Raw genomic sequence first — 115,343 nt, forward strand, 5'->3', positions numbered from 1 at the left:
TTAAGTGAACAGCATTAGCCTATTGCATTCTTTATAAGCTTTTAACTATAAGCGATTAGCCATACAACATTTGATATTAGGTACGTATCTAAGGTTTAAGCGTTTATTTTTCCCCTCATAGTCTAATTTCAGTCGTTTTTTCAGCCATTAAGGCGGCTTTATCCAAAGGCAAATTTCGTTCGTTTTCTGAAGAAAAGATCGGCGCCTGATCATCATAATGTGTTGAGGTTGCATCTAACGTTGCACTGCCGTAATTATGTATAGTGCGCGACGAAACTTTGCCATCGCTGTTCCACTCAACAAACATGATATAGCTATCTCCTGCGGTGGCCTTTTGATAACCTGCGTCCTCATCAAATACACCGTAGACTGCGCGTAATACGTCGGGCGCTCCTGAAAGTGGCCAGCTTTTATCACCCCGCACTAACCGGTTGACTTCTCCCCATTTTGGGTCGATTCGTCCGAAGTGAGTGTCCAATAATTGCAAGGCATTGTGAAAGGTTTCGCTTAATTCTGGTTCAGGCTCGTTTCGCATGTTTGCCATAATAAAGGGGGTTGCGGTTAACACCCCTAGTGCCGCGGCCCTATTCCCAGCATCGGTCGCTAAATTCCAGCTCTGCAGTAGCTGTTGCCCGGATTGCATCAGGCTATTTGACGCAAACGACATGGCCATTAAACGTTTAATCACTTGGTCAACTACCGAGCCTTGAGCGTATTGATTATCGTATTTATAGCTGCGCATTTCCTCCCGGCTGATTGATTCATCCTCACCAAATAACGCTTCGATTCGCAGTCCTCGGTTAGTCATGTTGGTTTGAATACCCATTGACGCGTCATAATCACTGGCCTTTGGTTGGCCAGCGCCTACCGAAGAACGATAAGGAGTGTTGTTGGCATTGTAGACAAAACCAGAAACAGGATTAACGGTTCGTGGCATACGTTCAAACGGGTAATAATCCTGCCAAATAAGATCTGACCGGTCTCCTGCTACTAGGCCCTGCCAATTAATGTCCGAGAACTTTTCGCCCACGGGTCGCTTAGGCATCATCGCATTATAGTAGTGAGCAATATTGCCGTCCTTATCCGCATATACCTGATTGATACTAGGTGATGCAGTCATTCCAAGGGCGGCCTCAAAATCAACTTGGGTGCGAGCCTTATTCATGGCGATCATTTGCTCTAGGGTGCGCATTTCATCCATACCGGCCCAACGAAGTGCAAAAGCGCCCTGCTCTGTTTTGAACACTGGACCGTGCACCGAATGATAAATAGCTTCATGAAAGGTCCAACGAATCGGCCCCCAAAAGGTGACATCAATAGCGGCTTTCGATACTTCAAAGTCACGCCATTCACCATCGAGTAAGTATTGGTCTTCGTTGTTAGGATTAATCGTTAATTCGTACACATCTACTAAGTCAGGCTTGTTTACTGTGCTGGCCCACCCAAGAGTGGGCCCGTGACCATGCAAAATAACCGGTGCGCCAGGAAAAGTACTGCCAGCCATATCCCAGCCCTGCTGCGTCTTGACTCGTGCTTCATACCAAGCGACAGGTCCGGTAAGTGGTTGATGAGAATTAACCAACAAACGAGTATAACCATCATCTGTTCTTGCAGGGGCAATGGCAATCCCTTGGCTTCCTAGATCCGGTTGTGGTGAATCTGTAACCTGTAACCACGCCACTTTATCTAACCCGGTTCCATAACGCCCTTCAACAACTGACGCAACCACCTGATCAAATCCATAAAATAGTGGCGTTTTAAAAGTAAAGCCCGCAACAATGTCCTTACCCGTAACCGGAAGCAATGCTGTAGCTATTTTCCCAGGATGTTTAGACGCGTAATAGTTGACACCATCGGCGTAAGCTTGAGCATGATCTCGGGTTTGCTGGGAAATACGCGTATCGTAGCCCGAATTGACTACGTCCCACACTCCCATAAATTGCACTAAATAATCAGTTTTAGCGGCGTCAACACCATGTAAAGTTGCGAGTTTTCCTCGGGTAACTAGCAAGATATCCTGCATAGTTTCAAAGTCATCTTCCGCATGGGCAAAAGCCAGTCCAAACGCAGCATCAACATCTCTCTCTCCGAAAATATGTGGCACCCCGTATTTATCGCGAATAATTTGTACGTCGTACTGGTCGGCTAAATCATGATATTGAGCAGAATCCACTTTCTCAGGGGCTGTAATCCAAAAACCTAGAAAAACTAACACTAGTATTGTCGCAATTGAGATCAGTATTCTTTTAATCATAAATTCCCTAAGGTGATTCTTTTGTTAAAATATCAATGAGGTAAATGGCAGCTAAGCAACAGTTCCAAAGCGTTCAATCGAACATTAACTTAGGCCACAACACTTTAACATTATTTTAAATTAATATTATCATATCAATTACTTATGGTTTTATTTATCGCTAACAGGGTAATAAGTTAGGTTTAATAGCGAACTCCCCAAGCAAAGCTCAAAAGGAAATAAAGTTGATATCAAAAAAAGTTCGAGAATTATTTGTGTCTTTGATGGAGGCAACCAACAATAATAATACTTCGCAGGTTAGATACGATCCTCGAACAGATAATTATAGGGGCTCATTTAACCTGACTTTACTGAATAAGTTCATTGATGAAGGTGTGTTTGAAGTGGTGTCAAATGACGCCGATGGCATCGAAATATTGATGAATAACCGAGATGATTTTCTAAGCAGTTTCGCGTCGGGCGTCAAAGAAGCAAAGTTAGGTAGGGATCAATATTACGCTGATTATAATGCTAACCCTTTTGCTTTTTCAGTTGGCTACGAGCATTTTATGCACATGAACAAAAAGCCCAAAAAACTTGAAGGTTATGCTTGTTACGGTTTTGAATAAAGCTAATTACTGTGGAGAGACTTTCATTGTTATTTTGCATTACTGAGCATTGTGAAAACAACACGGTAGAGGTAAAATGCGCTACTGAAAATCATAGGCATTTTAAATTGAATCAAATGCACAAAAATTACGATATATTTTATGGATCATTTTGAACTATTAGGGGTGACCAGAACCTCAACGACTGCCGAAATTAAGAAAGCTTATCGAAAACTCGCCAATCAATTCCATCCAGATAGGAATGATGCGGCAGAAGCAAAAGAAAAGTTTCAATTAATTCAAAAAGCTTACGAAGTCATCGCCGATCCTCAAAAACGCTCTTTGTATATTAAGAGTCATTACACTATTACCACAGACCCAAGAGAAATTGCCGATTCCTTTTGGCACAATGCCTTGTTGTAGGAATTTAATTAATGAAAGTCGAAACATCTATACCCGCCTATCTGGCGGATGATTTTTCTATGTATTTAGAAAATATGGAATCATTGAGTGATCCAGAAAACCCTGATTTTTTAGCTAATTACCTTAAGGTTTTATCAGCTCAATTAGCTTCAAGCAGTAAAGTCTTTGATGGCATGGTTGATCAATTAGCTATGGCTATCACTCGAAGCGTAAGAATAGATTCAAAAAATCTAGCTAAGATAGATTTAAGTCAACCACCTTTGTGGGAAAATATTAAACCCTATGTAGCTGTTCATGCGGATGCAAGAGCCGCTATTACTGAGTTAATGAATCACTCAGAACATGAATTAAAAACAGCGGTGTTGCTGGTCCATTTTTATAATACATATGATGCCACACCATTGCCTCCAGTGGATGAAGTTGATATTAACGAAGATGCAACAGATCCTTATGCAACCTATGGTTATGATGAATAAACTTAAACTTTTTTTGAGGAATACCAATTGACTAGTAACGCACTGACTCTTGCCACAGATATTACCGAACAAGCTCAAAACAGCGGTAGAGAAGCCGGTACCTCATTAGAAAGGATCGCTTCTGAACAAGGTGATACGGCGATGTTAGCTGTATTTTCTGAAATGGATATTTTGACCGTGGCGAAAATTGTACGAGAGCATGACGCCACTATTCCCTCTATAGCCACTTGGTTAATGGACGCCGAGTCCATTAAAAAATTGCTAAATGTTGAACCTTCTTATTGGCAAAATCTGGATGAAGATTCGCTATTTAGTGCACAAAACGAAGCTCATAGTTTACTTGCTCAAATATTTCTTTCTTATGATGACGATGAGAAACAAAAAGAGATACTTAAGGCAATTATACAAGATGATTTTGGCTTGTTATATTTATCATTGCCATTTATTGGCCATGATTTCTCAGAACTTGAATATGATGAAGAGCAAATATCGGGCAGCATAGAAGAATTACTTCTTAAGATTAAAAACCTTGATGAAGAAGCCTATAACGAAGTGCTAGCCGTAAGCACAAACGGTAGTTTAGACAACATAGAGGCGGCCTTAAAAAACAATGCCAATAAACAAAGAGTAACTGCTGTGGAAATGGACACCGACGATATGTTTGCCCCTCTATAGGATTATGTCATGAAAATAGCAGAGTTAAGGAACAAGCCTTTTATTCTTTTGGTATTAAAAGACGGACTAGCACAGGGATATTTTACTGAGGAATTTGTGCATAAGACCAAGCAACAATTATCAGATATGTCGTTAAGAATAGCATCTGACAATTTATCTATAATCTATGCAGATCATATTAAAAAAGCCTGTGAAATAGTGCTTGGGATCATCAACCTCGGGTTATTAAGTCATTGTGACAACAGTACTGAAAAAGCCAAAGAGATAATTAAAACCCAAGGAATTGTGTATTGCTTCAGAGCCGGTTGGGCTAAATATGCTGAATTAAAGCAGATTTCTGCTGAATATTTTAAACAAATCAAACTTAGCAGCTACGCGCTGGGCGCTAACGACACCACGGATATAACACAAGTTCATGCAAATTTTGTCGAAAGAGGACAAGACAGTCTAAGGCTTTTTAATTTACATAGAATTATATCCTCGCAATATGCTGCGAACGTAGTGATACCTGAAACTGACGAAGATTATCTAAGGTTTGAGCTAACTAAACTGCTTAACTCAGCCATAGCACTAAGGCTTATCGATTCACAGCACAAAGTATTTAATAACGAACGCTACAATCAACTTATTGCTTATCTGAGTACTACCGAGGTCAATCAAACCCTAGAAAAGTTCGAGCAGTGTGTAGAAGACTTTACTCAGCAACAACCTGCCTCTACTAAAAAGTATCTGCAAGAGTCGTCTTTATTGGATTTTAATGAGTTTAAATCAATCATTAAGTCACAAAAGAAACTAACAGTTTATGTTCCTGAAATATTAGAACTGTCTGTCAATCTCACCAATGAATTGAACGATGATTTTGAAGGCGGTTATGATTTTGGTATAGATGATCAAGAAGATATTGCTTATTTAAAACCTGAATAATTCGATTCCACTAAGGGAATATACTGAAGATAGCTCAGTTGCGATTAAAGGTCTGCAAATGCCATTAATTCGGTAATAGATTAACTCTACCCATAGTGCATAGCATTAAGTTAGTGGTCGAAAAAATAAAAGATTTCATAAGCAGCTAACTACATAAATACATACAAGCGCGAGCTAAAATTTTGCGCTTGTATGTGATTTCCAGATAATGAAAAAAATATAGATTTAACCTAAGAGATCCATGGCGCTTAGGAACTTATTTTTAATTTTTCTACACTCAGCCTGCATTTGCCACCTGTCCACCATCTAAAACAACAGTGTGACCACATACGTAATTACTCGCACGGGAACAAAGATAAATAGCAGTGCCTGCAATATCAGCCATTTCACCCGTTTTACGAGCAGGCAAACCATTTGCAATATCTTGTTCATGGTCCATGATATGTTTTGTCATTTTACTGGGGAAAAAACCGGGCGCGATACCATTGATATTAACATGAGTAGGACGAAGGTCTGCTGCCATGTGACGCGTCATTTGAATGACTGCTGCTTTACTAGCCGAATAAGAGTAATTGTCCATGCGTGGATGAGTGATGCCATTAACCGAGGCAATATTCACTACTCGTGATGGTTCATCGGCGTTTCCAGCTAAGCGCAATGCCGGTAATAAGCGTTTACTTAAAAAGAAAATAGACTTCACGTTTAAATCCATAACCTTGTCCCAACCTGCTTCTGGAAATTCCTCAACAGACGCTCCCCAAGTCGCACCTGCATTATTAATCAGAATGTCTATCTCTGGCTCTCTTTTAAGCATGTCATCTGCAAAAGCATCCACTCCCGCCATAGTTGATAGATCGGATTGAACGGCGATACACTCCCCCAAAAGCGATAGTTCAGCGGCACATTGTTGTAATTGCTCAAGTTTACGTGCGGTAATATAGGTCTTGACTCCATTCTCGACAAAACCACGAGCGATCATTGCACCTATTCCGCTTGACCCACCAGTCACCACAGCCACTTTACCCGCAACAGAAAAAAAATTATTCATCTACGATCCCTATTGTTCAAAAAATGTGTTTTAAAAACATTTAGTATTAATAACTTGCCCGATTACGTTAAATATTTTTGATCGGTATTAACGCTCGCACATGTTGCTATTTTGGCATTAGCCTATTGTTATCAATCAATTGCACAGTGTTATTTGGTGCTTAAGTCAACACCCAATGAAGCAGCAGCTTTAGCGACATATTTATTGGTTTGCATCCAGCCTGCTTTAAGTTCTTCGGCGTTACTTTGGTCTTCAAGTGCTGCCCATTTTGCTAATAAATTTTCTGGTGTTTGTTGCTCAGGGGATAAATAAATGCCATCAGTTTCTTTGATTACAGCTCTGGCATAGCCCCCTGCCCCGCAACCTAAAATAGTGCGATTCGGCGCATTTTGGGCAACTAAAACTAATAAACCTGTGGTAACCGATTCAACTGTCATCAGTTCTAAAACGCGTTTATCTTCAATCAGTTCTTCAGTCATTGCTGTACGCGCTGTAGGAGACAGGCAATTAACCTGAATATTATTTTTTTGTCCTTCGATACATAAAGTATTCATTAGGCCCACGACTGCCATTTTGGCTGCGCCGTAATTTGCCTGACCGAAGTTACCGTATAATCCCGAAGATGATGTGGTCATGACGACACGACCATAGTTTTGTTGTTTCATAATGCCCCATACTGCTTTAGTGCAGTTAACCGAGCCCATAAGATGCACATCAACAACTAGTTTAAAATCTTCGATTGGCATATTAGAAAAAGACTTATCTCTTAATATTCCGGCGTTATTAACTAAAATATCAATACGGCCCCATTTTTCCATGGCCTGATCGACCATGCTTTGCACTTGTTGCATATCAGCGACGTTGGCACCATTTGCCATCGCTTCTCCACCAGCCTTCTCGATTTCGGCCACTACAGCTAACGAACCTTCAGACATTGCACCATCTGTTGAAGCCAAGTCATTAACAACCACTTTTGCTCCTCGTGCCGCTAACGCTAATGCATGAGAGCGACCTAAACCAGCGCCTGCGCCCGTCACTATTGCTACCTGATTGTCGAATCTAATTGTCATAACGTCCTCAAAATATAAATTGTGAAAATAATCGAATCACTCTAGGTTTATGGAGTAATGATTGTCATTGTTAACCACTGTGCGGTTAATGCTGGTTTATCTTCCGAATCAATTTCGACTGTGATATCCCATGTTAGTAGAAATTGCCCAGGCCTTTTTTCAAGTACATTGGCCAACACCATATGCCCCCGAATTTTACTGTTCACTTTTACTGGCTGTAAGAATCTGATTTTATCAAAGCCATAATTCAGTCCCATCACGGCATTTTCTATATGGAGTCCTGCGTCATAGGCAATGGCCGACAACAAAGACAGAGATAAAAAACCATGGGCAATGGTACTCCCAAAAGGCGTTTCTTTAGCTTTAATTGGATCTATATGAATAAACTGATGATCGTGGGTAGCATCGGCAAAACTATCAATTTGATCTTGGGTAATGGTAAACCATTGTGACACTCCAGTTGATTTTCCAACATAATCAATTAAGTTCTGCGCTTGCGTTGTAACAGCCATAATAGGGTTCCTTTTTAATCGCTATAAGCACAATAATACGCTCGAATAGAAATTGATTAAAATCATCCTGTGATATGGTCGGCTATAAACCAGAAAAAGGGTTGGATGTTTTATGCGTTGTTTACAGAACTCTAACCTTGGTCTTTATTAGCAGGATTTTACTGCTAATTATCAATACCTTAAACTTACCTCCTAAAATTAAATCAACAATGAAGTACTTCCAGCTTTATCCAATACCAATGCGTAAACACGTATTTTCTTATTATTTTTGATGGCTTAGCGCCACAATATAAATGCTCACGTTGTGTTAATCGGTTTAACTCGTTATTCTCATTCGATAAAATTATCCAGAGTCCTGACAATGAAACCATTCATTACAATCCTTTTCGCTTTTGTATTAATGTTAAATCATGCTTTTGTATGTGCTGCAACCAGCGTGTTATTTATAGGCAATAGTTTTACTTTCGGCTATGGCTCTGCAACTAAACATTACCGAGCGGACTCGGTCACAGATTTAAACAATGAATCTATAGGCGGAGTACCCGCACTGTTTAAGTCTTTTACCAAACAAGCTGGGCTAAATTACGACGTATACTTAGAAACCCGGGGGGGCAGTGATTTTAATTATCACTTAGAGAACAAGTTAAAGATAATAGGTACACAACCTTGGGATCAGGTTGTCATGCATAGCTACAGTACTATGGATAGTGAAAATCCCGGTGTATCCACTGCGCTGGTGCAATCGACCGCAAAATTGGCAGAATTTTTACACAGTCTCAATCCAAAGGTCGAAGTGTATATAACCGCCACCTGGTCACGACCTGACTTGATTTATAAGGCAGACCGCCATTGGTCTGGCACCCCTATTGAAAAAATGGCTTTAGATGTTCGCGCTGGTTACGACCAAGCGGCACAAACACCTTTTGTCAAAGGAGTTAACGCTGTTGGTCAAGCCTGGAATCAAGCCATGAAAATTGGCATTGCTGATCCTAATCCTTATGATGGCATTGAGTTTGGAAAAGTGAGTTTGTGGACTTGGGATCATTACCATGGCAGCAATTATGGCTATTATTTACATGCTTTGATGGCGTTCGGAAATTTGACTGGGTTAGATCCACGCTCGTTAGGCGAAAACGAATGCTCAGGTTTTGAGCTTGGCATGTCTCAACATCAAATAACAATGCTTCAACAAGCCGCTTTCGAACAGCTCATCAGTGAAAACAGAGTCACACCGGCGCCACTGAAAAAATCGACCGAGTCCTCCTACCCTAAAGGTTGCAATGCGATTTAATCAGAATAACCTTTCTATCAGTAGCCTAGAGCCTAGTATGCTTTTGAAAAGAGCTAAAAGAAGTGGTTGAGCGCTATCTATGGTTTTTCAACCACACCACAAACCCAGCAATAACCAATAAAAAAGGTAATAAAAATAATACCACTATCACCTGACGTTTTTGTTTGCTGGTTAAATCTAAGCGTTCAACTTTTATTTCTTTAGCACTCACAAAGGTTTTGTAATCTAAGTCTGCTAACCAGTTAACTAGATTCAGTGCCAATTGCCCGTTGCTGTATTGATTAATATAAACGTTAGTTAAGAAATCTGCGTCGGTGAATACAATTAATCGCGTATCTGAAGATTTAGGGAACTGTTGATGTTCCGCGTTTTTTTCGTCAATGACAACATATGAAAACGCTACTGGGCCAAGTGTATCGGTATTCGGATCATATTGAATATCTAACATTCGATTGGTTTCAGCCCAACTATTTTCAGTCGATGCAGTGGAGACAATGACTGCGTGTTTTATGCTGGAGCGACGCTGTGGCAATAAACGAATAGATCTAGGCCGCACAAAAAAGGTGTAATCTAAACCTTCGGTTATTGCTTTATGCTTTTGGTAATTTTTAGTTGCCGGCGTTCCTACATCTCCGCCTACATGATTGGTAAAGTCCACCACAATGTCAGATTGAACATCCAGTCCCCATTGATTGAGGATGCCGTTTAAACTAGGATTTTTTTGTAATTGTTCGGCACTTAACGGATTATCTGGCGAAGTAATTAAAGTGTGTTCAATAAGAAACAACGCATCACCACCTTTGGATAGGTAATCAGTAATCAGTGTTTCTTCTGTCTGGCTGAGTTGATTTTTAGGGCCTGCAATAATCAACACATCACAATCTTCAGGGATAGATTGAGTCATACCCAACATCAAAGTATTACTGTGGATATTATTATCTGACAACAATTGTTTAAACTTAGATAACCCCGTATTTTCTTGATTTGAAGTCAAATACTCTCCATGACCAGTTAAAAAATAAACCGTTCTGGGCGCTCTACTAACACCAGCAATCGCATTAGTTAGTTTATCTTCAGACAAGGCTTTTAAACTAAAATCAACCTCTTTACGGTTACCTAAAGATTGCACTATCACCTTGCGTTCATCTGCGTTAATGGCATTACCAAAAGTGGCGGCGTAAGCAATTTGTTCTACAGGATCGACGACTTCAGTCTTAATCATACCGGCCGACACCCTTTCGTATTCGGTCAATATATCTTGAAGATATTTCGGTGGCATACCAACGTAAAAAGCGGTTAATTTCACCTCTGTCGTTAACGCGCTGACATATTCCATGGTGTTGTTAGATAATGTGTGTTGTTTGTATTCAGTGACGTCCCATCTAACGTTCGATAGATTAACCAAGTAATGACTCAAACTAATAAATGCGGTGCTAACAATCAGGGCACAAATTATGAAAAATAGTTTTCTCCCGCGCTCTACAATCAAGATACGCTTTAAGCCTGAAGACCTACCTACTTTAAGGTTACGTTTTGTAATCAAACGTAGCAGTACACTAAAAGAGATAGCGCCCAACACTGCGAGCAAACAAGCCAAATAACTAAATTGTTGTTCGACAAAAAAAATGCCTAAACCAAGGCAGAGGACAAAAAGCGCTACGCCGCAGCTTAAAGGTAAAAGGTAAGCTTTCATTAATGCCACAACCTGTTGTCGATGCTCAATCTAGTCAACGCCAGACAACACACAATGCCAGACAAATAATAAACCACATCGCTTGGTGTAATGATGCCTATTGCGAAATTTTCTAAGTGTGTGTGGGTACTCATTTGCAAAAGAAATTGCTCGGCAGAACCACTCAAATATTGGGTAAAACTAGTAGCAAAATACAATAAAAATAAAATCAAATAAGACACCATTGCCGCAATGATTTGATTGGACGTCCAAGATGACGCCAGCAAACCAACCGCTATAAAAAAGGCTCCTTCTAGCCAAATCCCTAAATAACCAAATAACATCCCTAATGGGTCTGGATCGCCAAAATACTCAACAATGAAGTAATAAGTGAGAGTTAAAGCTATCAGCAACGAATAAAAGATAAGCATACTGAAATACTTACCCAACACTATCATGCTCTGTGTTAATGGTGCGGTTTGCAAAAACTCCATGGTGCCATTGGCTTTTTCTTCTGAAAATAGTCGCATTGTTAGAAGTGGGATAAAAAACACCAGCATAAACTCCATCAACTGAAATACATCTCGAAGGGACACTTCTCGGTTTTGATCTATGACTAAAAAGAAGAACACATTAAATAAAGACAACATCAAAATTAAAATAATGTAAGCAATCGGTGAGCTAAAATAGCCGTGCAATTCCTTTTTAATTAACGCAACAATTTTACTCATCGGCTTTCCAAAGCTTGCGACTCGCGAGGTGGCTGTTGGTGATGGTTTATGAAAACCTGCTCTAAAGTCAAAGGTTGTACTTGATTGGAGTTTGAAAGATTTAGTAGTTCATCAAGTGGCTTATCAAAAACTATCTGTCCTGTTTTTAGCAGTATCACGCGTTTTGCTACTTGCTCAATTTCAGTCAACGTATGGGTACTCAATAATACGGTTCGCTGGTCTTGCTGATTTTTAATCAATGCTAATACTTGTTGAATTTGCATTGGGTCGAGGCCACTTGTAGGTTCATCTAAAATGAGTAACTTAGGCTCGTGAATAATTGCCTGAGCAATACCAACGCGCTGTTTATACCCCTTAGACAAAGTACCGATTGTTTTATGTTTAACCTGCTCTAAGTCACACTCTTGAATTACTTTAGTGAGTTGCGAGCGGCGTTTCTGCTTTGGCACATCTTTAATTTCAGCAGCAAATTTTAGGTAATATTGCACCGTCATATCGGCATAAAGAGGTGGTTTTTCAGGTAGGTAACCAATTTTCCTTCGGATGTTCACGGAATGTTTGCTCATGTCATCACCATCAATAATAACTTTGCCAGAGGAGGCACTGATATAAGAGGTTAAAATTCGCATTAAGGTGGTTTTCCCTGCACCATTTTTACCTAGAAGCCCAACAATATCGCCACTGCGCATTTCAAAAGAAACATCTTCTAATGCCTGATATGCGGCAAAGTTTTTACTGACCTGATCAACAATCAACACTTAAGATCTCCCACCTGAAAATGATATCAATATCAGTAATTTTATTATAAAAGTTTTGAAACCGAGGCGCGTGGCCAATGAAGACTGCGTTGTTGAAGTACTTTATTGTGAATTTTATCTGCTCTGGCTCGACTCGACAGCACGTTTAACATCTGCCCAATCACTTGGTCATAACTTAAGTTGTTCGCAATCGCACATGCTCTTAAAAAATAGCTGCTTTCAATTGTCATATTTGGAACTAGATTGGCGTCCATAAAAAAGCATTCGCCATAGTTATTCATTCTCACATCAATCAACCCAAAGTCGCGAATTCCGAGTCCTAAAAATGCTGACTTTGCTAATTCATTTACTCTATGACGCACGTCTGGATCTTCTATTTTTATACAACGACTAACGCTTGAATATTGGTTGGCCTGTCTCAACACCTCCATGGGTGACACTGTCATTTCCGCGGTGCTATTACAAATAATGGCCACCGTAAAATCACGCCCTGGCAAATATTCCTCTACCAGAGCAACTTGGTCACTATGAGAGCAAATTGAATTAACCTTAGTTTCAAATGCCGCAAAAGTTTTTACGTAAGACAATTCATCAATGCCGTTGTTTTCATTGTTATCAACTGATTTGATAAATAAAGGAAAGTCTAATGGCAGTGAGCTTGGTGACAAAAACTGCTTAGAGACAGCAGTAAAATGTCGAGCCGTTTTAATTCGCATATTGGCTAAATGAATTTTTGCAGAGGCTTTATTGGAATCGAACCTTAATATTTCACGGTCAGAGCCTGAGAATGTAATTTTATGTTTCGAAAAATACTCAGAAAACCAAATATCTTCAGCGTGGTCGGTTGCCGTAAATTTTTGGGCTAAGACAACTAAATCTGGCTCCCTAGCCACCACAGCACGTAAATCTTCTTCGGACTCACATACAGTTAACTTCACCGAGTTTCCGGTGCGTTGTATAGACGCCACAATGTCATTACAGGATGAATGACCGCCAAACCCAGATTTCTTCTGGATGGGGTCGTTAGTTGTTATTACTTCAATATTCAATTTATATAACCATGTGATTTAGTATCGAAAAGTCGACCTGAACAAATTAACACAATACATAGATTTTAATCACAAAAACGTTAAACAAACTGTCTGCTTACCCAAACAGGTCTCAACTAATTAGCACTAACGGTAAATAAGTAGCGATTTTTCCAACATCATAGTCCTATTTCACTATCTCTACACGAAAAATGCAAGAAACCGCAAAGGGTCAGATTAGCGCTATTTTTCATTTAGTATTTCGAAATGACAGGTTATCGCTGTTATCTTGAAGTCCCCCCTGGTTAATGCACACGATGTCCTACAAGCGATTAGACAAAGTGTCGCGCTCCTTAAATTGACTTTATGCAATCAGAGCATCACAAATACAGAAATTATAAGAGGTTGTCTACCATATCGCTGGGTATTGAAAAGCTAGGTACACAAAACCAACGGGTAGTATCGTTATAATTGTTGTAGAGCTATTTCACTATGTGTTTATACTAATAACATAAACACATAGTGAATATAAATGGCCAACCATTTTCGATGACATATCAAGTATCTATTTTATTAACGCTCTGCATGTTAGTGGTAACACCACTAGTATCAGCCAACACAAAAGACAATTCATCTAGTTCAAATAATCAATACATTGGCTCCGATGCCTGCCAAAACTGCCATCAAACAGAGCATCAACTTTGGCAGCAATCAGATCATCATAAAGCCATGCAAGCGCCCAGCGCAGAAAGTGTGCTCGGAGATTTTAATAATGTTGAGGTTGAGTTTCACCAGATCAAAACGCGCTTTTTTAAACGGGATAATCAATATTTTGTAGAAACCACCAATAAACAGGGGGAGCGTCAAACCTTTGATGTAAAATACACCTTTGGTTTCAACCCATTACAACAATACATTTTGGATACCGGCAAAGGCCATATGCAAGCCTTTAATATTGCCTGGGATACGCGTCCCAAAACTCAAGGTGGTCAGCGTTGGTATCACTTGCAACCTGACGAGTCTATCACCCCAGATCACCCATTCTTTTGGCAACGACACTTTCAAAATTGGAACAGTCGCTGCGCTGAATGCCACACCACTGGGTATCAGAAAAACTACCAATTAGAAACGAACAGTTACACCACGAATTTTGCAGAGGCGACTGTAGGTTGCGAGAGTTGTCATGGTCCAGCGACATTGCATCAGACCCAGGCTAAAAGTAGTAATTTTGACGCCAATAAAGGTTTTAACCAAGCATTAGCAACACCACCGGTTTGGGGTTTTGCCGCCAATGATCCTATCGCTAATTTAGTCAGCGGTAAAAATAATCAATACATGCAACAGTGTGCCGATTGTCATTCACGGCGCTTACCTATTGCGAACAAAACACAGACTATCAACAACGCCCCGACAGACTATCACGACACCAATAGCTTAAGTTTATTGCCGTCAAATTTATATTTTGATGATGGTCAAATAAAAGATGAAGTCTTTGTAATGGGTTCTTTCTTACAAAGTAAAATGGCCAAAGCGGGGGTGACTTGTTCGAATTGCCACAATCCCCATTCGGGTAAGTTAAGGTTGCCTGGCAATCAAACATGTACTCAGTGTCATAGTGCGCCTACTTACGATTTGCCAGAGCATCATCAACATAAAGTTGATTCACTAGGTTCACAGTGTGTTAATTGCCATATGCCTGCACGCACTTACATGCAGGTAGACGACAGGCGAGACCATAGCTTTGTTATCCCTAATGCCGCGGTATCTGCAGCTATTGATTCCCCCAGTGCCTGTATAAACTGCCATCAAAAAGAGGGCGTATCATGGGTAGCCGCGCAACTTGCTAATTGGCGCATTGATAAAGCTAAATCGATAAACATGCAAGCAACAACTGAGCATTGGTCAAACATCCACTTGCTGCCTAGCACCGAGCAAACTCGCTTTGCCAAACGACAACTCTCAAAAACTTCACCTATAGTGGCTGCAAAATTACTAGAAATCATCAATCGTCAGCCAAGCCAAGAGTCTGTCACATTAGCAATTGAACAACTCAACTCAGAAGAACCTTTGCTAAGGCGCGCTGCCATTGACGTATTACGTAACTTACCGCCTAATCAGGGCTATCAGTACCTATACCCAATGTTGAAAGATCCCGTGAAATCAGTGCGTTTTCATGCCAGCTCATTATTAGCATCGTGGCTATCACAAATGCCCGAAACCTTGTTGCCAGAATTATCCTTTGCGATAGAGGAATACAAAACTTCATTGTTGCTCACAGCAGATTTTCCTACTTCTCAACTCAGTCTTGCGCAGTTGGCTTTGGCGATGGGTGATAACAAAAAGGCGCAGCAACACTTCGAGCAGGCATTAATCATTGCACCTCACTTGCCTATTGCCATGTTGTCGTTCGCTGATTATTGGCGGCAAACCAACAATGAAACAAAAGAGTTGGCAATATTAGAAAAGGCTGTCGCTATACACCACGACTTTGCTGATGTATTTCACCAATATGGTTTGTTTTGGGTACGTAAAAAGGAATATTACAAAGCCGCGCAATGGTTAGTTAAAGCCAGTGAACAAGGCGATGCACAACCCTACTACGCCTATGTTGCGGCCACAGCCTTAGATACGATAAACCGCACAACACAATCTGTGGAGTTACTGCTACAAGCTAACCGTCGCTGGCCGCTACAGGGCGATTTGTTATATTCACTTGCGCTTTATGGTGAAAAAATCAAAAACGAAGCGGCGCTGAAAGTTGCCCTAAAAGATTTACGATTAATAATGCCAAACAACCCTCAAGTTCAACAATGGTCACAACAATATGCTCAATAGTTTTTACTACCAAAAGCACACTCTTCGCTGTTAATGCCTTAAGTGCATAGCTAATTGCGTTAACCAGTTGCAGTTCTATTATTGCAGACATGGCTTTAGACAATTATCTAAATTATTGACCTTAGGATAACGCTTAGGCTGGTGACGAAATGACTTGATGGCGCTTAACAAAATCAATGAATTGTTGTTCTGGTAGTGGCCGGCTAAAGTAAAAACCTTGTATCTCATCACAACCCATTGAAGCTAAAATATCCTGCTGGTCGAGCCCCTCAACGCCTTCGGCGATAACTTTTAATTCTAAGTTTCGGCCTAATTCTATAATGGTACGCACTATCGACTGGTCTGCAGGTTGATGCTGGATATCTTGAATAAATGACTGATCAATCTTAAGTTTATCGATATTGAACTTACGAAGATAACTAAGCGAAGAGTAGCCAGTTCCAAAATCATCTATCGCTAGGTGTACACCTAATTTTTTAAGTTCCGCTAAAGTTTCAATGGCCTCAAGTTCGTTATATATGATGACACCTTCGGTCACTTCCAGCTCCAAATTTTTCGCTTCCAATCCAGTCTCTTTTAATACACCTTTTACTTTGCTCAGAAAATCTTTGCGGCCAAATTGAAGAGGAGAGATATTGACAGCCATAACCAAATCATTCCAACCAGAATTCACTAGATTTTGTGCTTTGTTACATGCGGTATGTAAAATCCAATCACCTAAAGAGTCAATAAGACCGGCACGTTCTGCCAAAGGAATAAACTCACTTGGGGCAATCCACTGCCCATTTCTTTGCCAGCGGATAAGTGCTTCAGCACCAATTATTTTGTTATTCGAAAGCGCCAACTGTGGTTGAAAATACAACTCAAACTGCGCATTTTCAATCGCGGTCCGCATGTCTTCAACTAGCTGCTGTTGGTAAAATAATTTATCGCCTAATTGAATATTAAACAAAACATGACTTTTATCACCGCTTCTCGCCGACTTGTCTAACGCTGCTAAGGCATTTTTGTGCAATTGTGTATAGTCACTGCCATGTTGCGGAGAATTAGCAAAACCAAAATCAAGTTGCACTTGATATTGGCAATGGAAAATTGTTGAACTTATCTTGGAGTCTATTTGTTCAACCAAACTGTTTATTTGTTGGTTATTCAAATCACAGGTGCATACTAAAGCAAAACTTTTTTCACCTGTATGGAAAATACGGAAACCCGTCTTATGTATCGATAACAATATGTTGTCTAATGCGGAAGCGACTTCTTTAACCACAGTCGCAGCAACAGTCACCCCTTGACCTGACATCAACTGGCTAAAAGAGCGAATTTCAAGCAGTCCAAAAGTGAATATTTGTTTAGTTTGGCACAACTCGGTAACGGCTTTCTCTAATTCGTATCGATTAAGTAATCCCGTTTGTGGATGAAAACTCGCTCTATATTGTAATTCTTGTTCAAACTTTTTACGTTCTGTAATATCAGTTAGATGCATGTCCCATTGCTGTAAATCTTCTAGCCAATGCAGGTCACACTGAAAGTAGAGTTCAGCTATTTGATATTCAAACTGTTTAGAGTCATTCGCCCCTTCTTCCAAAAGTTGTTTTTGATGCTCTTCAATATCTTTAGCTAACAACAAATCCACTTTGCCTTCGGCAAACCCTAATTTTTCGAGTAAATTTTCAGTTGCGGGGTTGTAATAGGTCACCACATTTCGATTATCTAGGCTAATTACTGGGTTAGGGTTTCGAGTAGAAAAAAGTGAAAGCCGCTGATTATAGACAGAGGTATAAAGATAAGCCTTAATAGCCTTTGCCACTATAAACGCCACAATCAAAGTAGCAAATCCATACAACACCACAAATAATCGTACCAACTCTAGGCCATTTAAAATAACCATTTCCGAGTCTTCAACTTTTTGTTCGGTTAAATTGATTAACTGCTGAATTTGTGGGCTAGTAGCTCGGCGTACATCACTAATGGTACGCAATTGCTCACGAGCTAAATCCCAATTGGTTTCGGTGGAAGTAATGTTTGCTACAAACGCTTCTGCAAGTTTGTTCAATTCAACCAGGCTAGACTGAGTAATACGTAAAGGTGGTATATCGCCAAATCTAACCAGTAACTCATCAAAAGCATTTTGTGCCTGTAGATTACTTTTGGCGTAACCTAGTTGGAAATCATTCTGTTGCTGGGTCGCATAGAATTCGTACAAGAAGCGTTCTTTTTCTATCAAGCTGCCGTTTAATTTGCTCAACAGATCATATGAAGGTATTTGCTGTGCTATCAAATCTACAGTTTTCTGGGCGATATTCTCACCCTTATAAAAAACCACTCCACTGACGGCCATTCCTAAAACCAACACTAGTGCAAATATTAGGTTGATAAGCTTATTGGAAGGTTGGTTGAGAATATTGATCGACAATGCAAAAAACCTATCTAGGTAACATTTAAGTTGAGATAAACCAATAGGACACTATAATGAAAAACCCACGTTTATACATTTCCTTGTCCTATCAATTATATCAATGTTTAACGAAACGGAGGCATGCCTCCCGGCCCACCTGGAGGCATCATGCCTTTCATATTACGCATCATTTTTTTCATGCCTCCACCAGACATTTTCTTCATCATTTTTTGCATCTGAGTAAATTGTTTTAGCAACCTATTTACATCTTGAATTTGAGTGCCTGATCCTGCCGCAATACGGCGTTTTCGTCCGCCCTTTATCACATCTGGGCGAGTGCGTTCACCAGGTGTCATAGAATTAATAATGGCTTCCATTTGTACAAAAGATTTGTCGTTGGCCTTTTCTTTAATTTGCGATGACATATTGCCCATGCCCGGCATTTTATCCATCAAAGACATCATACCGCCCATACTGCGCATTTGCTCCAATTGCTCCTTGAAGTCTTGCAAATCAAACCCTTTACCTTTTTGTACTTTCTTGGCGAGTTTTTGCGCTTTTTGTTTATCAACTTTGCGTTCAACTTCTTCGATCAGGCTTAACACATCGCCCATGCCCAAAATACGTGAAGCGATACGCTCTGGATGGAAAGCTTCCAATGCATCCAATTTCTCACCCATACCGATAAACTTAATGGGTTTACCCGTGATATGTCTGACTGAAAGTGCAGCTCCACCTCGAGCATCACCATCAGCTTTAGTCAAAATAACGCCAGTTAAAGGTAATGCATCATTGAAAGCTTTAGCTGTATTAGCCGCATCTTGCCCCGTCATGGCATCTACCACAAACAAAGTTTCTACTGGGTTAATAGCTTTGTGTAGAGCTTGAATCTCACCCATCATTTCGCCATCAACATGCAAACGACCGGCTGTATCTACTAACAACACATCAAAGAAATTCTTGCGAGCAAAATCAATGGCGGCGTTGACTATATCAATTGGCTTTTGAGTTTCAGATGACGGGAAGAACTCCACACCTACTTCTGTGGCAAGGGTTTCAAGCTGTTTAATGGCTGCCGGTCGATAGACATCAGCACTGACCACCAATACTTTTTTATTTTCTCGTTGTTTTAGTAACGAAGCCAATTTACCAACACTAGTAGTTTTACCTGCCCCCTGTAAACCTGCCATTAACACAACGGCAGGAGGTTGCGCAGCCAAATTCAAGGACTCATTAACCTGCCCCATCACCGATTCTAATTCGGACTGAACAATTTTAATGAATACTTGCCCAGGATTCAGACTTTTACTGACTTCTGTACCTACCGCCCGCGCTTTTACTTGCGCAATAAAATCTCTTACTACTGGCAATGCCACATCAGCTTCAAGCAACGCCATTCGCACTTCGCGTAAAGTGTCTTTGATATTATCTTCGGTGAGTCGCCCTTTTCCGCTAATGTTTTTAAGGCTTTTGCCTAAGCGTTCGCTAAGATTTTCAAACATGTACAATGCTACCTAGAATTTTTTATGTGGATATTATATAGAAAATGCTAACAGATAAGAATGCTCAAAAGCATATCTATATACAGATTTTATCAGTTAATGCTTAAAACTGAATTGGACTGTGTTATGTATTGAGAATAAGTGTTATTTTCTTTAGTAACCTGTTGCCTCTTTAGTGTATGGAAAATTCAATAAGTAAATGTCTATCTCTGCTCTCCTAAATATTGATCTAGGTGTTCTGCCATGTTGACGGTCACCCTTTGTATTATTTTTTATGTTCTGGCATCGAGCATTATTGTCGCTGGTATGTTCCGTGAAAAAGGCCCTAATAAGCCCGCCGCTATTTTAACTGTGGTGGTAGCTATTGCTCTACATCTATTTATTTTGAGTAGCGAAATATTAATAGAGCCCGAGATGGGACAAAATATGAGTATGCTTAATGTCGCTTCTTTAGTGGGCTGGCTAATTAGTATTACTATGCTTCTGGCTTCTTTTAGACTGCCCAATACCATTTTATTGCCCGTTGTTTATAGTTTCACTGGGTTATTAGTGTTACTTAACAGTTTGATACCCAACTCTCATGTTATACAAATCAGTATTAAACCAAACTTACTGATCCATATTAGTTTGGCTTTATTTGCCTATGCGTGTTTGGCCATCGCGTCGTTGTATGCAGTGCAATTGTCTTACATAAATTTACGCCTAAAAGAAAAAAATGCTTCGCTGTTACATTCTTCTTTGCCACCACTTATGGCAGTCGAAAATATCCTGTTTAAATTATTGCTGGTAGGCACGATTTTGCTGACGCTATCGTTAGCCAGTGGATTCATGTTTTTAGATAATATGTTTGCCAAGGAGCAGGCTCACAAGACCCTGCTTTCTCTCTTAGCCTGGGCGCTTTATACTGTGATTTTAATTGGTCACTCAAGGTTTGGATGGCGCGGAAAACCGGTCATTTGGTCGACAATAGTGGGTGGTATATTACTTACCCTAGCCTATTTTGGAAGTCGATTTGTCAGAGAAGTCATACTTAACGCTTGAATAGCAATTAAATTGCCCTTAAAGTGCGACTTCATTTTTACCAAAGGATTTCCATAGTTGGAAGACATTGCCACCAGTAGTTTATTTATAATTCTCGGTGTTTTGATTTTATTCTCTGCATACTTTTCAAGCTCAGAAACGGGTATGATGTCGATTAATCGATATCGCCTCAAACATCTTGAAAATGAAGGGCATAAAGGTGCATTGAGGGTACAAAAATTACTGCAACGTCCAGATAGGCTAATTGGGTTAATTCTAATTGGTAACAATCTTGTCAATATCGCCGCATCCTCAATTGCTACTATCATTTGTATGCGTTTATTTGGTCACTTAGGTCTAGGTGTAGCAACGGCTATCACAACCTTTTCATTGACCTTAATCATTTTGATATTTGCAGAGGTGACGCCTAAAACGCTCGCAGCATTATACCCTGAGAGAATTTCCTTCCCTAGTTCGTTTATTCTGTTGCCGTTACTAACATTACTTTACCCATTTGTGTACTTGGTTAACGGTATATGCAACGGTTTATTAGCGCTGTTTCGAGTTAGGCCAACTGGTGATGATGGCAATAGTCTTAGTCGTGAAGAGCTTCGCACTGTTGTGCATGAAGCCGGCGCGTTAATCCCACAAAAACACCAAGAAATGTTAATGGGTATTTTAGACCTCGAAAACGTCACCGCAGAAGATATTATGGTGCCACGCAGTGACATTGTATCTATCGACATTAATGATGAATGGAAAGATATTCAGAAAAAATTGGTCAACTCACAACACACTAGGGTTTTGTTATATCGAGATAGCATAGACGATGCAGTCGGATTTGTGCATGTCAGAGATGCACTTAGACTACTCTCGAAAGATGAATTCAGCAAAGCGACGTTACTTAGGGCTGTGCGTGAAATCTATTTCACACCCGAATCCACACCTCTACATACTTTAATGTACAAATTTCAAGAAGAAAAAGAACGCATTGGTTTAGTGGTTGATGAATATGGTGACATTCAAGGTCTAGTCACCCTAGAAGATATATTGGAAGAAATTATAGGTGATTTCACAACCAGCTTTTTACCGGACCACAGTAAAGAAGCCAATCTGCAACAAGACGGAAGCGTGTTAATCGATGGCAGTGTTAATATTCGTGAACTCAACAAAGAGTTAGACTGGCAGTTCCCAACAGAAGGGCCGAAAACCTTAAACGGGTTAATTTTAGAGTATTTAGAAGACATTCCTGAAGCCAATATTGGGTTACGCTTGGCCGGTTACCCGATTGAAATCTTAGAAATGAAAGACAATATGGTCAAAACGGTGAAGGTACTACCAGAATTCCATCGCAATGATGAAACCCATTTTTCCGAATAGCTCGAATAACTTAGACTTCAGTTTTTAGGCGATTATTTTTAATTTTGTTTTTGAAAAATTCTACTTTTTCATTCAAGTTTGTTAGGCGATCATAAATCCCCTGAAGCTCATCGTCGTGAGTCAGTTGCGATTCATTTACATGATATTCCAATGCCTGTTGCAAGACAGCTGGCAAACTTTTGCTAATCATATTGAGCGTATCGGTTCATACAAAGAATTTCTTAAACTAATTTAAACTGGATGATAGATATTTTCAATTACACCCGTTCCACTGTTAGCATCATAGTCAAGCACCACAAGACTTGAAGTGTCGAACAACATAGTTTGTTTGTCTCTGTGGACTTCTTCAAGGAAGTAACTGACAAATGGCATATGACTTACGATAATAAAAACATTGATAGACGGTGTGTTGTCAATTAGGGCTCTTACAAAATCATGTGCCACTTTCGGATCGCCATCTGGAGTCACATCGTCACAAATTTTTGTCTCTGTTATGGTCACCTGAGAACTAAGTTTTTGCTTGGTTTGCTGAGCGCGAACATAACTACTTGTTAATGCGAGATCAATTGGAATATCTGCGCCTAAATAATTTGCTAACCATTTACCCGCATCTTTCGCTTGTTTTTCGCCGTGAATCGTTAAACTGCGCGTCTTGTCCTGCACTCGAAACGTTTCAGCTTCGCCATGACGCATTATAATTAATTTCATAGGTCTCGCGGAATTTGTGTTTGCCACATTAGAGTCTGTAACGGCTAATATAGCAAAAAATATAATTAAAAATCTGCCCCTTTAAAAATATAGTTTATGCTTGAAATGTCTTATACCAATCAGTATAAAGAATTGCTAAATCAGAAACTTCAGGGCAGTTTTGGGCAAAACGTCGCTGTTCGGAATAACAATATCAGCTTAGACTAGCTTTAATGGAGTTATTTTGTCAGTTGTTGCATTACTTCTGAGTTTTTTGACTTAGAACAAACATTTCGACCTTTAGGTTAACGCTTACACCATATTCATTTCTCGATACGAATTAGAACTACAATTTAGGAACAGATAATTTTGCTAAAGAGTGCCTACGATAATCGTCAATTTAACCACATAAAATTGGCTAACGGGCTGCGAGTTTTATTAGTACAAGACCCTAATTCTATAAAAAGTGCCTGCTCTATTACGTTTAATGTAGGCCATTTTGATGATGATAAAGACTGTCATGGTATCAGTCACTTATTGGAGCATATGCTGTTTTTAGGGAATTCGAATTATCCACGGCCGAATGAGTTTAATGATTTTGTTAGCACCCATGGTGGTTGTGTTAATGCGTTAACAGGGACTGAATACACTAGCTTTTTTTATGACATTGCGTGTGAATATGAACAACAGGCGTTAATTCATTTACGTGCAATGTTTGATAAACCTCTCTTCAATCCCGCACTTATTGAAAAAGAGATTAATGCGATAGACTCGGAATTTCTATTAAAACAAAAAGACGATTTACGACGTCTTTATCAAGTTCATAAAGAGACATGTAACCCTAATCACCCCTTTAGCCAGTTTTCAGTCGGTAATAAAGAGACCTTCGCCCCTTTCACAGTTGAGCAACTGCAACAAAAATTGCAACGTTTGTTCCACGGTTTTTATCAACCACAAAATGCTTGTTTGTGTTTGGTAAGCCAGCATGATTTGTCAATTACGGAAGGTTACGTTCGTAAACTATTTAGCGATTGGACTGGAAATTGTAAGTTAACTCGCGATGCACAACCAGCACTATACTTAGCTTCAAACTTAGGTGTACAAATTAACATATTGCCTTTGCAAAAGGCCAAAAGAATGATTTTGACTTTTGCGCTTCCTGAGCAACGTACACATTACAGAAGTAAACCTTTAAGCGTTTTAAGTCATATTCTAGGTGATGAAGGTAAAGGAGGCTTATTACATTTCTACAAAGCTCAAGATTGGGCAACAAACTTAAGCGCCGGTGGCGGCATAGAAGGCAGTACTTTCAAAGATTTCAATATTAACCTTCAGTTGACTGATAAAGGCATTACGCACAGTGATGCTGTCATAACAGCACTGTTTTCCTATATCCAATTAATCAAAGACTGTGGAATTGAACCATGGCGAATTAAAGAAACCGCCACACTAAATCAATTAATGTGGGACTTTCCAGATCAAGCAAAAGCGATTGACGAAGCAAGCCACTTTAGTCAGGCAATGTTCGAATACCCTATTCATCATCTAGTTGCTGGCGAGCATATTTTGGATAAACCAGACGTGGGCATAGTTTTACAAATGTTAGAGTTTTTTTGCCCCCAAAATATGCGTATAAAGGCTGTAAATCCTTCGGTTAACGTTACTCAAACTGCCAAGTGGTACCAAACCCCTTACAGTGTGGAGAGTATTTCGACGCAGCGCATAAAACATTTTATGAGTGGCCAATGGCGATCCAGTTTTATGTTGCCAAAAGCGAATCAATTTTTACCAACATGCAAAACATCACAACCCGTTAATAAAAACTATGTTTTGCCTAAAAAAATTGTCTGTGAAAACGGCTTAGACTTCTGGTACGGCCAAGACCATAAATTTAAACAACCCAAAGGAGACTGCTTTTTAACCTTTGATTGCCCCGCCATTAATGAGGGTGTACAGCTGACAACGGCGAAACGACTATGGGTGGCACTATTAAACGAAAAACTGAACCAAAAGTATTACCAAGCCAACCTAGCCGGCATGCATTTTCATTTTTACCCTCATCAAGGAGGGTTTTCCCTGCAAACTAATGGTTTTAGTGCAAACCAATTGGAGTTTTGCACTAACCTTTTGACAAAAATAGTCATACACGAGGATTTTTCTAGTAGTTTCGCTCAAGTAAAAGCGAAGCAATACCAAGGCTTATCTAACACGGTTTTGAATAAACCTATCAACCGACTTTTTACAACACTTGCCGTGATTATGCAGCAACAAAATCAAGCCTCTTCAGACATGATACAAGTGATGGAGAATTTAACCCTTGATGATGTTGAATCGACCAAAACAAAACTACTGAATCAATTTCATTTAGAGGGAATGATGTATGGCGACTGGTCTCAAGAAGAGGCTAACCAAGTAAGTGTGGATATTAAAGCCTTTAGAAAAAGGCATAAACATTCACAGAAAATCCATAGAGGGGTAGCAGATATTAGACACAACAAAGCTATTTCATTTGAAGTAGAGTGTCAGCATAAAGATCCAGCGGTAGTCATATATTTTCAAGCGCCTGATGCGAGTCTTAAAAACGTTGCATTAACCATTCTGGCTGAACAACTATTAGCTACACCCTTTTTTAATCAGTTGCGGACCGAGCAACAACTAGGGTATTTAGTTGGTAGTGGTTATATCCCTTACAACCAGCACCCTGGTATTGGTTTTTATATTCAATCACCGCAACACAGTGCTGAATACTTGATAGATGCCATTCACTTGTTTTTGCAACAAATCACAGAAAATATTGATCAGTTCAATCATATTTGGGATCCGCTCAAAAAAGGAGTGATAAAACAATTAATGGAAAAAGATACTAATTTAAGTATGAAGAGCCAACGATTATGGATGGCTATTGGCAATCAAGATACCGCATTTTCATACAATATTAGGATGACTAAAACCATCGAGGAAATTGACTTTTCAGCTCTCAAATCTTATCTCATCGCGTTAGTATCGCGACAAGGTTTTGGAGAAATTATTTTGTACAGCGCAAGTTCAACACAAACACTTTTAAGGTTTCCGACGGAAGTAATTACAAACATTCAACATTTCAAATCCAACACACAATACATTTAAAAATTGGATTATTTAGCTAAAAAAGCAACAATCAGACACTTTTATCCTTAAGACTCCTGTTTAATCGAGATTAACACTTGTAGCAGCCCTATAAATTAGGCATATTTAGTGATGGGCGATATGGATATGCTGCCGACAGAACCCGATAATATAAGAAGGTAGAAGACTACCTCAAGGTGAGAATTGCATATTCGTAATCTAATAACATTCCGCAGTTTTTTATTGCCGCTATTTCTGTGCATCTTTCTGGTGCATTCTTCTCATGCAGCAAAAAATATTTTTGAGAAGTACTCGAAATCCCAAGGATTAGTACAAAATACTGTCTCCAATATTATTGAAGATCCTAATGGATTTATGTGGTTTGCCACTTTTGAAGGCCTAAGTCGCTTTGATGGTTATGAATTTAAAAATTATAGGTATTCAAGCAAAGACCCCAATTCTCTTCCAAATAATTTTACCAAGAAACTCCTGCTTGATACCCAAGGAGAACTTTGGGTAGCGACCTCAAATGGGTTAGCAAAATACAATCCGTTAACTGACAATTTTAAACGTTATACCAAGGATAATAGTCAGTTAAATAGTAATGAAATTTTTACTATTGCCTTGAATCACGACGGTAACTTATTAGTTTCCACTGCTGAAAACCTATATCTCTATGACAAACAAGTCGATTCATTTCTACCTTACTCGGTTAATGGTGAAAATCTACCGGCTGACATCAAAGTGGTTTTTAGCGAACAGGACAAAACGTGGTTAGGCAGTTTAGCCAGTGGTATTTTTATTCTGGAACATTCCACGAATACTTTATTTAGTCTGAAAAAAGAGAATCCATGGAACGTGCAAATAAATGCAAATTTTATATTCGATTTCAAAAAGATTAATGATAACTATTGGCTCGCAACAGATAGTGGTGCCTTTAGAATTGATGCTAATTTTGCTTCAGTAAAACGTTTGGATACTAGTAGTAATCCAGCAATTATTGGGAGCGTAGTAAGGAGTATATTAGAAAATAGTAATGGAAATATCTGGGTAGGAACAGAAACTGGGATAAGCATATTAACCCCTCAAGGCGATCACCTATTCTCATACAACGAACAAAACGAAAGAAACTTTGGTCTTGAAAATTCACATATTCTAAGCTTATTCATCGACTCCAACAATTCGATTTGGTTAGGGACCTATTCTGGTGGGATTTACCGATATAATGCTGATGGTTCAGACATAAAACTATTCCGGAAAGAGACAAATGGGTCGTCAGAAAGTCTTGCAATACCCGGCCTATCCGGAAACAACATTTGGGGAATATCCGAAGACAAAAAGGGCAAAATATGGATAGCAACCCAAAACAACGGGATCACTCAACTCGATACTGAGAATTACGTACTCAAATCATTTTTAAGCGAATTTGAGCACCATATATGGGCCATTGAAATCGATGAATCAGATCAAATTTGGTTAGCTAGTTCTGCGGGCATTTTCATTTATTCACAAACAAGCGACTCGGAACTTACCTTAGTTAAAAATATTTACCCGGAATTGGCTATTTTAAAGCTTAAATATTTTTATGGCCGTATGTGGCTGCGCTCTGAAAATGGAATAGTGAATTGGATTGAACCTGAAAGTTTAGAGACTAATAAGATTAATTTAGCTAACGATAAAATCAATTATATGGAGCCACTTCTTGTAGACTCCGACAAGAACCTCTGGCTAAATACAAATTTAGGGATGGTGCTGTACAACCTTGAAAGTAAATTAATTAAGCAATTAGTCATAGAATTGGGGACTTCTGTTAGGCACTTTAACTCCGTTATTGAAACCAATGACAGCTATTGGGTATCGTCTCTAAAACAGGGAGTTATCGAACTAGATAAGAGCTCATATCGAGTGCTCAAAAAACTTAATGATGAAAATGGATTGGCAAGCAATCAGATCCTAAAATCAATCAAGTTTAACGGTAGCTTATGGGTATCACACGTAAATGGTGGTATAGATGAGATATCTTTAGAAACTGGTAAAGTGTTACAAAATATCGCAAATGGACGGTTTGGATACAATGAGTTAAATGAGGACTCTGGATTACTTACCAGCACAGGCGATATTCTTTTTGGTGGTACCGATGGTTTATTAATGTTCGATGCTGCCAAATTGCATCTCAAGACAAAGAAGCTAAGAACGTCTATTGAACCGCAACCAAAAAGAAAAACACCTACAATCACTCAATTGCGCTTATTTAACTTACCTATATCAGTTCATTCGGATAATTCGCCACTTTCAATGCCTATCAACTTGTCGAGTAGTATTGATCTGCCCAATGGGTCTTCAATGTTAAGTATTAAGTTTGCTGAATTAAATCCGCTTGATCCTGAGGCAGTCAGATATCGCTATAGACTGGTAGGTTTGTCCGATCAATGGATAGAGACAGATGCAGAATCGTTGAGGCGAGCCGAATTTTCTTATTTGGATTTTGGTAGTTATACATTTGAAGTACAGAGTAAAAGTCCTTTAGTTTCTTGGTCGAATTCCAAATCACTGCAAATCAACATCGCGCCTCCTATATGGTTGAAACAAAACGCTCTAATTTTGTACGCGTTTTTGAGCATTTTGATTTTGCTTTATTGGTTCAAACAAATCCGCTCTCGCAATGCCATACGCCAATCCATAAAAGAAAACGAAGAACGCCTAAAATTGACTCTTTGGAGCAGTGGTGATGAACTTTGGGACTGGGACATTTATCAAGGTCAAGTTTTTCGCTCAAACACCTGGGGGACGTTAGATTTTCCACAGGATGATATTAGAGTAAACAGCTCATACGAAGCCAATATTCATTCCAATGATATTCAGCGTGTACAGCAAACATTAAATGAACATTTAAGCGAAAAGACAGAGCACTACGAAATTACCTATCGAACCAAGACCTATAAAGGTGATTGGATTTGGATCCTTGACCGCGGAAAAGTGGTCTCTAGAGATAACAACCATCAACCTCAAAGGATGACAGGTACGTTAAAAAACATTAGTCATTTAAAAGAGGCTGAAGAGCAGCTTAAGTTATTTAAACGTTCTATTGAAACCATATCTGATGGTGTATTTATCACCGACACCTCTTTTAAATTTATCTCGGTCAATAATTCGTATTGTCAGTACACGGGCGAAACTCGCGATCAAGCCTTAGTCAGTTACTTAACATTTCATCAATATCCAGGGGCCTTCACTGAAGAAGTTAAAAAATCATTACAACAAAAAGGAAATTGGTTTGGAGAGGTGGAGTCTAGGCGTTCAGATGGCGAAAAATATGAAATGGAATTGAATATCGATGCGATCACCGATGAAGATGGCAAAATAAGCCACTATGTTGGGGTATTTTCAGATATCACTTCACGTAAAGTCACAGAAAAAGAATTGCTAAAGCTATCCAATACCGATCCTTTAACCGAGTTACCTAACCGCTCTTTCTTCCAAGCTAGCCACAGTAATATTGTACGCAGAGATACCCAACACGCTTTAATTTGTTTGGATATGGATAACTTTAAGAAGATTAATGATTCCTTAGGGCACCAAACCGGGGATATATTAATTAAACAAATCGCAAAACGGTTACAGAAAATTGGTGGAACAAAAGCTACCTGCTACCGCTTAGGTGGCGATGAATTTAGTATTTTAATCGATAATTCTACAGACATTCATTACATTACACATTTTGCGCAAACCATATTAGATAATATGGCTCGCCCTTTTATTATCAATAAACAAGAGTTTGTGCTCGGTGCAAGCCTAGGTATTGCCTTTTACCCTGAAGATGGCAGTAATCCACAAGAACTACTAAAGAATGCTGATACAGCAATGTATTTTGCAAAAAACTCTGGTGGCAACAAGTATCAGTTCTTCAGTGGTGAAATGAACCAAAATGCGGTCCGACAATTACAGATAGAAAACCTTATTCGTCATGGTTTAAAAGAAGATTTATTTACGGTTTTTTACCAACCCAAAGTGGATATTGCTACCGGTAAATTGGTCAGTATGGAAGCCTTAGTGCGCTACGAACACCCAGAAAAAGGCTTAGTCAGTCCTGCACAATTTATTCCTTTAGCCGAACAAACAGGGCAAATCATTGAAATTGGTGAAGTGGTTCTCAGAAAAGCCTGTGAAGACACTAAACGCTGGGTTGATGCGGGACTCTTCACTGGACGTGTCGCAGTTAATATTGCAGCGCGCCAATTTGAAATTCCAGATTTGGATGAGCGTATCGTAACAATATTACAAAAATCTGGTTTGTCAGCATTGCATTTAGAGTGTGAGATTACTGAAGGTACACTAATGCAAAATCCAGAGAATGCTCTTAGGATGATGCAACGTTTGCGTGAACGCGGTATTCACTTAGCTCTAGATGACTTTGGCACAGGTTACTCATCCCTTGCCTATTTAAAACGCTTCCCCATTAATACACTAAAAATTGACAAAGCCTTTATAGACGACATTGCAAAAAGTGCCGAAGACAGACATATGACCCAAGCCATTATCACCATAGCCCATAATTTAGGATTGAAGGTAGTGGCAGAAGGTGTTGAGAATGAAAATCAATTGTCAATTTTACGACGCTATGAGTGCGAAATGTTGCAGGGCTACCTTTACAGCAAGCCATTAAATGCCGCTAGATTCGAGCGGCTACTTAAAGAAAACCACCAGTTACAAAAAGTCATCCAAAATTCTAGCGTTTAAGACATTTTTAACCGCGGCGCCATATCCCTTTCCACATAAGACATTCAGGAAATTAAACACCCAAAAATAGAGATGTAATACTATTTTTACGTGGTAAATATTATTCACTTGTTAATATTGGCACAGTTCTCGCTTTTGTTATGTTGACCGGCAATATAATGTCGGCATAAACGTCAATAAAACAACGAGGAAATAAAAGATGTTAAAATCTTATGCGGTAGCACTAGTATTAGCCACAACTACTCCGGTAGCCGTTAAATCAGTAGAAACTGTACAAGCACCTGCTAAAAACCAGACTGCAACTACAACAACCACTGCAGACACGACTAAAAACGGTGTAAAAAGCGGTAAACATTGGTAAATAGCACTAGATAATGTCAATACATTGTCTATGTTTGTGTTACTAGTAGTGATTCATCAATGGTGGCAAGCCATCGTAAGATGGAACATCTAATTCAGTAAATTGTTAACTGAATTGACTTTAAAAAAACAAAAGAGAAGGAACCTCTTTTTTTTTAAGCTCGGAAAAGCGCTTTACCCATCCCTCTTGCTTTAATTAGTTTTATTCTTTGTCTAGATCTAAACAATGGATAGATAACCGGTCCAAAAACCAACCCTGCCAACGCCCATTTTTTTGCTGTTAAGCCCGTTTTAAAAGACTGCACATAATACATCACGCTAAAACATACTGAGCTTATGAAAAACAACAACAACTTGTGAACTCCTGCGTTGGGGTAAATAAAGTGGTGCCTACTAAAATAGAAACACTCTGGAAATAAGGGCTAAGATTTTATCAAAACCTAGCCCATAAAAAAGCCCAACTTTGCTATATGAAAGTTGGGCATCGAATAAGAAGTTGTCGTTTCCAATTAATTAGTAAAAAGAGCGCCCTTCTGCCACCATCTTTTTCAAGCTATCAGCTGGTGTAAACTTGTCTCCAAGTAAACCTTGGTAATACTCTAATCTAGCCACAACATGTGCGATGCCTAAAGTGTGCATGTAGCGGAATGGTCCACCTAAGAATGGAGGAAAGCCTATGCCGAATATCGCCCCAATATCACCGTCACGGGCGTTACGTACTACACCTTCATCTAAACACATTGCCGCTTCATTCAACATTAATAACACACAACGTTCGGCTATCTGTTCGCGACTCATTTTAGACGTTGGGGTAACGCCAAGTAAGCTGTAAATACTTTGATCTACTTCTTTTCCTGGTTTCTTTCCTGAGTAGTCATAAAAGCCACGTTTGTTTTTCTTGCCTTTACGATCATCCGCAAGAATTTTTTCAAATCCAGGGTTAGACGCGAAACGATCACCAAACTGAGCCTGTAAGAAAGGACCAATTTTAGTACCCACATCTATACCTACCTCATCTAACAATTTAACGGGCCCAACCGGAAAACCAAATTTCACTAACGATTTATCAATGTGATCAATTGGCTCGCCACTAAGCAAAACTTCGGCAGCTTCATTCATGTAAGGCGCTAAAATACGGTTCACATAAAATCCAGCCCCATCTTTCACTACTATCGGTGTTTTGCCTTGTTTTTTGGCCAACTCAACAGTAGTTGAAATAGTTTTGTCAGATGTTTTATCGTGCGCAATAACCTCGGCCAGAGGCATTTTGTCTACGGGAGAAAAGTAATGCAAACCAATCACTTGCTCTGGCCTTTTCGCTTTCTCAGCAATTTGTGTAATAGGTATTGAGGAAGTATTAGAAGCAAATATTGTATGCTCGGCGCAATTTTCCTCTATTTCTGCAACCATCTTTTGTTTTAGGTTTAAGTCTTCAAAAACCGCTTCAATTACGACGTCGGCATCACTAAATCCAGAATAATCCACTGACCCAGTCAACAATGCCAACTGTTTTTGCATCTCAGATTTTTGCATAAAACGACGTTTAACTTTTTTGTTTAAAATATCAAAACTATACTTTATGGCGTTGGCAATACCTTCAGATCGAATATCTTTAATACGCGCTGGCAGCCCTGCTTTAGTTGCAGTAACAAAGGCAATACCGCCGCCCATTAACCCACCACCTAATACGCCTACCTTCTTCAAAGATGCTGGTTGGACACCTTCTACACCGTTTTCTTTTTTCATATCGGTAGTAGCAAAAAATAGACTTCTAAGGGCTGCCGATTCAGAACTCATCACTAAACTGCCAAAATGTTTAGCTTCAACTTCTAAGCCTTTTTTAAAGCCCTTATTTAAGCCCGTTTCAATACAGTCAATGATTAGCTCAGGAGACGGATAATTTCCCTTAGTTTGACTGGCAGTTTGTTTACGTGCTTGCTTAAACATGATGTTTCGGCCAAGCGAGGTGGTTTCTAAGAATTTGCCCATAAGATCTAATTTTGGACCTTTGCGTTTAGGCTTTGGTTTTTTGGCCATTTCAATAGCAACGTCCAGCAAAATTGACTGGGGTACCATATCATCAACAATACCGTACTTTTTGGCTTGTTTAGCCCGCACTGAACCACCGGTTAGCATCATTTTCATTGCTTGTTGCACGCTGATTAGCTTAGGTAACCGTTGTGTACCACCACTACCGGGTAACAATCCAAGCTGAACTTCGGGTAAGCCCAATTGCGTTTTTGCATCATCACTACATACTCGATAATGACATGCCAACGCGAGCTCTAAACCACCACCTAATGCTGGGCCATGAATTGCAGCCACAAATGTCACAGGCATATCTTCGATACGCTGAAACATATCTTGTCCGCCCTTAGCAATAGTCGTTGCATCTTCTGCGCTGTTACACGCCGCCAACATGCTGATATCAGCACCAGCAACAAAAGAATTGTCTTTACCACTTACTACCACGACGCCTTTTATACTGCTATCGGCACTTATCTGCTGCAACACAGTATTGATTTGTTCAGCGAATTCCACTTTTAGGGTATTCATAGTTTCGCCGGGTACATCCATGGTTAATATGGCGACCCCATCTTCGCGTACATCAAGAGTAAAGGCGCTTTTCGATTCTGTTGCTTCATTGATTGTAGTCATAATTATCACCTTACTCCGTTTCAACTATCATAGCAGCTGCCAGTCCGCCTGCGGCGCAAGCCGTCAGTAATCCCGTTCCGCCACCGCGACGATTTAATTCATTTAACATCTGAGTGATCATTCGAGTTCCAGTCGCTGCAAATGGGTGTCCATAAGCTAATGAACTCCCCATAACATTAAATTTGTCCATATCTATTTCACCCGTAGCTTTACTACGACCTAATTTCTCTTGGGCGAATTTATCACTAGCGAACATCTTTAAATTGGCTAGAGTTTGCGCAGCAAAAGCCTCATGCATCTCAATCAAAGTCAGGTCGTTTAGTGTCATACCTGCTCTATCAAGTGCCATAGGCGTGGCATAAGAAGGTCCCATTAACATATCTTGCCATACGTCTATTGCAGCCCATGCATAACTTTTAATATATCCAAGCGGCGTATAGCCTAACTCTTTGGCGCGGCTTTCTGTCATCATTAATACAGCAGAGCCACCATCGGTTAGTGGCGTTGCATTTGCCGCTGTGACTGTGCCATGTTTTTTGTCAAACACAGGACGGAGTTTGGCATAACCTTCGAGTTTTGAATCAAAACGAATGTTGTTATCTTTTTCGAGGGCACCTTTGAATGGTTCGGCATATGCAGTCATCACTTCATTGGCTAAGTTACCGTCATTCCAGTTTTGGGCGGCTAAGGTATGTGAACGGTGGGCCAAAGCATCTTGATCTTTACGACTAATGTTATGAGATTTAGCCATTTGCTCGGCAGTTTGCCCCATAGATAACCCTGTGGAATATTCTGCAACCGCGGGAGGAACCGGCATTAAATCTTTCAAACCTAACTTTTTAAGTACTTGCCATTTTTGCCCAAGAGTTTTAGTTTTTTGTAAATCGGTTAAGGCTCTGGCTAAATTTTTGGACACACCTATAGGCGATACTGAGGTAGAATCAGCTCCGCCAGCCACTCCCACACTAATATTCCCTGCCATCATCGACTCAGCAATATTTACTGTTGATTGAAAACTTGTCGCACAAGCTCTAGATACGCTATAAGCGTCGGTATGCACGTTCATACCAGTGCCTAACACTATTTCACGGGCAATGTTCGGAGCTTCCGGCATTTGTACCACTTGACCGTAAACCAATTGCTCAATAATCATTGGATCAACGTTATTGCGAACTAACATTTCATTGACTACCATTTTTCCGAGATCAACCGCTGGAACGCCATGGAAATACGTGGCCATTTTGGCAAATGGCGTTCTAAGGCCTGCTACAATAGCGATTCTATCGCCTTCTCTCGTTTTGACTATCTGTTTAGCTGTCATTTTATGCCCTTATAAATATTCAAACGCCAGTGGTCTGACCTGTAAAATTTAAGTGATTGTACCTAGTAACGAATACGACTTCAAGGCAACTCTAATTACCACAGACTTCCGCTTAACTTGAAATAAACGTTTGCTAACTTACCGGCCAACCTGATGTACAAATTAACAAAAGGGTTGGTGACCTTAGAGTAAGTTTTCAGTTAAAGCGTAATTGCGCCCCTAAAATTGCTTCATTTTTCTCCAATTAGTGTTTTTTAAAGCTTTGTAACATTGTTTTTCATAAGGGGAACCTTATATCGGTTAGCATAGTCAGTAGTCTGGGTTTTGGATCCGTAATTCGTACTCATCCAACACTTTATTAACCTATTAATTTATTAATGCGACATTTATTTAAATTTCTAAATATCCACAAATAAGAAGGAAGTAGTTAACACTATGGCAGCAGCACAATTTAAACAATTACAAGCTTACTTAGATAGCCAAGTGGTGGGTCAACAAACCTTAACGCAAAATATTTTAGTTGCGCTTTTAGCGGACGGTCACCTGTTAGTGGAAGGCCCTCCAGGCTTAGCAAAAACTCGTGCGGTTAACGCTTTAGCAAACGGTTTAGAAGGTGATTTTCACCGTGTACAGTTTACCCCTGATCTACTGCCAGCAGATTTGACCGGTACAGATATTTATCGACCTGAAAACGGCACCTTCGTTTTTCAAAAAGGACCACTTTTTCATAACTTAGTATTAGCAGATGAAATTAATCGTGCTCCTGCTAAAGTGCAATCCGCTTTGCTAGAGGCTATGGCAGAACGACAAATCACAGTAGGCAATACGACTTATGCCCTACCACAGTTATTTTTGGTTATGGCTACACAAAACCCTATTGAACAGGAAGGCACCTACCCACTACCGGAGGCTCAACTTGATCGGTTTTTGATGCATTTAGAAATCGATTATCCTGGGGCGGAAACCGAACTCGAGATTTTGCGCTTAACTCGTAACGAAGCCATGCATTCAGAAGTAGTTAGCCCACCTAACCTAAGTCAACAAGATATATTTAATGCTCGCCAAGATGTCCTTAAAATTCACCTAGACGATGCGTTAGAGCAATATATAGTGCAATTAATTATCGCAACTCGTAAACCACAAAGTTACGACCCTGATTTAGCCAACTGGATAGAATTTGGAGCAAGCCCTCGAGCCACTATAGCGTTAGACAAATGTGCCCGTGCGCACGCATGGTTAATGGGCAGAGATTTTGTAGGTCCAGATAATATTCAAGCTGTGTTCCATAATGTGTTGCGCCACAGATTGCTGCTCAGTTATGAAGCCGAAGCAGAAGGGGTCAACTGTAATCAGGTACTCGACAAAATTTTACAGCTAGTGGCTGTTCCTTAAACACAAGATTAAGGAAGCAGTATGCAAGACATTGCAAAGTGGTTAGCTAAATACCAAAGTGACGGTGTGAATCTGGGTATTAAGGAACTGATCCACTATCAAGGTAAAACAGCGCTAGTAAACCTGTCACCACGTAAAACAGTACAAGCCAAACTTGCCGGTGCTTATTTGGCGAAAACCAAAGGGCGTGGCATGGAGTTTGACGAAGCTCGCCATTACCAAGCAGGTGATGATATCCGCGCCATTGATTGGCGAGTGACTGCACGTACCGGTAAAACTCATACTAAATTGTATCGTGAAGAAAAAGAAAGACCTGTATTTGTGCTTACAGATTTATCTTCGAGCATGCAATTTGGCACACAGTTTCTATTCAAGTCAGTCCAAGCTGCGCATTTAAGTGCTCTTATTGCATGGTCCGCAAGAAAACGTGGGGACCGAATAGGTGGATTAATATTCAACCAAAATCAGCATATTGAATGTAAACCATTTACCCGTCAAAAAGCGGTGTTGTCACTCTTAAATAGCATGATAAAAGTACAGCAAGGCGCAAATTCCAATGAAATATCACCCAACCAAGAACAAGTCACCTTAGCCAACGCATGTGCCAGATTACGAAGGTTGGCTCATCCCGGTAGTTTGGTGTTTATCATCAGTGACTTTAGCCAGTTAGACGAAATCGCTAAACAGCATATCGCGCAGTTAAGTAAACACTGTGAGGTGATTGCTTACCCAATCAGCGACCCTTTTGAACATCGTTTACCACAAGTCAAAATGAGTCAAAGAGTAACCTTAAGTGATGGTCAAAACAGGCAACAAATAGTGTTGGGCGAAAAAAATACTGAAGCTCTTTATTGCAACCAACATCAGGCGCAATTTGACAAAATTGAAAACACGTTAAAACAATGTAAGGCACAGGTAATCCAGATTGATGCTGGTACCCCCCTAGAATTGCAGTTAGATCGATTTTCTGGGAGTAAATACAAATGAATCCACTACAAGATTTAAAAGACATTCATCCACCTAGCACCATAGAGTCATGGCCACCTGCATATGGATGGTGGTTGCTTGGAATATTTTCTATTATTGGCGTGAGCTTTATGATCATGTGGTTTTTACGCGCTAGAAATAAGTCACTAGCTAAACGCCAAGCTTTGAAATCATTGCAACAAATTGATGCCTCAAATTCCGACAGCGTATCGCAACTCAATCAATTGTTAAAACGGGTAGCCATGACGTACTTCCCTAACCACAATGTTCGAGAATTACATGGGCCTCAATGGACTAACTTTATAGTTAACACTCTTCCTAAAAACAAAATTAAAGATTTTTCCGATTCCTTTGAGTCGATGCAACAAATGTTATATCGAGCACAGACTTCAGAAAATGCTTCCTTTGCACGCTACTATAAGTTAGTAGAAACGTGGATCAAATATGCCCTACCACCACGCAAAAAAGTCATTCAACAGTTGGAGCAAAACAATGCTTGAGTTTGAATGGTTGTGGGTATTATTTTTACTACCATTGCCACTATTGACACTGCTGCTTCCCGCTAAAAAACAAAGTCAAGAAGCGGCATTACGTGTACCTAGTCTGACAACTGGAATCGAAACAACAAACCAAAGGAAAGCCACTAACAAGCTGAACTTGTTTTTGGCAACGTTAGCGTGGATTGCCTTAGTGGTAGCTACCGCCAGACCACAGTGGTTAGGCGATCCTGTTAGTATTCCTGCTGAAGGGCGAGATCTAATGGTTGCGGTAGATTTATCTGGCAGTATGAAAATTGACGACATGCAAGTTAACGGCAGACAAGTAGATCGTCTAAAAATGATCAAATTCGTATTAAGCGATTTTATCAAGCGCAGGGTCGGAGATAGATTAGGACTAATTTTGTTTGCTGATACCGCTTATTTGCAAGCACCTCTTACTTACGATAGAGAAACCGTTGAACAACTACTCAACGAATCTTTGATCGGTTTGGTGGGTGAGCAAACCGCCATCGGCGACGCAATTGGACTAGCGATTAAACGTTTTGAAGCCCGTAAAGAATCAAATAAAGTACTGGTTTTACTAACTGATGGTCAAAATACCGCCGGAAACATTACGCCGGAGCAAGCAAACGAATTAGCGATTAACAATGGCGTAACCATATACACTATAGGTGTAGGTGCTGACAAAATGTTAGTGCAGAGTTTTTTTGGAAATAGGCAAGTCAACCCGTCGCAAGACTTGGACGAAGACATGTTAACCGAAATAGCTACTTCAACCGGTGGCCGTTATTTTAGAGCCAGAGATGCTGAATCACTGAAGCAAATCTACGCGACTTTGGATGAACTCGAACCCATAGCCAGAGAAAGTAAACAAATGCGACCTCTGCAAGCCTTGTACTTCTACCCTTTGGGTTTAGCGTTGTTAATAACAGTTTTAATGGCGATGTTTCCACTGATGAGGCTAATTAGATTGCGGGGGACAACGCAATGATTGAATACATGTCAGGTTTAAGTGAGTTTCATTTTATTCGACCGCATTGGTTATGGCTGATTATCCCACTGATGATAATTGTGGCGTTAATTCGCTATGTTCACAAACAACAGTCAGGTTGGCAGTCCGTACTTGCCAGTCACTTATATCAGCACCTGATCACAACACAAGGGCTCAAAAAAGCTCGCCCTCCCCTATTGTTATTAGGGTTCTGTTGGATTTTAGCCACTGTCGCGTTGGCTGGCCCAACTTGGGAAAGATTACCGCAGCCGGTTTATCAGTTAAATGCAGGTAAAGTAGTGTTAATGGATATGTCGCTATCTATGCGAGCCACTGATGTTAAACCTGATCGACTCACTCGAGCAAAATACAAAGCGATAGATTTAGTTAACGCAATTACCGAAGGTGAAACCGGATTAGTGGCGTATGCTGGCGACGCATTTACTATCAGTCCATTAAGTTCAGACGCACAAAACCTCACCACCCTTATTCCCAGTCTAACACCAGAAATCATGCCAATTGCCGGCAGTGACCCTGCATTAGGTTTACAAGCTGCTATTGAGTTACTCACCAACGCTGGGTATCAACAAGGTGAGATATTTTGGATCACTGACGGGATCAGCAACCAACAAATGAAAGAGGTCAGCGAAATATTTAATAATTCGCTGTTCCGCTTATCTGTACTTGGTGTTGGCACTATAGAAGGTGCGCCTATACAACAAGTAGATGGAGAGTTATTAAAAGATAGTCGCGGTGCGATCGTGCTCCCCAAATTGACAGTTAATAACTTAAAATCTTTAACTCGAAGCAGTGGTGGGCGCTATGCATCTATGCAATCTGACGATAGCGATATCGATTATTTGATTGAACAAACTCTACTTGACGAAACACCCGATAAAGATGAAGACGATAAACAAGAAAAATTTGGTGATAAATGGCAAGAGATGGGACCTTATTTACTGCTTCTTATCATTCCCTTTGCCGCATACAGTTTTAGGCGCGGTATAGTGACTGCACTGTTTATTGGTATTTTAATACCCACTTATTCTCCTCAAGCGCGAGCTGACTGGTGGCAAGACATGTGGAAAACTCCTGATCAGCAGGCCATGCAAGCCTTTAACCAAAACGAGTACGAACAAGCCGCGAATACTTTTATGGATCCTATGTGGCAAGGCACTGCACATTATAAGAATGGTGATTATCAAGCAGCGTTAGAATCCTTTTCACAATTAACTCCTAATGATAAAAACTATACAGAAGCGGCTTACAATGCGGCCAATTCTTTAGCGCAACTAGGCGAAATAGACCAAGCAATTGCAGTCTATGAAAAGGTATTAGAACAACAACCTGAACATGAAGATGCCGCAGCAAATAAAGCTTTACTTGAAAGATTGAAAAACCAACAAGAACAGCAGCAAGAGCAGTCTGGGGATCCGTCGCAGGATGAAAATCAAGACGGTGAAAATCAAGAGCAACAAGATAGTCAATCTGGCGATCAGCAGCAACAAGAGCAGCAATCTCAAGATCCACAACAAGGCCAAGACTCGGAACAAAATGACTCGCAACCACAGGACTCTGAGCAACAAAGTCAAACTGAACAAGAGCAACAAGAGCAACAAGAGCAAGAAGCGGAACAGCAGGGCGAACAAGAGAGTGATGAGGCAGAAGCTGAATCAGAACAACAGCAATCCGAGCAGGAACAGCAAGCCCAGGCCTTACAACAAGGTAAAGAAGAACTAACCGATGAACAAAAAGAACAAATGCAACGAATGCAAACTCTGCTCAATCGGGTGCCTGACGATCCAGCATTTCTATTAAAACGCAAAATGCAAATTGAGTCTCAACGGCGAAAAAGAGAAAGGTTGCCAACAAATTTACAGGGGAATTGGTAATAGTGAATAAGATTAAAATGCCTAAAATAATTATATGTTTAATTTTGTTTTTGGTAACGAATGCGCTTCGGGCTCAATCAATAGAGGTTAGTGCTTCTGTTGATAAGAACCCAGTAATGGTAGATGAATCATTTATACTGTCTGTGGTAGCCAATGGCGAGGTAGATAGAAATGCATTTGACTCTTCGTTCTTAATGAAAGATTTTGTAGTAGGTCGTACTTCAGTCAGTTCGCAAACAAAAATGATTAATTTCGATACGACCAGAACCACTACTTGGTCAACGGTTCTTATTCCTAAAAAGAAAGGCAGGTTTACTATACCTGTATTTAATATTGCAGGATCTAAAACAAAACCCATTGAAGTATTAGTCATCCCCGTATCAGCTAATGCTGGGGCGCAAGGGCGAGACCTGTTTATTACTACTAGTGTAGATGTCGATCAGGTTTACTTACAGCAACAAATTCGCTACACCGTAAAATTACATTTGGGTAAAGATCTTCAAAGAGGCAGTTTATCTAGTCCAACACTGGAAAACGCCGACATAAGGCAAATAGGTAAGGATAAAGAATACAACGAAGTGGTTGATGGCCGCCGGTATCGTATTATTGAGCGTTCTTTTGCAATCATTGCTCAGCAAAGTGGTAGCTACACAATTGAAGGACCATTATTCGAAGGGGAAGTGATAGATAACACAAGGCAAAGTTTTGGTTTCTTTAATCGCAGTAAAGCGGTTAACAGAGTTGGACCTAGTCAGAATATTACGGTTTTACCTATACCAAGTAATTACGACCAACATTGGTTACCGAGTGACTTTGTGCAATTAGACGATGAATGGCAAGGCAATACCAACGATTTTGTCGCAGGTGAGCCGATCACTCGCACTATTACTTTAACCGCAATAGGTGTAGTCGAAGAACAACTCCCAACTATCTCAAGTGTTTACCCAGACTCAGTAAAAACCTATCCAGATCAAGCTGAAACCACCACAGTTGAGAGAGATAATTCCTTAATAGCGCAGCGCAAAGAAAGCATAGCGATTATCCCCAGCCAAGCGGGAGAACTCGTCATTCCTGAAGTGCGGATCCCTTGGTTCAATACCATTACGGGTAAAACAGAATACGCAGTATTAGCCGAGAAAAAATTGCAGATATTACCTGCAACAACTCAACCCACTACAACGATTCCTATCAATCCGAGCGTTCAAAGCACTGCGGTAGACCAACCGCTGCAGCCCTCTCCGGCTAATTTAGAAGTCCAAAACAACAATATGCCACAATATTGGATGTGGCTGAGCGTCGGTTTATTTTTGTTATGGATCATTACGTTAGTGATGTGGTGGCGACAGGTTTGGTTATTAAAATCAGCGACTCAGCAGTCAAATCAATCAGTAGTTAGGAATACCCAAAGTGAACAGTTATTATGGAAAAACCTTGAAAAGGCACTAAACAAAAATGCTGCTGCTGATACACAAAAATCCCTCGCTTTGTGGCTTGGCAATTACATAAATGATAAAAATGTTTCCTTAGAACACAGCTTGAAAGTGATTGATGATGCTATGCTGTCTAAAGCGGTCAACACACTACTAGCCGCTCGCTTTTCAAAAAACCAAAGTGAATGGCAAAGTAAAGAGTTACAGCAAATATTGCGAAAAATGCGTAAAAAAGGCAGTATCAAAAAACAAACTCAACAAAACTTGTCTCCGCTGTATCCAGCCACTTAGTAAATGAAGCTGAGTGTTTCGACAAAGTTTAGATAGGTTTTTCAACGCTGTAAGCCAATTATCTGACTATTTAGCTTTGCGGTAAAATACCAGTAGTGATTGTAATAACCCACTGGCCAAAAATAATGATGGAAATTTAGATGTTTTCACGAAAGCAAAATAGTCAAGCCTCGGTCTCTAATGACATGCTAAATAAACAAAAACGATATGAAGTGTTAGTGCTAGCGCTTCATACTGATATATTCCGGTATGCTTGTTGGCTTGTTAAAAACAAAACAGTAGCAGAGGACATAGTACAGGAGACTTTTCTTCGCGCATGGAAATCTTTGGATTCTCTCAAAGACGAAAAAGCCGCGAAGTCTTGGTTAATTACAATATTGCGAAGAGAAAATGCGAGGCGGTTTGAGCGAAAACAATTTGATTTAGTTGATATAGATGATGTCTCAATAATTGATGACCAATTGACCAATGAAGTCGAAATTGAACATAGGGAATTGCGTGCAGTTATGGGATCGTTAAGTGAAGAATACAGAGAACCTCTAATGTTACAGATAGTGTTTGGCTATAGCGGTGATGAAATTGCACAGCAGCTTAACTTAAACAAAAATACCGTAATGACTCGATTATTCAGGGCCCGTAATCAGGTTAAAGAAGCCTTGGACAAAGCCAACGAAAACAGGGGGCGTGAAAATGGATGAGTTAGAATTCCGTCGTACCTTATATGCCGATCCTAATTGTACTGATGAACGAATATTGGCGGCCATTGATGAAGATCCTAAAAAGCAGGCGTTCCGCAAAGAGCTTAAACAACTCGATAAAGATATGGACCTAGCTAGTCAAGTAAAAGTACCTGACGACTTAGTACATAAACTGCTGTTACGGCAAACTATGCAATCGCATAGAGTAAGTAAAGTTCGTAATCGCATTCAACTTGCGATGGCAGCATCGGTGGCTTTTGTAGTGGGCGTGAGCTTTACCATGTGGCAGCAACATAATCTATTGAATATAGCCGACCAAGCTATCGCACATGTTTATATGGAAGGTAATTACGCACTAGAGGCCCAAAATAACGTATCGCTGCAACAAGTGAATGCGAAATTAGCGCAATTCGGTGGCGAGTTCACAGAAGAGTTAGGACAAGTGTATTATGCCAACTTTTGTGATTTTGAAAATGTCAGGAGTTTGCATATGGTAATGCAAGGTGAAAACGGTAAAGTATCAGTTTTTGTCATTCCTCATGACGATGCCCACAATGCTGAAAGTACAGCTAATGGTCGAGGTTATCAAAGCCAAGCCTTGGATCTTAAACGCGCCAGTATTGTTGTAGTGGGTGAAGAAGGCGCAAATATAGAAGGAATGAAACAACAACTTAAACGCAAGATTCACTTTTCCGCTTAAGGTTTGGATTCATATATAACTGTTTAAAATGAGAAAAATGCTTCCCTTGGGCGAGGCATTTTTTATATTTGAGTAGATATTTCGAGTAAACCTCAAGCCACTTGGATTATGGTGCGCGATAAATCATCCCAATGTGCATAATGCCACCATCATCATATTGATTTCCAAACTCAACAAACCCTAACCTACGATAAAACTCACTGGCCTCAATCTGTGAAGATAAGGTGACTTTAGCCATTGGATAATTTTCTTGAATATCCTTTAACATAGCGACAATCAAAGATTTACCTAACCCTTGCCCCCTAGCTTTTGCAGCCAACACTATCCGCTCTATTTTTACTTCTCCGCCCCCTAAAATTTTTCGATATCTCCCGTAAGCGATTAAGCGCTGTTGAGTGTCAAACTCTAAAAAATGCATTGCCTCTTGGTCATAATCGTCAAGGTCAAAATAAATACTATTTTGTTCGACAATAAATACCTCTTGACGCAATTTTGCCAAAGCATAAAGCTCATCTTTAGTGAGTTGTTCAAAGGTTTTTGTATACATTGTGGCATCTGACTAGCGAATTGTTCGTACAGTTGTTAGCATACGTCAACTGCTAAAAACTTCATATCTTTTCGTCACTTACTTCTAAGGTAACTTTCATGGATCCCTTTACGTTTATCTCTCTTGGCCTGTACTTTTTGGTTATGCTTGGCATTGGCTTGTATTCTTTTAAACAGTCCAGCACAGACGTTGAAGGATATATGTTGGGTGGAAGAAGCTTAAGCCCTAAGGTAACGGCGCTGTCAGCTGGGGCATCTGACATGAGCGGATGGATGCTAATGGGCTTACCTGGTGCTATGTATGTATCAGGGCTTTCGAGTGCTTGGATAGCAGTGGGGTTAGCTATTGGGGCCTATCTCAATTATATTTGGGTTGCCCCGCGTTTAAGGGTTTATACCGAACTCGCAAAAAATGCCCTGACGATCCCTGATTATTTCGCTAACCGGTTTAATGACAATAGCCATAGCTTAAGGCTCATTTCTTCTATTGTAATTGTTATATTTTTTACCTTGTATACCTCATCTGGTGTAGTAGCCGGAGGGAAGTTATTTGAATCCTCATTTGGTCTAAGTTATGAAATAGGTTTGTATGTCACCGCTGGTGTTGTTGTAGCCTATACCTTATTGGGCGGATTTATGGCGGTCAGCATTACTGATTTTGTTCAGGGATGTATCATGTTTGTCTCTTTAATACTGGTTCCTGTTGTTGTGTTGTTTGACCTAGGGGGATTCAGCGGCGCAGCAGCACAATTGGGAACTTACGACGCTGACTTTTTAGATTTATTTATTAACGCTTCAAATGGTCAAGCTATGACCGCCATAGGTGTTATATCCCTATTATCATGGGGTTTAGGTTATTTTGGTCAACCCCATATTATTGTCCGCTTTATGGCGATCCGTTCAGTTAAAGATATAAAAACAGCCCGCAGAATAGGCATTAGTTGGATGTTAATTTCAATCAGTGGAGCCCTTGCTACTGGCCTTTTAGGTCTTGCCTATGTCACAAAGACTCAAGGCACTATGCAAGATCCTGAAACTATCTTTATTTATCTATCTCAGATTCTGTTTCATCCTTTAATCAGTGGCTTTTTATTAGGTGCAATACTAGCAGCAATAATGAGTACCATTTCTTCGCAATTGTTAGTCACTTCTAGCTCACTCACTGGCGATTTTTATCAAGCATTTTTGCGAAAAGATGCCAGCCAACAAGAACTCGTAACCGTGGGGAGAATATCGGTAGCATTAGTTGCATTAGTCGCGATTTATATAGCCTATGATCGCGATAGCACGATTCTTGACTTAGTAAGTAACGCTTGGGCTGGGTTCGGGGCAGCGTTTGGTCCTTTAGTATTGATTAGTCTGGTTTGGAAGAAAATGACCAGATTGTCAGCCATTCTTGGTATGTTATCAGGAGCGATAACAGTGTTGATTTGGATTTACGCTCCTATCACGATAAACGGACAGTTATTGAGTGCATGGGTGTATGAAATTGTACCTGGTTTCTTAGTATCAAGCGTTACGATTATTGTTGTTAGTTTATTAGGTAAACAAGAAGACAAGCTAGTAGCAGATACATTCGATAGAGTACAACAATCACTGAAGCAACTTGAATAATTAAGTACAGCAATAAGTATAAAAGTTGAACACTCATTAGAGTAATACTTTTATACTTATTGAAGATATATGCGCCTCAGGTCATTTGAAACTGTTTTAGTACAAATAAGAATACAGATCACTCGTTTTTTTTGTTATTGTTCTAGGCATAGAACTTTTTAATATAACCGAACATCTTTGCGTGAGAAAGCCATGTCTAACTCGATCCCAACAGTATCCCATTTGAAGCAACTTGAAGCTGAAAGTATTCATATTTTCCGCGAAGTAGCTGCTGAATTCGACAACCCCGTGATGTTATATTCTGTGGGCAAGGATTCATCAGTGTTATTACATTTAGCCCGTAAAGCGTTTGCACCAGGAAAAATTCCTTTTCCGCTATTACATGTAGATACCACTTGGAAGTTCCATGAAATGATTTCATTTCGTGACGAAATGGCCAAAAAACATGACTTAAACTTACTGGTACATATTAATCCCGACGGCTTAAAAATGAATGTCGGCCCGTTCAGTCATGGTAGCTCTAAACATACTGACATAATGAAAACCCAGGGTTTAAAACAAGCGCTAGATCACTATAAATTTGATGCTGCTTTTGGTGGCGCCAGACGCGATGAAGAAAAGTCTCGAGCAAAAGAACGCGTGTATTCGTTTCGCGATGAGAATCACCGCTGGGATCCCAAAAACCAACGTCCAGAGTTATGGAACGTATACAATGCGCAAATAAATAAGGGCGAGAGTATTCGTGTATTCCCCATGTCAAACTGGACTGAGTTAGATATCTGGCAATATATTTATATGGAAAACATTGAAATTCCCTCGCTATATTTGGCTAAACCGCGCCCAGTAGTTAAACGTGACGGTGTTTATTTTATGGTCGACGACGATCGTATGCCATTGGAAGAAGGTGAAACACCTGAAATGCGTTCGGTACGATTTAGAACCTTAGGCTGCTATCCATTAACAGGTGCCGTTGAGTCTACCGCCGCGACTTTACCAGAAGTGATCCAAGAAATGTTATTGACCAAAACCTCTGAGCGCCAAGGCAGGGTCATTGATCATGATTCTTCTGGCTCAATGGAGAAGAAAAAAATGGAGGGATATTTCTAATGTCTACCAATATAGTGTGGCATCAGCATGATGTGGATAAAGCTCGCAGAGCAGAAGCAAAAAAGCAGAAACCTTGCGTATTGTGGCTGACTGGTTTAAGTGGTTCAGGAAAATCCACTATTGCAAATTTACTGGAAAAAAAATTAGCTGAGCATGGCAAACATACCTACTTGTTAGACGGTGATAACGTGCGTCATGGTTTATGTGGGGATTTGACCTTTAGCGACAAAGACAGAGTCGAAAACATTAGGCGTATTGGTGAAGTCTCTAAATTGTTTGTGGATGCAGGCATGATAGTGTTAACAGCCTTCATCTCACCTTTTAAATCCGAAAGAGACTTTTGCCGTCGTTTATTAGCCGATGGCGAATTTATTGAGATTTTTATAGATACACCGATAGAAGAATGTGAAAAACGTGATCCTAAGGGGTTGTACCAAAAAGCCAGACAAGGCGATATTAAGGACTTTACAGGAATTGATTCTCCTTACGAAGCCCCCGAAAATCCTGAAATCACTTTAACTTTCTCAGACCAAACCGCGGAACAATCAGCAGAGCAGCTTTTTGATTTATTAAAACAAAAAGGAATTGTGGCCTAATGTTAACGGAAGAACTTATTCAAAGCGTCATCGATATCAGCCACCAAGCGGGCGACAAAATTATGGCCATCTATCAACAGGATTTTGGTATCTATGAAAAATCAGATGCCAGCCCTTTAACTGATGCAGACTTAGCTGCCCATAATTGTATTGTAGAAGGCCTGACCGAAGTATCAGACTTACCTATTTTGTCTGAAGAATCAGCTGATATTTCTTGGCAGGAGCGCAACAGTTGGGATACTTATTGGTTAGTTGATCCTCTTGACGGCACCAAAGAGTTCATTAAGAAAAATGGTGAGTTCACTGTCAACATTGCATTGATTAAAGATGGCGTACCGGTTTTTGGTGTGGTGTATGCACCGGTTTTAAAGCAAACCTACGTAGGTATTTTAGGTAAAGGCGCATTTAAGATAACCGCCGGTGTTAGAGCAGACATCTCCCCTAAAGCATGGACTAAGGGCGAAACCTGGAAAATTGTTGGAAGCCGTTCCCATCAAAGCCCCGAGATACAAGCTTTACTCGACTCTCTAGAAGGTGACACTGAATTAGTCGCCATGGGTAGTTCCCTTAAGTTATGCCTAGTTGCTGAAGGCGCTGCACATCTTTACCCACGCTTAGGTCCTACTTGCGAATGGGATACTGGTGCCGCTCAAGCTGTTGTTGAGGCCGCCGGTGCCACAGTAACAATAATAGAAGATGCAACGGATGCCCTAAGAGCTGATGCTGCACCGCTTAGATATAATCAAAAAGAATCCGTTTTAAACCCTTATTTTTTGGTGAGCTGCTAATTATGAATAGCGAAAATACATTATTACAATCCGATATTTTGGGTTATCTAGATCAACATGAAAAGAAAGATCTTCTACGGTTTTTGACATGTGGCAGCGTAGATGACGGTAAAAGTACCTTAATTGGTCGTTTGTTACATGACTCAAAAATGATATTTGAAGATCAACTAGCGGCCATTACCAAAGACAGTAAAAAGGTCGGAACTACTGGTGACAAGGTTGATTTGGCGTTACTTGTCGACGGCTTGCAGTCAGAACGCGAACAAGGCATTACAATTGATGTCGCCTATCGTTATTATTCAACCGATAAGCGTAAGTTTATAATCGCCGACACCCCTGGACACGAACAGTATACTCGCAACATGGTAACAGGCGCGTCAAATTGTGACGTTGCGGTCATTCTTATCGATGCGCGTGCTGGTGTAAAAACGCAAACTCGTCGGCATTCGTTTTTAGTGTCTTTACTAGGTATCAAACACGTAGTTGTCGCTGTTAATAAAATGGACTTAAAAGGTTATAGCGAATCCGTTTATGAGGAAATAAAGGCAGATTATTTACAGTTTTCAAAACAACTAGAGATCCCTGATATTCAGTTTATCCCTCTGTCTGCATTAGATGGCGACAACGTAGTCAATCCTAGTGAAAACACCCCTTGGTATAAGGGCGACACCTTAATGACTATGTTAGAAAACGTAGAAATTAACGATGACATTAACGCTGACGACTTCCGCTTTCCAGTACAATACGTGACTCGCCCTAATCTAAACTTCCGAGGCTTTGCCGGAACAGTCGTATCTGGGCAAATTAAACCCGGTGATAGCATCACCACCCTACCCTCTGGCAAACAGTCAAAAGTTAAAGCGTTAGTCAATTTTGAAGGTGAGCAAGAGGTAGCCTTTGCACCGCTTACCACTACCATTTCTCTTGAAGATGAAATTGATATTTCTCGTGGCGACATGATAGTCAAAAGTGACAACTTGCCATTACACAGCAATACCTACAGAACAAATTTAGTGTGGATGGATGAAGAGCCTATGATGCCTAACAAGCAATACGGGTTTAAGTTTGCGACTAAATTTGTGCCGGGAAGTGTCACCGAAGTGGAGTATCAAATTGATGTGAACTCGATGGAACATAAAAACACTGTCCGTTTGGCGTTAAATGAAATTGCCGTAGCTAAAATCAAACTGACACAACCTGTTGCCTGCGATCCATACACCAAAAACCGTGCGACTGGTGCATTTATCATTATTGATAGAGTGACAAATGGTACAGTAGGTGCTGGTATGATTATTGATGTAGCTGAAGATACCAGTGCAGGTCAGTTTTCTGAGTTTGAATTGGAATTCAATGAATTAGTTAGAAGACATTTCCCACATTGGAATGCCACTGATATCAGTAAACTGTAATACTCAAGCAATTAAAAAGAACTAAACAATATGGATATTAGTCAGTATCTGGTATTAGCTATATTTGCAGGTACTATATTGGCGCTTGTTACTACTAACCAGCGCCCATCTTTAATTTTTTCGGCATCACTTTTGGCGTTAATAGCGAGTCAGCAATTAGTGATTGCTGATGTTATTCACAACTTTACCAATCAAGGTTTAATTACCCTAGTGTTGTTACTGTTAGTCAGTTCAGCAGTAGACAAAACCTCACTCATCAAACGTTTAGGAAGAACATTAGTCACCGCTAGTTTCAACATCAGTTACTGGCGGTTATTTGGTTTGACGTTTTTTTCTTCAGCGCTTCTCAACAACACCGCAATTGTCGCGAGTTTGATTGGTCCGGTAAAACAAAATCAATATCATCATGCTTCTAGATTATTGATACCTTTGTCATATTCGGCGATTTTGGGCGGTACCGTTACCTTAATTGGCACTTCCACTAACTTAATTGTAGATAGTTTTTTAATTGAACATGGTCATCCCGGTTTCAATTTTTGGGATTTCACCCTCTATGGTCTAGTAGCCGGATTAAGTTGTGGTTTATTAATGTTTTTAATCGCACCTTTATTGCCAGAAATCCCTAATAAAAACACTCAGTACAATAGCTATTTTATTGAAGCCGATGTAGATGAAGACTGTGAACTCATTGGCAAAAGTGTCGAAGAGAATCACCTTAGAAATTTACCCGAGTTATTTTTAATTGAAATAGCCAGAGGTGGGAAACTCATTACTCCAGTTACCCCAGACGAGGTGATTCAATCGGGAGACAAATTAATATTCTCGGGCAACATTCAACATGTAGGAAATTTAAACCACATTAAAGGATTAAAACTTTTTGCTGAGTCTAACGGCTTATTAAGAGAAAATCTTACCGAAGTGATTATTTCAAATCGCGCTCAAATTATCGGGCAAACTTTAAAAGCATTAGGTTTTAGAGCGTTGTTTGATGCTGCCGTAGTCGCCATCAGGCGGGACGGTGAATCCTTGTCTGGCAAATTAGGTGAAATTAAGCTGCAATCGGGTGATTTTTTGTTACTCGCGACCGGTCCAGATTTTATGCAAAGACATAATCTTGCCAAAAACTTTTTTATACTTTCTGAAAAGAAAATGGAAACAAAGTTGAGTAATAAGCAGGACTTAATCACCCTGGGCGGTTTTCTACTGACTATTGCTTTGGCGGCAACTTCTGTCTTAAACCTAGCAACGGGTTTACTGTTTTTTATTGCCGTTTTGGTCATCAGTGGCGTGACATCAAACACCGAAATTAAACGCAGTTTACCCATTAATCTAATAGTGGTCATAGTCGGTGCGCTAAGCCTTGCAACTGCCCTTGAAAAGTCTGGGGTCATTACTCAAATTATGCAATTAATAGATCCTTGGGCCACAAGTGTTAGCCCTATTTGGGCCTTAGTCATGGTGTATTTACTCACCCTAATACTCACAGAATTAGTTACCAATAATGCTGCTGCGGCACTCATGTTTCCTTTATCCTATGGTTTAGTAGAAACCTTAGGAGTACCCATTATGCCTTTTGCATTAGCCGTTGCCTTTGCTGCCAGCGCTAGTTTTATCTCTCCTTATGGTTATCAAACCAATCTATTGGTATTCAGCGCTAGCAACTACCGATTCAAACACTTTATTAAGTTTGGTTTGCCCATATCGATATGTTATTCAACTATTGTTTTAACACTGCTGAAATATTCATATGACCTTTAACTTGAACCTGAATACTGTTGCTCAAAGCGTCACAATAACACTGAGGTAGTTAACTACTCAGCGATTTGAATTTTAAACTCAGGCATGGCTTGGATCACTTTTTTGACAGTGCAAGTATTGGCCGCTGCAAGTAAGGCTTTTTTGTACTTTTCAGGAAAGTCTTCTGGCAATGTCACAGAAATGCCAAAATTTTTATGGTATTTATCCTCACCTATAGTGGCATGCTCCTGCGTAAGGCTGATACCGTCAGTGCTAATCCCTCGTGATTCACAAAATTTTCTAATGTAGAAGGCGGCACATAATGGCATGCTCGCCAAGAAGTAATCAAAAGGTTCTGGGTAGGATTCATCTCCACCAGCGGCTACACTCTGATCACTTATAATTTGATGTTTACCAAAGCTTGCTTGGAGTTTTTGCCCTTCAAGTAGCGTCACATCTATTTTCATTTCACATACCTATAGTTTATTTTGCTGTTAAGTTTAGATTTAGAATGATACTGAGAGCAAGCTAATCTTGGGTCGAGTCCTTATTGGATAAACCTCACAAAAGGTAACGATAACTGCTGTTAACTTTGTAATACAACATGATGACCATCATTTGACGCTTAATAGAGTTTAGTCCTAAGACATACGCGATTATATAGGTTTAATAAACCTACTTTTTGTAGCTTTCCAAATTAACTCTCATCTTTCCAATTACCTCGATTAAAACTCAGAATTTAAGAGGTGAAAGTCCGAGGTTTCAGAGGTGCTAATAACAGATAAAAAATCCAAGCAAACCAAGAGACAAAAATAACAGCCAATATCCATGCAAATTTTTCACCGCCCCTCGTCCGATCTGAAACAGCAATTAATATGATTGGACTAATCCAAACCTAGAAAAATACTACTCCACATAAAAAGCCAAACATATTTAACCCTCCACTTAAAAAAAATCTGTACAAACCGGTACTTAATAAAGCACCACCTTAAAAATGAAACAGCAAAGTCCGCTCCAAAACTAAAGTTGTTATTTTTCAATGTTTTAATTGAAATTAGAAAACCGTACCCTACCCGAAATTGCCAACTAGTAGCGGTTTTAACTAATTTTCGTAAGATTGAACAGAATATATCCAGTAGCTTCATCTTTGACATTTTGACATTTTGACATTTTGACAAATAGAAAGTTAATATGAAGAACGGTAAAAAAACCAACCAGTGTCAACTTTCTTTACAATAAATTTACTAAGCCAACATCATAAATATGTAACATATTGAAAAATAATGATTTTTAAATTAAGGTAAGAAAAATGCATAAGTTATAACAGCATGAAAAATTGCTACATAGTCGGTGACATATTTGGTTAAGTGAATAAGAACTCCTATTTTAATTACACTTAACTAATTACTAAATCGGCAATTAAAAAACACATATAAATTTATATTAAAAAAGGAAGTCATTATGAAAGTAGTTAACCGCCTTGTACTAGCCGTTAGTTTCATGTTTGCCAGTATGGCAAACGCTGATGTGATTTTGTCACTCGAACCCTCCACACAAACCGCAAACTCCGGTGATATGGTATCCGTGTCCGTGATGATCGATGGATTAGGAGATGGGGTCCCCTTGTCACTTGGAGGATTTGATATAGATGTAATTTTCGACACAAGCGTTTTATCTTTCGCTGGGTATAGTTTGTCTGATGAGCTGGGTGATGTTGGAGCATTCGAGGCATTAGATCTAAGTGGAGGAGAATACTTCCCGAGTGTTGTCAACATTTTAGAAGTTAGTTTTCTCTCTATTTTTGATCTTTGGGATTTTCAATCAGGTAGTTTTGCCATAGCTGAACTGTTTTTTAATATCAATCCAACAGAAAATCATGCAACTGCTGATATATTTTTTGCATACGTCGATCTTGATGATGCAGGCGGAGATGAGATCCCTCTTTTTGAAGGCAACGTATTAAATACCTCAATATCAGTTCCTAGCCCTGCCACTCTGTTGTTAATGGGACTAGGTTTATTCGCTATGTTTGTTAGGAAAAAACGTAATCAAGTAAACGTATAGAAACTCGTCATTTAAGATTGTCTTAAATTAGATAACAAAAAGTAAAATTATAAAAAATACGAAAATATAATAAATATCCTTTAAGAATCTGTAATAGCTGTCCAGAGTATTTGGGAAATTAAATATTTCAACGTCAATACAAGGAAATAAGCATGCATCATGTTAGTAAAATTGCAGCAGTGTTGTGTTTAGCTTTAAACACAACTGGGGCACTCGCTCAAAAAGCGAAAGGCGCCGAAAACCTATTGGCTGACAGAGCTGGTCAAGCTCAAATCAGTGTCGATGAAAACACCGGGTACGCCCGTTTTATTCGCCTCACCCCTACTTCACAACTGGGCCCTGTGAAAGCTCAGGCTCGCAGCTCCTCGGGCAGTAGCTCTAAAGTAGATACGAGTGACGTGTCAATATCATTCTTACGGGACTATGGTAGTGCATTTGGGGTACAAGATTTTGATTCTGAATTAACTTTGGTAGACACCAAAAAAGATAAACTAGGGTCGGAACACAGTATTTTTAAACAGTATTACAAAGGCTTGCCGGTTTTTGCTGGAGAATTAAGAACTCATTTTAATGCAAGTGGTGAGATGGTCGCCGTCAATGGTAAGTTTATCACTGATATCAAAGTAGATACAAAACCTGTCATAACTTTGTCTCAGGCCACCAGAATTGCTTATGTAAAGGTAGAACAAGATCCAACCAAAGCCATTACCGCAGAAACACTGAAAAATAGAGAAGACAGGTTAGATACACCGCAGGCGCTTTTCACAAATTCTTCTACCTTAATGGTATTTCGGGCTGGCATTATAAAAGGTACACCTGGCCAAGACCATCTAGCCTACGAAATAGAAGTAGTAAATGGCGCGGGTAACGTACGTGAATTTGTATATGTTGATGCGATTAATGGTGAGGTTATAGATCAAATCACAGGCATTCACGACGCACTGGACCGCAGAGCTTATGATGCCGAAGGAGCTGCACATCCTGGCCCAAACTATACTAGTAATCCTTTTTGGGTAGAAGGAGACCCATTACCTACTGGTTTAACTGAAGCAGACAACATGATCTATGCATCAGCCGAAACTTACTCATTTTTTGATAACGCTTTTGGGCGAGATTCATTTGATGATGCTGGTGCTACTATGGACGCCATTTTTAACCGTGGTGATTCCTGTCCAAACGCCTCATGGAATGGGGTCTACATATCTTTCTGTCCAGGTTTAACCACTGACGATGTCACTGCTCATGAATGGGCCCATGCATATACCGAGTATACCAACTCATTAATATATCAATGGCAGTCTGGAGCATTGAATGAATCTTTCTCAGACATATGGGGTGAAACTGTTGACCGCATTAATGGTCGTGATGCCACTAGCAGTCCCGACGGGCCTAGAACAGACGGTAGTTGTTCAATTTACGATGAAGGTACAGGGGACGATAGCGTTCGCTGGTTAATGGGGGAAGATTCAACCGCCCCCGGTTTAACTGGCTCTCTGCGCGATATGTGGAACCCCAATTGTGCGGGCGACCCAGGTAAAGTTACCGATAACCAGTATCACTGCGCTACCACTGATTTTGGAGGGGTTCACATCAACTCAGGTGTACCAAACCACGCCTACGCGTTAATGGTAGATGGCGGTACGTTTAATGGATTTTCAGATACAGGTCTAGGACTAACCAAATCTGCTCATATTCACTGGGCCGCTCAAAATATGTTGACTCCATCGAGCAACTTTTTAGATCACGCAGACGCCCTTGAAACCGCGTGTAGCGTTTTAACAGGATTGGATTTATCTGATTTAAGTGATGGTACGCCTACAGGGGAAATAATAACTGCAGCTGATTGCTCGCAAGTAAGTGCTATTGTAGACGCTGTCGAATTCCGCACAGCTCCAACACAATGTGGTTTTGTCCCCATTTTGGCAGAAGCCCCGGCTCTTTGTGAGGGAATGGGGGATGTTGAAACATTCTTCAGTGAAGATTTTGAGTCTGGTGCTTTACCAGCGGGATGGAGCGTTAGCTCACACGATGTAGCGGATCCCGCTACCTTCGATAGCCCAGGATGGCTATTGGTCAACGATTTACCTGCCGGGGCCGATGGCGCGTTTGCAGCCTTTGCTCCTGATCTTGCTGTTGGTAATTGTGAGGAAGATACAGAGGCAGGTGTCGTAAACATTGACAGCCCTGTGATTGTGCTTCCAGCTTCACCTACCCCACATGTCGCATTTGACCACTATGTATCTACTGAAGCTGGTTGGGACGGTGGTAACCTTAAGTTGAGTGTGAATGGAGGACCATTTGTTGTAGTTCCTGGTTCATCCTATTCTTTTAATCCTTATAACAGTGTTTTAACAACACCAACTGATAATCCTTTGGGTGGCGAAGAAGCATTTACAGGTGCAGATGGAGGCAGCTTAAGTGGTAGCTGGGGTCAATCTCAAGTTGACCTGATTGGGTTAGCCTCACCTGGTGATAGCATTCGTTTGCGTTTTGACTTTGGAACTGACGGCTGTAACGGCACAACAGGTTGGTATGTTGACAGCGTTGAAGGTTATTCTTGTTCCGCTGAAGTTGCACCGATTTGTGGTGACAGTCAACTTGATTTAGGCGAAATGTGTGATGACGGTAATTCAACAAGTGGGGACGGTTGCTCTGCATCGTGTCAAGTTGAAAGCGGCTTTGCTTGTACACTTCCAACCGATTCGATAGACAGCAGCAATATTGTTTCTGACTGGAGTTTCGAAGGTGGTGTACCGAACGACGACTGGCTAGCGGCATCTACGTTCGGGGGTATACAGGGGTTTCCACTTTGTGGTCCTGGTAATGGCTGCCCAGCAGTGCCGACTTCTACTGGAAGTTGGGTAGTGTGGATAGGTGGTTTAGGTACAGGCGTAACCAGCAGTGTTACCCAGGATATAACTATTCCCGTTTCAGCCACTGAGTTGACAGTTAAAACCTTACGCGGACTTTGTGATGCGCCTACTGACTTTATAGAAGTGACTATAGACGGTACTGCCATTGGAACCGTTACTTGTGATACAACTGATGGCACTTACGTTGAACAGGTTTTATCTACTGCGCCATTTAACGATGGCGATGTGCATACACTTGCAATAGGTGGAACGGTCGGTGGTACAAATGGCACTCACAGTAATTTCTTTATTGACGATGTAGTCCTTGAAGACAATGTTCCAAAACCTGCTTTGCCTAGTATATGTACCGAAATTGTCACAGACATTGCTTGTAACGCAGCACCTGTTGGTTTTGATGATGGTATCGCGCCAAGCTGGAGCGTTGTCGACAATGCGGGAACAGGTGTTGTGTGGTCAAACATTGTTGGTTCTGGTTTAGGGGGTAACTTTACCGGTGGTTCAGGTGACGCTGCTACTGCCAATAGTGATGCAAACTTCTTTACTGACTTCGATACTGAATTACATTCCAACTCTTTTAGCTTAGCTGGATGGACTGGTGCGACGTTAAACTATCTTGTTGATTATCAGAACTTGAATTTCCTTGATTTCCTTAACTTAGATATAAGTACAGACGGAGGCACTAGCTGGACTAATATTTTAAGTTGGAACGAAGACCATCCAGTTGATGGACTTCAGAATGCTTCAGGAGAAACTGTTACTGTTGATTTAACCCATTATGCAGGCGAAGAGGATGTTAAATTACGCTGGCATTACTTTGATCCTAACTCCGATGATTGGGACTGGTATGCTCAAATTGACGATGTTTCTTTAACTTGTGACAATGTGCCACAAGCTCTTAGATGCGACGTTAATCTGGATGGATTTGTAGACAGTACTGACGTCAGACTAATAGGTGCAGGTCTATATCAGCCAGCAGCATCGGGTGATCCTCGCGACAATGATGGGGACGGTGTCATTAGCATATCCGATATGCGTCAATGTACACAGCTATGCACATTACCACGATGTGCAACTCCCTCGCCTTAGTCATTTTTAGAGTCTAAAAACTTAAAAGCTCGGCCTAGTCCGAGCTTTTTTATTGGAGAAAAAGTCTATGTTTAAAATAGTGTATTTTTCGATTTTCGTTTTTTTCGGATGCAGTCTAGAAAGTTCTGCAGTAGATGAACATACCACCATGGAAGCCTCACCTCAGCTTCAACATAACGCTTCCCTTAGCAATGAACAGCTAAGTTCTGTCATTAAAATAGATATATCAAAAATTGTAAAACATCACGACTTGATTTTGAAACTACTAGAAATAGAAGATTCTCGATGCGCGACTGGCGTTACCTGTATATGGGCCGGACAAATAGTGGTGTCACTTGAAGTTTCGAATGGCAACAATGAGAAACAAACCATAAAACTTGTACGAAAACGTGAACCGATAGCGGCTCAGGCTTTTGGTTATCGTTTACTTTTACTGGATGTTGCACCACATCCTAAAAAAGGCAAAATCACTCAATTAAGGGATCAAACGGTTACCTTGAAACTAATAAAACAACCATGAATTGCTTAAGTATAAAATGTAGACTCGGCCACTCTTTAACGATGACAGTGTCTAAGCCTTAAAGAGACATTGTGAGTCTTTAATTAACTATTGAAGTGATATTCAATGGGTAAAAACACTTCAATAGCAGTTAATGATTGGCGGCATTATTGTTAGGTTAACTGACCTAACTATAAAAAGCCTCAACCTTACCTTTTAACGTAATTAAAAGTGGTTGTCCTCGGCGGTCTAGCGCTTTAGGGGATGGGATTTTTATCCAACCTTCACTGATGCAATATTCCTCAACATTATTTCGTTCTTTGTCATTTAGGCGAATTCCAATATCGTGTTCGAAAATTTCTTCTACGTAAAATCGACTGCGTGGATTACTCGAAAGGCGATCCGGTAGTGCCGGTAGAGAACTGGTATCCTTCATGCTATTAACCTAATTTAATAAAAGTGCGCTATTGTAGACAATAAAGATTTGCGGCTCAAGAAATGCTGTATTCATTAGCGTCTTTGTTTAATGGCTAGCAAATTCAAAGTTTACTATCAATTAAATCAGCAATTTTTTTCTAGGTTAGCACTATGAATTAACCAGTTTTATTCTGATTCTAAGTGATTGAATAGACGTAACAATAAGTAACAGCAGACATGTGGTTAAATAAAAAACAACTAAACGATTCAGCAATACGCGAATATCGACAAACATTAAAACAGGTTACTCCAAACTATTTAGTCATTGACGGATTATTTGATGAAACGATTCTCGACAAAGTAGTGGATATTTTACAACAACCCCAACACTGGACAACTCAAAAACACACCTACGCAGCCTTGTATGTGGATGATAAACAATGGCAAGAGGCAAACGACCAGCAGCGTTTTGTGCAACGAGATGTATGGCAGCGAAGCGCTATACATTCTGCGGATTTAAACCTCAAGCATCTCGAATCAACCAATATTGCCCTCAATTTTTTAAACTACTTACGAAGTAATGAGTTTATGTCTGTATTGTCAGAAATTTTTACAGTTCGATTAACCGACAAAAACGTCGCAGATCCTTTAATTAATACTAACTATTTTCGTTTGGGTAGCAATGACTTTGTCTCTGAACATGCAGATGACTCCCCCGGAAGAGAGGTCTGTATGTTGTTATACTTAAATAAAGATTGGAGTAACAGCGCCGGCGGCGAATTAGTTTTCTCAGGTAAACACAACGAACCTATTTATATCTCACCGCTTTACAATCGCTGCGTGTTATTCGATCCAGCCTCAAAGGGTTCTGAACACTGGGTAAAAAGCCTGAATAATGAATTTAACCATCAATTTAGATATAACGTGACCAGTTGGTATTGGTCAGAATAGCGAAGGTCTGACTGAAATTTCGTGACGACTCTATTCGCCGAAAATTAACTTTAAACTGCTAACCTACGAAAGAGCAAATCTTAATACAAAACTCAATACAGCTTAGATTAAACCGCCGTTTTACTCGATCTTTCAACGGCACGGTTAATTTCAGCCATTTCACTTGCAGTCAAATCGCGCCACTGCCCCACTTTTAGGCCTGCTAAACGTACCGACATAATTCGGGTGCGTTTAAGCTTAACGACTTCGTATCCTAAGTACTCACACATTCGACGAATTTGGCGATTTAAGCCTTGTGTCAACACAATGCGAAACACCATCTTACTTTGCATGGTGACTTCACAGGGTTTGGTGATAGTGTCTAAGATCGGAATACCTGACGCCATTTTCTTAATGAAATGTTCGGTCAAAGGCCGATTAACTGTTACTACATATTCTTTATCGTGTGCGTTTTCAGCCCGCAGTATTTTGTTGACTATGTCACCATCACTAGTCAAAAAGATTAGACCTTCAGAGGGTTTATCCAAACGTCCAATTGGAAAGATCCTTTGTTTATGGCCAATAGCATCTACGATATTACCTTTGATATGCAACTCTGTGGTGCAAGTAATACCAACGGGTTTGTGATAGGCAATATAAACCCGATCCGTCTTATCAGATGCGCTGGCGTGAATGATTTGGCCATCAACAGTCACCACATCACCGGGCGCAACTTTAGTTCCTAACTCTGGGACTAGATTATTAATCCTGACTCTTTGTTGCTCAATTAACTTATCGGCTTCACGCCTAGAGCTAAAACCAGAGTCGCTGATAAATTTATTCAGTCTAATTAGATCACTCATGAGTTTACAAACATAGGTGTAATGCGCTGCAATAAAGTCAAATCACTGGTTTGCAAAGCGCCAGCACGAATCCAATCTTTAAGTAAAGCCTCTAAATCAAGGCTATCGCCTGATTGTAACTTTTGTGCCATCAATTGCATTTGGATATTTTGACGTTTTTTTGCATCTTCACTTGGTGAGTCAAGTTGCGCCACTATTTCCATTTTTAACGTTATATCTAGACGATCTAAGTCCGAGTCCACTTCTCGAAAACATTGCTGCCAGGGTTTATTTAAATTAGCCACAGCGGCAGGTATATCGCTTTCGGATTGCCACTCTTCTAATGCAGAAAATAGCGCTTGATAGGTTTGACTTTTTGCCATCTTCGCAAACTCAGTCAGTTTTGACTGTTGCTGTTCAACTACCTTTTGTACCCTTTGTTCCAAAGCCTTACGGTCACGTATAGGTAAACTAAGAATCGCATCGTTTATGTCTTGTTTTTGTTGTAAAGCGTTTTGAACACTTGCGTTATCTTGGGCACTACTACATAACGTTTCAAACTGAGAAACTTGTTCTTTAACCAAACTCACTTGTTGGTCGAGCACCGCTTTATGTTGTTGATTTAGCTCAGACTTTTTAGCAAACAAAACATCGTTTGCCTTTCTGAATGCGGGCCATAGTTGCGTTTCTGCTTTTCTACCAGCGTGCTCAATGGTTTTCCATGTTTGCTGCAATTTTTTAGCTTGTTCTATGGCATCATCCACAGACTCTAATTCTAAAAGATTTTCAGCTTTAGTTAACAATGCTTGTTTTTGCTCAGCATTGTCTTGATAAAAAGCAGACACCTTATCTCTAAGGGGCTTAAGTAATTGTTGGTAATTGTCGTTTAGAGCATTACGTAGTTTGAAGTCTACTTCTCCAATATTTTTCCATTTTTGCTGGACATTTCTTAAGGATTTAGCAAGTTCAGAAACCGCTTCTTGGTGGTCCCCTAACCCTTTAATTTCCACCAAAATTTGTTGCTTCGCTAGCATATTTTGTTCACGTTGCTTTTGTTGTTGATCATAGTATTCACGACACGGTGCAAAAGCCTTCTCAATAGCCGCTTCAAAAGCCACATTTAAAGCGTGATCTGACTCAGAATCTGTTTTGCCCAAACTATTCCACTGTGAGCGCAAGGATTTAATTGCTTTGGACTGTTCTTCAATTTCTAGCGGCTGTGCTATTAGCGCCTCTACGTCGACTAATAGTGCAGGCTTGCGAGGTGCAGCTATGTATTCTTGCCAATCTTTTAAGTTTTCAATTTGTTCTTTAACGCTACCAAAAGAGCGTTCCAAATAGCCCTGTTGTTTCTCCGGTAATTCGCTATACCATTTTTGAACTTTTTGATACAACCCCATCGCTGCTTTGAACTTACCTTGATTGATTAGACTTTCAACGGCTCTCAATTTGTTTCTACATCGAGAAACGTCTCCATCCAATTGATTTTTCAAGGTTTTAATTGCCTGTTGCCAATTTTTTAACCTTTCATTCCACTGCTGAGACAATTGCTTCGGCATATATTTTTGATAGTTAGCAACCGTGTCACGCCATATCACCTTTTGCTCCCTGATATACTCGTGAGCAGCTTCAATTTGGCTAGCATCATTTGGCAAAGTTAAATCATCAAATTTTTGCAACAATGATTGACATTTTTTAATCACTTGTTGGAATTCAGGCAGGCTCGATAAGGTGTGTAAACTTGACAACAATTGATTATTGAGTTGCTCTAGTTGCTTATGAATTTCGGATTTGGAGGCCGGTACTTGACCAATTAACTCACTCAACTGGGCAGCGAGTTGCTCACTTTTTTCAACAAAGCTGTCGACTTCTGGCGAACTTATTTCACTAATGCGTGTATTTAACTGTGTTGCCACCTCAGTCAAACATTGTTCGACATTTTGTACTAAGGTTTGGATGTTTTCACTTAGGGCTAACTCTTGTTGTTGTGCTCGCCACTGAGGCTCCATCACAGCAATACTGCGTTCAACTCGTGCACTTATATCTGCAAATTTTTGTTCAATCTCTAGGCGTTTAAATTCGGGTAAGCAGTTAAAACGTTCTGATATTTGAGTGTACTGCTTAGTGAGCGCTTTTTGCTGTTCTTGAATAACTAAAAAGTCGCCGTGATCTTTCAATGCCAGTAAACGAGACAACATCATTTTGACTTGCTGTTCGATTTCTATTGGCGCTTTTTCAGCGGCTAACCAGCTATCGAGTTTGTCTTTAGCTAGCGTAATAATGTCGTTTGATGATGTTTTTTTCTGTATTTTAGTCAACAACTTACGGGATTGAGCATGGTCTGATAAGGTTTGTAATATCGCAATTTGCAAACTCTCATTTTGAGTATCAAACAAAAGTTTATCTTGTAACTGTGGTTTATCCGCTTTTTGTAACAAAGTCATCGCGAGGGGAGTATCTTGCTGCACCCATGGTTGCATCAACAACTTTTCAACTATGCGAATATCCTTTGTTTCAAGAATGAATTTTCGCTTTTCTTCCTCAGAAAGAGCATTGTTTTGCTTATCCAACAAGGTATTTTCAACGTACTGTTGAGACTTTTTTTGCACTCTTTCGTTTTTTGCAATCTCTGACATTTTGTACCACAACACAAAACTATCGAGTTTTTGTAATGCAGCCAAACTCACAGTTACATCAGAATCATTAAATGCCAATTCATGTAAAACAGACTTTTGCTGAGGATCTTCACTATTTAGATTTTCTATCGCTTTAAGGCGTACCTGAGGGTCAGGGTTTTGATGTTTGGAACGAAAAAGGTGCTTAAAGATCATCCTGTTTAAACCGCGCTATTGTTTGAATGTTATTAGAATTTTGTTTAAGTTCTTGCTGCAGAGATTCTCGACTTCTATGCACAATTTCGCCGTCAGGTCCCACTGTCATGTGTTGATCTGATTTGAGATTTTTGGCTTGATAGTACATCACCGCTTGCATAGATGTTTCACGCTGCTGCTGAGTAAGGGGCGAACCGTCTAACCACTTACCAGTAGCAACAGCTTGCAACAATTTTTGATATACCGGCTCAGACATTGAGTTTAATAATGCAGAACTATCCATTTTTTTAATCAGACCTTTTTAACAAAATAAGACGCACACGATTTACGATGTACCAAACGAAACCTATAAGCGAGGCCCCTATTGCAAGATTATGTTGCAAATCTCCAGGTTGCGCACTTCCCCAATACATAAATCCAAAGCCCGCCACAAATAACAACATAGCAATCATGGATTGAGTTTGAATTTTTTGGTTTTTTAAATACTTATTTAAGCTTTGTTTACGAGCGATGTCTTCGGCATCTGCAGTACCTAATCCAAAACCACAACTCTGACAGCTCTGCGCCTTATCAGACATTTTTTTACCACAAGAAGGGCAATCTATTAATGCCATATCTTTTACTCCAAACTTTGATATGCAAACCAAGGGAAATAGAAAAGCGCGGCTGATAGCCGCGCTTTTCTCAAACCACCGAAGGTTATTTATTTTGTGTATTAAATTTATCCCAGTATTCTGCAACTGATTCTTTCATTTCTTTACGTAGCAAGAAAATACCAAATAAATTAGGTAAGGTCATCACCACTATTGCTACCGCAGACAATGTCCATACCAATGTTGTATCAGACACTGCCGCCCATACAAATCCAGCCACATAGACTACACGATAGGGCATTACTGAACGAGGACCGAATAAATAAGTCATGGCCCTGTCGCCGTAGTAAGACCAAGCGATAGCGGTAGAAAAGGCAAACAGTAACAACCCAACTGATACAATATATTTTCCTGACTCACCAAAAAAACCTTTAGTAAACGCTAGGGCCGTTAGACTGGCTGAGTGAATTAACGACTCACCTCTTACGATAATATTGTCTTTAATTAAGTTACCATCCACTACTTTTAATGTTCCGGTAAAATTGTCCTCTGGCTCACCTAACGAAAAAACAACGTTATCAGCGAATGAACGCGCATTAAAAATAGTAAAACCTTTGCTCACCGCTTTACCATTAATAACTTGAATTTCACCATTAAAACTTGTGACGCCATGACCTTCAATATCATTTATGTAATTATACAGCGTTTGTTTGTCTTCTTGACTCGTTTCAACGTAATCACCGGATAATATATACATATCACTACGGTCAAAGGTATTAAAATGTTTGTCTTTCCAAACACCAGAGGAAAGAATCACTAAACCTGTAATAGTACAAATCAGAATAGTGTCGATAAAGGGTTCAAGAATAGACACCATACCCTCGGCAACAGGTTCATCAGTTTTTGCAGCGGCGTGAGCAATAGGAGCAGACCCCTGCCCCGCTTCGTTTGAAAACAGACCGCGATTTACACCACGGTTAAAGGCGTACGCAATGGTTGCGCCCAAAAAGCCACCGGTTGCAGCTGACCCAGTAAAAACATCAGAGAAAACAGAAACAAAAGCCGGTCCAACATTTTCCAAATTAGCGAAAATTACGGCTAAAGCCCCTACTATGTATATCAACGCCATCAAGGGGACTATTTTCGAAGTAACAGCCGCGATACGTGTGATACCACCTAAAATAACCAAAGCTAACAATATGCCCAACACACTGCCGACAACAAGTGGATCAAAGCCAAAAGTCGATTCAATACTTGTGGCAATACTGTTACTTTGCGGCAAATTACCCGTTCCAAAAGAACTGATAACAGTGGCAATAGCAAACGCTACAGCTAACCATTTCATGTTCAAACGTTTGTCCATGTAATACATGGGGCCACCTGCCATAGTGCCGTCTGGGGTCTTATCGCGATATTTATGGGACAGTGTGACTTCAACAAACTTCGTGGTCATACCGAAAAATGCCGTTGCCCACATCCAAAACAAAGCAGCCGGTCCACCTAAAAACAAGGCAAATGCAACGCCACCAATATTACCGGTACCTACAGTCCCCGAAAGCGCCGTAGTTAAGGCTCTAAAATGTGTGGTGTCACCGGGAGAATCCGCTTTATCATATTTTCCGGTAACGACTTTCCACGCATGTTTGAAATAACGCACTTGCGGAAATTTTAAGTAAATAGTAAAAAATAAACCTGTACCTAATAACACATATGGAAACCACCAAGCGCCTCCTAACATGCCATCCATCGATTTCAGTAAATTATGAAAAGCTTCCAATGATATTCCCCTTAATTTTTTGTCGTTTTATTTTAGTTATTTTATTTGTTTGAGTTATCTTGTTTAATTATTTTCCTAGCGAAGAATATCAATTACAGCGCGCATGGCAATCAATACATCTTCCCCCAACTGTTTACAACGTGCTGGAGACCAACCGTAAACCGGATCTGGCAAATTGATATTATCTTTAAAGGGCATTTCCAAAGTGTATGATAAACAATCAAATTCATGGCCAATCGCATTGGCTGCAACCGTTAAATTCCCCTTACCTGGCTCGTCCTTATCGTATCCATGTTCATCTTGAAACTCAGGAGTGGCAATCGCAAATGCCGACTTAAAGGTGTTTTCTAAATTATTTAGTCGCTCATTATAATTAGGATTGCCCTCGCAACCGGCCACAAAATTATAGGGTAATGCCTCGTCGCCGTGCACATCCAAAAACATATCCACCCCAGTTTCAAGCATTTTTTGTTTGACCAAAAATACCTCTGGGCTTTTTTCTAAACTAGGTGTTTGCCATTCACGGTTTAAATTGATGCCTTTAGCATTAGTACGCAAATGGCCACGCGCCGCGCCATCAGGATTCATGTTGGGTACAACATAAAACACGGCCTTATCGAGTAAAAGTCGTGCTAAGCCATCATCTTCATCTAAAAGCCGTTCCAAAAGCCCTTCTACTAACCACTCGGCCATAGTTTCACCAGGATGCTGCCGAGCCGTTACCCATATTGCTTTTTTGCCTTCTTCAGGTTGACCTACAACTAACATCGACAAATCTCTGCCATCTAAGGTTTCCCCTAAAAATTCTTGTCGGCACTCGATTGACTTTTGCGCCCAACTCACTAGGTCTAAATGGCGCTCATAACTGTAGGGTGCAAAATAGGCATAGTAGATATTTTCAAATTCCGGCGTGTGCGCAATAGTTAAGTTTTCGCCGTCAAATTCACAATCCACTCTGAACCAATCTTGTCTGTCATAAGACGCAACCGCTTGATAATTTTGCCAACCTCCTGGGTAAGCTGACTTTTCTAAATCAATAATTTTTATTTGATGGGAAACAAAACTTTGCGTTTCTAATTTAAAATGAAACCACTGATAGAATTCAGATTGGTTGTCTTTGAGGATACTTAATTGAATATTTAATGGATCTTCTGCGCGGATAACTTGAATATTTCCGCTATCAAAATTGCTACTGATTCTCACTTTTTGGTCCTGTGGAGATTTGCCCCGAGTAATCTATCACAAACACTAAAAAAAAGGATCAGTGATAGCTGCTTATCCCGAAAAAAACTGTCGTAATTTTAGTCCCAGTGCACTTGAGTAACCGAAGGATTTAGCGAGCACTTTCTGGTCTTGGTCCATGATATAATAAGTGGGATAACCTTGTATTTTAAATTGTTGTTTCAACTCGTTATGACCTAACAAAATTTGACTAGAAATATGATGTTTATCAGCAAAACTTCGAACTTCTTCTACGTTTGAATAATCTAGCGCTATTCTGACAATATTCACTTTATCTGTATCTAAATACTCGAGATTACCTATGCTCAAGGAGCAGACGCTACACCAAGGAGCAAAAAAATAAATCAATGTTGGTTTATTAGACTCGTATACGGCATTGACCTCTCCATCCATACCCACCAACAAATGCTCACTCAATTCCACATGCGTATCCACATCGAGTAAATTTCGTGATTGCCAACTATTAATCGCAAAAAACACTGCAACTAACACTACAATATCCCTTAACAGAGTAAGCCATTTAGAGACTTTGAATTTGCGATGTTTTTTGTTCTGATTGCTCAAAAATCAAACCTCTTTTCTTTGAACTAAATAAAACCCGCCGAAGCGGGTTTTTATTGCAATATTACTAGAATAAATTGTTGTTGGAATACTTACCCTAACTTACTTGGCAAAGGCTCGGGCAAGGTAGGATAAACTAAATCAGCCATATGCTGCAGCACTTTCATTACCTGACAGCTGTATCCAAATTCGTTGTCATACCAAACGTATAAAGTTACACGGTTTCCAGCCACTATGGTTGCTTGAGAATCAACCACTGAGGGCGCCCGCGTACCCACTAAATCAGTGGATACAATTTCCTTAGAAGCGGTAAAATTAATTTGATGTTGCAACGGCGAAAATAACGCAATATCGCGTAAATAGTCATTGATAGCAGTTTTATCTGTTGACTCACCTAAATGCAAATTCAAAATCGCCAAAGATACATTAGGTGTCGGCACACGAATCGAACTACCAGTCAATTTACCCTGTAACTCCGGGTAAGCCTTTGCTACGGCAGTAGCCGCCCCAGTTTCTGTAATAACCATATTTAAAGGAGCACTTCTTCCGCGGCGATCACCTTTATGAAAATTATCAATGAGGTTTTGATCATTGGTATAGGAATGCACAGTTTCAACATGTCCACTTTCAATTCGATACTTTTGATCTAAGGCTTTGAGCACAGGCGTTATTGCGTTAGTAGTGCAACTTGCGGCAGATAAGATTTTATCATCAGTTAAAATGTCGTTGTCGTTTACGCCATATACGATATTTTTAATATCACCTTTACCTGGCGCCGTGAGAAGAACTTTCTTAACTCCCTTAGATTGTAAATGTTGTCCTAAGCCCTCTTGGTCACGCCATATCCCAGTATTATCAACCACAATTGCTTGTTCAATACCATACTTGCTGTAATCGACTTCTGTTGGATTATTGGCATAGATTACCTGAATATACGAGCCGTTAGCCTTAATCGCATTTTTTTCTACATCAATTGTAATACTGCCGTTAAAAGGCCCATGCACAGAATCTCGTCGCAACAAACTGGCGCGTTTTTCTAAATCACCTTCTTTGCCACCACGTACAACAATTGCTTTGAGCCGCAACTTGTTATTGGTACCTTGCCTTTCAATAAGTAACCTTGCCAATAGTCGCCCTATTCGACCAAAACCATACAACACCACATCTTGTGATTTTTGTTGATCTTTGGCATTTATAATAGTGTTGAGTTGAGTACTGAGATACTCCTCAATAGATTGGTTTTTGAATGCGGGGTCATAATGATAGGCATATGCGAGTCTTCCCAAGTCAATGTGAGCCGGAGCCAACTCCATTTCGTTTAGCGCTTGTAACAATGGCCAACTTTCTCTCAGTCTAAGTTTACTTTGCTCTTTTAACCTAACAGTACGGTGAGCTTTAATTATATCAATAGCACTAGCGCCTAATAATGGTCGACCATATACCGAAATTTCAATGGCTCGATTACGATAAAGTTTCCCCAATACTGGCTGCATTTGTTCTGCATATTCTTGTCTTTCTTGCCAACTACTAATGAGTTCTTGCTCTAACTGCTGATTCATAACTTTTTGCCTAATTCCCGATAGTCATATCAAAATTCGCGGGCATTCTAATCAAGGAAACACAAACTACCAAATTGTTGAAAAATTACGATTCACTGTAAGAAATGTAATATATGCTCAATTTTTAGGTAATTAATTTTCATTATTATGAAAAACTAGTAGAAGGAGTGATTTAACGTCGATAATTATTAAAAACAATAAATAAAAACATGTTTTTGTACTGTAATCATGAAATTAACTTTCATGAAATAACATCAAAGTTAATTAAAAAAACTACAATTAGAGCAGATGATATGGCTTTTGAGCTTAAGATTAACGATTTGGATGAATAAAGGCATTCTTCGTAAAAAACTGTTCAACTTGTTGTTTATCTAATTCCACATTCACTTCAGACAACCAAGTACAAGCCGAATTAACATCAGACAAAAATGCAAACTTTAGATCAGCCTCTTCATAAGCGGGTACTAATTGACTTTTAATCGTGTTGGCGATTTCTGAGTCACGGATCACTACAGCCAATGCTTTCAATCCCATAGACTTTCTGATTAGGGTATGTTTTAAAAATGATTGATAAGTAGAAGGGGGCATTAGGCTCTCGCCATATAGGCAACTAAGGGTTCCCCAAGGTTTTGATAAATTTAACTGTGCGATATAGTCTCCCATTTCTTTCGCACCTCGCTTCATGGTTTCGTCGTTCCATGGTCCTCGGGCTGAGAACATAATAGTTTGGCGGGAACGATCAACAACATATTCACCATGCTCATTCGCATGTTTCATTGTTACAACCTCTAATCTAAAACGCTATAAACCCAGCCAATTCATCAAATGGCAGTCTGTAACGTCAACACTTATCAAGAATCAACTGAACACTTAAATACACAAATACTTTTAAATGCCTGCATATGTACTTGTTTAATTAGCACACTAGGTTGTTCAGACCATCGCGCATATCGGGTATCAAGCATGATTTTCCACCCCATATTAGCTGCCAAATCGGGCAAATGGAAACGAACGTCATGATCACTGGCGTTAAAAACTAATAACCAATGTTCGTGATGCAGTTTCTCATCGTCGCGAGGACCACATAACTCAACTGCAAAGGCTTGGTTATTATGATTTTGCCAATCGTACTCTAATTTCCGCTCCCCATCGGGTCGGAACCAATTGATTTTTTCAACGTTATGTCCCAACGAATAACCGTCATCCTCTAGGTTGAGATGATTCAGAATGGCACTGCTTTTACGTAGAGATATAGCCTGCTGGCAAAAGGTTAAAAAATCTTGCTTTTGTTGATTTAAAGACCAGTCAAACCAACTAATTTCATTGTCTTGGCAATAGGCATTATTATTTCCTTGCTGCGTACGACTGATTTCGTCACCACCAAGTATATGGGGGATCCCTTGGGACAACATTAACGTAGCAAATAGGTTTCTCTTTTGCCGTTCACGCATCGCGAGTATTTTTATATCGGTGGTTGGCCCTTCTACACCATAGTTAGCCGAAACGTTATGACCATGCCCATCTCGATTTTGTTCACCATTTGCTTCGTTGTGACGTTCAGCATAACTAACCAAATCGTGCAAAGTGAATCCGTCATGATAACTAACATTATTGACCGAAGTCAGGATTGAACGCGACTCCTTTGGAAATACGTCACGAGAGCCCAATAACCGTGTTGCGAAGTCACTGGTGTGCCCTTTATTGCCGCGCCAAAAAGCACGCACAGTGTCGCGATATTTATCATTACATTCTAACCAATTGGACGGAAATTGCCCCAACCGGTAACCGCCATGACCTATGTCCCAAGGTTCAGCTATTAATTTAGATTTGATTAACACCGGATCTTGACGAATGGTACGGAAAAAGCCCGACAGCGAAGAGAATTCATATGGGTCGCGACCTAAACTAGCGGCTAAATCAAAACGGAAACCATCCACCCCCATTTCTAAAGTCCAGTAACGCAGTGCATCCATCACCATTTTTAGCACATAAGGAAAGGCAGTATTTACACTGTTGCCACAGCCCGAGTTATTTACATATTTGTTATAATCAACGGCTCCATATTCATTGCGATCAAACAAATAAAATGAAGAATTATCAAACCCTTTAAACGATAGTAAAGGTCCTACTACGTCCCCTTCTGCTGTATGGTTAAACACCACGTCCAAAATCACTTCGAGACCTGATTCATGCAACGTATTGACCATAGATTTGAATTCAGCCACACCATCTGCGACGGCATACCTTGGCTCTGGACAAAAATAGTTTATAGGGTTGTATCCCCAATAGTTGGTCAACCCCTTATTGGTAATATAAGGCTCTGGCATAAATGCCGCCACAGGCATCAGCTGAATGGTAGTCACCCCTAAAGACTTTAAGTGGCTAATAATTGCTGGATGACATACGCCCAAAAACTTTCCTTTATATTGGTCAGGTACATCTGGGTGTAGCTGCGTTAACCCCTTAACATGCGCTTCGTAGATGACGGTTTGGTCTAGGGGAGTATCAGGTTTTGTGGAATGCTGAACCTTAGATTCTATATTTTGCACTATCCCTTTAGGGATCATGTGCTGGCTGTCACCTTCATACTGAGTCTTATTCCAGACTGCGGGCCTACTCAACGCTTTAGTGTATGGATCAATAAGTAACTTTTGATAGTCAAATTTCTGCCCCATATGGGCATGATTTTCACCGATGACCCGATATCCATACAATTGACCGGCTTGAATGTTATCAAGCCAACAATGCCAGATTTTCCCTGTCTTTGCGGGCATACTTATCACCGCTAACTGTTCCTCAGTGTCCTTTTTGAATAGACATAATTCAACACCATCAGCGCTTGGACAATGCACTGCAAAATTACAGCCACCTTCGGAAACTGTGGCACCTAGAGGATGCGGTTGCCCATCTGAAACAACTATATTGGACATATATCAGCCCTTAAATAAAATAAATAAACACGCTAACGGAGGAAGGTTAACACTGACAGAATGAGGCTGCCCGTTCCATAACTCAGGTACTGACGTTATTTTTTTACTCGTTTTGTATGCACTACCCCAATATTTTTTATCGTCGGTATTGAGTATCAACTGATAAGTACCTTCATCCTGAACACCGAGTTTAAAGTTATCGTATGGCACGGGTGTAAAATTAATCAGCACATAAATTTTTTGTTTAGCCCCTGCTGACTTGCGTAAAACAGACAAGATACTCTGTTCAGCATTACCATGATCAATCCATTCAAAACCTAGATTATTATGATCCAATTCGTACAAAGCCGGATATTTGCGATACGCCTTATTTAGATCTCGGTATAAACTTTGTATACCCTTGTGTTTGGCAAACTCAAGTAAATGCCAATCAATTGAACTATCATGATTCCACTCTGCAGATTGACCTATTTCATTTCCCATAAAATTAAGCTTTTTACCAGGGTGGGCATACATAAACCCTGCATAAGCCCGCAAATTTGCGGCTTGCTGCCATTCATCTCCAGGCATTTTACGTAGTAACGAACCTTTTCCATGTACCACCTCGTCATGGGAAATAGGTAATACAAAGTTTTCGTCAAAGGCGTAAACCATGGAAAAAGTGATTTCATTGTGATGATAGCGACGATAGGAGGGGTCTTTAGCAATATAATGCAGTGAATCGTGCATCCACCCCATATTCCATTTAAAACCAAACCCCAATCCACCCTCACATACCGGGCGTGATACTTTTGGAAAAGAGGTAGACTCTTCGGCGATAGTGATTGCATGGGGGAACTTTTCATAGACTTCTTTATTCATCCACTGCAAAAAACTAATGGCTTCATAATTATGATTTCCACCATCTACATTAGGGATCCATTCATCTTCTTCACGTGAATAATCCAAGTACAACATTGATGCCACGGCATCGACGCGCAGACCATCAATATGAAACTTATCGACCCAATACAATGCATTGGCGACTAAAAATTGACGCACTGTGTCTTTGCCAAAATCGTAAATGCACGAATTCCAGTCTGGGTGCCACCCTTTACGTGGATCTTCATATTCGTATACGTGTGTACCGTCAAACCTTGCCAAACCATGGCCGTCTTCAGGGAAGTGCGCAGGGACCCAGTCAATAATGACTGCAATATCGTTTTGATGGCATTGATCCACAAAAAATTTGAAGTCATCTGGTGAACCAAAACGACTAGTAGGTGCAAAAAGTCCTACGGGCTGATACCCCCACGAGCCATCAAAGGGAAACTCAGAAATAGGTAGCAGTTCAATGTGGGTGTACCCCATGTCTTTAACATAAGGAATCAATTTTTCAGCTAACTCACGGTAACTCAAATACCTTTCACCAGTATCTTCAGACGGTCGTTTCCAAGACGCCATATGCAGTTCGTAAATACTCATTGGTTGTAGGTATTTATCTTTCTTAGTCTTTTTAAACCAAGCTTGGTCTTGCCACTGATACTGTTGGTGATCGTAAACTACTGAGGTATGAGAGGGATATTGCTCAGCGTAAAACCCCACGGGGTCAGCTTTGTGGGGAAGCTCATTACCTGCGGCATCTTTTATTTGATATTTATATTTAGCGCCTACCTGAATTCCAGGAACAACCAACACCCAATAGCCAAAGTCAGTCTTTTGCATAGGTAAACAAGAGCCATCCCAATAATTGAACTCGCCGATTAGAGAAACGGCGCTAGCGTTGGGGGCAAATACGGCAAAACGAGTCGCTTGAATAGGTGCGTCTAAGCCGACATCTAGCTCAACGAGTTGCGCCCCTAATTGTTGATAAACATTCTGTGCACTATGGTCGATAAAGTGCACTGCATGGTAGGCTTGATCTTGAAACTGGTAGGGGTCAATAACTTGATATTGCCCTTGTTTATTACTCACCTCTAAAGCATAAACAGTTGGTGCTTGTTTAACTTTGCATTCACCGCGAAACAAATAACCATCTGATACTTTTTTTAAGTTTCCAATAGGCTGACCTGTGGTTAAATCGATAACTTTGACGGCCACAGCGTTGGGCAACCAAGCAGTGACAGTGAAAATACTATTTGAGGACTGAAAATGAGGACCCAGATGGGCAAAAGGAAAGGTACATTTGGCTTGCTTTAGTAAATATTCGAGCTGCATTTTTTCGCCTTAGTAAGGGTGACTCACATTAATAGTGAGCCACTAACTGTTTCTACTTAGAGGCGAGTTTTCGGGCCTCTGTTAACTTTGCTGCAAGTGAATTTAATGAGCTGTCAGCAAAAATGTCCTGCAAATTACGTGTTAACTTACGTCGCCAATTAGGATATTCGTTAAAGGTACCTGGAATATTAACTGGTTTATCCATTTCTAACCAATCTTCTAATTGTAAACTAAGCAGTTCACTCGAGCCGCCAGCCATATGTAACTGCATACCAAAATTTAGGGCTTTGCTCATTGGCACGTTATGCACATCACGACCCACTTCTTCACTAACCGATTGATGGCCATGTAGGGTTTCTAAAATAGACTGCTTATTCTCATGCCTACTGTCATATAACGTATTTAAAATGTCTTGAGTTGGATATAACCCCAATTCTTTACCCAACTCTAAATCATGACAATGCCAATAACCAGATAAGGTTGGCATATCGTGAGTGGTAAGAGTAGACATAGATTGTTCAGGGTAATGAGAAGGCGAGAAAAATCCACCGTCTTTAGCTTGTTCAAAAAAGAAAACACGATAAGAATACACGCCATTTTCGGCCAGTTTTATTCTTATTTCCTCTGGCACTGTGCCTAAATCTTCGCCAATTACTAGACTTTGATGTCTATGACTTTCTAAAGCCAATATTGCCAACAAATCATCTACCGGATAATAAACGTAACCTCCTTGCTTCGCGCTGTCACCACTTGCCACCCACCACAAACGTAGTAACGCCATAACATGATCGATACGAAGCGCTCCTGTAGCACGCATATTTGAATCAAATAATTCTATAATAGGCTGATACTGCTGTTGATAGAGTTTTTCAGGATCCATTGGTGGTAGTCCCCAATTTTGACCCAAGGGGCCTAGAATATCCGGTGGAGCGCCAACACTGGCATCGGTGCAATATAAGTCTTTATTACCCCAAATTTCTGCACTACCTTCACTGACGCCAACGGCCAAATCTCGGTATAATCCAATTAACATGTCGTTTTGTTTCGCGACTTGATTCGCTTGCTCAAGTTGTAACGCTGCATGCCATTGCAACCACAAAAAGAACTTTACGCGCTTAGCGTGTTTTTTCGTAAAGGTTTTGACTGCTGGATTGTGAAAGTCTGAAAACTCTTTGGGAAACACAGGCCAACCCCAAGACTCTTTTCCTTTTAGAGCTAGGTTTTCTTGCAACGCATCATATACCGCCAGAGTCTGCAAACTGTCGCCACCCTCATCAACAAATGCTTTGAACGCTTTGTTTAACTTGGTATTTTTAGTTAGGTACTGGCTATTTTGATACTCAAAAACTTTTTCCAAAGCTTGCAACTTCAATTTTGTCACTAGCTCATAATCAACTAAATCGGCATTCCTTGCTTGCTGCAATTGACGCTGAAACTCCTCACTAGAAACCACTTCTTGAGTACTGGTTTGCAGAAATCCATCAAGGGATGTGACATCGATATAAATTAAGTTCAACCAACGACGTGACGACGGTCCATATGGACTACACGCGTTTGCATTAGCTGGATAAAGCGCATGGATAGGATTTAGCCCAACAAATTGCGCTCCTTGTTTAGCGAGTTTTTCTATCAAAAAAGACAAGTCTGAAAAGTCACCAACTCCCCAATTATGTGTACTGCGTAGACAATACAACTGAACACTCAATCCCCAGACTTTGTGACCTTGAGTCAATGCCTTTGGTTTGAAACAGGATTGGGGGGCAACAATAAGTCGCATAGTGCCCAACACATCGTCATCAATGACTAACGACAAGCTGTGATATCCCAGAGGTGGATTAATTGGGACATCAATCAGATACTCTTGAAATTCAATTTCTTCAATATGCACCACGTCTATTAATTGCCCGTCTATCGGCGTAAAGCGGTGTTGCAATACTTCTCCCAGTTCAGTATCGATATGTGCCACATATTCATCTGTCACTAGCTCGATTGGAAGCCGTACTCTAATCTGCAAAAGTTCTTCAGCGCGCAATACTTGCACTGGGTTTAGAACAGATAACCAAACCTTATTATGATTTTCTTGTACTTGTTTAAGCAACAAATCTGAATCATTGACCTGATAACCCATAGCCGCCAACAACTTTCTTTTTGTTTCAGGCTCTATAGTGGTTGGGTTACCCCAAGCATCGTTGTAGTTAGATTCAATACCACGATATTCCACCAGTTGCTCGAGTAACGAAGATGTCATTAAAATTTAATTCCTGTTCTGTACTATATGACTAGGGCCTACAGACCTTAAGGTTTACCGTTAGACCACGCGGTAAAAATTTGCAAAGGCATTTCACCATTATAGGGCGTATTGACCTGATGATTCATTATCTGCGAAAACCCTTAGTTGTTAACAATGAATACGTTTGCAATGACCATGTTGTAATTAAATAACATATATTCGTGAATATTTTGCCTTATTCTGCTATTTAGTCCATAATTTTGTAATTATATTTCAGAAGGCTGTTACCGCCTTTCTAAACTATTATTTATTCTAACATTGGTTAGAAAAGCTCAGAGGATTAAGACATGACAATTAAAGTAGGTATCAATGGCTTCGGCCGAATAGGTCGATTTGTATTCCGTGCAGCATGTGAACGTAACGACATTGAAATTGTGGGTATCAACGACCTATTAGATGCAGACTATATGGCATATATGCTTAAATATGACTCTACTCATGGAAAGTTTAATGGCACGGTTGAAGTTCAAGACGGTCAGTTGGTTGTAAATGGTAAAACCATTCGCGTAACCGCCGAACGTAATCCTGCAGATTTAGCGTGGGGAGCAATTGGCGCTGAAGTAGTGGTCGAGTCGACAGGGTTGTTTCTAACAGACGAAACCGCGCGAAAACACATCGAAGCGGGAGCTAAAAAAGTAGTGCTTTCAGCTCCATCTAAAGACGCGACGCCCATGTTTGTAATGGGTGTTAACCACAGTGAATATGCTGGCCAAGATATTGTTTCTAACGCATCATGTACAACAAATTGTTTGGCTCCTTTAGCCAAAGTTCTTAACGATAATTTTGGAATTGTAGACGGTTTAATGACGACAGTTCACGCGACTACAGCCACCCAAAAAACAGTTGATAGCCCTTCTGCCAAAGACTGGCGTGGTGGCCGTGGAGCTTCACAGAACATCATCCCATCGTCAACAGGCGCCGCTAAAGCTGTGGGTAAAGTTATTCCCGCATTAAATGGTAAATTAACTGGCATGGCTTTCCGCGTACCTACTGCTGATGTATCTGTTGTTGATTTAACAGTTAATTTAGCGAAACCAGCTAGCTACGCTGAAATATGTGAAGTAATGAAAGCGGCTTCTGAAGGTGATATGCAAGGCATTATGGGTTACACCGAAGATGCAGTGGTATCACAGGACTTTATTGGTGATGTTCGCACTTCTATTTTTGATGCGACAGCAGGAATTGCATTAACTGATACTTTTGTGAAATTGGTATCTTGGTACGACAATGAAATTGGTTACTCAAACAAAGTATTAGATTTAGTCGCACATATTAGCAAATAAACTTCTAGTTAATGCTTACCTTTAGTTAGTCTTTATTTTGACGACTAAGATATGATAGAAAGGCGACTAGCCAATAGCTAAGTCGCCTTTTTTGATCGCTTCGTTCACATCAATGAGAAAAATAGAGAATTTACATGCAGTTGACAGAATCCGCAAAAATTGTAACCCGCAATAATATCCAGCTACTTCAGATTGATAATAGCTTTGCCACTGCTGAAATCTCCTTATTTGGTGGACATATTTTAAGCTTTATACCCAAACACGATAATCGCGAGCGTTTATGGGTCAGTGAAAAAGCCATTTTTGACGGAAAAAAACCCATTCGTGGTGGGATCCCGATTTGTTGGCCATGGTTTGGCCCTCATGCAACTTCTACCAACCTCGCCGCTCACGGTTATGTGCGCACCCAAACATGGGAAATTATAGGTTCCGAAGAAAAGGATTCTGGCACACTTATAATATTAACTCCCAATTCAAGTAATGATGATGGGTTGAGCGGAACTGCCCAACTCACTCTATCAGTAATTGTTGGTCATCAGTTGAAGATACAATTACGCACCACTAATATTGGCGCCGAGTCTTTAACTTACAATTGTGCACTCCATAGTTATTTTGCAATATCAAATATCCACCACTGCGAGTTACGAGGGCTGTCTGGGCAATATTCTGACAAAACTCGGGATTTCCAAATATGTGATACACCACACCCTTACCAATTTAGTGAAGAAACAGACAGAGTGCATTTGCAACAACCTAAACAACTCAGCATTATTGATGAGCAGACAACAACCGAAATATTCTCTTCAGGTCATGACAGCATTGTGGTGTGGAACCCTTGGAAACAAAAGTCCATCAGCATGGACGATATGGCTGATGATAGCTATTTAACCATGTTGTGTGTTGAAACCTCGGTGACACAGAATCAAGAAGTTAACATAGGTGAAACTCATATATTGGAACAAGTAATACTCTAGCTTGATATAGACACTGTCTTTTTGAGGGTGTTTGAAATCGCCAGTTAACAAAATACAGTTTGACTAAAACCACAAACGATTTGAATGGGAAGTGCAGTTGCTTCTAAGAAATTTCATTTAGGCTAAGCTACACTAAAGATACTTCAGGCAAAAAAGGACTCATCTATGTCTAAGTTATTCATCGCTTTATTATGTTTTTGGCATTTTCATGTTTTGGCCGAAAAATTTACTGTCGCCTCACAAAATTTCAATTATTTCCCCCATTACAATTTTCTATCGGAGACTGACAAAGGCTTTATTTGGGCTGTCTTAGATGAGTTCAGCAAATACAGTGGACACCAATTTACTTACCAACCAATGCCTGTTTTGAGGCTGCAAAGAGAGTTGGAGAAAGGCTCAATAGATCTGGTTTATCCTGACAACCCCTTATTTAACAATAACCAAACTTTCGCCAAAGGTAAGTATTATAGTGATACTGTTGTGAACACTTTAGGTGGCACGATGGTTAGATCACAAAGCGTGGGTAAAAATATAAACTTTATCAAACGCTTAAGTATCCCTTTAGGTTTTACACCGCAACTGCAGTGGGCAGATCTAATAGCGCAAAATAAAGTAAAATTGATTCAAGTAGCCACTCCTTTAGCTGAGTTACAGCTTTTGGCAATGAATAGGGTTGATGCTGCAGAAGTTGACTACTTTGTGAGCCAATATCAAATGCTCAACAACCCTGAATTTAAGGGTTTTAGATTCGACCCAAGATTGCCCCATTCAGAAGTAGAATTTAAGCTATCAACCATCCAGCAAATCTGGTTAATTGATGAAATTAACGAGTTCATGGAGTCACAGCCCCAAGTGATAAACAAATTAAAGTTGCGCTATGGCATTTCTGAACCACAGTTGATTTTAAACAAACTCAATCAAACCACATCTGTGGATTAACTCTGTCTATCCTAGTGCTCCATCGACCAATCAATCCTTTGTATACCTAAATATCACGCCTTGATTACTTCTCAACCCTGTGCACACTAAATCCCCCTTAGGAGTAATTTAGTGTTGGGTTTTATAAGCAGCGCCCTATGCCTGAATGCCAAGAAGCTTGTGACTGTATTATAAAAACAAGTTCAATAGATTCACTCTAAGCCTTAAGGTCGTCATCACTCAAAGTTTTATTAGTGGTTAAATTATCGTCGGTATCGTTATTCTCCTGATCTGGTTGATCATCGATAACCGATGTAACCACCTCAGCTTCGCTGTTCTGTGTCTCTTCCTTAAGCGAACTTGATTCAGGTGCTCCATCAGGATAATCCTTAAACGGAAATGGCATTTCATCAGTGTTGAACGTTAGAAATAGCGTAATTTGATAGATATAGGTACTTAAACTCTGTCCTAAAGGGAGTGTAGTTTCATTGGTTTGCCCCTTAAAAAGCACAGTGATAAACTGAAAAATAGCCACTAAAGTAACGAGCAGTTTCGCCACTCCAGAAATGATGGCAAAAAGCACCATAAATAGACCGCGTTTCCAAGTTTCTAAGTTAGTTAAGCTTTTTTTAGTTTTATCGTCCATTTGATTCTCCTTAATAGAGGTTTACGAATTGTTGATTCCAAATACATTGGGGAGTTATAAATAACAAAAACAATGTAGCAATTTCAAAGCCAACATTTTACCCATTAAAATCAACAACTTAAAAACACGCAAATTAAAAAAGCATACAAAATACGATTTATTAAGTTAAACCGCCAAATAGTGACTAAAACCACCAAAAAAATGTTCTAGACAGCGATTACAATAATTCCTTTAGTGTTATCCCATAAGATTTTTGCTGCGCTAAAAACAGCTCTGCAGTAGCGATCGCATCATTGAGCGCGTTATGGGCAAAGTAGTTTGGCAACGCATAAGTATGCCTCAATGTCGAAAGTCTTAATTTTTGGGGATCATAAGCGATGTTTCTTTGATCGAGTTTACGTTTTTCAATCGCCAAGGTATCGAGGATCATAAAAGGTGGTGAAACGCCATATAACTCTATACAAGCTTGTTTTAGAAAATGCTTCTCTATTTGCGCGTAGTGCACCAACATAACCTTACCTGCCAGTGCTTTTAATAATGTTTCAACCACCACTTGTAGTGATTTTCCTTGAGATTTTTGTTGATCTGTAATTTGATGAATTATCACATTTTGTTGTTCAAGCTGAGGAGCTATGTGGATGATTTGATGGTAACAACTACTTAGCTTAATTTGCAGTTTATCGATGCTGACATAACCTACGCTAAGTAGTTTATCTGTCGCTGCATTAAGTCCCGTGGTCTCAAAATCCACAGACACAATAGACAGATCAGATAACGCTGTGCTCTCACTTGGAAAGGGTACAGACAGAAAATCATAGAGCGCCCCTTGGGGCACTTTGTTTAAAAGACGTTTTCTGCGCGCTTCGTAACCAAATAGACTATTGAGAAACAACAAAAGGTTTCCTTAAATAACCGCAGATTGACGATAATCTTGCATCGCTTTAATCACCTTAAAAGCATCTTTTAAATGCTCTCTTTCTAACTTCGATATTGCTTTAGGATCAATGTAACTATCAACGGATTGGCCCTCACGCAACTGATTCCCTTGATGCTCTAAACGCACAGATGTCAAAAACTCATAGGCAGCAATTAAGTTTTCGGCAGAAGCTTTGGTCAGAGATTGAGTTCCTGAACATTGGGTTAACCGCTCAACAGTATTAACAGCTGCAATACCTTCGCTAAGGGCGTAAATTCTGGCTAAGTCAACAATTGGGGCAATGCCATTGTGTTTTAAGTCTAAAGTTGCATTGTGTTTACCGTCTTGAATTAATACAAAATCTCTGAAAAACCCCAAAGGTGGCCTTGACCTTAAAGCGTTGGCTGACATATGTGCAATAAACAAGGTACTACTTTGAGTTTTTGCGAGCATTTTCTGGCGTACATTTTCTAGTAAACTAACGTCACCATAGATGGTGCTCAAATCAAAAAACACACTACTATTTAGCAAGGCTTTTGCTGTAGGTTTATCAACCCAAAGATCAAAATACTGATGCCATTTCTTCTGTGGTTTGCGCCATTTTTTATTGGTCGCCATAATATCGCCTGGGCAATAAATAAATCCGCACTCAGCTAAACCATCACTCACAAAAGTTGCAAGTTCCTCAAACCAGTGATCATCTTCTGGTTTCATTGTGTCGCAAATAATTAGGGCGTTATCTTGGTCAGAGTGGGCAAGCTGTTCCTGTCTTGCTTGTGATCCAGCTGCTAACCAAGCATAGGGAACCGGTGCGGGGCCCAACTTTTGTTCTGCCATTTCAATTAAGCGTAGTGTAAATGCCATAGTAATTGCACTGATGCTTTTGCCAATATGGTCGGCATTTGCACCCAACTTAGTAAGCTTAAGTTGTAATTTTTTCAACAATTTACTCACCCTAACTAACTCCGAAATAGAGCTAGCTTTATGAATAATACTGGTCATGTTAACAGCGTTATGTTCTTCGTTATTGATTAAGTCTGTGGTACTAACCATGCCTTCAAGCTTACCGAATTTGGTTACCGGTAGGTGGTGAATATGTTTACTGGTCATGGCAATTAATGCGTCGTAGGCACTACACTTTATATCAATGGTGGCAACGTCTAGCGTCATAATGTCGCTTACTTGGTTTGAAATAGGCAAACCGACTGCAACGCAACGTCGCCTGATATCTTTGTCAGTAATGATGCCGAGTTGTGCATCGCTCGAGGGCTCAAATTGCGACATTTCATCCACAACGACTAGACAAGAAACCTCTTTGTCAGTCATTTTAATTGCTGCATCTTGAATAGAAGCACTAGGTGAAATGGTGGCCAGTGGATAGTGATAAAAGTCAGCAACTGAGGTATGACTTGTTGAGGAGGATACAATTGCGTCCTCACTGAGTTTTTTCTTTTTGCTTTGAAGTCGTTGTTCAGATGAATTTTCTAAAAACTCAATTGCCTCAGGTGCATCGATTAGCAATGCTTTGAGCGCAATAAAATCCAAACGATAAACGAGTGCATCCTCATCCACTATGACAGTACAAGGAGGAGTGGTTATATTTTCTTTTTGGCAGAAAATGCTGCAAACATCACCGTCACAATACTTTCCAGTTAACTCCTCATTTGCCGCTAAGTAGCGCAACGCACCTTTACGCACTAGGTACAATTGCGGGTTTTCAGTATCGGCAGATGATAAGTGTTCACCCGCCCTTAAATAACAAATGTCGATTTCTCTAACCACTTTGCCTAGCAAGGGTTCTGATAATAAATCAAAGGGTGGAATGCTTGCGACAAAAGCAGTAATTTCAGCCAACTCATCGTCCATATTAAGACCTTTTGGTTACTTTTCTATCAGTGTTTTTATCTCGTATACAGCTAATTTGGGACGACTCAGCCACTAAGTCAACAGGTAAAAGGTCGTATAAGACCAAGGTGGTATATCTGAAAAAAAAAAAGCTTGCTAGTGTTGACGACAGTTAGAGTTGTATATGAATTGTTAAGAGTAGTTTTTATCTTTGTAACAGGAAATACTTGACCGCATATCGATATATACACTTTTTCTCTAGAAATGAAGTTATCACAAAAACGGCGTATGTAATAAATAAAATAGCATGCAGTGCTAGGAGAATAATATGCAAAAGAAGACCACATATTGGCAGGAAAACCTGCGCCTAATTGCAATCTGTCTCGTCATTTGGTTTATCGTATCATTTGGCTTTGGTTTGTTATTAGTAGAACCACTGAACGAGTTTCGTCTTGGTGGATACAAGCTCGGATTCTGGTTCGCACAGCAGGGTTCAATTTATATTTTTGTCGCTTTGATTTTTTGGTATGGCTATAAAATGAATAGTCTCGACAAAAAATATCAGTCTGAGGATGAATCATAATGGATGAATTAAAACTTTATACCTATATCGCAGTCTTTGGTACTTTCACCTTATATTTCGCTATAGCTTGGTGGGCTAGAGCCGCATCAACCAGTGACTTTTATGTCGCAGGTGGTGGCGTAACCCCCATGCAAAACGGCATGGCTATCGGTGCCGATTGGATGAGTGCAGCGTCATTTATCTCTATGGCAGGTTTGATTGCCTTTTTAGGATATGGGGGTTCTGTATTCTTAATGGGGTGGACTGGTGGTTATGTGTTATTAGCGATGTTACTCGCTCCCTACATGCGCAAACACGGTAAGTTTACCGTACCTGAATTTATCTCGGATCGTTATTATTCGAAAACAGCGCGCATCGTTGCCGTTGTTTGTTTAATTCTTGCTTCGTTAACCTATATCATCGGGCAGATGAAAGGGGTCGGAGTGGCTTTCTCGCGATTCTTAGAAGTCGACTATGGACTAGGTTTAGGCATAGGTATGGCCGTTGTATGGTTCTATGCCGTGCTCGGTGGTATGAAAGGGATTACCTATACACAAATAGCACAATACGTTGTGATGATTTTTGCTTACACCATTCCTGCGGTATTTATCTCTTTCCAACTAACCGGTAATCCCATACCGCAACTTGGCTTAGGTTCAACACTGGCCGATGGCAGTGGCATATATTTGCTTGATAAGCTGGACTTAGTTGTGACTGAATTAGGCTTTAAAGAATACACCACAAGCAACATGAACGGTTCATTAGATATGTTTGCGTACACCATGTCACTAATGATTGGTACTGCTGGTTTGCCGCACGTTATTATGCGCTTCTTCACTGTTCCCTCGGCACAAGCCGCCCGTTCTTCGGCAGGTTATGCGTTAGTTTTCATCGCACTGTTATATACAGTTGCTCCCGCTGTTGGTGCGATGGCCCGTCTAAATTTGATGAATACAATTGAGCCAACAGCCGGTCAACATTTGGAGTATGAAAAACGTCCGCAATGGTTTAAAGATTGGGAAAAAACAGGCTTATTAGAATTTGAAGATAAAAATGGTGACGGTAAAATTCAATATTCTGCTGACAAAACGACTAATGAAATGGTCAAGGTTGACAATGATATTATGGTACTAGCGAATCCTGCTATTGCTAACTTACCTAACTGGGTCATTGCATTAGTAGCCGCTGGCGGTTTAGCTGCTGCACTGTCTACCGCCGCTGGATTGTTACTGGCTATTTCGTCCTCCATTTCTCATGATTTAATGAAAGGTGTATTGACACCAGATATGACTGAGAAAAGCGAGTTACTGGCTGGGCGTATAGTCATGACATTGGCTATTTTAGTGTCCGGTTACTTGGGGTTGCATCCGCCTGGGTTTGCCGCAGGAACGGTGGCGCTGGCATTTGGTTTGGCCGCTGCGTCAATATTCCCTGCACTCATGATGGGAATATTCTCTAAAAAGATGAGTGGCACCGCAGCAGTAGCAGGTATGTGTTCTGGTATAGGTATTACAATGCTTTACGTATTCCAACACAAAGGTATTATGTTTATTCCAGGCACATCCTTCTTGGGTGATATGGCGCCAAACTGGTTCTTTGGGATTTCACCCAATGCATTTGGTGTAGTGGGCGCAATCGTTAACTTTGGTATCGCGTTTGTGGTACTTCAGTTTACAGGACCCGCACCTAAATATGTGCAAGACTTGGTTGAAAACATGCGTAGCCCAGGTGGTACAGGCGCAATCAGCCACCACTAAATGTTATTCTAAACAGTCTAAAGGCTGAAGAGTCATTCTCTTTAGCCTTTGTTTTTATTAATTTTATAGACAGTGTTCGAACACTGTCTATAAAATTAATAAAAACACTGTGGTTTAATGTTCGATCTTCACCCTTAATTAACGCGATAAAAAAGATAAAAAATGAATAAACATACAAGAACGGCATTGATGGTGGCACCAATTTTGGCTGTAATTGGATATATTGCTGCTGATTATTATGAAGAGGGCTTAGCTGAAGAAGAAAAAGTGATCCAGCTATTACCTGTTGAAAACTGTGATGTCATCAATCAAAAGTGCATCCTGAAATCCGGTGATTTCGAAGTAAATATCTTCGACAAAAATAATTTTACAACGGTCAATTCGACTTTTCCGTTGGACAGCGCAACACTGTTTTTGGTAGATGAGAATAACCAATCCACTCCCTATCCCTTAGGTATGATTCAAAGTCCGTATTACTGGCATGCAGAAACGGATTTGAGAAAGTTAATCGGTCGCTCGGGACAAAGTTACACGCTGCGTCTAATCGCCAATATTAAAGGAGGAAGGTATATCTCAGAGTTTCATACCTATACGAAATAACCTTGCATAAGCACTGTTATGCCTAGTATTAAGAATACCGGCAAACATCAATGTCTGACATTTGAACAGCGAAAAATGATACTTGGACTCAGTATTTTTAACCATCAATATCATTGGCTGTAATCTAACTAGCAAGTACTTTTACATGTGCCACCACACTTCTCGCTAGTGCACTGAGTGCATATCCACCTTCTAACACTGATACTATTTTACCATTACAGTGTTTATCAGCCAGAGTTTTAAGCTGTTCAGTGATCCACATGTAGTCGTCTTCAACCAGACAAAGTTGCCCCATTTCGTCTTCTGCGTGGGAGTCAAAACCGGCTGAGATAAAAATCATTTGAGGCTTAAACTCATCGATGGCGGTAAACCAATGTTTTACTCTCTCACGGTAATCAACACCTTTAGTACCAGCTGGAATAGGCACATTAATAATGCCGTCTCGACAAGGTTCGTCGCCGCTAAAAGGATAAAATGGATGCTGAAACGACGAACAAAATAACACTCGCTCGTCATCTTTTATGATGTCTTGAGTACCGTCACCGTGATGTACATCAAAATCGACAATGGCTACACGCTCTAACGCATATTTTTCTAAAGCGTGCATCACACCTACAGCAACATTGTTAAAGATACAAAAACCTGATGATTTGCCACGACTCGCATGATGACCCGGTGGTCGTACAGCACAAAACGCCCTTTTGGTATTATTTGACATCACTAGGTCAACAGCATCAACAACCGCACCGGCAGCATAGAGAGCAGCGTCTAAACTTTTGTCCATCATAATGGTGTCATCGTCTAACCATACTCTTTCGCCTTTTTCCTTTGGGGCGCGATCAAAAACACTCTTAACAAATACTTTATCGTGAGCACGTTCTAAAGCCGATATTTGCACAGGTTTTGCGTCAGCAAAGCGCAATACATATTCCAATCCAGATGATATAAACTGGTCATTAATTTTGAACATTCTCGCAGGTTGTTCAGGGTGTTCGTTCCCCATGTTGTGCAAGTTACACTTATAACTGCTTAAAATGGTCACTGTCACTGCAACTCTCCATGACTAACATTATCTGAGTTTGTATTGGAATTTAAGTATTTGGTCAGTTCTATTTCGCCAGGTTCTGAATCTAGTGAACGTACAAAACCGAATTGCTCAAACACCGAAATCATTGGAAGATTGTTATTTTTTACCAAGGCAAACATCGTTTTAAGCCCACGTTTTTCGGCAATGTTTATCATGGCTTTTAACAATCGACTCGCCATACCCTTGCCTTGGTTGGTCTCTCGAGTGACAAACGCCACTTCACACGAATTTTGTTGCGGGTATAAATAATAACGTCCGACTGCTTCTAAACGCACCTTAGATCCGTCTTGACGAACTATAGTTAAGGCCACATCTTTGCTTTGATCGACGCTAACAAGATCACAGGACTTTTCTCTTGTCATTGGCCCTGGTACAAAGTTATAACGCAAATTTATGGTCTCTTTGGTGTGGGAATAAAAGAACTCTTGCAAGCGACGCTCGTCTGAAGGGTTTAAAGGCCGCAAATAAAAACGTTGGTTTTCAATTTGAATCCGAGAAATCTGCATTTCTCCAAGTTCAGGAATATCGGTTGGCGTTTGTTTTTGGTAATCAGGTACCCAGAACTGTTTTCGTATTTGTGCAAGCAGTTCATCTCTAAACTTTGGATGGGCAACACGAATTAATTCGAGAGCTCGCTCACGCACACTTTTGCCTTGTAAACTCGCAATACCGAACTCAGTCACAACAAAATGAACATTGCCTCGAGATGTCACCACACCGGCGCCTTCAGATAAGGTAGCCACAATACGCGAAACTTCACCATTTTTGGCCGTCGAAGGTAAAGCGATAATAGGCTTGCCATTTTTACTTTTGGAGGCACCAGTTACAAAATCAACCTGACCGCCAATACCGCTGTAAAATCGATATCCAATAGAGTCCGCCACAACTTGTCCGCTTAAATCGACCTCAAGCGCGCTGTTGATAGCGACCATATTGTCGTTTTTGGCAATATTTGTAGGTTTATTGACATAGGCCGAAGGATAAAATTCAACATGTGGGTTCATGTTGACAAAATCGTAGAGTTTTTGGCTACCGAAACAAAAACTCACCACTGTTTTCCCTGGGTGAAAGGTTTTATATCTGTTGTTGACTATACCCCGCTGAATAAGATCTACCACTCCGTCACTTATCATTTCAGAGTGAATACCTAAGTTTTTGTGTTGATATAAATAACGCGTCACTGCATCGGGGATTTTTCCTATGCCCAATTGCAAGGTAGCGCCATCGTCTATTAACATTGCCGAGTATTGACCGATACGATCAATAATTTTGGTTGCTTGTGGCAAGTCAACTTCTGGTAGTTTTTGTTCACACTCGATAAATGCACTAAATTCACTAATGTGTAAAAATGAATGTCCACAGGTTCTGGGCATTAACGGATTGACTTGAGCAATAATATGCTTGGCAGCTCTTGCCGCTGACATCACTACATCGACCGACACCCCCAGCGAACAATAACCTAACTCGTCGGGTGGCGAGACCATAATTAAAGCCGCATCGAGTGGTAAAGTGTCATCAGTAAACAAACTTGATATTTCCGATAAAAAGCACGGTGTATAGTCGGCACGGCCTTCATCAACAGCTTTCCTAATTAAGCTACCGTGAATAAAGAAAGTATTGATTTTGAACCTAGCGGTATACTCAGGCAAAGCCCATTTGTTATCAGACAATGTACTTATGTGTGTCAATTCAATATCGGTTAAGGCTTTAGCATCATCAATGAGGCTATCTATTAAAGCATTTGGCACGCCGGCATTCGAGCCAATAAACACGCGATTACCCGAACTGAGTAAGCTATGCCAATCAACTTTTTTTGTGCACTGATATTTAGACAATTGCATATAAACGACTCTAGCGACAAATTTAAAGTAACAATCTTACCAATAATAGCGGCCAATTTTTTTGATCTAGAGCAGCTACGTTATTTATTTTGGCCTACGACACACGAAAGATAATCGCGAAACGATTTTAAGTTTAGTTAAATCTAGATTTTGGTACAGATCGCGTAACAGTTCTAGTTGTCACTAAGCAAATGTCTTGTCGCTACAAACTACACCTTTTTAATTTAATCGGATCCTGCCAACTAAACACTAAACAGTAAACAGTAAACAGTAAACAGTCTTTAGTTTCCCCTCGAAACAACGAAAGTCAATGAGACCAAGGTCTTAGTAAGAAAGCGGATAAAGCTGTGGTACAGTCATAAAATCTATTTTTCAATTGTGAAAGGATGAGTATGGCGTTTGGGTGGGTCGTACTGGCGATAGTGTATTTAGCGTGTTTGTTTTGGTTGGCGCAATGGGGTGATAGTCACTCTGCTAAGGCTAAAAAACTGACATCTCATCCGGCTATTTATTCGTTAGCTTTGGCGATTTATTGCACGGCTTGGACGTTTTTTGGGTCTGTTGGGGAAGCAACAAGGAATACTTGGAGTTATCTGCCAATATTGCTAGGCCCAATATTATTGTATTTGTTTGGCTATCGTTTTTTATTAAAACTGACACAAGTCAGCAAAAAACAGCACATTACCACTATTGCTGATTTTATCTCTTCACGATACGGCAAAAGGCAGACCGTAGCCTTACTGGTTACCGTTATTGCTTTGTTGGCCACTATTCCGTATATCGCGTTACAACTAAAAGCCATAGGTTCGGCATTTGTATTGGTGTCCGGACAAAAAGACACTAATAGCGTGGTGCTAGGTGCAACCTTGTTTATCGCCTTATTTTCCATTTATTTTGGCACCAAGCGGCCTGATGTAACGGAATATCGGCGTGGTTTAATTCTCGCAATTTCGTTCGAATCGGTTATAAAACTGACGGCTTTGATTGGAGTAGCCCTTTACGGTTATTACTGGTGGCAACAACAAAACAGCGGAGTTTTGTTGGCAACATTTGCTAGTTACGAAGCGTTGGACAATTTTCAATCGACAACTTTTTGGGCACAAACTTTGATGGCAGCCGCAGCGGTCATTTGCTTGCCCCGACAATTCCACGTTACGATAGTCGACAACCTCAGCCTGAACCATTTAAAAACGGCTCGATGGTTATTTCCAGTATATTTAACTGCCATTGCTGTGACTATCCCGGTTATTGCTGTTGCGGGTAAGGCTATGTTAGATGCAAGTGGCAATGAGCCAGACACTTACGTACTTGGTTTGGCTATCATGTCTGAATCCATATTGTTAAAAATGTTAGTTTTTATAGGTGGGTTATCAGCCGCCACCGCCATGATAGTGGTGGCCACATTAACCTTGAGTACCATGTTGACCAATGACGTGATTTTGCCCAAGTTTTTGGCAGCTCGTGACCACCAACAACCCAGTGTTGATTTCACTCGCACTATTCTACTTATCCGCCGCATTGTTATTGGTATGTTGTTATTGTTGGCTTACATTTACCAACAACAAATGACCAATAGTCGTTCCCTCGCATCCATTGGTTTTATTGCATTTTCTTTAGTGATCCAGTTATTACCAGCAATTGTAGGAGGTTTATATTGGAAACGAGGTCATGCTCATGGCGTATACGCGGGACTTATTGTAGGGGTATTTGTATGGGTTTTGTGGTTGATATTACCGATAGTTAACGAAAATTCCGATAATATATTGCAAAGTACAACGATTAGCGAAGGTGCGATTTTAAGTTTACTAGCAAACACTATCGCATATGTACTGTTTTCTTTGTTTTCACAAACTCGCTTGATTGATCGGATTCAGGCAGAGGCCTATGTCACCTCGATTGATACCAGAGATGGGCAAAATGAAAAGTATCCCTTAAACACCACAGTACAAGATTTGATCACCATGTTATCCACGTTTTTAGGTGAAAGTCGCTGCCAAATGTTAGTGCAGGAATATCAACAACGCCAAGGCGTAACGCTTACTTTGACGGACAAACCACTGAAAGATTTTGTGATTTTCAGTGAACGCGCTTTAGGTGGAGTCATAGGAGCTTCGAGTGCGAAAGCGTTGGTAGACAGCGCTTTAAGTGGTAAACGTCTCAACTTTGAAGAAGTAGTGAACTTTTTTGATGAAACCACCCAAGCTATCCAATTTAATATCAGTGCGTTATTTACGTCTTTGGAGAGTCTTGACCAAGGTATTAGCGTCATCGATAAAAATCTTGATTTAGTCGCTTGGAATAAGAGTTATATAGATTTATTCAATTACCCCGATGATTTGGTCAGTGTCGGCACACCTATTGAAACCTTAATCCGCTATAACGCTGAAAATGGCGATTGCGGTGTAGGAAACGTCGACACTTTAGTTCAAAAACGTCTTGACCATATGCGCAGCGGCACCAGCCATAAATTTCTAAGACAGCGTAGTGATGGACGTGTAATTGAAATGGTTGGTAACCCTTTGCCTGGCGGTGGCTTTGTCACGAGTTTTAACGACGTCACACAACATATAGAAATTCAACAAGCGCTAAAGGAAGCCAATATAGATCTTCAAAATCGTATTCAAAAACGTTCAGAAGAAGTACAAACTATTAATGCCGAATTACATCTAGAAATTCAACGTCGCGGTGAAGCTGAAAAGGAACTTGTCAGCGCTAGAAAAATTGCTGAAGAAGCGAATTCAAATAAAACTCACCTACTCGCCCTTGCCAGCCATGATATTTTGCAACCACTTAATGCGGCAAAGCTTTACTTGAGTGCGCTGCAAGAAGCCGCTTTAGAGAAAAACACCAGTCAAATAGTACAAAAATTAGGAGACAGTCTTAACGCTAGTGAAGTCTTAATCGCCACCTTATTAGATATTGCGCGGTTAGACCAAGGTGATATGAAACCACGTTATAGTGCTGTTTCTATAAAGGCGCTAGTCACACCTTTGATAGCTGAACTCAATATGCAAGCCGAAGAAAAAGGATTGCGTCTAAAGTGCAAGATACAGGACCTATGGGTTAAAACTGACCGCACTTATTTATATAGAATTTTACAAAACTTGTTATCTAACGCCATTAAATATACGCCCCAAGGTCGAGTGTTACTGAGTGTTCGAAGAAGAAAATCCAATGTGTTATTGCAAATATGGGATACGGGTACAGGCATTCATCAAGAAGAACTAAATAACATTTTTGGTGACTTTTATCGCTCTGGCGATCATAGTCAACATGGTGTCGGCTTAGGATTAGGAGTAGTGGCCCGTCTTAGTCAACAGTTAAATACACGGGTACAAGTGCGCTCTATTCTAGGAAGAGGGAGTTGTTTTTCAATCGAATTGCCAAGCTGCGAAGAACAAAAATCTGTAGGTGTAGATAAGATAAGTACTAATAAAGTGGGATTGGCTGCTTTACGCATTTTATGTGTTGATGATAAACAAGAAAATCTCGACGCCATGTTAACTTTATTAGCCAAGTGGCAAGTACATGTCACAACAGCTCTTACGCCTGACGAAGCCATGGCACAAATCAAACTCAATGAGCCACAAGTGATTTTAATGGATTATCATTTAGAAAGTGAAGAAAACGGGCTACAACTTATTGCCAAAATACGTAAATTTCTTGGCTACCCTATCCCCGCCATTTTAATCACTGCCAATCAAGATGACGAAGTGGTTGCTGAAGCTTTTAATGCAAATTGCGGTTATTTAAGCAAACCTTTGAAACCCGCTAAACTCAGAGCCCTACTTCAGGCGGTGCAAGCTGAAGGCGTGAGGCGATAAGTACAGCTTGAGTACGGTTGTTAATATGCAACTTCTTAAAGATAGCAGTAACGTGTGCTTTGACAGTTGCAGTAGCAATATCCAAATTGTAACCAATTTGTTTATTCAGTAGCCCATCACGCATATAACACAATACCTTATATTGGGCGGGAGTAAGACTGGCCACTTTAAGGGCTAACTCGGCAAATTCATTATCTAACTCAACGTCGTCAGTGGCATAACTTTCTGGTAACCACAGGTCTCCCTCAAGCATACTCGTCACTGCCTGTGCAATTTGTACTGCACTTGTGGTTTTGGGTACAAACCCCATAGCGCCTAAATTAATCACTTTTGAGATAATGTCTGGGTCGTCCAGACCGGATATTACTGCTACGGGTAAATCAGGAAAGAGTTTACGAATATGGATCAAGCCGAAAAGATCACCACTACCCGGCATGTGAAGGTCAAGTAATAATAAATCGATGTGATTATTTTGATGCAGCATTTCGACCGTTTCGTTTAGGTCAGCAGCCTCAAGCAACTCAAGCAACTCAAGTTGCTTGAAACTGTTTATTAATGCTCCTCGTACAGCATCTCGATATAAAGGATGATCATCTGCAATTAACAAGGTTGCCATATTGTTACTTTGTTGTTATTTGTTTGCTCTTTGTGCAATCAGTGTATCAACAACTGAAGGGTCTGCCAATGTAGAAGTGTCTCCTAACTGTTCATATTCATTGGCAGCAATTTTACGCAAGATTCTACGCATGATTTTCCCTGATCGCGTTTTAGGCAATGCATGAGTCCACTGGATTAGATCAGGTGTCGCAATTGGGCTCAGTTCTTTTCGAATCCAATTTTTCACATCTTTAGTTAAGGCGTCATCACACACTATGCCCTCAATTGGCGTGACATAAACGTATATCCCTTGGCCTTTGATATCATGTGGATAACCCACAACTGCCGCTTCTGCAATAGCAGGGTGTGATACTAAAGCACTTTCAATTTCGGCCGTGCCAAGGCGATGGCCTGATACGTTCAACACATCGTCTACGCGGCCAGTAATCCAAAAGTAACCGTCTTCATCTCGCCTTGCCCCGTCACCAGTGAAATAGTTGCCTGTATAGGTAGTGAAATAAGTTTGCACAAAACGTTCATGATCACCATAAACAGTGCGGGCTTGGGCAGGCCAACTGTCTTTAATGATTAAGTTACCTTCAGTTGCACCTTTAAGTTCAGTGCCTTCGCTATCAACCAATGCGGGTTGAATGCCGAATAAAGGCCGGGTAGCTGAACCCGGTTTTAAAGGTGTAATGCTGGGTAAAGGAGAAATCATCATGCCACCAGTTTCAGTTTGCCACCAGGTATCTACAATCGGGCAACGTGCTTTACCGACCTTTTCGTAATACCAGCTCCAAGCCTCTGGATTAATAGGCTCTCCCACAGATCCTAGTAGGCGTAATGATTCACCACTGAACCCTTCTACCGCGCGATCACCTTGCGCCATTAATGCTCGAATTGCAGTTGGAGCAGTGTACAAAATTTCAATTTTATGTTTGTCAACAACTTGCCCAATTCGGCGAACATCAGGATACGTAGGCACACCTTCAAACAACACAGTTGTGGCTCCATTAGCCAATGGACCATATACCATGTAACTGTGACCCGTTATCCACCCCACATCAGCTGCACACCAAAATATCTCATTTTTTTGATAATCGAATACATATTCGTGAGTCATAGCAACATACAACAAATAACCACCAGTGGTATGCACAACACCTTTAGGTTGTCCGGTTGAACCTGATGTATACAAAATAAACAAGGGATCTTCGGCGTTCATGACTTCTGGTGCACATTCAGCAGGACAATCTGCAATAAGTTCATGCCACCATAAATCTTTTGTATGCCAATCTACGTCTAAACCAACATGTTTAAACACTACAACCTTTTCCAAAGTCGCGCACTCATGCTCTGCAAGTGCAATATCAACATTGGCTTTTAATGGCACAGTTTTACCTGCTCGCAAACCTTGGTCAGCGGTGATTATGACTTTTGCACCACAGTTTTCGATACGATCTGCGATAGCGTTTGGTGAGAAACCACCAAAGATAACCGAATGCACCGCACCAATCCTTGCACATGCAAGCATCGCATAGGCAGCCTGAGGCACCATAGGCATGTATATGGCTACTCGGTCACCCTTTACAACGCCCAATTTTTTTAGTCCATTTGCTAGCTTAGCTACTTCGTTGTGTAACTCTTGATAACTAATGTGTTTGTCTGTCTGAGGATCGTCTCCTTCCCAGATAATGGCGGTTACATCACCACGTTCTGCCAAGTGCCGATCGATGCAGTTGTAAGAAACGTTGAGCTCACCATCCTCAAACCATTTAATGGATAAATTATTCGGATCGAAAGAGGTATTTTTAATGACAGTGGGAGTTTTGTACCAATCCAATCTTTTGGCTTGTTCAGCCCAAAATATATCGGGAGACTCGACTGACTGCTTATAAAGCTCAAGATAACGTTGCTCGGTTAAATGGCTATTTTCTTTTGCCTGCTCAGGCACCGGATATACTTCATTTACCATGTTTACACTCCATACTCTGTAAAAATTTCATCGAGATACTTTATTCTCCTCTGAAAACTTAGAAATAAGACTTTGGTCTTACGAGGTATCATTTGTTATTCATTTCTTATGCGACCTTGGTCTTATAGACCATGAGCTTATATAAAATTTGGTCATTCTGGTCCAGAGTTTACAAAGTTTTAACACTCTGGGACAGACATATGAATAATATTATAAAGAAAACCTCGGCACTTAGTATATTGCTTCTGGGTACAAGCCTCATCAGTTTAATGGCAAATGCGGATGCGCTAGAAATAGACTTCGAAAATGGCGACAAAATAAAGTTTGGTGGCTACTTAAAAGCAGATGCTCGATATGTAAATGGTGATTTGAATTATCAGGATTATTGGATTGGTAATAATCCTGGAGCAGTAGACACCTCCAAACTTGGTTTAAATATAAAAGAAAGCCGATTCAATATTTCGTATGTACATGGCGACTGGACTGGCTTTATTGAAATGGATTTTTATGGAGGCGGTGGTAACGAAATAATCAGTAATTCAGTTAATCCACGGTTGCGCCACGCTTTTGTAAAAAATGAAAACTGGTTGATAGGTCAAACTTGGTCAACCTTTATGCCGCTAGCTGCATTGGTTGAGTCTCTTGATTTTGGTGGGCCTATGGTCGCTGAAGTATTCATTAGGCAGGTTCAAATTCGCTACTCCATAGGAAATTGGCAGTTTGCCTTAGAAAACTCACAAACATATGGAGACGGTGACGGCAACGGTGGCTCGGGTAATGTCGGAGTAACAGGCAGCAATAATGACCCCGATAGTAAGCTCCCAGATTTTGTGGCCAGATATAACTTTAAAGGTGATTGGGGCCAAGCCAGCGTGGCAGGGTTGTTAAGAAAAGTTGACCAAGGCGGGATTGATGCCACTGCAACAGCGCTAAGTCTTTCCGGAAAAATAAACGCTATTGGAAAAGACGATATCCGTTTTCAAGTAACTTTAGGTGAATCAGGTCGTTATGCAGGAATAACCTTGGCCACAGATATTGTGATTGACCCAATAACCGACGAAACAAAAGCAGAAGAAACAACTGCTTGGTATCTGGGTTATAGAAGAATCTGGAGCGACACATACCGCAGTACTATATTTTACGGCAATGGCGAAACAGATATTCTTGGACATGACCGCTCTCACTACGCAGTTAATCTTATTAAGCAATATACCCCTAACATGATTATTGGTGTTGAACTTGGCAAATATGTGGTTGATGACGCGGGTTTAGATCTAGATTCAAGTTACCTGCAAACGTCAGTGAAGTTTACTTTATAAGCTAATTAAATATATCAACCTATAGAGATTTATGGATTCGCGGATCAGTAGTTAGATTTAAAGCAATAAAAAAGGAGCCATTTGGCTCCTTTTTTGATAGTTAATTACAAATCAACTGTCTATTCGTTACCTTCGGCTGCTTCTGGCGCCGCTGGTTTTTCAGTCAAATCTTTAATACTTAAACGTACTCGATTTTGACGATCGATTTCAACAACCTTAACGTCAATGATTTGGCCTTCTTCTAAGAAATCAGACACCTTGTTTACACGTTCATGAGCGATTTGTGAAATATGAACTAAACCTTCCTTACCAGGCAAAATTTCAACAAAGGCACCAAAGTCAACGATACGAGTCACTTTACCTGAATAGGTTTTACCCGATTCAACTTCAGCAGTGACTTGCTCAATCTTAGAAATGGCGATTTGGGCTTTAGCTAACTCAGTCGCAAAAATCTTGATAGTACCGTCATCTTCGATTTCGATATTACACTCAGACTCTTCAGTAATAGCACGGATCATCGCACCACCTTTACCGATTACGTCACGGATTTTTTCTTTATCAACCTGCATTTTGTAGATGCGTGGAGCAAACTCAGACATCTCTTCACGGTGACCAGAAATCGCTTGATCCATTACACCAAGAATATGCAAACGGGCTTCTTTGGCTTGTTTCAAAGCAACCTGCATAATTTCTTTAGTGATACCTTCGATTTTGATATCCATTTGTAGTGCAGTAATACCACCAGTAGTACCGGCTACTTTAAAGTCCATGTCACCTAAGTGATCTTCATCACCTAAGATGTCAGACAAGACTACGAAGTTTTCATCACTTTTCACTAAGCCCATTGCGATACCCGCAACAGAAGCTTTAATTGGAACACCGGCATCCATTAGTGCTAAAGATGTACCACAAACAGAGGCCATTGAAGACGAGCCATTTGATTCAGTGATTTCAGATACTACACGTACTACATACGGGAATTCTTTTTCAGTCGGCATAACCGCTTGAATACCACGTTTTGCTAAACGGCCGTGACCGATTTCGCGACGCTTTGGCGAGCCAACAAAACCAGTTTCACCCACACAATATGGAGGGAAGTTATAGTGAAGCATAAAACGACTGTCTTCTTTGCCGTTTAAACCGTCAATCATTTGAGCATCACGCTCTGTACCTAAAGTAGCAGCAACGATTGCTTGAGTTTCACCACGAGTGAACAAAGCTGAACCGTGTGTACGAGGCAACAAACCTGTAGCAACATTAAGAGCACGGATCATCGCAGGATCACGACCATCAATACGCGGCTGGCCAGCAAGAATACGTGAACGCACTACGTCACTTTCTAATTCGTGTACTAACTCAGATACTTCTTTTGCGTCTTGAGAATCATCTTCAGCCACAATCGCTTCAACAGTACTGTTAGTTAGCGCAGTGATAGCGTCTTTACGCTCCATCTTGTCAGAGATTTGGTACGCTTCGGTAATACCCGCTTCAGCCAAGGTTTTTACCTTGTCTTTAAGAGAAGTATTTTCTGGCTCTGGCTGCCAATCCCACTTAGGCGTATTCACCTCTGCAGCAAATTCGCTGATGGCACCAATTACAGTTTGTAACTGTTCGTGACCATACATTACCGCACCAAGCATCACTTCTTCAGACAAAATGTCAGCTTCAGATTCAACCATAAGTACTGCGTTTTCAGTACCAGCAACCACTAAATCAAGTTGGCTAGCTTCTAACTCAGAAGTGCGAGTGTTTAATACATATTGTTCGTCAGTGTAACCAACGCGCGCAGCACCAACTGGACCGTTGAAAGGCATGCCAGAAATAGCAAGGGCAGCCGAGGTACCGATAAGAGAGATAATGTCAGTTGGAATCTCTGGGTTAGCAGAGACTACTGTCACAATGATTTGTACTTCGTTCATAAACCCATCAGGGAATAAAGGACGAATTGGACGGTCGATTAAACGAGAAGTAAGAGTTTCATACTCAGAAGGACGACCTTCACGTTTGAAGAAACCACCAGGAATTTTACCTGCAGCATAGGTTTTTTCTTGATAATTAACCGTTAATGGGAAGAAGTCTTGACCTGGCTTGGTATCTTTTTTACCAACAACAGACACTAATACACAAGTGTCATCCATGCTTGCCATAACAGCGGCCGTAGCTTGACGAGCAATCACGCCCGTTTCTAGAGTAACAGTATGCTGACCATACTGAAAAGTTTTAGTAATAGGAGTCATTTTTTTCCTTTATATAATTTAAAATTGCCCTTCTTAGGACAATACACTTTTTGCTTTCTTTATATCGCTTTCAAATGCGGCGCATAGTGTATACCCAAATCCCTTAAAAATATACTTTTCAAGCTTATTTTTAAGGGATTCAGATACCCAAAAAAAATGTTGAACGATATCAGTTTAGAAAATAACAACCTACATCTTATTAGGGGCCAAAAACGCCTATAAACCGCACTAATCACAACTTCAAACTATTAGCATAATCATTATCCAGAATTGAATTTGTTGGACTAAGATAAATATGAATTTTTTGTGACGCATTATGGTGGTTGTAGCCATTCGCAAAATTGGTTAATTCGACTATCTGTAATAGATTTTAACTTAGTTCGTTCCGGCCAAGGCATTCGAATCAGCAAACACGCTGAACACCAGTGAAACTCAACAAGAAGTGGATTGACAGTTTTAGTAAGCGCGACGGCTATTTGTTACGGATTAAAGTTGTTTTACTGAGCAACAAACTGCTCTGTTTTTGTGTCGCGTATTCATCAATTTTAAAAATAATATCTTTAAACTGAATTTCGTCACCTTGATGCAATCGCACACGTTCGCTGATTCTTTTGTTATTCACCAAGGTGCCATTCGAAGAGTTTAAATCTTCGATATAAAGTATCTCTTCAACAAGAACAAAGCGAGCATGCATGCGTGAAATATAAGATCGCAAAAGAGTGATTTCACACTCAATTGCCCTTCCAATAGTCACCCCATTATCAATTCGATATTCCAACCCTTCTACAGGACCGGACACAGCCTTAGCATACCAACCATCAATACGCATTGGAGCGTTATGGTTTTTATCGAGAGAAACACGCTGATCAATAACCGGAGCAATATTATTCAACATTCGCCGCTCTGAAAACGGTGCAATGCGCTCAAACCCGTTTATTGTTAAGTTATAAAACCACGAAATACTCACTACCACAGGGAAAAAAACGATAAAGATCCCTAGTAACCAATAGTAATAGTCATTGTGAATTTCAAAAATAGGAAAGGCAACACTGCCTACTTGCAAAATAATCCAACAGGTAACTATGTACAAAACAATGGTATTTAACACATTTCTGCGTCGTAACTCTCCATAAAAACGACTTAGCTTACTTTTCTGTTTTTCCATTGTAGTAATCCAACCGTAAAAAGATTTTAGGTACCACTATTTCAGTTTTATCTTTATTTGTAGACAGTTCAAGTCTTTTCTAAGCTATATCAGCCCTATTTTCGTCGAAAATGCTGTGTTCCATACTTATTTATACTGAGCGGCTAACCTAAAACACTGTTGCCTCTCTTTTGATTGATTTTTTCAATTGACTTTCCTTTTGATAATAACCTCTCAATATATTATGCAATCATTCAAATTAACTTGCTCATGTAGCAACTGTGTTTAAACTGACGACTCAAAAAAATGTAAAGGAGATGTTATGAAGTTTATTTTTGGATTAATGCTTTGCTATACCTTGATGGCTTGCCAATCAACAGTAGTCAAAGCTGAAAATACAGTCAGCGCCGCTGAATCTTTAGGTTTTTCGTCCGAACGCTTAGATAGAATCGCGACTGTTATGCAAACTTATATTGACCGAGGTAAATTAGCTGGCACCTTAACATTAGTCGCCAAAGACGGGAAAATTGCCTATTTAAATGCTCAGGGCATGCAAGATAAAGCTGCCGGTATTCCCATGAGTGAAGATACCATTTTTAGAATTTACTCGATGTCGAAACCTGTTACAGCTGTCGCTGCCATGACTTTGTGGGAACAAGGTAAGTTCCACATGTTCGATCCAATTTCAAAATACCTACCTGAATTTACCAACATGAAAGTTTACGTAAGTGGTTCCGGTGACGATATGGTGTTAGAAGATGCCAAGAGCCCAATTCGCATCATCGACCTGTTTATGCATACCTCGGGTTTAAGTTATGGCTTCACCGGCTCTGAAGTAGATAAAATGTACCAACAAATGCAAGCGAAACCCGATGAGTTAAATCGCAGTAATATTCTTTCTAAAATTGCAGCCATACCACTGGTTCACCAACCAGGATCTGCTTGGAATTATGGGGTGTCTACCGACATTATTGGCTTCTTAATTGAAAAACTAAGCGGTCAAAAGCTTGGTGACTATATGCAACAAACCATATTTTCGCCCCTTGGGATGAAAGACACAGGGTTTTATGTTACGCCAGACAAGGTAGCCAGACTAACCCAAATTTATACCGCCGATAGAAAAACCGGTAAAACAATTGTCATGCAGAATGAACCTTTAGGCGATTATAAGAGTGATCCTGAAATCCACAACGCTGGCGGTGGTTTGGTTTCTACCATGCAGGATTATTTCACCTTTGCACAAATGATGCTAAATGGTGGCGAGATAAATGGGGTCAGGATCTTAGGTAGAAAAACCGTTGAATATATGACCAGCAACCATATGCCGCAAAATTTAATTCCGTTTAATTCAAGCTCTCAAGGAGAAGGTTTTGGACTCGCGATGTCTGTCACTGTTGACCCGGGCATGTCTGGTTTTATGAGTTCAAAAGGTAACTTTGGCTGGGGAGGAATGGCTTCAACTTATTTCAGAGTCGACCCAGAAGAGAAAATTGTATTGATATCAATGGCGCAATTTGTCCCTATTGGTTTTCATCGCTATCACGATGATTTCAGAAACCTTGTTTATCAAGCGTTAGTAGACTAAATCTGAACTGATGCGCCTAAGGGCGCATCAACTTCTCAAACTCAATGAGTTTTAAGCCACTTAATAATTGGCTCATAGAGATCCTCAATCGTTTGCTCCTGACTACGCTTTTTATATATTCGAGTTAATTCCTTATTAAACGCCTTAAATTTATAAAAACCTCGTTTATTGACCATAAAATCTTCCATATGGTGTTTGATCATTAAATACTCCTCATCAGAGTAGGACTCCAATGCATACAACAAAAACACCGACCAGGTCATATATTCGTTAAACACCAAATAAGGTTTGTTATATCCGCCGCCTTTGTACCAATTTTTTAATTCAGGCAATGCATCATTAATCTCGTTAATATAGTTATCTGAAATTGGGTTAACATAAGCGTGATCAATTTCGGTAAACAATGTTCTAGTCAGTTTTATGGCTTTTGTTGCCGGGGAATCGACGCCACTTTCATATCGGTTAGGGCCACTGATAAACATAATGGATTCTTTAAAACCATTATGAGTGAACATTCGAGCACTATGTTTGCCAGAGCCCAACGGCGAAAAAAACACTTTATAGCTCTGATACTCTGCTGGAAACTCTGACTCCAACCAACTCCAGATACGTTTTGGCTGAGTGTCATTTTCAAATTGTTTAAGCAAACTTGAATAATACGGCTGATGCTGTTGGTAGAATGACCTAAAATCACTAATTTTTGCAAAGTTCTCTAACAGTTCGCGTTGCATTGCTATTGCATCTTTTGCCCTAAAACTATTGTAAACCTCGGACTTTACGATTTTATCATTCATAAATTCGTAAGCAGGTCCATTTTCAACGAGAGAATAATAGTCAACATCGCCAAGTGCAGTAAAAATCGGATGGGCTTTAAAGGGCGTAAACCATTTCATCATTGCCTGATAATAGTCACCTTGTACCCGCCTTCCATAATTTGTTTGATGAAACTTGTCAGCTAAAGCTAAAACAATATTCGTCAATTCGTACACTTCAGGGATATCAGCCGTTACTTTCCCACGCTGCTGTTGTATATACCGTGTGCTGTATCGAACTGGTTTACCTTGGATGTGGAATGTCAGGGTTTTAACTTGGTTGTTTAACTGCAAATATAGTTTTTCGGAGTCATTTCCGCGATAGAAAATAGGCACACTTTGCTCGCCGTAGCGCAATTCAGCTGTTGGGCTTGCTCCCCAATAAGTCATATAAAAAGCCTTATCAGTGGGCAATGAGTTAAAACTTAATTCACGACTAAAATACTTGTCTGTGACTAAGACAAAACTGTCACCTTGCAAATTGATGTAGTGATCGTCACCCCTTGAGTTGGCACAACCCAACAACATAAAAACAAAAATTAGGTATTTCAATTTAGCAGTGCCCCTAAGACAATAATCATTAACCTATAGTACACATAAGCTATGAAAATTCATTCAAACAAGTTGGCAATACCAATGGCTAGCACGTTTTAGTGTTCACTTCTCACAATAAATTCAAAGACTTATTCTTTTTTTAGGTCTGCCGATAGAATAAGATAATACCCATTACATTGTGCAAATAGATTATGAGTTTATATAAAGTATGTTGAAGAATATCCGTTTACATCTTGATAAAGATGAACAAAAACAGGCGCTTTTAGACGAGAAATTAGCGACACACATACTCAATACTCACAAAGACAATATCAACGCATTTCAACGTAACATTCCCGCTTTGTTGCCTAATGTTCAAAACCCCGACCTTGCTAACTACTCTATTTTTATTAATCAATATGCCGAAATTAATATTGTTGATTACGGTATCGGTCGCACCTTCTATGGATTTCACCCCGAAGCGGAAGTGTTAGAGCAAATATCTCGAGTAGAACAACACTGCCCTAATATTGTATTTGATGCACCTTCCGTTAATCACATCAAAGATTCTCAGCAATTTGACAGTATTCAAGATTTACAAAGTATTAATGACCTAGAAAGTATCAAACTCAGAAACCAACAACCGCCTTTACCATACGAAATTGAATGTTTAGTGGTACTCGGATGTGGCCTAGGTATTCACCTTGGGCAACTACTAAAACAACACAAGATTAAAAATCTAGTTATTTACGAGCCTGAATTACAGTATTTCCAATGTTCGATTATGGCCACGTCTTGGCAAGAAATTTTTGCACTTGCAAAACAGCACAATACCGCTATTTTTTTACAACTAGAAAAAGATGGCAGAGACCTGATTCAGGATATGAATGAACTCATTCAGCACTGCGCCATTAGCAACTTCCATCTATACAAACATTACAATCACGAAGTATTCAATTCTATTTACAAAGATCTATCCCAGCGCAGTTGGCGTGAAATAACAGATACGGGGTTTAAGATTGAATCTAAACAAAGTTACTTGGACTTTGTGTCGAGGTGGACACCTAACATAGATTTAGAAAAGTATACCTTGCTGAGCGCAGCGAGTACCAAATTAAGTAACAACCTCGAAGCGTTTAAAAAGTATTTTCCAGAAATCTACGCGGAATACAAAGATTATACTCCGAAAAAATGGCTGCCAATCAGTAACGCTGCTGGTGAAGTCAATTTAGTCAAAACTGACAGTTTACAATCTTGGTACAGCGATTCTCCGACTCAAGACTGCAATCTAAACTTCGACAACTTTAATGAACAACCTAACAAAGATGGCTTAGTACTAGGTTATAAAGGCAATAAACTCGCTCACTACATTCACTATCAATTTGTTAAAGAAACCGAAGAGTTACTTAAGGAAGCTGAAGAGGAAGTAGGAGCATTACCAGATAATGTACCCTCAATCATTATGTTTGGTTTAGGAGTAGGTTACCAAGTAGAAAAATTACTCGAAAAACATACTGTTGAAAAACTGTTTATCTGTGAGCCCAACCCAGACTTCTTTTATGCATCACTATTTGCCATTGATTGGCAAACTATATTTGAAACCATAGAAAAATCCGAATCACGAATTTACTTAAATATAGGCGATGACGGTAGCAACTTATTTAGGGATTTGTTGAGTCAATTTTATTCTATTGGCCCCTATATTTTAAACAGCACTTACTTTTATCAAAGTTATTACAATGCGTCGTTAAACTCCGCTATCAGCCAACTCAGAGAACAATTACAAGTTGTGATCTCTATGGGAGAATATTTTGACCATGCCTATTACGGAATAGCACATACTAAAGAAGGCATGCGCCGAAAAATTCCAATATTAACCGCCAACCCTGCTAGTAAACTAAGTTATGAAGACAAAGAAGTACCGATATTTGTTGTAGGTAATGGCCCTTCTTTAGACAGTTCTATTGACGCCATTAAAGAGTGGCAAGGACAAGCCATAGTAGTAAGTTGCGGCACTGCATTGCAAGCCTTGCATCGTCACGGAATTACGCCTGACTTTCATGCAGAAATAGAACAAAATCGCAGTACCTATGACTGGGCCGTATTAATAGGTGATTTAGACTACTTAAAAAACATCACACTCATATCTTGTAATGGCATCCACCCTGATACCTGTGATTTATATAAAGATGTGATGGTGGCATTTAAAGAAGGTGAATCATCAACAGTATCGGCGCTCAGCGTATTAGGCCGCAAAAACTATGAGGCACTACTTAATTCCTTTCCGACAGTTAGTAATTTTGTCATCGATTTATTCAGTACAATTGGGTTTACCAGCATCTACTTAATCGGAGTCGATCTAGGTTTTGTTGATGTTAAACACCACCATTCCAAATCATCTGGATATTACAAAGAAGACGGCGAGGAAAGCTACGACTTTACTAAAAGTGCCAATACATCACTGATAGTTCCGGGAAATTTTCGTCCCAAGGTTAATACCAAACACGAATTTAAAGTGTCTGGGCAAGTAATCGAACAAGTGACAGGGGCTAAACCTAAAGGCCAAGAGTTTTACAACTGTAGTGATGGCGCAAAAATCCACGGTACTTTACCACTACGAACAAGTGAGTTGTTGATAGTGGTAACTGAACAACAAAAATTTCAAGTAATAGAAAAACTAAAAATCAATATTTTTTCAAACCAAGGACTAGAGAACTACGTTGAAAAGTTTGAAGACAAGTTTTCTCAAGAAATATTAATAGAAGAACTTAGTGCTTTTGAAGCCCTTTTAGAAAAAGAAGTGACTTGCAAAGAAGATACAGAGATCATCATCAAAAAACAAAAAGATATGTTATTTGCTTCATATAAAAACGGAAACTCACTGCTTTTTTATTATTTGTATGGCACCGTGAATTATGCAAATGCGGTTTTTACTAAGCTTTCAAGCTGCATTGCTCAAGATTCAGGAATTCTTTTAACGGTGAAGGAAGGCATAACTGCTTGGCAACATAGTTTCAAAACCATTGAAAAATTAATATCCTATGGTCTTAGTAATTTTGATATTTCATCTTTCAAAACAAATGAACGAGAGTTATTGCAGATAACAAACCATGTCAAATCTAAGTCTCTTCTTATAATATGTGACTCCACTGCCTTTGCAGATAGTGTTGGCTGGTTACTTAGAAACTACCTAATGTGGGATATAGATGTGACGTTCTGCAGTGAAGACCAAACGGAACAATTAGCAGAAGGAGTTTTCGATTTCGTAATTTATAGTCTATCTCCTAGCACTCAGAGAAAAAAAATAGAAATTAAAACCACTGGCCGATTAAGTACAATTTACGCTTTATACCAAAAAGATTTTCATCTCCTTAACAGCTTATGCATGGAGAATCTGAATGTAACGTTTGCCCCCATCACACAAGATAACAGAAATAAACACAATCCAGACTGGATGAGCGATCATCTCAGCATTGCAGCTATTCTTCTTAACGCTTGTGTATTAGAACACAAATGCCAAATCATCTTGCCTAAATATAAAATGCGCGAATATTTTGATGTTAACAACTTCAAAGATCAAGTGTATCTAACGGAAAAAACAGATGTTGTTTTTGAGTATGAATTGTATATGACAGTCTACAAACCCCCTAAAACAAACTTGACAGTGTTACCTAAGAACGGCACTAGGGGTAAACTTGTAATTGACAATATTTCCTATAAGAATCATATATATACTGAACTAGAATCTAAAGTTTTTGGCAGTAAGTTGTCGTTATTTTCCAATTTAGTTCCTACTATTACTAAAGACCGTCTTTATCAAAAAACATACAAACCAATTGAATTATAATCCGTTAATAATTTGGCCTAAAATTAACATTCACTTTGACAATCAATTATGAATATCAAAAAGGGGTTTCGTAGTGAAACAAACAAAAGAGCCTAATTTGAAAATAGACAAAAAATCACTAATTATGGCAGTGTTTAGTACACGGATATTTCATAATGAAGGTTCGTTAGTACGAGCAACTTATGATTCTGTGGAGCTAATTGAAAAAGTTAGAGACGATGATTTAATCGAAAGAATAATTTCTTTTTATCAAAATACTCATAAGTTAGATTTAGGTTCTTCTATGTGGCAACTTATCAGTTCATATCAAGCACCTATACATAAAGCATTAATGGAAAATGATGAAAATATTGTGATTAAAACGTATCAGAATCCAGGTAAGAATGAGCTTTTTTCAGGATATGATTTTCTCAGAAAATCCTGTCAAGTAGAGTTTGAATATGACCATATAGGACTAGCCTACGCCAAATTATGTTTGGATGGATTAATTAGGTTTGCGGAATATATCGGAGCGATTCCTTTAGATAACCCTGAATCTTGGGGGGCAAAAACAACTTCACCTTACGATGCAGAAACTATTATTGACAATTTAGATAGCTTTGCATGGAAATTTACCTTACCAAATCCTTATCCAAATGAATTTGGACTCAGTACGTCTCGAGGTGTATTAAGTTATCGTGTTCCACAAGCTTTATATCAAGCATGGCGAATCAAAAAGTTAGTACAAGGTATCGAAAATCCACGGATCTTAGAAATTGGAGCTGGCCTTGGCAGAACAGCTTATTACGCTAATGAACTAGGGATCAAAGATTACACAATTATTGACATTCCTATGACTGCAACAGCCCAAGGTTATTTTTTAGGTCGAACAATTGGTGAAAACAATATCTTGTTTGAGAATGAAAAAGTTGATGAAAACAATCCCAAAATTAGAATTATTAGCCCTCAAACTTTTATTGATGAAAATAACCAATACGATCTTATTGTTAATGTTGATAGCTTAACTGAAATGGATAAATTAGTAGCTCAAGAATATTGGGAAAAAATTAAAACATCTACAAACACATTTTTATCTATCAACCATGAATCTAACTCCTTCACTGTAAGAGACTTATTATTGAAAGACTTAACATTGCTAAATATTAGTCGTGAACAATACTGGATGCGCCGAGGTTACGTAGAAGAATTAATAAAAATAAATACTTAAAAGTGATGCATATTTTCCTAAAAACAAATTTGCAGTAAAAATCTAAATTATGGATGACTCGTCTATATTTAAATCAATTAATTGTTGTAATATTTCGTCATAATATTCATTTGATGATATCAATATATAATCAAATGAATCGCAATGTTCGATCAAATAATTAGGCTTTTGAATTAGTGCTTCTTTATAAGGTGAGGTGGTCAAATAATTATCTACAAAAGCTACAAAACTAATATTTTTTGTATTATCTTTCAGCCAACTATAAAAATGCATTCCCAATATACTTGCACCAAAAACAATTATTCGAGAACTTGAATTTTTATTAATTTTCTCTAATTGAGCCTTTTGATTCAATAACTTTTTAGCATGTTTGCGCCTGTTAACTATTGCACGCCAATCTTGGGGATATGCCAGAATTCTTTTTGCTTCCCATGATGATCGCCTAAGACTATTTTTGGTCCCCTCCTTTCCTTCAGAAAATTTCCTAGTCATGTTGTCAGAAATCAATAAGTTTTCCTGCTTATTGTGCATATATACATTACAGCCACGCCATTCACTCTCATCATAACTTGCTCCATCATTACCAACTAAAAGCAGCCGAAGTTGTTTATTTTTAATGTACCTTGAAAGCCCAGACCTACCACTTTCAAAACGATATGCGTCATACTTTGAAATAATATTTTGAAGTGTATTTTCAAGCATCAAACTCGAAGGAATCATAAAACCATTCGTTCTAATATGAATATTTGGATAACAATCAATATCTAAGAGAAACCTTAAATGCTCAAAAACATCTGATAACTCTTCACGTTTAACTGCAATAGGTTTAGTAGAAAAAATGGTTAAAAATGAAAAAACAAGTGCTGTGGTGATTAATCTTGGTCTTGAAGTCGAACCTCGGTGACTTTGCCAAGAGCCAGTTGCTCCAACTAATCCTACATCTTTGAGTTTCATATTTTTGTATAACTTACTTAGCCAATATGAACTTAGAATCATTGAATGTGAATTTAGAAAGCAAAGGTAGTGATATTCTTTAGCAAAGGCTTTTGTCGCTTTAATGTAGGCGGTTATATCGACGCCTTCATCAGACACATCAAAACTAAGGTGGTCAATTCCTTGTAATAGCGATGTATAACATGTTTTTTCATTTTCGTTATCAAATCCTTTAAAGATGATAACTAAATCATGTTGAACCCCAGGTTCAAAACATTGATAAGAGTTTAAAAAGTCCTCGAACATTTCAATATTATTAAGTTTTCTAACAAGATGAAAAACGGCTATCTTGTCACTTGAAGATGACATATTCATAGATTGTTAATTGGCTTAACTTGCTGAAAAACATCTAAGATTGTAGAAAAATCTCCCTTTATATTAGGCATAGCTACTGCAGGGTGTGAGCCAGTACTTTGCAGTACTTTTTGAGCAACAGCTGTCCTATCTACTTCTGGAGTTTCAACAGTTTTCAAAAATAATGGTTCACCATATTCGCGCCATTCTTTTTCCGTAAGTAATGATTTAAGTTCTAAGTAAGCAGGTTCCGCATCTCTTTTCTTGTTAATTAAGTCAGCAAAAACCGCGCATATTTGAAGGAGTCGATAACGATCATAATTGGGTTTGAGCGACATAGTTGCGGATAGATTTCTAGCCAAGGTTTCCATACTCATTAGCCATGATGTATTCATGACTGGCCCTGGAAGAATTGTCTTTTTTAATGTTTCCACCATTTCTTCACTCGGCAGATTATTGAGAAACTTATTACCGGCTTCCTCAGCGTTATTGAAATAATAAAAACCAAACGATTTAGGGCTTATTCCTACAACCACAAGATTAGCTGGCACTACCAAAATCCGCTCAGCACACCACATAATGACATTTGAAGCATAATAATCAGGATATGGAGATTGGTAAAAGTCACCATAGACTTTTAATTTATTGATCAACTTTTTACTGACCAAAGAAAATTGCATGTTGTAATCAAACTCCACCTTAAAATTCATTGAATCAAGTACATACTGTCTTGCAATCTCTGATTCCAATAGAAATTCATTAGTTTGATTTTGATAGATGCTACGGTTTTTGTAAGATTTCAAAAAACCTTGTTCGCAATTTGGAATAACATTTGGGTAGGCGTACAACAACGCACCAGTATATACAAAATCTGGAAAGCCATGCTTTTCTATTAACTTACACAAAATAGAAAAATATCCATTTAGAAGACCGTCGTCGTCTCCTAACATAATAACGTAGTCACCATCACTATGTTTAAGCGCATTATTCCAGTTATCCGTTACAGGAACGAATTGATCAGTGGCAACATACTTAATTCTGGAATCATTTAAAGAGTTTATATAATCTTCGATCCCGTCTTCTGAGTCATTATCAGAGACAATAATCTCCCAATTAGTATAATCTTGTTGACGTACAGTAGTTATTGCTCGAGTAAGCAAATCCAACCTGTTATGGGTGGGTAATAAAACGGAAAATTTAGGGTTGGTCATGATTTATTTGTCCTTTTTTACTGCATTTTTATCTGCACCAATGTTCACTTAATACAACCTAGAGAATATAAAAATCAAACCGTTTCGAAAGGTTTAATAATAACTCATTCACCTAGTTCATAATTGAGGTGCATTCTATTTTTTGCCGTTTTAATTTAAGTACTTCGCTGTAATATATTCTGATAAAGCGTCTTGCCAATGTTGCATGTTAATACCTAATTTTTTAGCTTTTATGTTAGCTAAAACAGAATACTTTGGTCTTCTCATATCACCACTCAAGCCATTTCTATCAATTGGCACAACTTTTACATCTAATTTCATCAGTTCAATAATCTTGCAGGTAAACTCATACCAACTGCATTCACCTTGATTTACCAAATGATAAATACCCATTTTACGTTTTGGATGTTGGATTAACGTTAAAACAGCTTTAGCAAGATCTAGCGCAGAAGTGGGAGATACGATTTGGTCACACCCCATTTCAATGTGCGGCAGATGTTGAGCATCTTTGATTCGATTGTCTACGAAATTACCACCTTTTGATGCGGCGCCAATGGTGCCATAAAGCCCGCAAGTTCTAATGACAATGCTATGTTGAGGAGCCACAGACATAACAGCGTGTTCGCCTGCTAGACGAGTAATTCCGTACATTTGCAAAGGCGATGTAGGAGAATATTCATTATAAGGCACGTCTGTGGCACCATCAAAAACATAGTCACTACTAAAAGTAATAAATAAAGTATCATGTTCTTTACACAATAAAGCTAAATCCCTTACAGACTTACAATTTACAGCAAAAGCCCTTCCAGGATGACTTTCGCACATCGGCAAGTTGTGAAACGCAGCTGTATTAATCACTATATCAGGTTGAAACTGGCGCATTGCTTGTCGACAGGAGTCGATTGATTCAAGATCAAGTTCGGCTCTATTTGGTGCATACCATTGATGCTCTGAGTCTAAATTAAGCAAACTGGCACCAAGCTGCCCGGTTTTTCCAATCAAAAGTATTTTCATAGCATTGATTCACAAAAATCAGGATAGGTCTGATCTTTTTCAGAGATGTTATTTACTGGCAAAGGCCAAGAAATATTAAATTGCGGATCATCCCACCGGATCCCAACAGCACACATTGGGGAGTAAAAATCGAACATCTGATAGAAAACTTCACTGTCATCTTGCAACGTTTGAAACCCATGGGCAAACCCTTCAGGTATGTACAGCGACTTTCTATTCTTGCTACTCAATTCACAACCAAACCATTGCAGATAACTAACAGAATCTTTACGCAAATCAATAATGACATCGTAAATACTGCCACTAATACAGCGCACCAACTTTGCCTCAGAATGAGGGCTTAGTTGAAAATGCATCCCTCTCAGAGTGCCACGTTTAAGGTTAAAAGACACATTACATTGAGCAACATTTTTTTCCAAAGCTCGCTGCGCAAATTCGTTTTGACAAAAAGAACGAGCGAAAAAACCTCGTTCATCTTTAATGGGTTCGTACTCAATGACAAACGCTTGATCTAATGTAGTAGGGTGAAAAATCATTTAAATAATATTGAGTTCTGGCACGGCAACAACAAATCGACCGCCCCACGTTTTAATAAAGGACAACTGCTCCATAACCTCAGATTGTATATTCCAAGGAAGAATTAGCACGTAATCAGGCTTATGCCTAACCAATTCATCAGGGCTATAAATTGGGATGTGTGAGCCGGGTAAATAATTATTCTGTTTGGAAGGTGCCGCGTCATACACTAAAGGTAACAGATCTGGTTTTACGCCTGCATAGTTTAATAACGTACATCCTTTAGCCGCTGCTCCATAAGCAACTACTACTGCTCCAACTTCCTTTTGTGCAAGTAAAAATTTCAAAAGTGAGTTTTTTACTTTATTCGCTTTTTGCTGGAACTCTTGATACACGGCAAGGTGTTGCATTCCCCCAGCTGTTTCTCTTTCAAGTAAAGTATGGACGTTTCCAGTAGTTTTTCTAGCATCTTCTTGATGGCATGCATATATTCTCAAGCTACCACCATGGGTTACTAATTCTTCAACGTCAAAAACTCTAAGTCTTACCTTTGAAAATATTTGTATAACAGAATAAATGGAAAGGTAAGAGAAGTGCTCATGATAAACGGTATCGAATTGATTTTTTTCGAGTAATTGCTGTAAATGTGGGAATTCTAAGGTAATTGTACCTTTTTCCTTTAATACCGTTTTTAGGCCAAGTGCAAAATCATTAATATCAGGGACATGAGCAAACACATTGTTGCCAATAACCAAATCTGCTTGTTTATCATCTTCAGCTAATTGTTTGGCTAATGATTGACCGAAAAATTCTCGAAGAATTGGAATATTCAATGCTTCAGCAGCAAGTGCGGTACTCAGAGTAGGCTCAATACCCAGGCACGGTATATCGCTGTGGACAAAGTTTTTTAATAGATATCCATCGTTTGCCGCAATTTCTATCACTAGGCTATCTGCATTTAAATTTAAGCGATCAGTGATCATAGTAGAATAGTTGGCAGCGTGATTCAGCCACCCTTTAGAAATGGATGAGAAATATGCATAGTCAGGACTGAACAATTCGTCCGCTTGTGCGAAATCCTCGGTTTGAACTAACCAACACAGATCACACACATAAAGTTTTAGAGGAAAGTATGCTTCTGGTTGCTTTAATTGCGCTTCATTTAAATATGCATTGGAAGGCGGCGCGAATCCTAAATCTAAAAAAACATGGTGAAGAGTATGACTACAGTGACGGCACTTCATGGTGTTATAATTTCCTGAAACGAGTAATTTGGCCTAAGGTGAAATCACGCATATTTTGTCCGCTATGATAAGCTTTAAGCCAAGAAACGGTTTGTTCGAGTGATTCTGACAATTGCCATTGCGGTTGCCAATTGAGTAATTTTATTGCTTTATGGCTATTTAGTTTAAGGTAATCAGCTTCATGAGGGTGATTACCCTTATCTAATTGCCAAGTTGCGTCCTCTCCCCACAATTGACAAATTTGTTCCACGACCCACCGTACTGGTTTAGCGTCTTCACTTTCTGGTCCAAAATTCCAGCCTCCGGCTGATTCTGCTCCGTTAAGATAGAGTGATTTTGCCAATGATAAATAACCTGAAAGAGGTTCGAGTACATGTTGCCAAGGACGAATTGCGCTAGGGTTACGAATAGTAACTGCCTCTTGCTTGTGTAGCGCTTTAAAAATATCAGGTAACAAGCGATCTAGTGCCCAATCCCCGCCACCAATAACATTGCCAGCGCGAGCTGACGCCAATGCAACACGGTGTAATTCATTCTCATTTTGGTTAAAAAAAGAATTAAAATAGGCTGCAGCTACTAACTCTGCACAACCTTTGCTATTGCTGTAAGGATCGTATCCACCCATTGGATCAGATTCCACAAAGGCTTTTGTGGTGCCATTGTTTTCATAACATTTATCGCTGGTAACATTTACAACGGCTCTAACAAATGAGCATTGACGAACGGCTTCAAGCACATTAACAGTACCCATTACATTGGTTGCGTAGGTTTCAACGGGATCAATATAAGATTTGCGGACTAATGACTGGGCAGCCATATGAATAATGATTTCTGGTTTTGTCTGACGAATTGATTTGAGAACTAATTGACCATCGCAAACGTTGCCAATTATTGAATGCATTTCTTTGGCAACATTGGCTACTTCAAATAGGTTAGGGTTAGTGGGAGGCGCCAGTGAAAACCCAGTGACTTCGGCGCCTAGTTGCTGTAACCATAAGCTCAACCACCCTCCTTTAAAACCCGTATGCCCCGTAATTAAGACTTTCTTGCCTGACCAAAATGAATTGCTCATGACCATATTTTCCATGGCGCTTTGCCAGATGACCATAAACCTTCGAGCAGATTTTTTTCACGTAGGGTGTCCAAAGGTTGCCAAAATCCTTTGTGCAAAAAAGATGATAATTGGCCATTTTTAGCTAACGTCTCCATTGGGATATTTTCCCAAGTAGTTTTATCATCTTGGATTAAATCAATCACTTTTGGTGACAGTACAAAAAAACCACCATTTATCCAGCCACCATCTCCATGAGGTTTCTCTTTAAAGCTATCTACACTATTATCAGATATGTTTAGTGCTCCGAATCGTCCAGGAGGTTGAACCCCAGTTAATGTGGCTAATCTACCTTGTTGCTTATGAAAATTAATGCTTTCGGTAATATTAATATCACTTACACCGTCACCATAAGTAAAACAAAAATCATCCTCTCCAATATATTCTTTTACTCGTTTGAGACGACCGCCAGTCATCGTTTTCTCACCTGTATCAACTAACGTTACTTTCCATGGTTCGGCATTATTTTGATGCACATCCATACTGTTATTTTGCATATCGTAGGTCACGTCGGACATATGCAGGAAGTAATTAGCAAAATACTCTTTGATTACATATCCCTTGTATCCACAGCAAATAATAAATTCGTTTATGCCATGTGCCGAATATATTTTCATAATGTGCCACAGTATT

At 39.8% G+C, this 115,343-nt stretch carries 86 protein-coding genes and 1 pseudogene (1 of these 87 running past the window's edge); 41 read left to right on the forward strand and 46 right to left on the reverse strand.

Going from position 1 to position 115,343, the window contains the following annotated elements:
• Nucleotides 1–115: 115 nt before the first annotated feature.
• Entirely contained in the window at nt 116–2,254 is a 2,139-nt protein-coding gene (locus KO534_RS01470) for a penicillin acylase family protein (protein ID WP_215926446.1), read from the reverse strand.
• Between the two features lie 224 nt (nt 2,255–2,478).
• Here KO534_RS01470 and KO534_RS01475 point away from each other — a divergent pair, with 224 nt between their 5' ends.
• The 5 genes from KO534_RS01475 (at nt 2,479) to KO534_RS01495 (ending at nt 5,339) form a co-directional block, all read left to right on the forward strand.
• Entirely contained in the window at nt 2,479–2,862 is a 384-nt protein-coding gene (locus KO534_RS01475) for a hypothetical protein (protein WP_215926448.1), read from the forward strand.
• A gap of 141 nt (nt 2,863–3,003) precedes the next feature.
• Nucleotides 3,004–3,264: a DnaJ domain-containing protein gene (locus KO534_RS01480; protein WP_215926450.1), complete on the forward strand. Its 261-nt coding sequence runs from the start codon at nt 3,004–3,006 to the stop codon at nt 3,262–3,264.
• Nucleotides 3,265–3,275: 11 nt separating this feature from the next.
• Nucleotides 3,276–3,740: a hypothetical protein gene (locus KO534_RS01485; protein WP_215926452.1), complete on the forward strand. Its 465-nt coding sequence runs from the start codon at nt 3,276–3,278 to the stop codon at nt 3,738–3,740.
• Nucleotides 3,741–3,767: 27 nt separating this feature from the next.
• Entirely contained in the window at nt 3,768–4,415 is a 648-nt protein-coding gene (locus KO534_RS01490) for a hypothetical protein (protein ID WP_215926454.1), read from the forward strand.
• A 9-nt stretch (nt 4,416–4,424) separates the two neighbouring features.
• Nucleotides 4,425–5,339, forward strand: coding sequence for a hypothetical protein (locus KO534_RS01495; protein ID WP_215926456.1), 915 nt, complete (start codon nt 4,425–4,427; stop codon nt 5,337–5,339).
• Between the two features lie 277 nt (nt 5,340–5,616).
• Here KO534_RS01495 and KO534_RS01500 read toward each other — a convergent pair whose 3' ends face one another.
• From KO534_RS01500 to KO534_RS01510, 3 genes are all read right to left on the reverse strand, one after another.
• The gene (locus KO534_RS01500) at nt 5,617–6,387 is read right to left on the reverse strand and encodes an SDR family NAD(P)-dependent oxidoreductase (protein ID WP_215926458.1); all 771 of its coding nucleotides are present in this window, start codon (nt 6,385–6,387) and stop codon (nt 5,617–5,619) included.
• Between the two features lie 149 nt (nt 6,388–6,536).
• Entirely contained in the window at nt 6,537–7,457 is a 921-nt protein-coding gene (locus KO534_RS01505; RefSeq protein ID WP_215926460.1) for an SDR family NAD(P)-dependent oxidoreductase, read from the reverse strand.
• Nucleotides 7,458–7,504: 47 nt separating this feature from the next.
• Entirely contained in the window at nt 7,505–7,969 is a 465-nt protein-coding gene (locus tag KO534_RS01510) for a MaoC family dehydratase (RefSeq protein WP_215926461.1), read from the reverse strand.
• Nucleotides 7,970–8,330: 361 nt separating this feature from the next.
• On the opposite strand from KO534_RS01510, the gene KO534_RS01515 reads away from it, so the two are divergent.
• Complete coding sequence (locus KO534_RS01515) at nt 8,331–9,260, forward strand: PEP-CTERM sorting domain-containing protein (RefSeq protein ID WP_215926463.1); 930 nt, start codon at nt 8,331–8,333, stop codon at nt 9,258–9,260.
• A gap of 73 nt (nt 9,261–9,333) precedes the next feature.
• On the opposite strand, the gene KO534_RS01520 is transcribed toward KO534_RS01515, so the two are convergent.
• From KO534_RS01520 to KO534_RS01535, 4 genes are read right to left on the reverse strand one after another with little or no spacing between them, the layout of a single operon-like run.
• Nucleotides 9,334–10,953: a Gldg family protein gene (locus KO534_RS01520; RefSeq protein WP_215926465.1), complete on the reverse strand. Its 1,620-nt coding sequence runs from the start codon at nt 10,951–10,953 to the stop codon at nt 9,334–9,336.
• Nucleotides 10,953–11,663 carry an ABC transporter permease subunit gene (locus KO534_RS01525; RefSeq protein WP_215926467.1) on the reverse strand — a complete coding sequence of 237 codons (711 nt, stop codon included), beginning with the start codon at nt 11,661–11,663 and terminating at the stop codon, nt 10,953–10,955. Before KO534_RS01525 ends, KO534_RS01520 begins: the two co-directional genes overlap by 1 nt.
• Nucleotides 11,660–12,421 carry an ABC transporter ATP-binding protein gene (locus KO534_RS01530; RefSeq protein WP_215926469.1) on the reverse strand — a complete coding sequence of 254 codons (762 nt, stop codon included), beginning with the start codon at nt 12,419–12,421 and terminating at the stop codon, nt 11,660–11,662. Before KO534_RS01530 ends, KO534_RS01525 begins: the two co-directional genes overlap by 4 nt.
• 44 nt (nt 12,422–12,465) lie before the next feature.
• Nucleotides 12,466–13,470: a D-alanine--D-alanine ligase gene (locus KO534_RS01535; protein ID WP_215926472.1), complete on the reverse strand. Its 1,005-nt coding sequence runs from the start codon at nt 13,468–13,470 to the stop codon at nt 12,466–12,468.
• A 528-nt stretch (nt 13,471–13,998) separates the two neighbouring features.
• Between KO534_RS01535 and KO534_RS01540 the strand changes: the two genes are divergently transcribed.
• A complete protein-coding gene (locus tag KO534_RS01540) occupies nt 13,999–16,284 on the forward strand; it encodes a multiheme c-type cytochrome (protein ID WP_252731901.1) in 2,286 nt (761 codons plus the stop codon).
• 133 nt (nt 16,285–16,417) lie between these two features.
• On the opposite strand, the gene KO534_RS01545 is transcribed toward KO534_RS01540, so the two are convergent.
• Both KO534_RS01545 and ffh read right to left on the reverse strand, forming a co-directional pair.
• Nucleotides 16,418–18,697 (reverse strand): putative bifunctional diguanylate cyclase/phosphodiesterase, encoded by a 2,280-nt coding sequence (locus KO534_RS01545; protein WP_215926474.1) that lies wholly within the window; start codon nt 18,695–18,697, stop codon nt 16,418–16,420.
• Between the two features lie 107 nt (nt 18,698–18,804).
• Nucleotides 18,805–20,181 (reverse strand): signal recognition particle protein, encoded by a 1,377-nt coding sequence (ffh, locus tag KO534_RS01550; protein ID WP_215926476.1) that lies wholly within the window; start codon nt 20,179–20,181, stop codon nt 18,805–18,807.
• A 243-nt stretch (nt 20,182–20,424) separates the two neighbouring features.
• On the opposite strand from ffh, the gene KO534_RS01555 reads away from it, so the two are divergent.
• Together KO534_RS01555 and KO534_RS01560 are read left to right on the forward strand one after the other, a co-directional pair.
• A complete protein-coding gene (locus tag KO534_RS01555) occupies nt 20,425–21,222 on the forward strand; it encodes a cytochrome C assembly family protein (RefSeq protein ID WP_215926478.1) in 798 nt (265 codons plus the stop codon).
• A 57-nt stretch (nt 21,223–21,279) separates the two neighbouring features.
• Nucleotides 21,280–22,581, forward strand: coding sequence for an HlyC/CorC family transporter (locus KO534_RS01560; RefSeq protein ID WP_215926481.1), 1,302 nt, complete (start codon nt 21,280–21,282; stop codon nt 22,579–22,581).
• A gap of 231 nt (nt 22,582–22,812) precedes the next feature.
• On the opposite strand, the gene sixA is transcribed toward KO534_RS01560, so the two are convergent.
• Nucleotides 22,813–23,289: a phosphohistidine phosphatase SixA gene (sixA, locus tag KO534_RS01565; RefSeq protein WP_215926483.1), complete on the reverse strand. Its 477-nt coding sequence runs from the start codon at nt 23,287–23,289 to the stop codon at nt 22,813–22,815.
• 348 nt (nt 23,290–23,637) lie between these two features.
• Between sixA and KO534_RS01570 the strand changes: the two genes are divergently transcribed.
• The 3 genes from KO534_RS01570 (at nt 23,638) to KO534_RS01580 (ending at nt 31,471) form a co-directional block, all read left to right on the forward strand.
• On the forward strand, nt 23,638–26,394 hold the full coding sequence (locus tag KO534_RS01570; RefSeq protein ID WP_215926485.1) for an insulinase family protein: 2,757 nt from the start codon (nt 23,638–23,640) through the stop codon (nt 26,392–26,394).
• 240 nt (nt 26,395–26,634) lie between these two features.
• Nucleotides 26,635–31,110: an EAL domain-containing protein gene (locus KO534_RS01575; protein WP_436836564.1), complete on the forward strand. Its 4,476-nt coding sequence runs from the start codon at nt 26,635–26,637 to the stop codon at nt 31,108–31,110.
• A 199-nt stretch (nt 31,111–31,309) separates the two neighbouring features.
• A complete protein-coding gene (locus KO534_RS01580) occupies nt 31,310–31,471 on the forward strand; it encodes a hypothetical protein (protein WP_215926489.1) in 162 nt (53 codons plus the stop codon).
• A 512-nt stretch (nt 31,472–31,983) separates the two neighbouring features.
• Here the strand turns inward: KO534_RS01580 and fadJ are convergent.
• Both fadJ and fadI read right to left on the reverse strand, forming a co-directional pair.
• Complete coding sequence (gene fadJ, locus KO534_RS01585) at nt 31,984–34,128, reverse strand: fatty acid oxidation complex subunit alpha FadJ (RefSeq protein WP_215926491.1); 2,145 nt, start codon at nt 34,126–34,128, stop codon at nt 31,984–31,986.
• Nucleotides 34,129–34,138: 10 nt separating this feature from the next.
• Nucleotides 34,139–35,449 (reverse strand): acetyl-CoA C-acyltransferase FadI, encoded by a 1,311-nt coding sequence (gene fadI / locus KO534_RS01590; protein ID WP_215926493.1) that lies wholly within the window; start codon nt 35,447–35,449, stop codon nt 34,139–34,141.
• A 435-nt stretch (nt 35,450–35,884) separates the two neighbouring features.
• On the opposite strand from fadI, the gene KO534_RS01595 reads away from it, so the two are divergent.
• From KO534_RS01595 to KO534_RS01630, 8 genes are all read left to right on the forward strand, one after another.
• Nucleotides 35,885–36,841, forward strand: a complete 957-nt coding sequence (locus KO534_RS01595) for an AAA family ATPase (protein ID WP_215926495.1) — start codon at nt 35,885–35,887, stop codon at nt 36,839–36,841.
• Between the two features lie 21 nt (nt 36,842–36,862).
• A complete protein-coding gene (locus KO534_RS01600; RefSeq protein ID WP_215926497.1) occupies nt 36,863–37,828 on the forward strand; it encodes a DUF58 domain-containing protein in 966 nt (321 codons plus the stop codon).
• Nucleotides 37,825–38,328, forward strand: a complete 504-nt coding sequence (locus tag KO534_RS01605; protein ID WP_215926499.1) for a DUF4381 domain-containing protein — start codon at nt 37,825–37,827, stop codon at nt 38,326–38,328. The genes KO534_RS01600 and KO534_RS01605 overlap by 4 nt, the downstream gene beginning before the upstream one ends.
• A complete protein-coding gene (locus KO534_RS01610; RefSeq protein ID WP_215926501.1) occupies nt 38,321–39,319 on the forward strand; it encodes a vWA domain-containing protein in 999 nt (332 codons plus the stop codon). The genes KO534_RS01605 and KO534_RS01610 overlap by 8 nt, the downstream gene beginning before the upstream one ends.
• On the forward strand, nt 39,316–41,211 hold the full coding sequence (locus KO534_RS01615) for a vWA domain-containing protein (RefSeq protein WP_215926503.1): 1,896 nt from the start codon (nt 39,316–39,318) through the stop codon (nt 41,209–41,211). Before KO534_RS01610 ends, KO534_RS01615 begins: the two co-directional genes overlap by 4 nt.
• A gap of 2 nt (nt 41,212–41,213) precedes the next feature.
• Entirely contained in the window at nt 41,214–42,932 is a 1,719-nt protein-coding gene (locus KO534_RS01620) for a BatD family protein (protein ID WP_354667895.1), read from the forward strand.
• A gap of 140 nt (nt 42,933–43,072) precedes the next feature.
• Complete coding sequence (locus KO534_RS01625; protein ID WP_215926505.1) at nt 43,073–43,630, forward strand: sigma-70 family RNA polymerase sigma factor; 558 nt, start codon at nt 43,073–43,075, stop codon at nt 43,628–43,630.
• A complete protein-coding gene (locus KO534_RS01630) occupies nt 43,623–44,330 on the forward strand; it encodes a DUF3379 domain-containing protein (protein WP_215926507.1) in 708 nt (235 codons plus the stop codon). Before KO534_RS01625 ends, KO534_RS01630 begins: the two co-directional genes overlap by 8 nt.
• Before the next feature lie 106 nt (nt 44,331–44,436).
• Here the strand turns inward: KO534_RS01630 and KO534_RS01635 are convergent, their stop codons facing one another.
• On the reverse strand, nt 44,437–44,877 hold the full coding sequence (locus KO534_RS01635; RefSeq protein ID WP_215926509.1) for a GNAT family N-acetyltransferase: 441 nt from the start codon (nt 44,875–44,877) through the stop codon (nt 44,437–44,439).
• Nucleotides 44,878–44,975: 98 nt separating this feature from the next.
• Between KO534_RS01635 and putP the strand changes: the two genes are divergently transcribed.
• The 6 genes from putP to KO534_RS01665 all read left to right on the forward strand — a co-directional run bounded on the left by putP (nt 44,976) and on the right by KO534_RS01665 (nt 52,148).
• Nucleotides 44,976–46,490: a sodium/proline symporter PutP gene (gene putP, locus KO534_RS01640; RefSeq protein WP_215926511.1), complete on the forward strand. Its 1,515-nt coding sequence runs from the start codon at nt 44,976–44,978 to the stop codon at nt 46,488–46,490.
• A 192-nt stretch (nt 46,491–46,682) separates the two neighbouring features.
• A complete protein-coding gene (gene cysD / locus KO534_RS01645; protein ID WP_215926513.1) occupies nt 46,683–47,597 on the forward strand; it encodes a sulfate adenylyltransferase subunit CysD in 915 nt (304 codons plus the stop codon).
• Nucleotides 47,597–48,193 carry an adenylyl-sulfate kinase gene (gene cysC, locus KO534_RS01650; protein WP_215926515.1) on the forward strand — a complete coding sequence of 199 codons (597 nt, stop codon included), beginning with the start codon at nt 47,597–47,599 and terminating at the stop codon, nt 48,191–48,193. The genes cysD and cysC overlap by 1 nt, the downstream gene beginning before the upstream one ends.
• Nucleotides 48,193–48,981, forward strand: coding sequence for a 3'(2'),5'-bisphosphate nucleotidase CysQ (cysQ, locus tag KO534_RS01655; protein WP_215926517.1), 789 nt, complete (start codon nt 48,193–48,195; stop codon nt 48,979–48,981). Before cysC ends, cysQ begins: the two co-directional genes overlap by 1 nt.
• Before the next feature lie 2 nt (nt 48,982–48,983).
• Nucleotides 48,984–50,390: a sulfate adenylyltransferase subunit CysN gene (gene cysN / locus KO534_RS01660; protein WP_215926519.1), complete on the forward strand. Its 1,407-nt coding sequence runs from the start codon at nt 48,984–48,986 to the stop codon at nt 50,388–50,390.
• Nucleotides 50,391–50,420: 30 nt separating this feature from the next.
• Entirely contained in the window at nt 50,421–52,148 is a 1,728-nt protein-coding gene (locus KO534_RS01665) for an SLC13 family permease (protein WP_215926521.1), read from the forward strand.
• A 53-nt stretch (nt 52,149–52,201) separates the two neighbouring features.
• On the opposite strand, the gene KO534_RS01670 is transcribed toward KO534_RS01665, so the two are convergent.
• On the reverse strand, nt 52,202–52,594 hold the full coding sequence (locus tag KO534_RS01670; RefSeq protein ID WP_215926522.1) for an OsmC family protein: 393 nt from the start codon (nt 52,592–52,594) through the stop codon (nt 52,202–52,204).
• Between the two features lie 272 nt (nt 52,595–52,866).
• Nucleotides 52,867–53,016 (reverse strand): PLDc N-terminal domain-containing protein, encoded by a 150-nt coding sequence (locus tag KO534_RS23835; protein ID WP_436836565.1) that lies wholly within the window; start codon nt 53,014–53,016, stop codon nt 52,867–52,869.
• 572 nt (nt 53,017–53,588) lie between these two features.
• Between KO534_RS23835 and KO534_RS01675 the strand changes: the two genes are divergently transcribed.
• The 3 genes from KO534_RS01675 to KO534_RS01685 all read left to right on the forward strand — a co-directional run bounded on the left by KO534_RS01675 (nt 53,589) and on the right by KO534_RS01685 (nt 58,670).
• Nucleotides 53,589–54,191: a PEP-CTERM sorting domain-containing protein gene (locus KO534_RS01675; RefSeq protein WP_215926524.1), complete on the forward strand. Its 603-nt coding sequence runs from the start codon at nt 53,589–53,591 to the stop codon at nt 54,189–54,191.
• 152 nt (nt 54,192–54,343) lie between these two features.
• Nucleotides 54,344–58,150, forward strand: a complete 3,807-nt coding sequence (locus KO534_RS01680; RefSeq protein ID WP_215926526.1) for a M4 family metallopeptidase — start codon at nt 54,344–54,346, stop codon at nt 58,148–58,150.
• A gap of 67 nt (nt 58,151–58,217) precedes the next feature.
• A complete protein-coding gene (locus tag KO534_RS01685) occupies nt 58,218–58,670 on the forward strand; it encodes a hypothetical protein (RefSeq protein ID WP_215926528.1) in 453 nt (150 codons plus the stop codon).
• Nucleotides 58,671–58,836: 166 nt separating this feature from the next.
• On the opposite strand, the gene KO534_RS01690 is transcribed toward KO534_RS01685, so the two are convergent.
• Nucleotides 58,837–59,085 (reverse strand): DUF3297 family protein, encoded by a 249-nt coding sequence (locus KO534_RS01690; RefSeq protein ID WP_215926530.1) that lies wholly within the window; start codon nt 59,083–59,085, stop codon nt 58,837–58,839.
• 218 nt (nt 59,086–59,303) lie between these two features.
• Here KO534_RS01690 and KO534_RS01695 point away from each other — a divergent pair, with 218 nt between their 5' ends.
• Nucleotides 59,304–60,017 (forward strand): 2OG-Fe(II) oxygenase, encoded by a 714-nt coding sequence (locus KO534_RS01695; RefSeq protein ID WP_215926532.1) that lies wholly within the window; start codon nt 59,304–59,306, stop codon nt 60,015–60,017.
• 110 nt (nt 60,018–60,127) lie between these two features.
• Here KO534_RS01695 and rluF read toward each other — a convergent pair.
• The 12 genes and pseudogenes from rluF to malQ all read right to left on the reverse strand — a co-directional run.
• Nucleotides 60,128–60,859 (reverse strand): annotated as a pseudogene (rluF, locus tag KO534_RS01700) (23S rRNA pseudouridine(2604) synthase RluF); the annotation flags it as partial.
• Nucleotides 60,856–63,669 carry a DUF349 domain-containing protein gene (locus KO534_RS01705; RefSeq protein WP_215926535.1) on the reverse strand — a complete coding sequence of 938 codons (2,814 nt, stop codon included), beginning with the start codon at nt 63,667–63,669 and terminating at the stop codon, nt 60,856–60,858. The gene KO534_RS01705 and the pseudogene rluF, both read right to left, overlap by 4 nt.
• Nucleotides 63,659–63,952, reverse strand: coding sequence for a YeaC family protein (locus KO534_RS01710; protein ID WP_215926537.1), 294 nt, complete (start codon nt 63,950–63,952; stop codon nt 63,659–63,661). The genes KO534_RS01705 and KO534_RS01710 overlap by 11 nt, the downstream gene beginning before the upstream one ends.
• A 4-nt stretch (nt 63,953–63,956) precedes the next feature.
• Nucleotides 63,957–64,283: a zinc ribbon domain-containing protein gene (locus KO534_RS01715; protein WP_215926539.1), complete on the reverse strand. Its 327-nt coding sequence runs from the start codon at nt 64,281–64,283 to the stop codon at nt 63,957–63,959.
• 85 nt (nt 64,284–64,368) lie between these two features.
• On the reverse strand, nt 64,369–66,039 hold the full coding sequence (locus KO534_RS01720) for an alanine/glycine:cation symporter family protein (protein WP_215926541.1): 1,671 nt from the start codon (nt 66,037–66,039) through the stop codon (nt 64,369–64,371).
• 75 nt (nt 66,040–66,114) lie between these two features.
• Complete coding sequence (locus KO534_RS01725) at nt 66,115–67,242, reverse strand: M14 family metallopeptidase (protein WP_215926543.1); 1,128 nt, start codon at nt 67,240–67,242, stop codon at nt 66,115–66,117.
• 72 nt (nt 67,243–67,314) lie between these two features.
• The gene (locus KO534_RS01730; RefSeq protein WP_252731902.1) at nt 67,315–67,845 is read right to left on the reverse strand and encodes a TlpA family protein disulfide reductase; all 531 of its coding nucleotides are present in this window, start codon (nt 67,843–67,845) and stop codon (nt 67,315–67,317) included.
• Nucleotides 67,846–67,934: 89 nt separating this feature from the next.
• Nucleotides 67,935–69,401 carry a glyceraldehyde-3-phosphate dehydrogenase gene (locus KO534_RS01735; RefSeq protein WP_215926545.1) on the reverse strand — a complete coding sequence of 489 codons (1,467 nt, stop codon included), beginning with the start codon at nt 69,399–69,401 and terminating at the stop codon, nt 67,935–67,937.
• Between the two features lie 312 nt (nt 69,402–69,713).
• Nucleotides 69,714–70,178, reverse strand: a complete 465-nt coding sequence (locus KO534_RS01740; protein WP_215926547.1) for a hypothetical protein — start codon at nt 70,176–70,178, stop codon at nt 69,714–69,716.
• A gap of 74 nt (nt 70,179–70,252) precedes the next feature.
• Nucleotides 70,253–72,331 carry a glycogen debranching protein GlgX gene (gene glgX, locus KO534_RS01745; RefSeq protein ID WP_215926549.1) on the reverse strand — a complete coding sequence of 693 codons (2,079 nt, stop codon included), beginning with the start codon at nt 72,329–72,331 and terminating at the stop codon, nt 70,253–70,255.
• Nucleotides 72,332–72,334: 3 nt separating this feature from the next.
• Nucleotides 72,335–74,527: a 1,4-alpha-glucan branching protein GlgB gene (gene glgB, locus KO534_RS01750; protein WP_215926551.1), complete on the reverse strand. Its 2,193-nt coding sequence runs from the start codon at nt 74,525–74,527 to the stop codon at nt 72,335–72,337.
• 52 nt (nt 74,528–74,579) lie between these two features.
• The gene (gene malQ / locus KO534_RS01755; protein WP_215926553.1) at nt 74,580–76,775 is read right to left on the reverse strand and encodes a 4-alpha-glucanotransferase; all 2,196 of its coding nucleotides are present in this window, start codon (nt 76,773–76,775) and stop codon (nt 74,580–74,582) included.
• A gap of 329 nt (nt 76,776–77,104) precedes the next feature.
• Between malQ and gap the strand changes: the two genes are divergently transcribed.
• The 3 genes from gap to KO534_RS01770 all read left to right on the forward strand — a co-directional run bounded on the left by gap (nt 77,105) and on the right by KO534_RS01770 (nt 80,013).
• Complete coding sequence (gene gap, locus KO534_RS01760) at nt 77,105–78,100, forward strand: type I glyceraldehyde-3-phosphate dehydrogenase (protein ID WP_215926555.1); 996 nt, start codon at nt 77,105–77,107, stop codon at nt 78,098–78,100.
• Between the two features lie 134 nt (nt 78,101–78,234).
• Nucleotides 78,235–79,074, forward strand: coding sequence for a D-hexose-6-phosphate mutarotase (locus tag KO534_RS01765; protein ID WP_215926557.1), 840 nt, complete (start codon nt 78,235–78,237; stop codon nt 79,072–79,074).
• 165 nt (nt 79,075–79,239) lie between these two features.
• Entirely contained in the window at nt 79,240–80,013 is a 774-nt protein-coding gene (locus tag KO534_RS01770) for a hypothetical protein (protein WP_215926559.1), read from the forward strand.
• Between the two features lie 196 nt (nt 80,014–80,209).
• Here KO534_RS01770 and KO534_RS01775 read toward each other — a convergent pair whose 3' ends face one another.
• The 3 genes from KO534_RS01775 to KO534_RS01785 form a co-directional block, all read right to left on the reverse strand.
• Nucleotides 80,210–80,638: a DUF4389 domain-containing protein gene (locus KO534_RS01775; protein WP_215926561.1), complete on the reverse strand. Its 429-nt coding sequence runs from the start codon at nt 80,636–80,638 to the stop codon at nt 80,210–80,212.
• 217 nt (nt 80,639–80,855) lie between these two features.
• Complete coding sequence (locus tag KO534_RS01780) at nt 80,856–81,533, reverse strand: exonuclease domain-containing protein (protein WP_252731904.1); 678 nt, start codon at nt 81,531–81,533, stop codon at nt 80,856–80,858.
• Nucleotides 81,534–81,542: 9 nt separating this feature from the next.
• Nucleotides 81,543–83,420, reverse strand: coding sequence for a putative nucleotidyltransferase substrate binding domain-containing protein (locus KO534_RS01785; RefSeq protein ID WP_215926564.1), 1,878 nt, complete (start codon nt 83,418–83,420; stop codon nt 81,543–81,545).
• Between the two features lie 307 nt (nt 83,421–83,727).
• Between KO534_RS01785 and KO534_RS01790 the strand changes: the two genes are divergently transcribed.
• The 3 genes from KO534_RS01790 to KO534_RS01800 all read left to right on the forward strand — a co-directional run bounded on the left by KO534_RS01790 (nt 83,728) and on the right by KO534_RS01800 (nt 86,318).
• Nucleotides 83,728–83,982 (forward strand): DUF4212 domain-containing protein, encoded by a 255-nt coding sequence (locus KO534_RS01790; RefSeq protein ID WP_215926566.1) that lies wholly within the window; start codon nt 83,728–83,730, stop codon nt 83,980–83,982.
• The gene (locus KO534_RS01795; protein ID WP_215926568.1) at nt 83,982–85,718 is read left to right on the forward strand and encodes a sodium:solute symporter family protein; all 1,737 of its coding nucleotides are present in this window, start codon (nt 83,982–83,984) and stop codon (nt 85,716–85,718) included. The genes KO534_RS01790 and KO534_RS01795 overlap by 1 nt, the downstream gene beginning before the upstream one ends.
• 162 nt (nt 85,719–85,880) lie before the next feature.
• The gene (locus tag KO534_RS01800; protein ID WP_215926570.1) at nt 85,881–86,318 is read left to right on the forward strand and encodes a hypothetical protein; all 438 of its coding nucleotides are present in this window, start codon (nt 85,881–85,883) and stop codon (nt 86,316–86,318) included.
• A gap of 124 nt (nt 86,319–86,442) precedes the next feature.
• Here the strand turns inward: KO534_RS01800 and KO534_RS01805 are convergent, their stop codons facing one another.
• Both KO534_RS01805 and KO534_RS01810 read right to left on the reverse strand, forming a co-directional pair.
• Nucleotides 86,443–87,366 carry a histone deacetylase family protein gene (locus tag KO534_RS01805; protein ID WP_215926572.1) on the reverse strand — a complete coding sequence of 308 codons (924 nt, stop codon included), beginning with the start codon at nt 87,364–87,366 and terminating at the stop codon, nt 86,443–86,445.
• Nucleotides 87,363–89,246 carry a GNAT family N-acetyltransferase gene (locus KO534_RS01810; protein ID WP_215926574.1) on the reverse strand — a complete coding sequence of 628 codons (1,884 nt, stop codon included), beginning with the start codon at nt 89,244–89,246 and terminating at the stop codon, nt 87,363–87,365. The genes KO534_RS01805 and KO534_RS01810 overlap by 4 nt, the downstream gene beginning before the upstream one ends.
• A 392-nt stretch (nt 89,247–89,638) precedes the next feature.
• Here KO534_RS01810 and KO534_RS01815 point away from each other — a divergent pair, with 392 nt between their 5' ends.
• The gene (locus KO534_RS01815) at nt 89,639–93,070 is read left to right on the forward strand and encodes a hybrid sensor histidine kinase/response regulator (protein WP_215926576.1); all 3,432 of its coding nucleotides are present in this window, start codon (nt 89,639–89,641) and stop codon (nt 93,068–93,070) included.
• Here the strand turns inward: KO534_RS01815 and KO534_RS01820 are convergent.
• Both KO534_RS01820 and acs read right to left on the reverse strand, forming a co-directional pair.
• Nucleotides 93,024–93,686, reverse strand: coding sequence for a LuxR C-terminal-related transcriptional regulator (locus KO534_RS01820; protein ID WP_215926578.1), 663 nt, complete (start codon nt 93,684–93,686; stop codon nt 93,024–93,026). The two genes, KO534_RS01815 and KO534_RS01820, sit on opposite strands and share 47 nt — an antisense overlap.
• 15 nt (nt 93,687–93,701) lie before the next feature.
• Entirely contained in the window at nt 93,702–95,642 is a 1,941-nt protein-coding gene (acs, locus tag KO534_RS01825; protein ID WP_215926580.1) for an acetate--CoA ligase, read from the reverse strand.
• A 200-nt stretch (nt 95,643–95,842) separates the two neighbouring features.
• Here acs and KO534_RS01830 point away from each other — a divergent pair, with 200 nt between their 5' ends.
• Nucleotides 95,843–96,961 carry a DcaP family trimeric outer membrane transporter gene (locus tag KO534_RS01830; RefSeq protein ID WP_215926582.1) on the forward strand — a complete coding sequence of 373 codons (1,119 nt, stop codon included), beginning with the start codon at nt 95,843–95,845 and terminating at the stop codon, nt 96,959–96,961.
• Nucleotides 96,962–97,080: 119 nt separating this feature from the next.
• Here the strand turns inward: KO534_RS01830 and pnp are convergent, their stop codons facing one another.
• Entirely contained in the window at nt 97,081–99,198 is a 2,118-nt protein-coding gene (pnp, locus tag KO534_RS01835) for a polyribonucleotide nucleotidyltransferase (RefSeq protein WP_215926584.1), read from the reverse strand.
• A 472-nt stretch (nt 99,199–99,670) separates the two neighbouring features.
• Entirely contained in the window at nt 99,671–100,363 is a 693-nt protein-coding gene (locus tag KO534_RS01840; RefSeq protein WP_215926586.1) for an FHA domain-containing protein, read from the reverse strand.
• Nucleotides 100,364–100,664: 301 nt separating this feature from the next.
• Between KO534_RS01840 and KO534_RS01845 the strand changes: the two genes are divergently transcribed.
• Entirely contained in the window at nt 100,665–101,927 is a 1,263-nt protein-coding gene (locus KO534_RS01845) for a serine hydrolase domain-containing protein (RefSeq protein WP_215926588.1), read from the forward strand.
• Between the two features lie 41 nt (nt 101,928–101,968).
• Here the strand turns inward: KO534_RS01845 and KO534_RS01850 are convergent, their stop codons facing one another.
• Nucleotides 101,969–103,291, reverse strand: a complete 1,323-nt coding sequence (locus tag KO534_RS01850) for a DUF4932 domain-containing protein (protein WP_215926590.1) — start codon at nt 103,289–103,291, stop codon at nt 101,969–101,971.
• Between the two features lie 211 nt (nt 103,292–103,502).
• Here KO534_RS01850 and KO534_RS01855 point away from each other — a divergent pair, with 211 nt between their 5' ends.
• Both KO534_RS01855 and KO534_RS01860 read left to right on the forward strand, forming a co-directional pair.
• Entirely contained in the window at nt 103,503–107,120 is a 3,618-nt protein-coding gene (locus KO534_RS01855; protein WP_215926592.1) for a motility associated factor glycosyltransferase family protein, read from the forward strand.
• Between the two features lie 73 nt (nt 107,121–107,193).
• Complete coding sequence (locus KO534_RS01860; protein ID WP_215926594.1) at nt 107,194–108,327, forward strand: putative sugar O-methyltransferase; 1,134 nt, start codon at nt 107,194–107,196, stop codon at nt 108,325–108,327.
• 42 nt (nt 108,328–108,369) lie between these two features.
• On the opposite strand, the gene KO534_RS01865 is transcribed toward KO534_RS01860, so the two are convergent.
• From KO534_RS01865 to rfbF, 7 genes are all read right to left on the reverse strand, one after another.
• Nucleotides 108,370–109,629: a hypothetical protein gene (locus KO534_RS01865; protein WP_215926596.1), complete on the reverse strand. Its 1,260-nt coding sequence runs from the start codon at nt 109,627–109,629 to the stop codon at nt 108,370–108,372.
• Between the two features lie 2 nt (nt 109,630–109,631).
• Nucleotides 109,632–110,825 carry a glycosyltransferase family 2 protein gene (locus tag KO534_RS01870; protein WP_215926598.1) on the reverse strand — a complete coding sequence of 398 codons (1,194 nt, stop codon included), beginning with the start codon at nt 110,823–110,825 and terminating at the stop codon, nt 109,632–109,634.
• Nucleotides 110,826–110,975: 150 nt separating this feature from the next.
• Complete coding sequence (rfbD, locus tag KO534_RS01875; RefSeq protein WP_215926600.1) at nt 110,976–111,839, reverse strand: dTDP-4-dehydrorhamnose reductase; 864 nt, start codon at nt 111,837–111,839, stop codon at nt 110,976–110,978.
• Complete coding sequence (gene rfbC / locus KO534_RS01880; RefSeq protein ID WP_215926602.1) at nt 111,836–112,375, reverse strand: dTDP-4-dehydrorhamnose 3,5-epimerase; 540 nt, start codon at nt 112,373–112,375, stop codon at nt 111,836–111,838. The genes rfbD and rfbC overlap by 4 nt, the downstream gene beginning before the upstream one ends.
• The gene (locus KO534_RS01885; RefSeq protein WP_215926604.1) at nt 112,376–113,599 is read right to left on the reverse strand and encodes a class I SAM-dependent methyltransferase; all 1,224 of its coding nucleotides are present in this window, start codon (nt 113,597–113,599) and stop codon (nt 112,376–112,378) included.
• A gap of 4 nt (nt 113,600–113,603) precedes the next feature.
• On the reverse strand, nt 113,604–114,671 hold the full coding sequence (rfbG, locus tag KO534_RS01890; RefSeq protein ID WP_215926606.1) for a CDP-glucose 4,6-dehydratase: 1,068 nt from the start codon (nt 114,669–114,671) through the stop codon (nt 113,604–113,606).
• Nucleotides 114,668–115,343 carry the 3' portion of a glucose-1-phosphate cytidylyltransferase gene (gene rfbF / locus KO534_RS01895; protein WP_215926608.1) on the reverse strand. Its footprint extends 95 nt past the window's final position, so the window shows 676 of its 771 coding nt (coding positions 96–771); its start codon lies off the right edge, out of view — the gene reads right to left on this strand; the stop codon is at nt 114,668–114,670. Before rfbF ends, rfbG begins: the two co-directional genes overlap by 4 nt.

Origin of the sequence: Paraglaciecola arctica, from assembly GCF_018861065.1 — a bacterium.
In the GTDB taxonomy this organism is placed as follows: Bacteria; Pseudomonadota; Gammaproteobacteria; order Enterobacterales; family Alteromonadaceae; genus Paraglaciecola; species Paraglaciecola arctica_B.

Bases quoted from the DNA above. Each gene is read 5' to 3' on its own strand.
- KO534_RS01740 (WP_215926547.1), bottom strand. From the start codon at position 70,178: ATGAAACATGCGAATGAGCATGGTGAATATGTTGTTGATCGTTCCCGC.
- pnp (WP_215926584.1), bottom strand. From the start codon at position 99,198: ATGACTCCTATTACTAAAACTTTTCAGTATGGTCAGCATACTGTTACT.
- KO534_RS01865 (WP_215926596.1), bottom strand. From the start codon at position 109,629: ATGTCATCTTCAAGTGACAAGATAGCCGTTTTTCATCTTGTTAGAAAA.
- KO534_RS01705 (WP_215926535.1), bottom strand. From the start codon at position 63,669: ATGATCTTTAAGCACCTTTTTCGTTCCAAACATCAAAACCCTGACCCT.
- malQ (WP_215926553.1), bottom strand. From the start codon at position 76,775: ATGACATCTTCGTTACTCGAGCAACTGGTGGAATATCGTGGTATTGAA.
- KO534_RS01695 (WP_215926532.1), top strand. From the start codon at position 59,304: ATGTGGTTAAATAAAAAACAACTAAACGATTCAGCAATACGCGAATAT.
- KO534_RS01600 (WP_215926497.1), top strand. From the start codon at position 36,863: ATGCAAGACATTGCAAAGTGGTTAGCTAAATACCAAAGTGACGGTGTG.
- KO534_RS01510 (WP_215926461.1), bottom strand. From the start codon at position 7,969: ATGGCTGTTACAACGCAAGCGCAGAACTTAATTGATTATGTTGGAAAA.
- ffh (WP_215926476.1), bottom strand. From the start codon at position 20,181: ATGTTTGAAAATCTTAGCGAACGCTTAGGCAAAAGCCTTAAAAACATT.
- KO534_RS01470 (WP_215926446.1), bottom strand. From the start codon at position 2,254: ATGATTAAAAGAATACTGATCTCAATTGCGACAATACTAGTGTTAGTT.
- KO534_RS01665 (WP_215926521.1), top strand. From the start codon at position 50,421: ATGGATATTAGTCAGTATCTGGTATTAGCTATATTTGCAGGTACTATA.
- KO534_RS01505 (WP_215926460.1), bottom strand. From the start codon at position 7,457: ATGACAATTAGATTCGACAATCAGGTAGCAATAGTGACGGGCGCAGGC.
- cysQ (WP_215926517.1), top strand. From the start codon at position 48,193: ATGTTAACGGAAGAACTTATTCAAAGCGTCATCGATATCAGCCACCAA.
- cysC (WP_215926515.1), top strand. From the start codon at position 47,597: ATGTCTACCAATATAGTGTGGCATCAGCATGATGTGGATAAAGCTCGC.
- KO534_RS01810 (WP_215926574.1), bottom strand. From the start codon at position 89,246: ATGCAATTGTCTAAATATCAGTGCACAAAAAAAGTTGATTGGCATAGC.
- KO534_RS01635 (WP_215926509.1), bottom strand. From the start codon at position 44,877: ATGTATACAAAAACCTTTGAACAACTCACTAAAGATGAGCTTTATGCT.
- KO534_RS01625 (WP_215926505.1), top strand. From the start codon at position 43,073: ATGTTTTCACGAAAGCAAAATAGTCAAGCCTCGGTCTCTAATGACATG.
- KO534_RS01525 (WP_215926467.1), bottom strand. From the start codon at position 11,663: ATGAGTAAAATTGTTGCGTTAATTAAAAAGGAATTGCACGGCTATTTT.
- rfbD (WP_215926600.1), bottom strand. From the start codon at position 111,839: ATGAAAATACTTTTGATTGGAAAAACCGGGCAGCTTGGTGCCAGTTTG.
- rfbC (WP_215926602.1), bottom strand. From the start codon at position 112,375: ATGATTTTTCACCCTACTACATTAGATCAAGCGTTTGTCATTGAGTAC.
- KO534_RS01670 (WP_215926522.1), bottom strand. From the start codon at position 52,594: ATGAAAATAGATGTGACGCTACTTGAAGGGCAAAAACTCCAAGCAAGC.
- KO534_RS01710 (WP_215926537.1), bottom strand. From the start codon at position 63,952: ATGGATAGTTCTGCATTATTAAACTCAATGTCTGAGCCGGTATATCAA.
- putP (WP_215926511.1), top strand. From the start codon at position 44,976: ATGGATCCCTTTACGTTTATCTCTCTTGGCCTGTACTTTTTGGTTATG.
- KO534_RS01685 (WP_215926528.1), top strand. From the start codon at position 58,218: ATGTTTAAAATAGTGTATTTTTCGATTTTCGTTTTTTTCGGATGCAGT.
- fadI (WP_215926493.1), bottom strand. From the start codon at position 35,449: ATGACAGCTAAACAGATAGTCAAAACGAGAGAAGGCGATAGAATCGCT.
- KO534_RS01595 (WP_215926495.1), top strand. From the start codon at position 35,885: ATGGCAGCAGCACAATTTAAACAATTACAAGCTTACTTAGATAGCCAA.
- KO534_RS01785 (WP_215926564.1), bottom strand. From the start codon at position 83,420: ATGGACGATGAGTTGGCTGAAATTACTGCTTTTGTCGCAAGCATTCCA.
- KO534_RS01605 (WP_215926499.1), top strand. From the start codon at position 37,825: ATGAATCCACTACAAGATTTAAAAGACATTCATCCACCTAGCACCATA.
- KO534_RS01815 (WP_215926576.1), top strand. From the start codon at position 89,639: ATGGCGTTTGGGTGGGTCGTACTGGCGATAGTGTATTTAGCGTGTTTG.
- KO534_RS01870 (WP_215926598.1), bottom strand. From the start codon at position 110,825: ATGACCAACCCTAAATTTTCCGTTTTATTACCCACCCATAACAGGTTG.
- KO534_RS01845 (WP_215926588.1), top strand. From the start codon at position 100,665: ATGAAGTTTATTTTTGGATTAATGCTTTGCTATACCTTGATGGCTTGC.
- cysN (WP_215926519.1), top strand. From the start codon at position 48,984: ATGAATAGCGAAAATACATTATTACAATCCGATATTTTGGGTTATCTA.
- KO534_RS01680 (WP_215926526.1), top strand. From the start codon at position 54,344: ATGCATCATGTTAGTAAAATTGCAGCAGTGTTGTGTTTAGCTTTAAAC.
- rfbG (WP_215926606.1), bottom strand. From the start codon at position 114,671: ATGAGCAATTCATTTTGGTCAGGCAAGAAAGTCTTAATTACGGGGCAT.
- KO534_RS01520 (WP_215926465.1), bottom strand. From the start codon at position 10,953: ATGAAAGCTTACCTTTTACCTTTAAGCTGCGGCGTAGCGCTTTTTGTC.
- KO534_RS01675 (WP_215926524.1), top strand. From the start codon at position 53,589: ATGAAAGTAGTTAACCGCCTTGTACTAGCCGTTAGTTTCATGTTTGCC.
- KO534_RS01610 (WP_215926501.1), top strand. From the start codon at position 38,321: ATGCTTGAGTTTGAATGGTTGTGGGTATTATTTTTACTACCATTGCCA.
- KO534_RS01715 (WP_215926539.1), bottom strand. From the start codon at position 64,283: ATGGCATTAATAGATTGCCCTTCTTGTGGTAAAAAAATGTCTGATAAG.
- KO534_RS01795 (WP_215926568.1), top strand. From the start codon at position 83,982: ATGGATGAATTAAAACTTTATACCTATATCGCAGTCTTTGGTACTTTC.
- KO534_RS01580 (WP_215926489.1), top strand. From the start codon at position 31,310: ATGTTAAAATCTTATGCGGTAGCACTAGTATTAGCCACAACTACTCCG.
- KO534_RS01500 (WP_215926458.1), bottom strand. From the start codon at position 6,387: ATGAATAATTTTTTTTCTGTTGCGGGTAAAGTGGCTGTGGTGACTGGT.
- gap (WP_215926555.1), top strand. From the start codon at position 77,105: ATGACAATTAAAGTAGGTATCAATGGCTTCGGCCGAATAGGTCGATTT.
- glgX (WP_215926549.1), bottom strand. From the start codon at position 72,331: ATGTCCAATATAGTTGTTTCAGATGGGCAACCGCATCCTCTAGGTGCC.
- KO534_RS01615 (WP_215926503.1), top strand. From the start codon at position 39,316: ATGATTGAATACATGTCAGGTTTAAGTGAGTTTCATTTTATTCGACCG.
- KO534_RS01830 (WP_215926582.1), top strand. From the start codon at position 95,843: ATGAATAATATTATAAAGAAAACCTCGGCACTTAGTATATTGCTTCTG.
- KO534_RS01555 (WP_215926478.1), top strand. From the start codon at position 20,425: ATGTTGACGGTCACCCTTTGTATTATTTTTTATGTTCTGGCATCGAGC.
- cysD (WP_215926513.1), top strand. From the start codon at position 46,683: ATGTCTAACTCGATCCCAACAGTATCCCATTTGAAGCAACTTGAAGCT.
- glgB (WP_215926551.1), bottom strand. From the start codon at position 74,527: ATGCAGCTCGAATATTTACTAAAGCAAGCCAAATGTACCTTTCCTTTT.
- KO534_RS01480 (WP_215926450.1), top strand. From the start codon at position 3,004: ATGGATCATTTTGAACTATTAGGGGTGACCAGAACCTCAACGACTGCC.
- KO534_RS01885 (WP_215926604.1), bottom strand. From the start codon at position 113,599: ATGAAGTGCCGTCACTGTAGTCATACTCTTCACCATGTTTTTTTAGAT.
- sixA (WP_215926483.1), bottom strand. From the start codon at position 23,289: ATGAAATTAATTATAATGCGTCATGGCGAAGCTGAAACGTTTCGAGTG.
- KO534_RS01770 (WP_215926559.1), top strand. From the start codon at position 79,240: ATGTCTAAGTTATTCATCGCTTTATTATGTTTTTGGCATTTTCATGTT.
- KO534_RS01735 (WP_215926545.1), bottom strand. From the start codon at position 69,401: ATGAATCAGCAGTTAGAGCAAGAACTCATTAGTAGTTGGCAAGAAAGA.
- KO534_RS01765 (WP_215926557.1), top strand. From the start codon at position 78,235: ATGCAGTTGACAGAATCCGCAAAAATTGTAACCCGCAATAATATCCAG.
- KO534_RS01495 (WP_215926456.1), top strand. From the start codon at position 4,425: ATGAAAATAGCAGAGTTAAGGAACAAGCCTTTTATTCTTTTGGTATTA.
- fadJ (WP_215926491.1), bottom strand. From the start codon at position 34,128: ATGACTACAATCAATGAAGCAACAGAATCGAAAAGCGCCTTTACTCTT.
- KO534_RS01540 (WP_252731901.1), top strand. From the start codon at position 13,999: ATGACATATCAAGTATCTATTTTATTAACGCTCTGCATGTTAGTGGTA.
- KO534_RS01630 (WP_215926507.1), top strand. From the start codon at position 43,623: ATGGATGAGTTAGAATTCCGTCGTACCTTATATGCCGATCCTAATTGT.
- KO534_RS01790 (WP_215926566.1), top strand. From the start codon at position 83,728: ATGCAAAAGAAGACCACATATTGGCAGGAAAACCTGCGCCTAATTGCA.
- KO534_RS01800 (WP_215926570.1), top strand. From the start codon at position 85,881: ATGAATAAACATACAAGAACGGCATTGATGGTGGCACCAATTTTGGCT.
- KO534_RS01775 (WP_215926561.1), bottom strand. From the start codon at position 80,638: ATGGACGATAAAACTAAAAAAAGCTTAACTAACTTAGAAACTTGGAAA.
- KO534_RS01840 (WP_215926586.1), bottom strand. From the start codon at position 100,363: ATGGAAAAACAGAAAAGTAAGCTAAGTCGTTTTTATGGAGAGTTACGA.
- KO534_RS01690 (WP_215926530.1), bottom strand. From the start codon at position 59,085: ATGAAGGATACCAGTTCTCTACCGGCACTACCGGATCGCCTTTCGAGT.
- KO534_RS01485 (WP_215926452.1), top strand. From the start codon at position 3,276: ATGAAAGTCGAAACATCTATACCCGCCTATCTGGCGGATGATTTTTCT.
- KO534_RS01820 (WP_215926578.1), bottom strand. From the start codon at position 93,686: ATGGCAACCTTGTTAATTGCAGATGATCATCCTTTATATCGAGATGCT.
- KO534_RS01515 (WP_215926463.1), top strand. From the start codon at position 8,331: ATGAAACCATTCATTACAATCCTTTTCGCTTTTGTATTAATGTTAAAT.
- KO534_RS01855 (WP_215926592.1), top strand. From the start codon at position 103,503: ATGTTGAAGAATATCCGTTTACATCTTGATAAAGATGAACAAAAACAG.
- acs (WP_215926580.1), bottom strand. From the start codon at position 95,642: ATGGTAAATGAAGTATATCCGGTGCCTGAGCAGGCAAAAGAAAATAGC.